Source organism: Bradyrhizobium centrolobii, from assembly GCF_001641635.1.
In the GTDB taxonomy this organism is placed as follows: domain Bacteria; phylum Pseudomonadota; class Alphaproteobacteria; order Rhizobiales; family Xanthobacteraceae; genus Bradyrhizobium; species Bradyrhizobium centrolobii.
This window is the reverse complement of record NZ_LUUB01000078.1, coordinates 50151-162147: the sequence shown is the minus strand read 5'-3', so window position 1 is coordinate 162147 and position 111997 is coordinate 50151. Positions and strand designations below refer to the sequence as shown.

At 64.4% G+C, this 111997-nt stretch carries 110 protein-coding genes, 1 tRNA gene and 3 pseudogenes (1 of these 114 running past the window's edge); 54 read left to right on the top strand and 60 right to left on the bottom strand.

Going from position 1 to position 111997, the window contains the following annotated elements; genetic code table 11:
* Window positions 1–308: the 3' end of an amidohydrolase family protein gene (locus tag AYJ54_RS25530; protein WP_063703126.1), read on the top strand. It extends 592 nt beyond the left edge of the window; the window shows 308 of its 900 coding nt (coding positions 593–900); the start codon falls outside the window, past its left edge; it ends in the stop codon at window positions 306–308.
* 120 nt (window positions 309–428) lie between these two features.
* The gene (locus AYJ54_RS25525) at window positions 429–1343 is read left to right on the top strand and encodes a PhzF family phenazine biosynthesis protein (protein ID WP_063703384.1); all 915 of its coding nucleotides are present in this window, start codon (window positions 429–431) and stop codon (window positions 1341–1343) included.
* A gap of 122 nt (window positions 1344–1465) precedes the next feature.
* Here AYJ54_RS25525 and AYJ54_RS25520 read toward each other — a convergent pair whose 3' ends face one another.
* On the bottom strand, window positions 1466–1927 hold the full coding sequence (locus tag AYJ54_RS25520) for a DUF488 domain-containing protein (RefSeq protein WP_063703124.1): 462 nt from the start codon (window positions 1925–1927) through the stop codon (window positions 1466–1468).
* Window positions 1928–1935: 8 nt separating this feature from the next.
* Entirely contained in the window at window positions 1936–2757 is an 822-nt protein-coding gene (locus AYJ54_RS25515; RefSeq protein WP_063703123.1) for a DUF72 domain-containing protein, read from the bottom strand.
* 115 nt (window positions 2758–2872) lie between these two features.
* On the opposite strand from AYJ54_RS25515, the gene AYJ54_RS25510 reads away from it, so the two are divergent.
* The 4 genes from AYJ54_RS25510 to AYJ54_RS25495 all read left to right on the top strand — a co-directional run bounded on the left by AYJ54_RS25510 (window position 2873) and on the right by AYJ54_RS25495 (window position 6423).
* On the top strand, window positions 2873–3238 hold the full coding sequence (locus tag AYJ54_RS25510; RefSeq protein WP_063703383.1) for a hypothetical protein: 366 nt from the start codon (window positions 2873–2875) through the stop codon (window positions 3236–3238).
* 88 nt (window positions 3239–3326) lie between these two features.
* Entirely contained in the window at window positions 3327–3518 is a 192-nt protein-coding gene (locus AYJ54_RS25505) for a hypothetical protein (RefSeq protein WP_063703122.1), read from the top strand.
* A 238-nt stretch (window positions 3519–3756) separates the two neighbouring features.
* The gene (locus tag AYJ54_RS25500) at window positions 3757–4914 is read left to right on the top strand and encodes a glycosyltransferase family 2 protein (protein ID WP_063703121.1); all 1158 of its coding nucleotides are present in this window, start codon (window positions 3757–3759) and stop codon (window positions 4912–4914) included.
* Between the two features lie 6 nt (window positions 4915–4920).
* Window positions 4921–6423, top strand: a complete 1503-nt coding sequence (locus tag AYJ54_RS25495) for a glycosyltransferase family 39 protein (protein WP_063703119.1) — start codon at window positions 4921–4923, stop codon at window positions 6421–6423.
* Window positions 6424–6437: 14 nt separating this feature from the next.
* On the opposite strand, the gene AYJ54_RS25490 is transcribed toward AYJ54_RS25495, so the two are convergent.
* Both AYJ54_RS25490 and AYJ54_RS25485 read right to left on the bottom strand, forming a co-directional pair.
* On the bottom strand, window positions 6438–8327 hold the full coding sequence (locus tag AYJ54_RS25490) for a CHASE2 domain-containing protein (RefSeq protein ID WP_063703118.1): 1890 nt from the start codon (window positions 8325–8327) through the stop codon (window positions 6438–6440).
* A 49-nt stretch (window positions 8328–8376) separates the two neighbouring features.
* Entirely contained in the window at window positions 8377–8904 is a 528-nt protein-coding gene (locus tag AYJ54_RS25485; protein WP_063703381.1) for a FecR domain-containing protein, read from the bottom strand.
* A 661-nt stretch (window positions 8905–9565) separates the two neighbouring features.
* On the opposite strand from AYJ54_RS25485, the gene AYJ54_RS25480 reads away from it, so the two are divergent.
* Entirely contained in the window at window positions 9566–10651 is a 1086-nt protein-coding gene (locus AYJ54_RS25480; protein ID WP_063703117.1) for a DUF2778 domain-containing protein, read from the top strand.
* A 109-nt stretch (window positions 10652–10760) separates the two neighbouring features.
* Here AYJ54_RS25480 and AYJ54_RS25475 read toward each other — a convergent pair whose 3' ends face one another.
* The gene (locus AYJ54_RS25475) at window positions 10761–11390 is read right to left on the bottom strand and encodes a glutathione binding-like protein (RefSeq protein WP_063703379.1); all 630 of its coding nucleotides are present in this window, start codon (window positions 11388–11390) and stop codon (window positions 10761–10763) included.
* Window positions 11391–11401: 11 nt separating this feature from the next.
* Window positions 11402–11995 carry a cysteine hydrolase family protein gene (locus AYJ54_RS25470; RefSeq protein WP_063703116.1) on the bottom strand — a complete coding sequence of 198 codons (594 nt, stop codon included), beginning with the start codon at window positions 11993–11995 and terminating at the stop codon, window positions 11402–11404.
* A gap of 125 nt (window positions 11996–12120) precedes the next feature.
* Between AYJ54_RS25470 and AYJ54_RS25465 the strand changes: the two genes are divergently transcribed.
* Window positions 12121–12960, top strand: a complete 840-nt coding sequence (locus AYJ54_RS25465) for a LysR family transcriptional regulator (RefSeq protein ID WP_063703377.1) — start codon at window positions 12121–12123, stop codon at window positions 12958–12960.
* A 147-nt stretch (window positions 12961–13107) separates the two neighbouring features.
* The gene (lepB, locus tag AYJ54_RS25460; RefSeq protein WP_063703114.1) at window positions 13108–13854 is read left to right on the top strand and encodes a signal peptidase I; all 747 of its coding nucleotides are present in this window, start codon (window positions 13108–13110) and stop codon (window positions 13852–13854) included.
* A 72-nt stretch (window positions 13855–13926) separates the two neighbouring features.
* Here the strand turns inward: lepB and AYJ54_RS25455 are convergent, their stop codons facing one another.
* The 3 genes from AYJ54_RS25455 to groES all read right to left on the bottom strand — a co-directional run bounded on the left by AYJ54_RS25455 (window position 13927) and on the right by groES (window position 16365).
* Window positions 13927–14214: a GIY-YIG nuclease family protein gene (locus tag AYJ54_RS25455; RefSeq protein ID WP_063703112.1), complete on the bottom strand. Its 288-nt coding sequence runs from the start codon at window positions 14212–14214 to the stop codon at window positions 13927–13929.
* 150 nt (window positions 14215–14364) lie between these two features.
* Window positions 14365–16005 carry a chaperonin GroEL gene (gene groL, locus AYJ54_RS25450; protein ID WP_063703110.1) on the bottom strand — a complete coding sequence of 547 codons (1641 nt, stop codon included), beginning with the start codon at window positions 16003–16005 and terminating at the stop codon, window positions 14365–14367.
* A gap of 45 nt (window positions 16006–16050) precedes the next feature.
* Window positions 16051–16365, bottom strand: coding sequence for a co-chaperone GroES (gene groES, locus AYJ54_RS25445; protein ID WP_063703108.1), 315 nt, complete (start codon window positions 16363–16365; stop codon window positions 16051–16053).
* A 382-nt stretch (window positions 16366–16747) separates the two neighbouring features.
* On the opposite strand from groES, the gene AYJ54_RS25440 reads away from it, so the two are divergent.
* Window positions 16748–17035 carry an usg protein gene (locus AYJ54_RS25440; RefSeq protein WP_063703106.1) on the top strand — a complete coding sequence of 96 codons (288 nt, stop codon included), beginning with the start codon at window positions 16748–16750 and terminating at the stop codon, window positions 17033–17035.
* Between the two features lie 196 nt (window positions 17036–17231).
* Window positions 17232–17810: a cupin domain-containing protein gene (locus tag AYJ54_RS25435; protein ID WP_063703104.1), complete on the top strand. Its 579-nt coding sequence runs from the start codon at window positions 17232–17234 to the stop codon at window positions 17808–17810.
* 391 nt (window positions 17811–18201) lie between these two features.
* Here the strand turns inward: AYJ54_RS25435 and AYJ54_RS25430 are convergent, their stop codons facing one another.
* Complete coding sequence (locus AYJ54_RS25430; RefSeq protein ID WP_063703102.1) at window positions 18202–19452, bottom strand: NupC/NupG family nucleoside CNT transporter; 1251 nt, start codon at window positions 19450–19452, stop codon at window positions 18202–18204.
* Window positions 19453–19585: 133 nt separating this feature from the next.
* Here AYJ54_RS25430 and AYJ54_RS25425 point away from each other — a divergent pair, with 133 nt between their 5' ends.
* On the top strand, window positions 19586–20848 hold the full coding sequence (locus AYJ54_RS25425; protein ID WP_063703100.1) for an MFS transporter: 1263 nt from the start codon (window positions 19586–19588) through the stop codon (window positions 20846–20848).
* 277 nt (window positions 20849–21125) lie between these two features.
* On the opposite strand, the gene AYJ54_RS25420 is transcribed toward AYJ54_RS25425, so the two are convergent.
* The 5 genes from AYJ54_RS25420 to AYJ54_RS25400 form a co-directional block, all read right to left on the bottom strand.
* Window positions 21126–21884: an SDR family oxidoreductase gene (locus AYJ54_RS25420; RefSeq protein ID WP_063703098.1), complete on the bottom strand. Its 759-nt coding sequence runs from the start codon at window positions 21882–21884 to the stop codon at window positions 21126–21128.
* A 26-nt stretch (window positions 21885–21910) separates the two neighbouring features.
* The gene (locus tag AYJ54_RS25415) at window positions 21911–22669 is read right to left on the bottom strand and encodes a proteasome-type protease (protein ID WP_063703097.1); all 759 of its coding nucleotides are present in this window, start codon (window positions 22667–22669) and stop codon (window positions 21911–21913) included.
* A gap of 269 nt (window positions 22670–22938) precedes the next feature.
* Window positions 22939–23781 carry a transglutaminase family protein gene (locus AYJ54_RS25410; RefSeq protein ID WP_063703095.1) on the bottom strand — a complete coding sequence of 281 codons (843 nt, stop codon included), beginning with the start codon at window positions 23779–23781 and terminating at the stop codon, window positions 22939–22941.
* A gap of 109 nt (window positions 23782–23890) precedes the next feature.
* A complete protein-coding gene (locus AYJ54_RS25405) occupies window positions 23891–24835 on the bottom strand; it encodes an alpha-E domain-containing protein (RefSeq protein ID WP_063703093.1) in 945 nt (314 codons plus the stop codon).
* 4 nt (window positions 24836–24839) lie between these two features.
* On the bottom strand, window positions 24840–26258 hold the full coding sequence (locus tag AYJ54_RS25400; protein WP_063703092.1) for a circularly permuted type 2 ATP-grasp protein: 1419 nt from the start codon (window positions 26256–26258) through the stop codon (window positions 24840–24842).
* Between the two features lie 226 nt (window positions 26259–26484).
* On the opposite strand from AYJ54_RS25400, the gene AYJ54_RS25395 reads away from it, so the two are divergent.
* The 3 genes from AYJ54_RS25395 to AYJ54_RS25385 all read left to right on the top strand — a co-directional run bounded on the left by AYJ54_RS25395 (window position 26485) and on the right by AYJ54_RS25385 (window position 28554).
* Window positions 26485–27222 (top strand): competence/damage-inducible protein A, encoded by a 738-nt coding sequence (locus AYJ54_RS25395; protein WP_063703091.1) that lies wholly within the window; start codon window positions 26485–26487, stop codon window positions 27220–27222.
* A gap of 37 nt (window positions 27223–27259) precedes the next feature.
* Entirely contained in the window at window positions 27260–27787 is a 528-nt protein-coding gene (gene gpt / locus AYJ54_RS25390) for a xanthine phosphoribosyltransferase (RefSeq protein ID WP_063703375.1), read from the top strand.
* 110 nt (window positions 27788–27897) lie between these two features.
* Window positions 27898–28554: a hypothetical protein gene (locus AYJ54_RS25385; RefSeq protein ID WP_063703089.1), complete on the top strand. Its 657-nt coding sequence runs from the start codon at window positions 27898–27900 to the stop codon at window positions 28552–28554.
* A 5-nt stretch (window positions 28555–28559) separates the two neighbouring features.
* Here AYJ54_RS25385 and AYJ54_RS25380 read toward each other — a convergent pair whose 3' ends face one another.
* On the bottom strand, window positions 28560–28793 hold the full coding sequence (locus tag AYJ54_RS25380) for a hypothetical protein (protein WP_063703373.1): 234 nt from the start codon (window positions 28791–28793) through the stop codon (window positions 28560–28562).
* Entirely contained in the window at window positions 28793–29815 is a 1023-nt protein-coding gene (locus tag AYJ54_RS25375; RefSeq protein WP_063703087.1) for a methionine synthase, read from the bottom strand. Before AYJ54_RS25375 ends, AYJ54_RS25380 begins: the two co-directional genes overlap by 1 nt.
* A gap of 292 nt (window positions 29816–30107) precedes the next feature.
* Here AYJ54_RS25375 and AYJ54_RS25370 point away from each other — a divergent pair, with 292 nt between their 5' ends.
* The 3 genes from AYJ54_RS25370 (at window position 30108) to AYJ54_RS25360 (ending at window position 33847) form a co-directional block, all read left to right on the top strand.
* A complete protein-coding gene (locus AYJ54_RS25370; RefSeq protein WP_063703085.1) occupies window positions 30108–30713 on the top strand; it encodes a 2-hydroxychromene-2-carboxylate isomerase in 606 nt (201 codons plus the stop codon).
* A complete protein-coding gene (locus tag AYJ54_RS25365) occupies window positions 30713–31690 on the top strand; it encodes an NADPH:quinone oxidoreductase family protein (RefSeq protein WP_063703084.1) in 978 nt (325 codons plus the stop codon). The genes AYJ54_RS25370 and AYJ54_RS25365 overlap by 1 nt, the downstream gene beginning before the upstream one ends.
* Before the next feature lie 111 nt (window positions 31691–31801).
* Window positions 31802–33847, top strand: a complete 2046-nt coding sequence (locus AYJ54_RS25360) for a methyl-accepting chemotaxis protein (protein ID WP_063703082.1) — start codon at window positions 31802–31804, stop codon at window positions 33845–33847.
* A gap of 188 nt (window positions 33848–34035) precedes the next feature.
* Here the strand turns inward: AYJ54_RS25360 and AYJ54_RS25355 are convergent, their stop codons facing one another.
* The 9 genes and pseudogenes from AYJ54_RS25355 to AYJ54_RS52730 form a co-directional block, all read right to left on the bottom strand.
* Complete coding sequence (locus AYJ54_RS25355) at window positions 34036–34926, bottom strand: crotonase/enoyl-CoA hydratase family protein (protein WP_063703080.1); 891 nt, start codon at window positions 34924–34926, stop codon at window positions 34036–34038.
* Between the two features lie 180 nt (window positions 34927–35106).
* Window positions 35107–36528 carry an amidase gene (locus AYJ54_RS25350; protein WP_063703078.1) on the bottom strand — a complete coding sequence of 474 codons (1422 nt, stop codon included), beginning with the start codon at window positions 36526–36528 and terminating at the stop codon, window positions 35107–35109.
* A complete protein-coding gene (locus AYJ54_RS25345) occupies window positions 36521–37693 on the bottom strand; it encodes a M20 aminoacylase family protein (protein ID WP_063703077.1) in 1173 nt (390 codons plus the stop codon). Before AYJ54_RS25345 ends, AYJ54_RS25350 begins: the two co-directional genes overlap by 8 nt.
* Window positions 37694–37706: 13 nt before the next feature.
* Window positions 37707–39212, bottom strand: a complete 1506-nt coding sequence (locus AYJ54_RS25340) for a M81 family metallopeptidase (protein ID WP_063703075.1) — start codon at window positions 39210–39212, stop codon at window positions 37707–37709.
* Between the two features lie 443 nt (window positions 39213–39655).
* The gene (locus tag AYJ54_RS25335) at window positions 39656–41305 is read right to left on the bottom strand and encodes an ABC transporter ATP-binding protein (RefSeq protein ID WP_063703073.1); all 1650 of its coding nucleotides are present in this window, start codon (window positions 41303–41305) and stop codon (window positions 39656–39658) included.
* 150 nt (window positions 41306–41455) lie between these two features.
* On the bottom strand, window positions 41456–42343 hold the full coding sequence (locus AYJ54_RS25330) for an ABC transporter permease (protein WP_063703071.1): 888 nt from the start codon (window positions 42341–42343) through the stop codon (window positions 41456–41458).
* A gap of 23 nt (window positions 42344–42366) precedes the next feature.
* A complete protein-coding gene (locus AYJ54_RS25325) occupies window positions 42367–43308 on the bottom strand; it encodes an ABC transporter permease (RefSeq protein WP_063703069.1) in 942 nt (313 codons plus the stop codon).
* A gap of 186 nt (window positions 43309–43494) precedes the next feature.
* Window positions 43495–44010 (bottom strand): annotated as a pseudogene (locus tag AYJ54_RS52735) (M20/M25/M40 family metallo-hydrolase); the annotation flags it as partial.
* 1 nt (window position 44011) lies between these two features.
* Window positions 44012–44630, bottom strand: a 619-nt coding sequence (locus tag AYJ54_RS52730; protein ID WP_245329124.1) for a M20/M25/M40 family metallo-hydrolase, incomplete at its 3' end; no start/stop codon positions are given.
* 271 nt (window positions 44631–44901) lie between these two features.
* Between AYJ54_RS52730 and AYJ54_RS25315 the strand changes: the two genes are divergently transcribed.
* Both AYJ54_RS25315 and AYJ54_RS25310 read left to right on the top strand, forming a co-directional pair.
* Complete coding sequence (locus tag AYJ54_RS25315) at window positions 44902–46512, top strand: ABC transporter substrate-binding protein (protein WP_063703067.1); 1611 nt, start codon at window positions 44902–44904, stop codon at window positions 46510–46512.
* 187 nt (window positions 46513–46699) lie between these two features.
* Window positions 46700–48334, top strand: coding sequence for a glycosyltransferase family 39 protein (locus tag AYJ54_RS25310; protein ID WP_063703065.1), 1635 nt, complete (start codon window positions 46700–46702; stop codon window positions 48332–48334).
* A gap of 197 nt (window positions 48335–48531) precedes the next feature.
* On the opposite strand, the gene AYJ54_RS25305 is transcribed toward AYJ54_RS25310, so the two are convergent.
* The gene (locus AYJ54_RS25305; protein WP_063703064.1) at window positions 48532–49782 is read right to left on the bottom strand and encodes a multidrug effflux MFS transporter; all 1251 of its coding nucleotides are present in this window, start codon (window positions 49780–49782) and stop codon (window positions 48532–48534) included.
* 220 nt (window positions 49783–50002) lie between these two features.
* Here AYJ54_RS25305 and AYJ54_RS25300 point away from each other — a divergent pair, with 220 nt between their 5' ends.
* Window positions 50003–51160, top strand: coding sequence for a GGDEF domain-containing protein (locus AYJ54_RS25300; RefSeq protein WP_063703061.1), 1158 nt, complete (start codon window positions 50003–50005; stop codon window positions 51158–51160).
* A gap of 2 nt (window positions 51161–51162) precedes the next feature.
* Here the strand turns inward: AYJ54_RS25300 and AYJ54_RS25295 are convergent, their stop codons facing one another.
* Complete coding sequence (locus tag AYJ54_RS25295; RefSeq protein WP_063703372.1) at window positions 51163–51744, bottom strand: TetR/AcrR family transcriptional regulator; 582 nt, start codon at window positions 51742–51744, stop codon at window positions 51163–51165.
* Window positions 51745–51856: 112 nt separating this feature from the next.
* On the opposite strand from AYJ54_RS25295, the gene AYJ54_RS25290 reads away from it, so the two are divergent.
* Together AYJ54_RS25290 and AYJ54_RS25285 are read left to right on the top strand one after the other, a co-directional pair.
* Complete coding sequence (locus tag AYJ54_RS25290; RefSeq protein WP_063703059.1) at window positions 51857–52636, top strand: crotonase/enoyl-CoA hydratase family protein; 780 nt, start codon at window positions 51857–51859, stop codon at window positions 52634–52636.
* Between the two features lie 252 nt (window positions 52637–52888).
* The gene (locus tag AYJ54_RS25285; RefSeq protein ID WP_063703057.1) at window positions 52889–54202 is read left to right on the top strand and encodes a hypothetical protein; all 1314 of its coding nucleotides are present in this window, start codon (window positions 52889–52891) and stop codon (window positions 54200–54202) included.
* Window positions 54203–54268: 66 nt separating this feature from the next.
* On the opposite strand, the gene AYJ54_RS25280 is transcribed toward AYJ54_RS25285, so the two are convergent.
* The 3 genes from AYJ54_RS25280 to AYJ54_RS25270 form a co-directional block, all read right to left on the bottom strand.
* On the bottom strand, window positions 54269–55804 hold the full coding sequence (locus AYJ54_RS25280; protein ID WP_063703370.1) for a hypothetical protein: 1536 nt from the start codon (window positions 55802–55804) through the stop codon (window positions 54269–54271).
* A gap of 223 nt (window positions 55805–56027) precedes the next feature.
* Window positions 56028–56116 (bottom strand) — tRNA-Leu (locus tag AYJ54_RS25275).
* Window positions 56117–56196: 80 nt separating this feature from the next.
* Complete coding sequence (locus AYJ54_RS25270; RefSeq protein ID WP_161491902.1) at window positions 56197–56865, bottom strand: site-specific integrase; 669 nt, start codon at window positions 56863–56865, stop codon at window positions 56197–56199.
* 12 nt (window positions 56866–56877) lie between these two features.
* On the opposite strand from AYJ54_RS25270, the gene AYJ54_RS25265 reads away from it, so the two are divergent.
* The 6 genes from AYJ54_RS25265 to AYJ54_RS25250 all read left to right on the top strand — a co-directional run bounded on the left by AYJ54_RS25265 (window position 56878) and on the right by AYJ54_RS25250 (window position 59738).
* On the top strand, window positions 56878–57057 hold the full coding sequence (locus AYJ54_RS25265; RefSeq protein ID WP_063703053.1) for a hypothetical protein: 180 nt from the start codon (window positions 56878–56880) through the stop codon (window positions 57055–57057).
* Window positions 57058–57188: 131 nt separating this feature from the next.
* Window positions 57189–57515: a polymorphic toxin type 8 domain-containing protein gene (locus AYJ54_RS54085; protein WP_082905851.1), complete on the top strand. Its 327-nt coding sequence runs from the start codon at window positions 57189–57191 to the stop codon at window positions 57513–57515.
* 11 nt (window positions 57516–57526) lie between these two features.
* A complete protein-coding gene (locus AYJ54_RS25260; protein ID WP_063703052.1) occupies window positions 57527–57910 on the top strand; it encodes a DUF2750 domain-containing protein in 384 nt (127 codons plus the stop codon).
* A gap of 75 nt (window positions 57911–57985) precedes the next feature.
* Window positions 57986–58285, top strand: coding sequence for a hypothetical protein (locus AYJ54_RS25255; protein ID WP_063703051.1), 300 nt, complete (start codon window positions 57986–57988; stop codon window positions 58283–58285).
* Window positions 58286–58397: 112 nt separating this feature from the next.
* Window positions 58398–58589: a hypothetical protein gene (locus tag AYJ54_RS49715; RefSeq protein WP_136623921.1), complete on the top strand. Its 192-nt coding sequence runs from the start codon at window positions 58398–58400 to the stop codon at window positions 58587–58589.
* 723 nt (window positions 58590–59312) lie between these two features.
* Window positions 59313–59738, top strand: coding sequence for a hypothetical protein (locus tag AYJ54_RS25250; protein ID WP_063703049.1), 426 nt, complete (start codon window positions 59313–59315; stop codon window positions 59736–59738).
* Window positions 59739–59762: 24 nt separating this feature from the next.
* Here AYJ54_RS25250 and AYJ54_RS25245 read toward each other — a convergent pair whose 3' ends face one another.
* Together AYJ54_RS25245 and AYJ54_RS25240 are read right to left on the bottom strand one after the other, a co-directional pair.
* Complete coding sequence (locus tag AYJ54_RS25245; RefSeq protein WP_063703047.1) at window positions 59763–60965, bottom strand: FAD-dependent monooxygenase; 1203 nt, start codon at window positions 60963–60965, stop codon at window positions 59763–59765.
* 19 nt (window positions 60966–60984) lie between these two features.
* Entirely contained in the window at window positions 60985–61230 is a 246-nt protein-coding gene (locus AYJ54_RS25240; RefSeq protein ID WP_063703045.1) for a zinc-finger domain-containing protein, read from the bottom strand.
* A gap of 292 nt (window positions 61231–61522) precedes the next feature.
* Here AYJ54_RS25240 and AYJ54_RS25235 point away from each other — a divergent pair, with 292 nt between their 5' ends.
* Window positions 61523–62659 carry a hypothetical protein gene (locus AYJ54_RS25235; RefSeq protein WP_063703043.1) on the top strand — a complete coding sequence of 379 codons (1137 nt, stop codon included), beginning with the start codon at window positions 61523–61525 and terminating at the stop codon, window positions 62657–62659.
* A 34-nt stretch (window positions 62660–62693) separates the two neighbouring features.
* The gene (locus tag AYJ54_RS25230; RefSeq protein WP_063703041.1) at window positions 62694–63449 is read left to right on the top strand and encodes an alpha/beta fold hydrolase; all 756 of its coding nucleotides are present in this window, start codon (window positions 62694–62696) and stop codon (window positions 63447–63449) included.
* Here AYJ54_RS25230 and AYJ54_RS52725 read toward each other — a convergent pair.
* Together AYJ54_RS52725 and AYJ54_RS52720 are read right to left on the bottom strand one after the other, a co-directional pair.
* Window positions 63435–64221: pseudogene (locus tag AYJ54_RS52725) on the bottom strand (hypothetical protein); the annotation flags it as partial. The gene AYJ54_RS25230 and the pseudogene AYJ54_RS52725 overlap by 15 nt on opposite strands.
* 1 nt (window position 64222) lies before the next feature.
* A pseudogene (locus AYJ54_RS52720) lies at window positions 64223–64815 on the bottom strand (hypothetical protein); the annotation flags it as partial.
* A gap of 276 nt (window positions 64816–65091) precedes the next feature.
* On the opposite strand from AYJ54_RS52720, the gene cysE reads away from it, so the two are divergent.
* Both cysE and AYJ54_RS25215 read left to right on the top strand, forming a co-directional pair.
* Complete coding sequence (cysE, locus tag AYJ54_RS25220) at window positions 65092–65916, top strand: serine O-acetyltransferase (RefSeq protein WP_063703039.1); 825 nt, start codon at window positions 65092–65094, stop codon at window positions 65914–65916.
* A gap of 122 nt (window positions 65917–66038) precedes the next feature.
* Window positions 66039–66257 (top strand): DUF3126 family protein, encoded by a 219-nt coding sequence (locus AYJ54_RS25215; protein ID WP_007602550.1) that lies wholly within the window; start codon window positions 66039–66041, stop codon window positions 66255–66257.
* Between the two features lie 74 nt (window positions 66258–66331).
* Here the strand turns inward: AYJ54_RS25215 and AYJ54_RS25210 are convergent, their stop codons facing one another.
* Entirely contained in the window at window positions 66332–67345 is a 1014-nt protein-coding gene (locus AYJ54_RS25210; protein WP_063703037.1) for a fumarylacetoacetate hydrolase family protein, read from the bottom strand.
* A gap of 170 nt (window positions 67346–67515) precedes the next feature.
* On the bottom strand, window positions 67516–68223 hold the full coding sequence (locus AYJ54_RS25205; RefSeq protein ID WP_063703035.1) for a hypothetical protein: 708 nt from the start codon (window positions 68221–68223) through the stop codon (window positions 67516–67518).
* Between the two features lie 227 nt (window positions 68224–68450).
* On the opposite strand from AYJ54_RS25205, the gene AYJ54_RS25200 reads away from it, so the two are divergent.
* Complete coding sequence (locus AYJ54_RS25200) at window positions 68451–68780, top strand: DUF6949 family protein (RefSeq protein ID WP_063703033.1); 330 nt, start codon at window positions 68451–68453, stop codon at window positions 68778–68780.
* Window positions 68781–68866: 86 nt separating this feature from the next.
* Window positions 68867–69397 carry a gamma carbonic anhydrase family protein gene (locus tag AYJ54_RS25195; RefSeq protein ID WP_063703031.1) on the top strand — a complete coding sequence of 177 codons (531 nt, stop codon included), beginning with the start codon at window positions 68867–68869 and terminating at the stop codon, window positions 69395–69397.
* A 2-nt stretch (window positions 69398–69399) separates the two neighbouring features.
* On the opposite strand, the gene AYJ54_RS51395 is transcribed toward AYJ54_RS25195, so the two are convergent.
* Together AYJ54_RS51395 and AYJ54_RS25190 are read right to left on the bottom strand one after the other, a co-directional pair.
* Complete coding sequence (locus AYJ54_RS51395) at window positions 69400–69564, bottom strand: hypothetical protein (RefSeq protein ID WP_201724254.1); 165 nt, start codon at window positions 69562–69564, stop codon at window positions 69400–69402.
* Window positions 69561–69791: a hypothetical protein gene (locus tag AYJ54_RS25190; RefSeq protein ID WP_063703029.1), complete on the bottom strand. Its 231-nt coding sequence runs from the start codon at window positions 69789–69791 to the stop codon at window positions 69561–69563. The genes AYJ54_RS51395 and AYJ54_RS25190 overlap by 4 nt, the downstream gene beginning before the upstream one ends.
* A gap of 95 nt (window positions 69792–69886) precedes the next feature.
* On the opposite strand from AYJ54_RS25190, the gene AYJ54_RS25185 reads away from it, so the two are divergent.
* Together AYJ54_RS25185 and AYJ54_RS25180 are read left to right on the top strand one after the other, a co-directional pair.
* A complete protein-coding gene (locus tag AYJ54_RS25185) occupies window positions 69887–70195 on the top strand; it encodes a hypothetical protein (RefSeq protein ID WP_063703028.1) in 309 nt (102 codons plus the stop codon).
* 103 nt (window positions 70196–70298) lie between these two features.
* Entirely contained in the window at window positions 70299–70694 is a 396-nt protein-coding gene (locus tag AYJ54_RS25180; RefSeq protein ID WP_063703026.1) for a hypothetical protein, read from the top strand.
* Window positions 70695–70884: 190 nt separating this feature from the next.
* Here the strand turns inward: AYJ54_RS25180 and AYJ54_RS25175 are convergent, their stop codons facing one another.
* From AYJ54_RS25175 to AYJ54_RS25145, 6 genes are all read right to left on the bottom strand, one after another.
* Window positions 70885–71379 (bottom strand): hypothetical protein, encoded by a 495-nt coding sequence (locus AYJ54_RS25175; protein ID WP_063703024.1) that lies wholly within the window; start codon window positions 71377–71379, stop codon window positions 70885–70887.
* A 615-nt stretch (window positions 71380–71994) separates the two neighbouring features.
* Window positions 71995–72726: an aspartate/glutamate racemase family protein gene (locus tag AYJ54_RS25165; protein ID WP_063703020.1), complete on the bottom strand. Its 732-nt coding sequence runs from the start codon at window positions 72724–72726 to the stop codon at window positions 71995–71997.
* Between the two features lie 4 nt (window positions 72727–72730).
* A complete protein-coding gene (locus AYJ54_RS25160; protein WP_063703018.1) occupies window positions 72731–73609 on the bottom strand; it encodes an ABC transporter permease in 879 nt (292 codons plus the stop codon).
* Between the two features lie 3 nt (window positions 73610–73612).
* Complete coding sequence (locus tag AYJ54_RS25155; RefSeq protein ID WP_063703016.1) at window positions 73613–74572, bottom strand: ABC transporter permease; 960 nt, start codon at window positions 74570–74572, stop codon at window positions 73613–73615.
* Entirely contained in the window at window positions 74572–75861 is a 1290-nt protein-coding gene (locus AYJ54_RS25150; RefSeq protein ID WP_063703014.1) for an ABC transporter substrate-binding protein, read from the bottom strand. Before AYJ54_RS25150 ends, AYJ54_RS25155 begins: the two co-directional genes overlap by 1 nt.
* Before the next feature lie 41 nt (window positions 75862–75902).
* Entirely contained in the window at window positions 75903–76889 is a 987-nt protein-coding gene (locus AYJ54_RS25145; protein WP_063703011.1) for an ABC transporter ATP-binding protein, read from the bottom strand.
* A 255-nt stretch (window positions 76890–77144) separates the two neighbouring features.
* Here AYJ54_RS25145 and AYJ54_RS25140 point away from each other — a divergent pair, with 255 nt between their 5' ends.
* From AYJ54_RS25140 to AYJ54_RS25130, 3 genes are all read left to right on the top strand, one after another.
* Window positions 77145–77852, top strand: a complete 708-nt coding sequence (locus tag AYJ54_RS25140; RefSeq protein WP_063703009.1) for a GntR family transcriptional regulator — start codon at window positions 77145–77147, stop codon at window positions 77850–77852.
* A gap of 187 nt (window positions 77853–78039) precedes the next feature.
* Window positions 78040–79401: a metal-dependent hydrolase family protein gene (locus AYJ54_RS25135; protein WP_063703007.1), complete on the top strand. Its 1362-nt coding sequence runs from the start codon at window positions 78040–78042 to the stop codon at window positions 79399–79401.
* Between the two features lie 423 nt (window positions 79402–79824).
* Window positions 79825–81582, top strand: coding sequence for a CYTH and CHAD domain-containing protein (locus AYJ54_RS25130; protein WP_063703368.1), 1758 nt, complete (start codon window positions 79825–79827; stop codon window positions 81580–81582).
* Between the two features lie 122 nt (window positions 81583–81704).
* Here the strand turns inward: AYJ54_RS25130 and AYJ54_RS25125 are convergent, their stop codons facing one another.
* From AYJ54_RS25125 to AYJ54_RS25110, 4 genes are all read right to left on the bottom strand, one after another.
* Window positions 81705–82331, bottom strand: coding sequence for a transglutaminase-like cysteine peptidase (locus AYJ54_RS25125; protein WP_063703005.1), 627 nt, complete (start codon window positions 82329–82331; stop codon window positions 81705–81707).
* A gap of 330 nt (window positions 82332–82661) precedes the next feature.
* Complete coding sequence (locus AYJ54_RS25120; RefSeq protein ID WP_063703003.1) at window positions 82662–83273, bottom strand: PilZ domain-containing protein; 612 nt, start codon at window positions 83271–83273, stop codon at window positions 82662–82664.
* A gap of 67 nt (window positions 83274–83340) precedes the next feature.
* Window positions 83341–84507, bottom strand: a complete 1167-nt coding sequence (locus tag AYJ54_RS25115; RefSeq protein WP_063703001.1) for an MFS transporter — start codon at window positions 84505–84507, stop codon at window positions 83341–83343.
* Between the two features lie 80 nt (window positions 84508–84587).
* Entirely contained in the window at window positions 84588–85805 is a 1218-nt protein-coding gene (locus tag AYJ54_RS25110; RefSeq protein WP_063702999.1) for an MFS transporter, read from the bottom strand.
* A 312-nt stretch (window positions 85806–86117) separates the two neighbouring features.
* Here AYJ54_RS25110 and AYJ54_RS25105 point away from each other — a divergent pair, with 312 nt between their 5' ends.
* Window positions 86118–86792 carry an HAD family hydrolase gene (locus AYJ54_RS25105; RefSeq protein ID WP_063702997.1) on the top strand — a complete coding sequence of 225 codons (675 nt, stop codon included), beginning with the start codon at window positions 86118–86120 and terminating at the stop codon, window positions 86790–86792.
* 75 nt (window positions 86793–86867) lie between these two features.
* On the opposite strand, the gene AYJ54_RS25100 is transcribed toward AYJ54_RS25105, so the two are convergent.
* Entirely contained in the window at window positions 86868–87347 is a 480-nt protein-coding gene (locus AYJ54_RS25100; RefSeq protein ID WP_063702995.1) for a GNAT family N-acetyltransferase, read from the bottom strand.
* A gap of 239 nt (window positions 87348–87586) precedes the next feature.
* Here AYJ54_RS25100 and AYJ54_RS25095 point away from each other — a divergent pair, with 239 nt between their 5' ends.
* Window positions 87587–88738: a zinc-binding dehydrogenase gene (locus AYJ54_RS25095; RefSeq protein WP_063702993.1), complete on the top strand. Its 1152-nt coding sequence runs from the start codon at window positions 87587–87589 to the stop codon at window positions 88736–88738.
* 123 nt (window positions 88739–88861) lie between these two features.
* Window positions 88862–89383: a hypothetical protein gene (locus AYJ54_RS25090; RefSeq protein WP_063702991.1), complete on the top strand. Its 522-nt coding sequence runs from the start codon at window positions 88862–88864 to the stop codon at window positions 89381–89383.
* A 13-nt stretch (window positions 89384–89396) separates the two neighbouring features.
* Here AYJ54_RS25090 and AYJ54_RS25085 read toward each other — a convergent pair whose 3' ends face one another.
* Window positions 89397–89750, bottom strand: a complete 354-nt coding sequence (locus AYJ54_RS25085) for a cupin domain-containing protein (RefSeq protein ID WP_063702989.1) — start codon at window positions 89748–89750, stop codon at window positions 89397–89399.
* Between the two features lie 387 nt (window positions 89751–90137).
* Here AYJ54_RS25085 and AYJ54_RS25080 point away from each other — a divergent pair, with 387 nt between their 5' ends.
* The gene (locus AYJ54_RS25080; RefSeq protein ID WP_063702987.1) at window positions 90138–90557 is read left to right on the top strand and encodes a VOC family protein; all 420 of its coding nucleotides are present in this window, start codon (window positions 90138–90140) and stop codon (window positions 90555–90557) included.
* 9 nt (window positions 90558–90566) lie between these two features.
* On the opposite strand, the gene AYJ54_RS25075 is transcribed toward AYJ54_RS25080, so the two are convergent.
* Window positions 90567–91106: a hypothetical protein gene (locus tag AYJ54_RS25075; RefSeq protein WP_136623918.1), complete on the bottom strand. Its 540-nt coding sequence runs from the start codon at window positions 91104–91106 to the stop codon at window positions 90567–90569.
* Window positions 91107–91375: 269 nt separating this feature from the next.
* Here AYJ54_RS25075 and AYJ54_RS25070 point away from each other — a divergent pair, with 269 nt between their 5' ends.
* Window positions 91376–93331 carry a DEAD/DEAH box helicase gene (locus AYJ54_RS25070; protein WP_063702983.1) on the top strand — a complete coding sequence of 652 codons (1956 nt, stop codon included), beginning with the start codon at window positions 91376–91378 and terminating at the stop codon, window positions 93329–93331.
* 69 nt (window positions 93332–93400) lie between these two features.
* On the opposite strand, the gene AYJ54_RS25065 is transcribed toward AYJ54_RS25070, so the two are convergent.
* A complete protein-coding gene (locus tag AYJ54_RS25065; protein ID WP_063702981.1) occupies window positions 93401–93928 on the bottom strand; it encodes a GNAT family N-acetyltransferase in 528 nt (175 codons plus the stop codon).
* Window positions 93929–94074: 146 nt separating this feature from the next.
* Between AYJ54_RS25065 and AYJ54_RS25060 the strand changes: the two genes are divergently transcribed.
* Window positions 94075–94464: a COG4315 family predicted lipoprotein gene (locus AYJ54_RS25060; protein WP_063702979.1), complete on the top strand. Its 390-nt coding sequence runs from the start codon at window positions 94075–94077 to the stop codon at window positions 94462–94464.
* Window positions 94465–94536: 72 nt separating this feature from the next.
* Here the strand turns inward: AYJ54_RS25060 and AYJ54_RS25055 are convergent, their stop codons facing one another.
* Entirely contained in the window at window positions 94537–95670 is a 1134-nt protein-coding gene (locus tag AYJ54_RS25055; RefSeq protein ID WP_063702977.1) for a DJ-1/PfpI family protein, read from the bottom strand.
* Window positions 95671–96219: 549 nt separating this feature from the next.
* Between AYJ54_RS25055 and AYJ54_RS25050 the strand changes: the two genes are divergently transcribed.
* On the top strand, window positions 96220–96711 hold the full coding sequence (locus AYJ54_RS25050; protein ID WP_245329123.1) for a phasin: 492 nt from the start codon (window positions 96220–96222) through the stop codon (window positions 96709–96711).
* Between the two features lie 274 nt (window positions 96712–96985).
* Here the strand turns inward: AYJ54_RS25050 and AYJ54_RS25045 are convergent, their stop codons facing one another.
* Together AYJ54_RS25045 and AYJ54_RS25040 are read right to left on the bottom strand one after the other, a co-directional pair.
* Window positions 96986–97774, bottom strand: coding sequence for a Crp/Fnr family transcriptional regulator (locus AYJ54_RS25045; RefSeq protein ID WP_063702975.1), 789 nt, complete (start codon window positions 97772–97774; stop codon window positions 96986–96988).
* Window positions 97775–98002: 228 nt separating this feature from the next.
* On the bottom strand, window positions 98003–98557 hold the full coding sequence (locus AYJ54_RS25040) for a PAS domain-containing protein (protein WP_063702972.1): 555 nt from the start codon (window positions 98555–98557) through the stop codon (window positions 98003–98005).
* A 455-nt stretch (window positions 98558–99012) separates the two neighbouring features.
* On the opposite strand from AYJ54_RS25040, the gene AYJ54_RS25035 reads away from it, so the two are divergent.
* Both AYJ54_RS25035 and AYJ54_RS25030 read left to right on the top strand, forming a co-directional pair.
* On the top strand, window positions 99013–99819 hold the full coding sequence (locus tag AYJ54_RS25035) for a rhomboid family intramembrane serine protease (protein WP_082905848.1): 807 nt from the start codon (window positions 99013–99015) through the stop codon (window positions 99817–99819).
* 186 nt (window positions 99820–100005) lie between these two features.
* Entirely contained in the window at window positions 100006–100434 is a 429-nt protein-coding gene (locus tag AYJ54_RS25030; RefSeq protein ID WP_063702968.1) for a CBS domain-containing protein, read from the top strand.
* Window positions 100435–100446: 12 nt separating this feature from the next.
* On the opposite strand, the gene AYJ54_RS25025 is transcribed toward AYJ54_RS25030, so the two are convergent.
* Complete coding sequence (locus AYJ54_RS25025; protein WP_063702965.1) at window positions 100447–101475, bottom strand: patatin-like phospholipase family protein; 1029 nt, start codon at window positions 101473–101475, stop codon at window positions 100447–100449.
* 238 nt (window positions 101476–101713) lie between these two features.
* Here AYJ54_RS25025 and AYJ54_RS25020 point away from each other — a divergent pair, with 238 nt between their 5' ends.
* The 4 genes from AYJ54_RS25020 (at window position 101714) to AYJ54_RS25000 (ending at window position 107309) form a co-directional block, all read left to right on the top strand.
* Window positions 101714–102784, top strand: a complete 1071-nt coding sequence (locus AYJ54_RS25020) for a hypothetical protein (RefSeq protein ID WP_063702964.1) — start codon at window positions 101714–101716, stop codon at window positions 102782–102784.
* 385 nt (window positions 102785–103169) lie between these two features.
* A complete protein-coding gene (locus AYJ54_RS25015; protein WP_063703364.1) occupies window positions 103170–103364 on the top strand; it encodes a hypothetical protein in 195 nt (64 codons plus the stop codon).
* Between the two features lie 36 nt (window positions 103365–103400).
* Entirely contained in the window at window positions 103401–103721 is a 321-nt protein-coding gene (locus AYJ54_RS25010; RefSeq protein WP_063702962.1) for a YqfO family protein, read from the top strand.
* 1125 nt (window positions 103722–104846) lie between these two features.
* Window positions 104847–107309, top strand: a complete 2463-nt coding sequence (locus AYJ54_RS25000; RefSeq protein WP_063702961.1) for a putative bifunctional diguanylate cyclase/phosphodiesterase — start codon at window positions 104847–104849, stop codon at window positions 107307–107309.
* Here AYJ54_RS25000 and AYJ54_RS24995 read toward each other — a convergent pair.
* The 3 genes from AYJ54_RS24995 to thrS form a co-directional block, all read right to left on the bottom strand.
* Entirely contained in the window at window positions 107295–108563 is a 1269-nt protein-coding gene (locus tag AYJ54_RS24995) for a serine hydrolase domain-containing protein (RefSeq protein WP_063702959.1), read from the bottom strand. The genes AYJ54_RS25000 and AYJ54_RS24995 overlap by 15 nt on opposite strands.
* Window positions 108564–108626: 63 nt before the next feature.
* Window positions 108627–109190 (bottom strand): nitroreductase family protein, encoded by a 564-nt coding sequence (locus tag AYJ54_RS24990; protein WP_063702958.1) that lies wholly within the window; start codon window positions 109188–109190, stop codon window positions 108627–108629.
* A gap of 94 nt (window positions 109191–109284) precedes the next feature.
* Window positions 109285–111327, bottom strand: a complete 2043-nt coding sequence (thrS, locus tag AYJ54_RS24985; RefSeq protein ID WP_063702956.1) for a threonine--tRNA ligase — start codon at window positions 111325–111327, stop codon at window positions 109285–109287.
* A gap of 185 nt (window positions 111328–111512) precedes the next feature.
* Here thrS and AYJ54_RS52710 point away from each other — a divergent pair.
* A partial coding sequence (locus AYJ54_RS52710; protein ID WP_245329122.1) for an MFS transporter occupies window positions 111513–111997 on the top strand: 485 nt, incomplete at its 3' end.

Sequence of the window (111997 nt, the reverse complement as noted above, 5' to 3'; positions counted from 1 at the left end):
AGCTCGGCGTCGCCGATCCCGGCTTTCAATCGGTGCTGAAGCTGGGCACGACGCGGAACGTCTGGGTCAAGGTGTCGGCGCCGTACCGCAACGGTACTGCGGGCGAGAGCTTTGCCAAGGCTGCCTATCCGCTGCTGCGCGAGGCCTATGGTGTCGAGCGCCTGCTGTGGGGCAGCGACTGGCCACACACGCAATTCGAGGCCACGCAGGCTTACGAGAAGAACCGGCAGTTTCTCGACGAGCTGATCCCTGACGGAAGCGAGTGCGCGCAGCTGCTTGCCTCTCCGCGACCGCTTTTCCGCTTCTGACGCGCCAATCGCGATTGCTCCGAATGCTCCGAATTTTGGGGCATGACGGACGATATCGCCGGCTTGTAGACTGCCGGCGATGCGGCCGGTCGCGGCTGCGACTTGCATGAGGAAGTGAAGATGCAGCGCCGCTACATCACCGTCGACGTGTTCACCGACCGCGCCTTCGGCGGCAATCAGCTTGCAGTGGTGCTCGACGCCGGCGGGCTTTCGACCACGCAGATGCAGGCGATCGCAACCGAGTTCAATTATTCCGAGACGACCTTCGTGCTGCCGCCGCGTGACAAGGCCAACGATGCCGAAGTGCGCATCTTCACGCCGGTCAGGGAGATTCCCTTTGCGGGACATCCCAATGTCGGTACCTCCTTCGTGCTGGCCGGCCTCGCGAAGGAGCCGAAGCCGCGCCTGCTGTTCGAGGAGAAGGCGGGGTTGGTCGCGGTTGATATCAGGCGAGAGCAGGGCCGGGTGGCGAGCACCGAACTCACCGCGCCGCAGCCGCTGTCGCGCTTCGCGCAGGTTTCGGCCGAGGACGTCGCGGCCTGCATCTCATTGACCGCGAATGACATCAAGACTGATCGCCATGCGCCGCAGGTCGTCGGCGTTGGAACGCCGTTTCTCGTGGCGGAGCTGCATTCGCGCGATGCGCTCAAACGGGCCAGGCCCGACGCGGCGGCCTTCGGCAAGGTATTGCCGCGCGACGGTGCCTTCTCGGTGTGGTTCTACACGCAGGATGTCCCCGCGGCGGAGGCGCATTGCGAGCGGCAGGCGCGCATGTTCATGCGCGGCGCCAGCGGTCTCGTCGAGGACCCCGCCACGGGCAGTGCCACGGTTGCCGCCGCCGCGCTGTTCGCCGACCTCGATGCTACGCGCGACGGCGAATTGAAGCTCACGGTCGGCCAGGGCTTTGACATGGGCCGCCCGAGCATCCTCTTGACGCGCGTGCGCAAGCAGGACGGCAAGATCGTCTCCGCCCATGTCGGCGGGAGCTGCGTGCAGATGATGGAGGGGACGTTCCGCCTGGCGGGGGAGGGCTAAACTCTCTCAGCTCGTCATTCCGGGGCAGCGCGGAAGTGCTGAGCCCGGAATCCACTCATCCACCAACCCTGCGGCCCGATGGATTCCGGGCTCGCGCTGCGCGCCCCGGAATGACGGTGTAGCTAGACCTGCCGCCCCGCCAAGTTCTTCACCGCCACCCCATCCCGCGCCTCGATGATCTCTGCGATCATCTGCCGGTGGCAATGGGTGTGGTCGCGCTCATAGCAGAGCAGGCAGACGGGGCCGGCCTTCTTCACCAGCGCGGACAGCTCGTCGAGCTCTTCCTTGGCCTGCGGCGTCTTCAGGTGCTTTGAATAGACCTTCTCGAGCACGTCGTACTGGCCGCTGCGCGCGGCGAGGCGGCCTTCCTTCGGCGTGCCGAGCGCCGCGAGATGGACATAGGCGATGCCGCGCTCATCGAGGCCTGCGGCGAGCTGTTTCTTGGAGAAGCCCGGCCGCCGCGACGAGGTTACCGCGCGCACGTCGACCACGAGCTTGACGCCGGCGTGCTCCAGTTCATCGAGCACGGCCTTCGGCGGCGTCTGCTCATAACCGATGGTGAAGAGCTTGTTCGCCTTGGCCATCGAATACCTCAGGCCACTCGCGCGATCAGTTCCATGGCGCCGGCCGGCGCGCGTACCTTGCCTTCATGGATGACATAGGCGAACACGTCGCGCGGCTCCTTCTTGGGCTTTGCCTTGTCAACCTTCGGCAGGTCGTCGGGTTCGCCCCCTTCGGCCCAGGCTTGAAACCGCTTGCTCCAGGCATCGAGCTCCTTGGGCGGATAGCAGGTCTTGATCTCGTCATTGCCCTTCTGCAGCCGGGCATAGACGAAATCGCCGGCGACGTCGGCGATCGCCGGATATTTGCCGTGCTCGGCGAACACCACCGGCGTCTCGAATTCGCGGATCAGCGCCACGAAATCCGGCGTACAGAAACTGTCGTGGCGCACCTCAACCACATGGCGCAGCGCGCGGCCGTCGAGCTTGCGCGGCAACAGCTCGAGGAACTTGCCGAAATCGGCGCCGTCAAACTTCTTGGTCGGCGCGAACTGCCAGAGCACCGGACCGAGGTGGTCACCGAGTTCCAGCACCCCGGAATCATAGAACCGCTTGATGGAGTCGCCGGCCTCGGCGAGCACGCGGCGGTTGGTCGCGAAGCGCGGGCCCTTCACCGAGAACACAAAACCCTCCGGCACCTCGCTCGCCCATTTGCGAAAGCTCTCCGGCTTCTGCGAGCCGTAATAGGTGCCGTTGATCTCGATCGAGGTCAGCTTCGAGGCCGCATAGGACAGCTCCTTCGCCTGCGCGAGCTTCTCTGGGTAAAACACGCCGCGCCATGGCTCGAAGGTCCAGCCGCCGATGCCGATGAAGATGTTGCCGGATTTTCTTGACGCGGTTTTTGCTTTGGCCACGGGAGGATCTCGGATGGACGCGGGGAGGGCCTGCATCCTAATCAAAGGAGATGTGATTGGCCAGTTGTCGCGTCCCGTCTAAGCTTTGTACGGATCTGCAAAAAAGGAGAACAAGATGCGGATGCTGATCGTGGGGGCGGCGCTCGTGATGATGACATCTGCTGCCATGGCTGATGACGATGATGCGCGCGGCGCGCAGAAGCTCGCCATTCAGGGGCGCGACGATTACTGGCATTGCCTGGCGCGGGAATATTCGCGCGACAGCAATCAGGGCCTGTCGGAGCAGGATTTCAGCCGCTCGGTCGCGAGTGCCTGTCCCTCGGAGCGGCAGTACTACCGCGTGGCGCTGCTCGACTATCTGACCACGCAGTATCCGAGCATCGATTCCGGCGCCCATCTCGCCACTGCGAACAGGGCAGTCATGTCGGCGCAGAAGGACATCGTGACCGCCTTCGTCAAGCATCGGCCGCCGCAGAAGTAGCCCCCATGAGCCGTTGCGGTCCGGAGCCCTTCCGGCACCGCGTTCATCCATGGTATCACTGCCCCCATCTGGAACAGGGGTAGGTCGCATGTCGTCTGAGTCGGTGGGTGGCATTTGTGGCGCGATCGTCGCGGCGATCGTGCTGGCGGTCGCCGTCGTCTTCGGGCCGATCGGCCAGTTCGGCAAACCGCCCAAGCCCGCGAAGGTCGAGCCTGCGCCCGCGGCACCGGCCGCGCCCGCGCCGCGAGGCCCGGTGATCCGTGAAGTGCCGAACCAGTAGAGGCTGAAAAGGGGGGGCGCCCCCTTGCGAAGCGGCTTTGACGTTCCTACTTACCTCCCAACGGCGACGTCGAGCGAAGAGCTCCGGCGCCGGGACGACCTTGGAATAGCTTGGGCTGCGCCGGATGTACGCGCAGTCGGGTGTTCCGGGGTCGTTGGCATTTTAGGGCCCTTTTTGGCCATTTCCCCAGAGACCCCCGGCTTGGCAGCGCAGGACGTGGCGGATATACGCTCCCGTCATGCATGAAGCGATCAGACCGGGCCCCGAAAACCCGCCGCAGGCCCAAGATCACATCCAGGAGACGGGTTCGCGGTCGCCAGAGCTTTCGGTCGTCGTCCCGACCTTCAACGAACGCGACAACGTCACGGTGCTCTACCGGCGCCTGGAGGCGACGCTTGTCGGCATCGCCTGGGAGGTCGTGTTCGTCGACGACAATTCGCCCGACGCCACCTGGGACGTCGTGCGCGCGCTCGCCCGGCGCGACAGTCGGGTGCGCTGTATCAGGCGCATCGGCCGCCGCGGCCTGTCGGGCGCCTGCATCGAGGGCATCCTGGCCTCCAGCGCGCCTTATGCGGCGGTGATCGACGCCGATCTCCAGCACGACGAGACGCAACTGCCGAAGATGCTGTCGCTGCTCGCGAGCGGGCAGGCCGAGCTCGTCGTCGGCAGCCGCTATATCGAGGGCTATAAAAGCGAAGGTTTCAACAAGCAGCGCGCCGGCGCCAGCGCGCTCGCCACCGAAGTGGCCAAGCAGGTTTTGCGGGTCGATATCGCCGATCCGATGAGCGGCTTCTTCATGATCCGCCGCGACCGTTTCGAGCAATTGGCGCCGAAACTTTCGGTGCACGGCTTCAAGATCCTGCTCGACGTCGTCGCGAGTGCGCAGGGCACCCTGCGCGCGGTCGAAATTCCCTACACTTTCGGCGCGCGGCAGCACGGCGAGAGCAAGCTCGATTCCATGGTCGCGCTCGACTTTCTCGGCCTGGTGCTGGCGAAGCTGACCAACGACGCGGTGTCGCTGCGCTTCCTGCTGTTTGCGATGGTCGGCGGCATCGGCCTCGTCGTGCACCTCACCACGCTGTTCATCGCGCTCGAGCTGTTCAAGGCGCCGTTCGCGGAGGCGCAGGCCGCAGGCGCCCTCGTCGCCATGACCAGCAACTTCATCCTCAACAACTTCCTCACCTACCGCGACCAGCGGCTGAAGGGCTTTGCGGTTCTGCGCGGTCTGATCGCCTTCTACATCGTGTGCAGCGTCGGCCTGTTCGCCAATGTCGGCGTCGCCTTCTCGGTCTACGACCAGGAGCCGATCTGGTGGCTCGCCGGCATGGCCGGCGCGCTGATGGGCGTGGTGTGGAACTACGCGATGTCCGGACTGTTCGTCTGGCGCAAGAAATAGCGCGCGATGGGCGGGGCTGACGCGCGGATCGTCCGCAATACCGCGGTGGTGATTCTTGCGCTGATCGCGCTGCGGCTGGTCGCCGCCGCCTTCACGCCGATCACCTTCGACGAAGCCTATTACTGGATGTGGTCGAAGAGCCTTGCGGGGGGGTATTACGACCACCCGCCGATGGTCGCCTATGTGATCCGCGCCGGCACCATGATCGCCGGCGATACCGAGCTCGGCGTGCGGCTGGTCTCGATCCTGCTTGCGCTGCCGATGAGCTATGCGATCTATCGCTCGGCTGCGATCCTGTTCGGCGGCGCGCGCCTCGCGGCGAACGGTGCCGTCCTGCTCAACGTGACGCTGATGGCGGCGGTCGGCACGATGATCGTCACGCCGGATGCGCCGCTGCTGGTCGCTTCCAGCTTCGTGCTGTTCTTCCTCGCAAAGGTGCTGGAGACCGGGCGTGGCGCCTGGTGGCTCGCCGTCGGCGCAGCGGTCGGCGCGGCCCTGCTGTCGAAATACACCGCGCTGTTCTTCGGGCCGGCGATCCTGATCTGGCTTGCGGCCGTGCCGAAGCTCAGGCGCTGGTTCCTGTCGCCCTGGCCCTATCTCGGGGGCCTTGTTGCGTTCGCACTGTTCCTGCCGGTGATCCTCTGGAATGCGGACCATCAATGGGTCTCGTTTGCAAAGCAGTTCGGCCGCGCGCGAATCGAGGATTTTCGTCCCGTCTTCATCGCCGAGCTGATCCCGACTCAGATCGCGTTTGCCACACCGCTCGTCTTCATTCTCGGTTCGATGGGGCTTCATGTGCTGACCTGGCGCAGGGCCGGCGCGCTGGCCTCGCGCGTGCTGATCGAGACGATGTTCTGGACCATCGTCGCCTATTTCGTCTGGCACTCGCTGCATGCCCGGGTCGAGGCCAATTGGTTCGCGCCGGTCTATCCGCCTTTCGTCGTCGCCGCGGCAGCCGCCGCCAACCTCGCGCAGTGGAAGCCGCGCCAGCGGCGCCTCGTGGATTTCTGCCTGCGCTGGGCCGCGCCCGTCGGCATCGTGATGTTTGCCGCGCTCATCGTGCAGGCCAATACGGGCGTGCTGTCCGGCTATCGCCGCGATGCGACCGTGCGCAGCGTCGGCGTCGGCTGGCGCGAGCTCGCGGCGGAGATCGAAGCCGTACGCGCCCGCGTCGGCGCCAGCTGTATCCTGACGCCGGACTACGGCACCACGGGCTGGCTTGCGTTCTACCTGCCGCGCGGCACTTGCGTGGTGCAGCAGAGCCAGCGCATCCGCTGGGTCAACATGGGCGAGCCCGATCCGAAGCTGCTCGCGGGCAAGCTCATCTATGTCGACGAGCTGCGTCCCGACGGACATCCCTTCCTCAACGACCTCTTCGCGCAGGTGACGCGCGTTGCGGAGTTGCAGCGCAAGCGGGGGCCGCTTGTCATCGAAACCTACGGTATCGATTTGCTGGAAGGTGCCAGGGGCGAGATCCTGGACCGCTCGCCACCACCGGAGGCGCGGTAGCGGGTCTCAGGGCCTCAGCCCGCCATGTCGGCCTCGGCCGCCGCCTGTCCCGGCTGTCTCTCGTCACGCCAGAACCAGACTGTGACCGTGCCGGAGCGGCCGCGCACCTGCGTGCGTAGCGGACCTCTCAGGGTGCTGTCGGGATCGCCGAGGAAGTCGGCCGCATCCAGCAGCCTATCGCTGAGCGCGAGCCGCGCATCGTGCTGGGCGGCGACCTCCATCAGCCGGCTCGCCACGTTGACGGTGTCGCCCGTCGCGGTGATGTGCTGGTGGCTTCCGCCGAGGCGCGATGCGACGATCGGGCCGAAATGCGCGCCGATCTTGAAGTCGAGCTGATCCCTGATCGAAGGCGGCAGCGATGCCATCCAATCCTGGACGGCGCGATGCAGGTCGATCGAGCATTTGAGGGCGCGGGCCGCGTCATCGGGCATCGCGCGCGGCAGGCCGAACAGGATCATGGCGCCGTCCCCGAGAAAGCCGGTGATCATCCCGCCGGACGAGACGGCCGACTTGTCGACCAGCGCGTGAAATGCCTTCAACAAGTCCTGAAGCGTATCCGGATCGGTCCGTTCGCTCAACGTGGTGAAGCCGGAGAGATCGATGAAGACGACAGCGGCGTCCTGGCGGACCGGCTTTGCCAGGAAATCGGGATCGCGCGCCAGCCACTCCTGCACGGCCGGCGCCTGGAATTGCGCCAGGGATCTGCTCTGTGCCGTCAGGTACTGCGTCCTGCGGTTTCCGGCCCACAATTGCACGCCGGCAAAGACCGCAACCGGCGGCACCGCGGCTGCCAGCGTAGTTGCGGCATTGAGCCAGACGCCGTGCGTGAACGCGAACAGGTTGAGCGCGGCCCAGGCAACCATCACCGCGGCGGCCGCGACGAGGCCGAGCGTGCTTCGCCGCCAGGCGAGCAGGCCCACCAGCAGCATCGGCAGCAGGATCGCGGCAAGCGCGTCGGCGATATGAACCTTGCGGTCGCGCAAGATGCCGTCGCCGGAGATGAGATGGGTGATTGCAGTCGAGACGACCTCGACGCCCGGCATCAGGGAGTCGAACGGCGTCGGGAAGAAGTCACCGCCGCCGGCAACGGACGCGCCGATCACGACGATCCGGTTCTCGATGGCCGCGCGGTCGAGGGTGCCGTCGAACACGTTCTGCGCGCTCAACGTGCGGATCGTGCGGCGCGGGCCGTAATAGGTGATCGGCAGCGCGAAGTCGGTGTCGGTCGGAACTGCGCGATCGCCGAGCATGAGATGGTCGGGAGCAATCGTCAGCGGCTTGTCGAGTGCCCGCGTCGCGACCCGCAGCGGAAACGACAGCTCGACCTTGTCGCCCGTCCTGAACAGCATCGGCACCGAGAGCGGGGAGCCGGACTGTCCCGTCGCAACGTTGACGATGCCGACCTCGGCGTGATCGGCGAAGGCCGGCAGCGGCAGCAGGAAACGCTCCGCCTGGGGCAGGGCGGTGAGCGGCTCTCCGCCGCTCCTTGCCACGCTGGAGCTGGCGGTTGGAAAGATCGCCGCGGCGGCAAGGATCGTGGGACCGGCGGCGAGCGAACGCGCCAGTACGGCATCGCCGAGTCCGGCGCCGCGATCGACCAGCAGGAGGTCGATGGCGATGACCTTCGGCTTGAATTGCGCGATGGCGTCGACGACCCGCGCGAGATCGGCGCGGGGGAGCGGGTAGTGGCCGCCGCGCTTCACGACGGTATCGTCGATCGCAACGATGGTGACGAGGTCGGGGGCACGCTGGACGCCGCGCGCCAGCGTGCGCAAATCCGTCAGCGTTGCCTCGAGACGATCGAGAAAGCGCAGATGACCGTTGGCGTGACCGGCATAGATGCCGGCGCCCCACAACGCGGTGAGGACGAGCGCAACCAGGATCTGAACGCGTCGGCTACTCATATGGCCGTTCTGCAATCCGCTCTCTTGTCCAAAACCTACTGTTCCAAATCTACTGTCCGAGCCTCGCCATCAAGGCGTCGATGCGCGGCTGGCCCCAGCGTTTGACCTCCAGCGTCCCGGCCGCTTCGACGTCGACGCCTTCGCCCGGTCCGAGCACGACGCCGCGTCCACGAGCCCTGCGGCTCACGCCGACACGTCCGTCGGCGACGAAGACGGACGTCTTGCCGTCAGCGGCATCGACGGCCCATTTCGTGCCGCGCACCGCGGCAATCGCCTGCGGCGTCAGCACCTTGAAGGGATTGCCGCCGCGCTTCTTGGGAACTTCGACGAGCAGCGCCTTGCTGCTCAATTCCACGGAGTCAATATGTCCGTCGCGGTTGGCGTCCTTAAGTTCAAATCTGGCGCCATTTTCAGCAACGATTGTGATGCCGTTGTCGCAGCGCCATGTCTGCGTGCCGGCGGCGGACGGCGATGATGTGCAACCTGCATTGGCATTGGCAGGCTGCGCGGCAGCCTGTCCGATCAACAGAAACGACCACGCCAGAGCGAATAATCCGGCGCGCGCGCCCCTTTTCATGTCAGCCTCCATTCGCGTGGTCGGCACATTTCAAGGCAATGTTGATACGGTACCGTATCACGTGCCGAGGCTGCTGAAAAGTGCCGTGCTGGCAGCTATTTTATCGCCCAGCGCATGTCCAGATTGAGCGCGATCAACTTTCGGTCACGCCGGCGTTCGCTTGAGCCCGTGACAATCAGCGTCAACGGCAGGCTTGTCGACGGTCGATTGGCGCGTGCGCCCATCGAATGAAAGGCGGACTCCCCAGCCTCGCGCAACGCTTCGTCGCTATGGTCAAGCGGTATTTAAGATCACGAAAACGGCGTAGTTGGATGCGTCATACGGCGCTGCTGGAGACGCCAGATGATCGCGCCAAACTGGCCGAGAATTATGGTTAACAGCCCCGCCTAAGTCCGTAGTTCTGCGGGCTTTTTCTCTAAATGGGACAGCATGACGGGTTGCCCCATATCCGCCCGAACTTAATCTGCATTTAACTAAAAGTCGCCTTAATGACGCTCCGACCCTCTGCGAGATGCAGCTCTCGGAACGTGACCAGCAGCGGCACTTCGAAGGGGGACTGAGTGACACCGTCCTGGACGCAAGGCGAATGAGTACGAGTATCGCTGCGCAAAGTAACGCGGCACGGAAGTCCAAGAAATCTTCTCGGAAGTCTTCCCGGAAAGTGACCACCCAAAACGTGCTTGGCGCGGCTGCGATCGGCTGCCTCGTGCTCGGTGCCGGCTGGACCGTCTACAGCAACATCTTTGCCGCGAACGTCTATCCGACGGTGGGCAGCACCGGCTACGACGAGCCCGTGATCAAGCGCGCGCCCAAGGTTGCGCTGCGCGAGGCGGGCGAGGCTGTGAAGGAAGCCTTTGCGCTGCTGCCCGACCAGGTGCAGGTGGTCGCGCCGATCACGCGCGAGATGTTCAACGAGCGCTTTGCCGCAGCGGCCACCCAGGGCGTGGAGTCGAATGCGGCAAGCGCTGCGCCGCAGGCGCCCGCGACCAAGGTTGCCGAAGCCAAGGACACGGCGAAGCCGGCCGCGCCCGTGAAGGTTGCGGAAGCGCCGAAGGCGCAGGGCCCCGCCAAGATCGCGGATGCTGCGAAGGCCAAGCGCGGCGCTGAAGCGCCGGTGCAGCTTGCCTCGGCCGAGCCGGCCGAGACCGCGCACCTGCCAGAGGCGAAGCCGAAGTCCTTCGCCGATCGCGCCAAGGCGGCGGTGATGGCGATCACCGGGCCGCGCCAGTCGATGGTGGAGAAGCTCTGGGGCAAGCGCGAGCCGTCCGGCGGGCTCCTGGCCTATGCGTCGGCCGATGCCAGCGTGACCGCGAGCATCGCGCCGAGGGAGCAGAACCCGATGCTCGGCGGTTCGCCGCCCTATGAGCGCGACACTGCGGTCTACGACATCACGGCCAAGACGGTTTATCTGCCCGACGGCACCAGGCTCGAGGCGCATTCCGGCCTCGGCTCCAATCTCGACGATCCGCGCTCCTCGCGCGTCCGCATGCGCGGCGTGACGCCGCCGCACATCTACATGCTGAAGCCGCGCGAAGCGCTGTTTCACGGCGTGCCCGCGCTACGCCTGACCCCGATCGGCGGCGAGAACGCGATCTACGGCCGCGACGGGCTGCTTGCCCACACCTTCATGCTCGGGCCGAACGGCGATTCCAACGGCTGCGTGTCGTTCAAGGACTACTACGCGTTCCTCGATGCCTATCGCAACAAGGGCATCCGCAAGCTCGCGGTGCTGGCGCGCGTGCAGTGATCCGCGCTTGGAGCATGATCCGGAAAAGTGTGCAGCGGTTTTCCGAATAGATCATGCTCAAACAATAACCTTAAAGCGCAATGACGATTCATCCCAATCTCATTGCGCTTTAGGCCGTGACCGTCTTGCGCAGCGCCATCTCGGTTGCGATCGCTTCCCTCACGGCAGGCCGCGCCTGCATGCGTTCGAGATAGGCTGACAACGACGGCCATTGCGCAATGTCGACGCCTGCGGGACGGAGCAGCAGCAAGGCCCAGGTGAGATGCGCATCCGCCACGGTGAACCGGTCGCCGACGAGGAATTCGCGGTCGGCGAGATGCGTGGCAGGCACCGACAGTGTCTGTCCGATTCTCGCGCGCGGCTTGGCGAGCGACGCGTCGTCCTTGTACCAGAAGGTCGGAAACAGGAACGCCTTGTGGATCTCGGCGCCGATGAAGCTTAGCCACTCCTGCAGGCGATAGCGATCCGGATCGCCGGGCCGCGGCGCAAGGCCGAGCTCAGGCTTCAAATCGGCGATATATTGCAGCACCGCCGCGCTCTCGGTCAGCCGTTCGCCATTCTCCAGGATCAGGACCGGAACGGCGCCTTTCGGCGAAACGCTTCGGAAATCGCTGCCGTCGTCCACGACCTTCTTGGTCCAGATATGGGCGAGGTGATAGCGCGCCTCGATGCCGGCTTCCGTCAGCGCGATACGGCTGGCGAGCGAGCAAGCCATCGGAAAGAAATAGAGCTGCAGCATCGCGCGCTCCGTCACTTCAGCGCATCGCCGCGTGCGATGATCGCGAAGCGATCCGACAGCTCGGCCAGCGCGACCTCGTGGATCGTCCGGGCGTCCAGCGTGCCGCCGCGGCCGTCGGGCAGATCGCGGGTGGCGCAGGCATCGGCCGCGATCGTGGTGCGAAGACCGAGGTCCAACGCGGCGCGCGCGGTCGAGCTCACGCACATGTGGGTCATGAACCCCGCCAGCACGATGTTCTTGCGTCCGGTCTCCGCGAGCCGGGCTTGCAGGTCGGTGCCGGCAAAGGCGTTCGGCAGCGCCTTCTCGACGACCTGTTCGGTCGCAAGCGGCGTCAGGTTCGTAACGATCGCTCCGCGCTCGGCCTCGCGGTCGAACAGGCCGCCGGCGCGGCCCTTGTGCGCGATGTGGAAGATTGCAGCGCCGCTCTGGCGCGCGCGTGCAAGCAGGCGGGCGGCAGAGGCGATCGCGCTCTCCGCATCCGGCAATGCGAGCGGGCCGGCGCGGTATTCGTTCTGGACGTCGATCAGGACGAGACAGGAGTCGCCGAGCCTGGGCAGGTTCAGATCGGCGCCGGCGAGTTCAAGCAGGGTCTTTGGGGCGGTCATGAGGGCCTTTCCAGGAAGCGGGACCCGAGCAGCCTAGCGCGGCTCGGGCCCGCGATCGTGCAGGACTTCTGCAGCAGATGGCTGCAGATTTGCAGGCCGGGCTGGCGGCGTGCTAATCGATGCGGATGAACTGGGATGATCTGCGCATCATCGCGGCTGTTCGGGACGAGGGCACCTACGCCGGTGCGAGCGCGCGGCTGCGCATTGACGAGACGACGGTCGGGCGGCGTCTCGGCCGCATCCAGCGCGACCTTGGCGTCCCCCTGTTCGAGGCCGTGGACGGCGTGCGCCGGCCGACTCGACACTGCGAGAAGGTGCTCGAGCACGTCGGTGCGATTGCCGGACATGTCGCCGAGATCGGTCGCATCAGGGAAAGCCAGCCAGGTCCGGTCGGGCGGCTGCGTATCGCCTCCACCAATTCGGTCGCGGAGGAGCTGCTCGCGCCGCGCGCCGAGCAGTTCCTGCGCGACAATCCGGGCCTGACGCTGCAATTCCTGACGTCGAGCGAGAACGTCAAGTTCTCGCGCTGGCAGGCCGATCTCGCCATACGGCTGCGCAAGCCGGAGAAGGGCGACTTCATGATCTCGAAGCTTGCCGAGGTGCGGCTGTATTTCTTCGAGCCGGCCGAGACCGTCGATGCCGCGCCGGTCGTCTGCGCCTATCCCGACGAGCTCGCCGCGATCCCGGAGTCGCAGTTCCTGCGCGCAAGGCGCCTGAGCGCCGCGCGCTGCATCACCGACAATGTCCGCGTCATCCAGACGCTGATCAGGTCGCATCGCGCCATCGGTGTTTTGCCGGAGCATAACTGCGCCGCGCTGCTGGTCGATCGCAGCCTGCGAGCGACGCTGCTTGACAAGCGGCGCGACGTCTGGCTGCTGGTGCAGATCCATCTCAGGCGCGATCCGGCGACGCGCCTGACCATCGACTGGCTGCGCCTCTGCTTCAGGGATCTCGCGCGCCGTTGACTGCCGACAGGTGCAGACGTCGCCAAGTGCTCCCGCGTTGAACGCAGTCCGGACGCTGCGCGACCAAGTTCGGGGATTGCAAGGATTGCGCGCGCCCCTAGGTTGCGTAATCGTCGCGACGACCACAGTCTTGATCAGGGCAGGCGCATGACCACTCTTCAGGAAACCATCCGGCCGTCGGCGCAGTCCAGGGAATGGAAGGCGATCGTCATCCTGATCCTGCTGATCCCGGTGTTGTGGTCGCCGCCGTTCCTCGTTCGCTTCTTCCTGTTCCAGCCGTTCAACATACCTTCCAGTTCGATGGCTCCGACGCTGGTCGTCGGCGATTATGTGTTCGCTGCAAAATATGCCTACGGCTACGGCCGCTATTCTTTTCCCTTCGCGCCGTCCTGGCTGTCGGGCCGCGTCTTTGCCGCCGAGCCCGAGTACGGCGACGTCGTTGTGTTTCGCTCGCCGAAAGACACGTCGGTCGACTACATCAAGCGTGTGGTCGGGCTGCCCGGCGACCGCATCCAGATGCGTCAGGGAGAGCTCATTCTCAACGGCAAGCCGGTAACCCGCCTTCCTCGCATGGACACGCTCGGTGGCGTCGCCTGCGGACTCGAACCCGGCGCGAAGATCAAGCGCTGGCGCGAGGTGCTGCCGAACGGGGTGAGTTACGAGACCTATGACTGCATCGACAACGGCTTCTACGACAACACCGACGTCTACACGGTGCCGCCAGGCCATCTCTTCGTGCTCGGCGACAACCGCGACAACTCAACCGACAGCCGCGTGATGACGGCGATGGGCTTTGTGCCGATGGACAATCTCGTCGGCCGGGTGACGCGGATCTTCTGGTCGGTCGTGCCGAACGGCGAGCCGCGTGGTGGGCGGATCGGGAAGGTGCAGTGAGGCGGAACTGTTTCATCCCGTCATTCCGGGGCGGCGCGAAGCGCCGAGCCCGGAATCCATTGATCCACAAGCTCAGCTCGCAATTTGCGCATACAGGTCGATCCACTGTGGATTCCGTTCTTCAATGAGCCGGATCTTCCATTCCCTCCGCCACTTCTTCAATTCCTTCTCACGTTCGATGGCGGTGACGGGATCGTCGTAGATCTCGAACCATACCAGCCTGTCGACTGCGTATCGCTTGCTGAAACCAGCAACAGCTTTGCTCTTATGCTCGTGGATGCGGCGGACGATATCGTTCGTCACGCCGAGATAGAGCGTGCCGTATTTTTTGCTGGCGAGGAGGTAGACGTAGTAGGCCATGCGCGTGCGGTGAAATGGATTCCGGGCTCGGCGCTGCGCGCCGCCCCGGAATGACAGGGAGGCTACCACCTCTGCGTGTTCAGCCAAAAACAAAAACCCCGGCATTGCTGCCGGGGTTTCGCATTTCTTGGTTTCGCCAGAACGGCTGGATCAGAAGTCCATGCCGCCCATGCCGCCGCCCGGGGGCATCGCCGGACCGGCGCCGCCCTTCTTGGGCAGCTCGGCGACCATGGCTTCCGTGGTGATCAGGAGAGCCGCAACCGAGGCTGCGTTCTGGATCGCGGTGCGCACGACCTTGGTCGGGTCGATGATGCCCTTGGTGACGAGGTTGACGTACTCGCCGGTCTGGGAGTCGAAGCCGTAGTTGTAGGTCTTGTTCTCCAGGATCTTGCCGACGATCACCGAGCCGTCTTCACCGGCGTTGATCGCGATCTGGCGAGCGGGAGCCGACAGCGCCTTGCGCACGATCTCGACGCCGGTCTTCTGATCGTCGTTCTTGGTGCGCAGGCCCTTGAGCTGCTCGGAGGCACGGAGCAGGGCGACGCCGCCGCCCGGGACGATGCCTTCCTCGACAGCCGCGCGGGTCGCATGCATCGCGTCATCAACGCGATCCTTGCGCTCCTTCACCTCGACCTCGGTCGCGCCGCCGACGCGGATCACCGCGACGCCGCCCGCGAGCTTGGCGAGACGCTCCTGGAGCTTCTCACGGTCGTAGTCCGAGGTGGTCTCCTCGATCTGCGCCTTGATCTGGGCCACGCGCGCCTCGATGTCGGCCTTCTTGCCGGCGCCGTTGACGATCGTGGTGTTCTCCTTGTCGATCATCACCTTCTTGGCGCGACCGAGCATGTTGAGCGTGACGTTCTCGAGCTTGATGCCGAGGTCTTCCGAGATCGCCTGGCCGCCGGTCAGGATCGCGATGTCCTGCAGCATGGCCTTGCGGCGATCGCCGAAGCCCGGAGCCTTGACGGCCGCGACCTTCAGGCCACCACGGAGGCGGTTCACGACGAGAGTGGCGAGAGCTTCACCCTCGACGTCCTCGGCGACGATGACCAGCGGCTTGCCGGTCTGCACCACGGCCTCGAGCAGCGGGAGCAGCTCGTTCAGCGAGGAGAGCTTCTTCTCGTTGATGAGGATGTAGGCGTCATCCATCTCAACGCGCATCTTGTCGGCGTTGGTGACGAAGTAGGGCGAGATGTAGCCGCGATCGAACTGCATGCCCTCGACGACGTCGAGCTCGGTCTCGAGCGACTTGGCTTCCTCGACGGTGATGACACCCTCGTTGCCGACCTTCTTCATGGCGTCGGAGAGGAACTTGCCGATCTCCGCGTCGCCGTTGGCCGAGATGGTGCCGACCTGGGCGATCTCGTCGTTCGAGGTGACCTTCTTCGAGTTCTTCTCGAGGTCCGCAACCACGGCTTCGACCGCGAGGTCGATACCGCGCTTGAGGTCCATCGGGTTCATGCCGGCGGCGACCGACTTGGCGCCTTCCTTCACGATCGCAGCCGCGAGCACGGTGGCGGTGGTGGTGCCGTCGCCGGCCGCGTCAGCGGACTTGGAGGCGACTTCGCGCACCATCTGGGCGCCCATGTTCTCGAACTTGTCGTCGAGCTCGATCTCCTTGGCGACGGTGACGCCGTCTTTGGTGATGCGCGGAGCGCCGAACGACTTGTCGAGCACGACGTTGCGGCCCTTCGGGCCGAGGGTGACTTTCACCGCATTGGCGAGGATCTCGACGCCGCGCAGCATCTTGTCGCGCGCTTCAACCGAGAATTTGACTTCTTTGGCTGCCATCTGGATTTTTCCTTGAGATGTTGGCTTGGGTGGGAGAGGGGGCTGTTAGGCCGCCTTCTTCTTGGAATCGCTGACCTCGAGAACGCCCATCACGTCGCTCTCCTTCATGATCAGCAGGTCCTGGCCGTCGATCTTGACTTCGGTGCCGGACCACTTGCCGAACAGCACGCGGTCGCCGACCTTCAGGTCGATCGGGATCAGCTTGCCGGATTCATCGCGGCCACCGGGGCCAACAGCGACGACTTCGCCCTGGGAGGGCTTTTCCTTGGCAGTGTCGGGAATGATGATGCCGCCAGCGGTCTTCTCTTCTGCGTCGATGCGCTTGACCACGACGCGGTCGTGAAGCGGACGGAATTTCATGCAGTCCTCCTAAGCAGTTGCACGAGTTGAGGATTTTTAGCTTGTTAGCAATCGTTGCCCGCGAGTGCTAGCACGAGCGAGGCTGAAATAGGACAGGAATTTTGCGGGGGCAAGGGCTTCTAGCAGAAAAATCAGCACTCGAAAGCGCGCTCTGCCAGATTCCCTTTACCATCGTTAACCGCCTGTCCGCCCCGGTATTAGCACGGGCCCGCATCTGCTGCTAACGCATTGAATTTCAACAGCTTGTTAAACTTTTGGGCTTGAGATGAATTGTCGGTTTGCGTCACATTTCTCTCATGTGAGCGCATCTCCACCGGGTGGCTTCCCGGGGCACGGATCAAGCCACCCCTGAATGTTAAGCGCTCCTGCAAAGGAGGTTGGCATGGGCATACGGGTTGGGGGCGTTTCCGAGGACTTCCGGAAACAGATGCTGGGCTACGGCCTGACGACGGCGCAAATTCTCTACCGGATGCCGGATCACCCCTCGCTGCTCCAGACCTATATCTGGCAGAACTACGATGTCTTCCCGAAATTCCCGGCGCTGACCGACTTCCTGGCGTTCTGGGAGGAGAAGCTCGACGGTCCCCTGTTCTCGGTGACGGTGGCGCACTCCAAGCTGATCAAGCCCGCCGAGCTGCGCGCCGTGGATGGCGTGTTCAGGCTGAACTGAAGGCCCAACGTCAGATCTCGTATAGGGTGGGTTAGCGAAGCGTAACCCACCTCTTTGTTCGCCGCGTCGACAGAAGTGGTGGGTTACGCCTTCCGCCTTCGCTCGTGGAGCTGCGGCGGACGTTGCCGGCTAACCCACCCTACGATTCCCATTTCTGTGCTAGCCTCTTTCTCCATAACAACAACGGGAGGCAGCCATGGCCAAGTCCAAGAAGCCGACATCACGCAGCGCGGCGCAGTCCGCGGTGAGGAAGAAGTGGAGCGGCAGCAAGGCCGCGGCGCGGTCCTCGGCGCGCAAGGCGGTGAAGGCGAAGGCGCGGACGACACCGGCCAAATCCTCCGTCAGCAAGTCGTCCGTCAGCAAGTCGTCCGCCCGGAAACCTGCGCGACCGAAGCAGCGCATCGCCGTCAGCCATCACCGCGAAGAGGATTTCCGGACGGACGGCCTGCGCGCCTATGCCAAGTATCGCGACCTCGGCATTTCCGCCGCGACCCACGGCCTGGCGCAGGCGCATGTCATCCGCCTGCTGCCGCCGTGCAATCCGGACGAGGTCTCAAAGCTTCACTATCACGACGTCGAATTCCAGATGGTCTATGTGCTCAAAGGCTGGGTGAAGACCTACATGGAGGGGCAGGGCGAGACGATGATGACGCAAGGCAGCGCCTGGACCCAGCCGCCGAAGATCAAGCACATGATCCTGGATTATTCGGATGACGTCGAACTGCTGGAGGTGATCCTGCCGGCGGCGTTCAAGACGGTGGAGTTGAAGGCGTAGGCGCGCGCTCTCTCCACCGTCATTGCGAGGAGCCCTTGCGACGAAGCAATCCAGAGCGTTTCCGCGGATACATTTCTGGATTGCTTCGCTTCGCTCGCAATGACGGTGCTCCGACGTCAGCTTCGTAGCCCGGATGGAGCGAAGCGAAATCCGGGGCGACTGCCTGCGACGGAGACACTTTCCCGGATTACGCTGCGCTCCATCCGGGCTACGCGCTGTCGCGACACGGTTGTCCCTTCGTCATTCCGGGGCGCGCCAACGGGTCCGCGCGAAGCGCGGCCCGATGACAGGCTCCGCGCGAGCCCGGAATCCATTTCGCCGCTTGTGTTGCTGCGCGATGGATTCCGGGCTCGCGACTTCGTCGCGCCCCGGAATGACCGGCGGAGAAAGCCTACGTCAGCACCCCCACGATCGCCCCCATCAAACATGTCGTCAGCGTCCCTGACACGATCGACTTCAGCCCGAGCGCATTGATCTCCTCGCGCCGCTCCGGCGCCATCACGCCGAGGCCGCCGATCATGATGCCGAGGCTCGCGAAATTGGCGAAGCCGCACATCGCGTAGAGCATGATCAGGCGCGAGCGCGGGTCGAGCGCGTCCGGCGCGAGCTTGGACAGATCGACATAGGCGATCAATTCGTTGAGCACGGTCTTGGTGCCCATCAGGCTGCCGGCCGTGACCGCCTGATCCCAGGGCAGGCCCATCAGCCAGCACACCGGCGCCATCACGAGGCCGAGCAGACGCTGCAGCGAGATCGAAGCGCCGCCAATGTTCGGCAGCAGGCCGAGGAGGGCGTTGACGAGATAGACCAGCGCCACCAGCACCAGCAGCATGGCGACGATGTTGAGCAGCAGCTCGAGGCCGGCGCTCGTGCCTTTCACGATGGCATCCATCGTGCTGGAGACTTCCAACTCGGGATCCTCCAGCGTGCCGCCGGTGCGCACGCTGCTGGTCTCCGGCACCATGATCAGGCTGACGAGAATGGCGCCCGGCGCTCCCAGCACCGAGGCGATGACGAAATGCGCCGCCGCATCGGGAATGAGCGGCGCCAGCAGGGTCGCATAGAGCACGAGCACCGTGCCGGCGATGCCGGCCATGCCGCCGGTCATCACCAGGAACAATTCGCTGCGCGTCATCTGCTTCAGATACGGCCGCACGAACAGCGGCGCCTCGACCATGCCGAGGAAGATGTTGGCGGCGGTCGACAACCCGACCGCGCCGCCGACGCCGAGCGTGCGTTCGAGCAGCCAGGCCATGCCGCGCACGATCGGCGGCAGCACCCGCCAATAGAACAGCAGCGTGGTCAGCACGCTCATGACCAGCACGATCGGCAGCGCCTGGAAGGCGAGGATGAAATCGGCTCCGGGCACCTTCACGTCGAAGGGCGGGGCGCCGCCGCCGACATAGCCGAACACGAAGGACGAGCCGGCGCGCGAGGCCGATGAGATCGCGCCGACCGCGTCATTGATGGCGCCGAAGGCATGCGCGACGACCGGCAGCTTCAACAGCACGATCGCGGTGACGAAGGTGACGACGAGCCCGATCGCCGCCTGGCGCAGCGAGACCGCGCGACGGTTTTCGCCGAGCGCCCAGGCGATCAGCAGCAATGCGAAAATGCCGAGTGCCGATTGCAGCCGCAGCATGATGTCCCCAAACCCCCAATGATTATGGCAGCGCGTGCGTTGCAAAGGCAATGCCGGGAGGCCGCCGGAGCCTTCCGCTGTTGACAAGCTCGTCTGCGTCAGCCACGCGAGTCCTCATCAACATCACGCGGGAATGGTCCAGAAGGTGAGCCGGGAGGTGAGCGACGAGCGGGCGGTGCCAGCCAATCCGCCGGTCAGCGCTGGAGCGCTCCTCTCCCATCCCGCCTTCCTGTTCTTCCTGCTCTCGCGCAGCCTGTCGCGCTTTTCCAGCCAGATCGCGGCAGTCGCGATCGGCTGGCAGATCTACGATCTCACCGGTTCGGCCTTCGACCTGGGCATGGTCGGGCTCGTGCAGTTCCTGCCCACCGCGCTTCTGGTGTTCGTCGCCGGCCATGCCGCCGACCGCTTTGAACGCAAACGCGTCGTCCAGCTCTGCCAGCTCGTGGAAGCGGCGACCGCGCTCTACCTCGCCGTTATCACCTATCTCGGCGCGGTCGGCGAGGTGCAGATCTTCGTCGCGACCTTCGTGCTCGGCATCGCCGGCGCCTTCGAAAGCCCGACCACCGCGGCGCTGCTGCCGCTGATCGCGCCGCAGGGATCGCTCCAGCGTGCGACCGCGATCTCGAGCGGCGCGGCGCAGGTTGCCACCATCACGGGGCCGGCGCTCGGCGGCCTTGCCTATGCCATCGCGCCGCATCTCGCCTATGCCGTGATGGTGCTGTTCTGGATTCTCGGGATGATCCTGACCGGCTTCATCCAGCCGCGCCCCCAGGCGGTCGCCAAGGATACGAGCGCGGACAACATCTTTGCCGGCGTCCGCTTCATCCGCAGCAATCCGGCGATCCTCGGCACCATCTCGCTCGACCTGTTCGCCGTTCTGTTCGGCGGCGTCACCGCGCTATTGCCGATCTATGCCCGCGACATCCTCCAGACCGGTCCGGTGGGGCTTGGCGTGCTGCGGGCGGCGCCGGCGGTCGGCGCGCTGCTGATGACCATGGTGCTGGCGCGGCACGCGATCTCGCGGCATGTCGGCATGCGCATGTTCCAGGCCGTGATCATGTTCGGCATCGCCACCGTGGTGTTCGCGCTGTCGTCCTGGATGTGGCTGTCGGTGCTGTCGCTCGCTGTTCTCGGCGCTGCCGACACGGTCAGCGTCGTGATCCGCTTCTCGCTGGTGCAGCTGGCGACACCCGACGAGATGCGCGGCCGCGTCGGCGCGGTGAACTTCCTGTTCATCAACGCCTCGAACCAGCTCGGCCAGTTCGAGAGCGGGCTCACGGCCGCACTGTTCGGCGCCATGCCGGCCGCCGTGCTCGGCGGCGTCTGCACCATCGCGGTGGCGCTGTTGTGGATGAAGCTGTTTCCGAGCCTGCGGCAGGTGGAGCGGCTGGAGTAGGGGGTGAGGAGCGAAGGCTCTCTCATCCGTCATTGCGAGCGCAGCGAAGCAATCCAGAGTCTTTAGGCGGCGACAGTCTGGATTGCTTCGCTGCGCTCGCAATGACGATTGTGGAGGTGGCGCGTGGGTTTACTTCGCCTCACCCCGCTCGCCGGCAGCAGTCGGAACCCCGCATCACCTACTGTGCATGGGGTTGTTTTTCAGTTTTTTGAGTGAGGCGCAGATTTTGGGTGCCTGTCCTCTCCCCGTAAGGAACGGGGAGAGGGTGAGGAGAGAACTAGCCCCGTCCCACGAACGGCATCTTGCTCGCCATTACCGTCATGAACAGCACGTTGGCATCGAGCGGGAGACCGGCCATGTAGGCGACGGCATCGCCGACTGCCTTCGCGTCCATCCGTGGCTCGTGCTTCATCGTGCCGTCGGGCTGCATCACGCCCGGGCCGGCGACCATGCGGTCGGTCATGGGCGTTGCGGCGTTGCCGATGTCGACCTGGCCGACCGCGATGTCATAGGCGCGGCCGTCGAGATTGGAGGCCTTGGTCAGGCCCGTGATGGCGTGCTTGGTCGAGGTATAGGCCGCCGAGAACGGCCGCGGCGCGTGCGCCGAGATCGAGCCGTTGTTGATGATGCGGCCGCCGCGCGGGGTCTGGTCCTTCATGATGCGGAAGGCGTGCTGGGTGCACAGGAACGGGCCGGTGAGGTTGGTGTTCACCACCGCCTGCCACTGTTCGAGGCTCAGATCCTCGAAATTGACGGGCGGCGCGCCCATGCCGGCATTGTTGAAGAGCACGTCCAGGCGACCATAGGTGTCCGTCACCTTGGCGAACAGCGCGGCGATCGAGGCCGGATCAGTCATGTCGGCGGAGACACAGAGGCTCTTGCCCGCAGGGCCGAGCTTTGCGGTCTCCTCGAGCTTGTCGAGCCGGCGTCCGGCGAGCACCACGGTGAAGCCGGCGTCCATCAGCGCCAGCGCCGCCGCGCGTCCGACACCGGTGCCGGCGCCCGTCACCACTGCGATCTTTTTTGCTTCGCTCATCGTTTCCTGCCTTTTCTCTTAAGCTGTCAGGTTTTGGGTTCTTTTTCGTTCTTGTAGGGCGGGCGCGGGATGTTCTGGTGCGCCGCGCGCAATGCCGCCGACCAGCGCGAGCGCAGGTCGTGGAAATAGGGCTCACCCGCCTCGATGCGGTGATTGAGATCGGCATCGCAGGCATCCGAGCGGACCACCAGCACGTCGATCGGCAGGCCGACGCCGAGATTGGAGCGCATGGTCGAGTCCATCGAGATCAGGCCGGTCTTCAGCGCTTCATAGAGCTCGACGTCGTAATGCATGGCGCGGTCGAGCACCGGCTTGCCGTATTTGTGTTCGCCGATCTGCAAGTACGGCGTGTCGGTGGTGCATTCGATGAAATTGCCGGCGGTGTAGACCATGAACAGCCGCATGCGCGCGCCCTTGATCTGGCCACCGAACAGGAAGGACACGTCGAACGAGACGTCTTCGGATTTCAGCGCCGGTCCTTCCGTGGCGTGCACCGCGCGGATCGCCCGCCCGATGCGCTGGGCGGCCTGGAACATGGTCGGCGCGTTCATCAGCGTCTCGACCTCGCCCGTGTTGGGGTCTTCCAGGCCTTCGGTGAGGGTCGACAGCACCGACTGGCTGATGGCGAGGTTGCCCGCGCTCGCAATCGCCATGATGCGCTCGCCGGGCTTGGAGAAGATGTGGAGCTTGCGGAACGTCGAGACGTTGTCGAGGCCGGCATTGGTGCGGGTGTCGGCGATCATGACGAGCCCGTCCCGAACCAGGATTCCGCAACAATAGGTCATTTCCAGTCCCCGAGCGCGAGCGTTTGCGCGGAATTACTAGCCAATTTCAAAGGCTGCTCCAACCCCAATTCCCGCGAGGGCCGGGTTGAAACCTTGCCGTAGGGGCGGCCGTGCAGGACTGCGAGGCGTCGGATTTCAGGAACTGCGAATCTTGGTCGTCATTCCGGGGCGCGACGAAGTCGCGAGCCCGGAATCCATTTCACCTCCGACGCAGCGGCCCGATGGATTCCGGGTTCGCGCTGGCGCGCGCCCCGGAATGACAAGCAAGCCTATCCCTGCCATTGCGATTGCGACTGGCCGCTGCGGCCGGCCTGGTCGACCTTCACCGCCACCGTCAGCGTCTCGATGCCGCCGCCATAACGGGTGCCGCGCACCGGCGCCGCGCCAAGATAATCGAGACCGATCGCGACGCGGACGTGCGCATCGGTCGAGCAGATGCAGTTGGCAGGATCGAAGCCGACCCAGCCAAGGTCCGGCACGAAGGCTTCCGCCCAGGCGTGCCCCGCGTTCTGATGGACGGTGCCGTCGGAGCGCAGGAAGTGGCCGGAGACGAAGCGCGCCGGCACGCCGCCGGTGCGGGCGCAGGCGATGAAGATATGCGCATAGTCCTGGCAGACGCCGCGCTTGAGCGTGAACGCCTCCGCCGCCGAGGTGCCGCTGTTGGTCGGGTCCTCGTCGAAGGTCATGTGCTCGCTGATCTGCGTCATCAGCGTGTGCAGGAAGCCTAGCGTGTCGCTCTCGGCCTCCGCGCGCAACTGGCGGGCAACCGCCGTCATCGCCGGATTGACCCCGGTGAGCTCAGTCGTACGCAGGAACATGCCCGGCGGAAAGCGCTCGTCGGCGCCGCGCAGCACGCCGCCGGTGTCGTGGGTCTCGATCAGGCCCTCGGCGGTGACCTTGATGTCGCCGACGGGTCCGCAGGACAGCACCTGGGTGAGGTTGCCGAACGCGTCCTCATGGGTGTCGAGCTTGGTGTCGGTCGAGACGTCGATCTGCCATTCCGCCACATATTGCCCGTCATGGCTGCCGGGCGTCATGCGCAGGATCTGGATCACGCTGGTGGCCGGCGGCTCGTAGCGATAGGTCGTGGTGTGCAGGATTCGCAGGCGCATGGTGGACCAGTTGTTCTTGCGTGGTCATTCCGGGGCGGTGCGCAGCACCGAACCCGGAATGACGAGATTCCGGGTTCGCCCTGCGGGCGCCCCGGAATGACAGCATGTATCAGATCAAATACTGCTTCGTGATGATTTCGCCCAGCCTGGAATTATCAGCGATGAATTCCTGAATGAATTCATGCACGCCATGCTGGAAAATGTCGTTCATGTTCGAGTGTTCCAGCCGGTTGCGGATGCCGCGGGCGTGGCGCTGGGCCGGGCCCTGGCGGCCATAGGCGACGCCGATCTGGTCGAGGTTGCGTACGAGATTGCCGTAGCAGCTGGCAAGCGAGCGCGGCAGCGTGTCGTTGAGGATGAGCAGGTCCGCGATCAGCCAGGGTTTCAGCGTCTCGCGGTAGACCCAGTGATAGGCGGTCAGCGCCGAGACCGAGCGCAGGATCGAGCTCCACTGGTAGAAATCGAGCGGACCGCCGACATGCTCCTCATCGGGCAGCAGCACGTGATACTTCACGTCGAGAATGCGCGCGGTGTTGTCGGCGCGTTCGAGATGCACGCCCATCCGCGAGAACCAGTAGGCGTCATTGCGCAGCATGGTGCGGTAGGCCGAGCCGTCGAAGCGCAGCGAGGTTTCCTGCACGAAGCGCAGGAATTTGGCCAGATCCTCGCGGGTGGAAGTGCCCTTGCTCCAGACCGCCTGGAGCTCGATCCAGGCGGAGTTGATGGTGTCCCACATCTCGCTCGTGAGCGCGGTGCGCACCGAGCGTGAGTTCAGCCGCGCCGCTTCGATGCAGTTCCTGATCGAGGACGGATTGTCCGTCGAGAAGGAGAGATAGTCGACGACGTTGGTCTCGTTGGCTTCCTGATACTGCTGGTAGAAGCTTGCGGCGACGCCGGCAGTGAGCAGCGCCGAGTCCCATTCATTGGTCTTGCCGACATAGGCCGCCGGCAAGGCGGTGACGCGCAGCGTCGCATCGATGGTGCGCGCGAGATACTCGGCCCGTTCGACATAGCGGGCAAGCCAGTAGAGGTTTTCGGCGGTACGCGACAGCATCTCTCTACTCGTCCAGAATCCAGGTGTCTTTGGTGCCGCCGCCCTGGCTCGAATTCACCACCAGCGAGCCTTCCTTCAGCGCGACGCGGGTGAGGCCGCCGGGCACGATGGTGGTGCGCTTGCTGCCGGTGAGCACGAAGGGCCGCAGATCGACATGGCGCGGCGCGAGGCCTGACGCCGTGCAGGTCGGGCAGGTCGAGAGTGCCAGCGTCGGCTGGGCGATGAAGCCCTCCGGCTCGCGCTTGAGCTTCTCGCGGAAGGCTTCGATCGTTGCCTTGGTCGCGGCGGGGCCGATCAGCATGCCGTAGCCGCCGGAGCCGTGAACCTCCTTCACGACGAGGTCGCCGAGATTGTCGAGCACATAGGCGAGGTCCTTCGGCTCGCGGCAGCGCCAGGTTGGTACGTTCTTCAGGATCGGCTCCTCGCCGAGGTAGAATTTCACGATATCCGGCATGTAGGAGTAGATCGCCTTGTCGTCGGCAATCCCGGTGCCGACGGCGTTGGCGAGCGTGATGTTGCCGGCCGCATAGGCCGACATCAGCCCGGGTACGCCGAGCACGGAGTCGGGACGGAAGGTGAGGGGATCGAGGAAATCGTCGTCGACGCGGCGATAGATCACGTCGACCCGCTTCATCCCCTCGGTCGTCCGCATGAACACTTCATTGTTCTTGACGATGAGGTCGCGGCCCTCGACGAGCTCGATGCCGAGCTTGTCGGCCAGGAAAGAGTGCTCGTAATAGGCGGAGTTGTAGACGCCGGGGGTGAGTAGGGCGACCGTCGGCTCACCCGAGGCACTTTGCGGCGCGACCGAGCGCAAGGCCGCCAGCAGTTCGTCCGGATAGCGCTCGACCGGCGCCACCTTGTGCCGGGCGAACAGGTCCGGAAACAGCCGCATCATGATCTCGCGGTTTTCCAGCATGTACGACACGCCCGACGGCGTGCGCGCATTGTCCTCGAGCACGATGAAGTCGTTGGCGTCGACCCGGACGATGTCGATGCCGGCGATATGCACGTAGACGTCGTGCGGCACATGCTGGCCGTTCATCTCGGGACGGAAGACGGGATTCTGGAAGATCAGATCGTCGGGCACGACTTCGGCGCGCAGGATGTCGCGGCCGTGATAGATGTCGCGCAGGAACATGTTGAGCGCGCGTACGCGCTGCTTGAGGCCCCGCTCCAGCAGCGCCCATTCCTTGCCCGACATGATGCGGGGGATCACATCGAAGGGGATCAGGCGCTCGGTGGACTCGGCCTCGCCATAGACTGCGAAGGTGATGCCGATCCGGCGGAACAGGAGCTCGGCCTCCTGGCGGCGATATTCGAGCGCCTCGGGAGGCGTCTCCTTGAGCCAGCGTGCCAGCTCCTGATAGGCGGGGCGAAGCTCCCCGCCGGGAATATTCATTTCATCAAACGCGACTGCCATAGATCCCGACTGTTCTCCCTGGCCATGCTCGAGAGAGTGCATGACTTCCCGGGGTGGTAGCAAGGGCCGGGCCAGCGCGATAAGGATGGACTGACGGCATTTGTCGGGGATGGCCGGCAGGCTGCCTGAAAAAATGGCTGAGGACTGCTTATTTCGGCAGCAAAACCGCGTGACTTCAACGCGTTACCTCGGCAAAGTCGGCGCGACAGGTGAGGGACTTAAAGTTATGAGCGAGATCGTCACGGCGGGCATTCTGGTCATCGGGGATGAAATCCTGTCCGGCCGGACCAAGGACAAGAACATCGGCTTCATCGCCGAATACCTGACCAATATCGGCATCGACCTGAAGGAAGTCCGGGTCGTCGCTGACGACGAGGACGACATCATCGCCGCGTTGAATGCACTGCGGCAACGCTACACCTACGTCTTCACCACCGGCGGCATCGGGCCGACCCATGACGACATCACTGCCGACAGCGTGGCCAAGGCGTTCGGCGTCGGCATCGACCACCATCCGGAGGTGGTCGCGCGTTTCCGCGAGCGCTGGAGCGGGCAGGACCTCAACGAGGCCCGCCTGCGCATGGCGCGCATCCCCGACGGCGCCGAGCTGATCCAGAGCGCGACCATCCTCGCCCCCGGCTTCAAGATCGGTAATGTCATCGTGATGGCCGGCGTGCCGTCGATCATGCAGGCGATGATGGACATCGTCTCGCCCAAGCTGAAATCCGGCGTGCGCATGCTCTCCGAATCGGTCCGCGCCAATGCGCGAGAGGGCGACATCGGCAGCCCGCTGCGGGCGATCGCCACCGCCCATCCCGACACCATCATCGGCAGCTATCCGTTCATGGACGAGGAGCAGAAGCCGAACACCAATCTGGTGGTGCGCTCGCGCGATCCGGAGAAGCTTTCGGCGGCGATGGCCGCGGTGAAGGAAATGCTGGCGGGATTGAACATCACCCGCTAGCACGAGACTGCCGGACGACGAATGGCAGGAGACGATGATGGCTGGTGAAGCACCGGAACCGAGTGCGCAGGAGCGAGCGGGCAAGGCCTTTCCGGTCTCGTGGGACCAGTTCCACCGGGATTGCCGGGCGCTGACCTGGCGGCTCAACGAGGTCGGCCCGTTCCACGCGGTGATCGCGATCACCCGCGGCGGCCTGGTGCCGGCTGCGATCGTGGCGCGCGAGCTGGGGGTACGCGTGATCGATACCGTCTGCATCGCCAGCTACGACCACACCAAGCAGGGCGACCTGCATGTTCTCAAGGGCATTTCCGAAGCGGCGATGAAGCTCGGCGGCGGCACCGGCAAGGGGCTGCTGATCGTCGACGACCTCGTCGACACCGGCAAGACCGGCAAGCTCGTGCGCGAGATGCTGCCCGACGCGCATTTCGCCACGGTCTACGCCAAGCCCAAGGGGCGTCCGCTGGTCGACACCTTCATCACAGAGGTCTCCCAGGACACCTGGATCTTCTTCCCCTGGGACACCGCGCTGTCCTACCACCCGCCGCTCCGCGACGGCGCGGCGTGATGAAAAGTCATTCCGGGGCGGTCCGCAGGACCGAACCCGGAAATATCGAGATTCCGGGTTCGATGCTTCGCATCGCCCCGGAATGACGGCAGTCGAATGGGCGCGCCGCTATGCCCCTGCAGAACCGCGTTACGCCGACCGGCGACATCATCGCCACCCCGCACCGGGGCATGTTCACCGGCAATCGGGGCATCATCCACGATCCCGCGACGAAGACGCTGCTGAAGAAGCGCTGGTCGACGCCGGCCTGGCTGACCTGCACTTGCGAATTCCGCGGCCGTCGCCGCGAGGTGATGGCGACACAAAGCTGGACCGAGCTGTTCTTCCTGGACGAAGCCACGGCGCTCGCCGCCGGACACCGTCCCTGCTTCTATTGCCGCCGCGAGGACGCCAATCGTTTTCGAGCCGCATGGGAGAAAGGCAATCGCGTGCATGATGTCCGCATGCACGACATCGATACGGTGCTGCACCACGAGCGGCTCGATCAAGGCAAGAAGCGGCTGCACGCGCTGCTGATGCCGCTCGACCAGCTTCCTGACGGCGCCATGGTGAGCCAAGGCGAGGAGAGTTTTCTGGTGACGCAGGGCAGGGCGCTGTTGTGGTCGCCGGCGGGTTATATCGCCGAGACGCGCGAGCTCGCAGATGTGCAACTGCTGACCCCGCCATCGACGCTACGTGCTGTGAGTGCTGGCTATGAGGTTACGCTGCATCCCAGCGCACACTGCGCCCTCTCCCCCCTTGCGGGGGAGAGCGGAAGAGGGAGGTAGTGGCGCTACTTCAGCTGCCGCCCTTGCTCGTCCACCGTCATCCGCGCATCGCGTAGCGCCCATTCGCGGATGATCTGACGGCAGCGGGTGAGCTCGGCCTCGCCGGCGCTGCCCGCATCCTTCGACGCGCGCTCCACCATCACCTTGCAGTTGGCGAGCACGGAGCGATCCTCCGCACGCGCCGGGAACGCGACCGCTGCAAGCGCCGCGATGACAAGCGCCGACCGGATCAACGACATCACGCCAGCTTCTCGCGCGCCAGCGCGGCGCCGGCGCCGAGCGTCATCAGCTTGGCTTCCGCGATCTCGCGCCGCATCGGCGCCATGCCGCAATTGGTGGTCGCGATGATGTTGCTCTTGGGCACGAATTTCGACACCGCATCGATCACCTGCACGACGTCTTCCGCCGTCTCGACCGTATCGCTCGCGACATCGATCACGCCGGCCTGCACGATCTTGTTCTTGAGCAGCGCGAGCAGGTCGAGCGGCACCTTCGAATTGCGGCACTCGATCGCAACCTGCTGGATCGAGCTCGCGTCGATCGCCGGAAAGATCTGCTCATACTGCCGCCACTGACTGCCCAGCGTCTCCTTCCAGTCGGTGTTGGCCTTGATGCCGTAGCCGTAACAGATGTGCACGGCGGTGGCGCAGGTGAGGCCCTCCGCGGCGCGCTCCAGCGCTTTGATGCCCCAGTCGTTGACCTCGTCCATGTAGACGTTGAAGGCGGGCTCGTCGAACTGCACGAGATCGACGCCGTCGGCCTGGAGCGCCTTGGCTTCCTCGTTCAGGAGCTCGGCGAACGCAAAGGCCATCTTCACCCGGTCGCCATAGTAGCGGTCGGCAATCGTGTCGATGATGGTCATCGGGCCGGGCAAGGTGAACTTCAGCTTCTTCCTGGTGTGGGTGCGCGCGACGCGCGCCTCGTCCGCATGGACCCGCCCCTTGAGCTGGAGCGGCGCGACCACCTGCGGCACCATCGCCTTGTAGCGATCTTTCCGGATGCCCATCTCGACCTTGTGGGCGAAATCGATGCCGTCGATCTTCTCGAGAAAGCCGTGCACGAAATGCTGCCGGGCCTGCTCGCCCTCGGTGACAATGTCGATGCCGGCGTCCTCCTGGACCTTGACCGCAAGCATCGTCGCATCGCGCTTGGCGCGTGCAAGCTCGTCGCCTTTCGACTTCCACGGCGCCCAGAGCATGTTGGGCTCGGCGAGCCATTCCGGCTTCGGCAAGGAGCCGGCAATCGTGGTTGGAAACAGCATGGCGGCCCTCCCGGCGGGTTGTGTTGCGCCCCTTCCTGCCATGTCTTAACGTCGAGGTACAGAACAACAAAAGTCGCTGAAGCCAGCGATGTCGACAGGGAAGGCGATGATCGATCTCTACTACGCGCCGACGCCGAACGGCTGGAGCCGGCCTCACGTCGTCATTGCGAGCGCAGCGAAGCAATCCAGACCGTCTCCGCGGAAAGATTCTGGATTGCTTCGCTGCGCTCGCAATGACGGGCTATGCGGATAGTGCAGCGGAACAAAACGAACAATACAGCAAGGAAACGCCATGATCGAATTCTTCTTCGACTGTTCCAGCCCCTGGACCTATCTCGCCTTCCACAACATCCAGCCGCTCGCCAAAGAACTCGGTGTCGACATCTCCTGGCGGCCGATCCTGGTCGGCGGCATCTTCAACACGGTCAACCCGAGTGTCTATGCGCAGCGGGAGAAACCGGTTCCGCTGAAGGCGCGCTACATGCTCAAGGACCTCGGCGACTGGGCGCGCTCGGCAGGGCTTTCGATCAAGATGCCGCCGACCGTGTTTCCGGTGAACAGCGTGAAGGCGATGCGCGGCTGCATCTGGCAGGGCAAGGACATGCTGCCGTTCGCGACCGCGGTGTTCGCTGCCTATTGGGGTGAGGACAAGGACATCTCGCAGGATGCGGTGCTCGCCGAGATCTGCAGGAAGGTCGGCATCGACGAGCAGAAGTTCTTCGCCGGCATTTCCGAGCAGGGGATCAAGGACCAGCTCAAGGCCAACACCGAGGAGGTCGTGGCCCGCGGCGGCTTCGGCTCACCGACGATCTTCGTCGGCAAGACCGACATGTATTTCGGCAACGATCGCCTGCCGCTGATCCGCGAGGCGCTTCTGCGCAAGGCGAGTGCGGCCTGATGGTGCGGGCTGTCGTCTGCCGCGCGCTCGGCGCGCCCGAGACGTTGCGGCTGGAGGAGTTTCCGTCGCGACCTCTGAAGCCGGGCGAGGTGCGCGTTGCGATCCGTGCCGCCGGGCTGAACTTTCCGGACGTGCTGATGGCGGCCGGCGAATATCAGCTCAAGCCCGAGCTGCCGTTCACGCCCGGCATGGAAGCCGCCGGTGATGTGACTGAGGTGGGGACGGAGGTGAGCGGCGTTGCCGTCGGCGACAAGGTCATCGTCAAGATGCGCCACGGCGCCTTCACGGACGAAGCGGTGGTGATGCCCGCGCAGCTCACCCCGATGCCGTCCACATTCGACTATGCGGAAGCGGCGACCTATCTCGCCGGTCACGGCACCGCCTATCATGCGCTGATCGATCGCGGCAAGGTCGAGCCGGGCGAAGTGCTGCTGGTGCACGGCGCCGGCGGCGGCGTGGGCCTTGCCGCGGTCGAGATCGGGAAGCTCCTTGGCGCGACGGTGATTGCAACTGCTTCGAGTGATGAGAAGCTTGCGATCGCCAAGGCGCGTGGCGCGGATCATCTCATCCGGTACGACCGCGAGCCGTTTCGCGAAGCGGTCAAGCGTATCACCGACGGCCGCGGCGCTGACGTCGTTTTCGATCCGGTCGGCGGCGAGGTGTTCGAGAACTCGATGCGTTGCATCGCCTGGGGCGCGCGGCTGCTGGTGATCGGCTTCACCGGCGGCATCGGCTCGGCGAAGACCAACCTCCTGCTGATCAAGGGCGCCAGCGTGCTCGGCGTGCGCGCCGGCGAAGCTGCGCGGAAAAATCCGGCGCTGGGCGAGGTGCGCCTGAAGGTACTGCTCGCATGGGCGGAGGAGGGCAAGCTCCGCCCCAACGTCTCGCACCGCCTGCCGCAGGAGGACTACGCGAAAGCAATGCGATTGCTCATCGACCGCAAGGCGATCGGGCGTGTGGCGCTGGTGATGCAGTGATCTGGGATGCCGCATTCGTGAGCAGGCTTCGCCTATCTTTTGCTCACGCGCAAAAAGTGCTTTCTTTACCAGTCATATCCTATCACGAGCTCGCAAACGCGAACTCGATTGATGTTCAAGAACATAAGAATTCTTCATCGGATAGCCTTGGCGGCGCTGCTGCCTCTCGCCACGCTCGCTACGCTCGCACTCTACGAAATCTCCGTCAAATGGTCGGTGCGCTCGGAAATGGCCGACATGCAGCCGGCGGTGGACGCTGTCGGCAAGTTGAGCCGCTTCGTCCATGAGCTCCAGCGCGAGCGCGGCCTATCGCTGACCTTCCTGAGCAGCAAGGGCGCGCAACTTGGCGCCGAGCTCCTGCAGCAGCGTGGGCGCACTGATGCCGAGCGGGCCATGGCACTCGGCGCGCTCGCTGACCTCGGCCACGAAAGGAGCGGCCGACTTGCGTCCGCAAGCCAGGCGGCGACGGAGGGCCTCGGCCGCCTCGATTCGTTGCGGGAGCAGATCGATCACCAGGCCATTGCGCCGGCCGCGGCAGTGGGCCATCTGACCGGTATCGTCGCCCGTGTGATCACCGTGATGTCGGGCATTTCGAAGCTCGCCACCGACGACGATATCTCGCGGTCGATCGCGGCGCATGCCAATCTCGTGGAGGCCAAGGAACGCGCCGGTCTGGAACGTGCCGCCGTGGCCGGCGCGATTGCGGCGAGCCGTTTCGAGCCGCAGGCTTATGCCCGGGCGATCGGTCTTGCAGCGGCGCAGGAGAGCTTTTTCACATCCTTCCGCGCGGTCGCCTCGTCGCAGGCCGGGGAGCTCGTTAATTCGGAGCTGTCGGGACCTGCAATCGACAAGTTCGAGGGCATGCGCAGGGTCGTCGAGAAGGGCGGGCTTGCGGGGGATTTCGGCGGGCTCGACAGCAAGTCATGGTTCGATGCGGCGACGGTTCGAATTGACCTCATGAAGAAGGTCGAGGACGGCCTGGTGACGCAGCTCGCCGGCCTGATGGCGATGAAGGAGGCTGAAGCCACTCTGAGCCTTGTTCTGGTGATCGGCCTGACCCTGCTCGCACTGCTGGCGAGCTCGGTGGCGGTCGCGATGATGGCGCGGAGCATCACGGTGCCGATCGGCCAGCTTTCCGACACCATGACCCGTCTTGCCGGCGGCGAGTTCGACCAGCAGGTCGATGCGATGGATCGGAGCGACGAGATCGGCGCGATGGCGCGCGCCGTTCAATTCTTTAAGGAGAACCTGATCCGCACGGTCGAACTCAGCGCGAGGGAGCGCGAAGCGGCCGCGCAGCGCACGGACCGCGCAACGCGCATCGACGAACTCACCGAGCGCTTTAACATCGACATCGCCGAGGTGATCGAGACGGTCATATCCGCCTCCTCGCAGCTCGAAGCCACAGCGGCCAGAATGAATAAGTCGGCCGGCCAGACCAGCGACGAAGCGGCGAGCGTGGCCGGGGCGACGGAGGTTGCCTCAGCGAACATGCAGACCATCGCTGCGGCGACCGAGGAGCTGTCCAATTCGGTGGCAGAAATCGGACGTCGGGTGACGCAATCGGCGCAGATCGCTCAAAAGGCCGCCGTCGAAAGCCGCCGGACCAACGAGACCGTGCAGGGTCTTTCATCCGCCGCGCAAGCAGTCGGCGACGTGCTCAAGCTGATCAACGAGATCGCGAGGCAGACGAACCTGCTGGCGCTGAACGCGGCGATCGAGGCGGCGCGGGCGGGACAAGCAGGCAGGGGATTTGCGGTCGTTGCCGGCGAGGTGAAGGGTCTCGCTGAACAGACTGCAAAGGCAACTGACGACATTCGCGGGCAGATCGCAGCCATCCAGACGACCTCCGGAGAGTCGGTGACCGCGATCCACGATATCACGGCCACGATCGAGGAGATCAACGAGATTGCCTCGTCGATCGCGGCGGCGGTCGTCCAGCAGGATGCCGCCACGCGGGAGATCGCGCGCAACGTTCAGGAGGCCGCGCGAGGCACCGGCGAAATTTCGGGGAGCATCCGGGGAGTCAAGATCGCATCGAACGAATCCAGCACCGCAGCGAGCGAGGTGTTTGACGCCTCGGAGGAGCTGACGCGCCAGTCGGAGAACATGCGCCAGTTTGTCGAGACGTTCATCCGCGGCATCAAGGCCGCGTAGGTGCGTAGGGTGGGTTGGCGAAGCGTAACCCACCACTTCTCTCGATGCGCGGAATACGCTTCGCTAACGCACTCTACGATCTTCGCGCTGCGGTAGGGGGCAAAGGCGCTTTTGCGCCGTGCCCACCACCTATCGGCAATCGAAAGCGCAATGGTGGGCACGCTTCGCTTTGCCCACCCTACGGACGCTTATTTGTACTCCCGCTCCGTCCACCACGGGAAGTAATCCGGCATATCCGTCGAGACTTTGTTCTTGAACTGCGCGGGTCGTTTCTCCAGGAACGACACGACGCCTTCCTTGACATCGTCGGAACGGCCGCGTGCATAGATGCCGCGGCTGTCGACCTTGTGGGCTTCCATCGGATCGTCGGCGCCCATCATGCGCCACATCATCTGGCGGATCAGCGCCACCGACACCGGTGCGGTCTTGGCGGCGAATTCCTTGGCGAGCGCACGCGCGGTCGGCAACAGATCATCCGGCGGCACGACCTTGCTGACGAGGCGTCCGGCGAGCGCCTCCTGCGCTGGGAAGACGCGGCCCGAATAGCACCACTCCAGCGCTTGCGAGATGCCGACGATGCGCGGCAGGAACCAGCTGGACGCCGCTTCCGGCACGATGCCGCGCTGGGAGAACACGAAGCCGAACCGCGCTGCTTCGGAAGCGATGCGGATGTCCATCGCGAGCTGCATGGTGACGCCGATGCCGACTGCAGGACCGTTCACCGCGGCAATCACCGGCTTCAGGCACTTGAAGACGCGTAGCGTCACCTGGCCGCCGCCGTCGCGCACCTGCGGATCGCTGTAGTCGACCCTGCCGTCGGCGAACCGCTTCACCGGCCCGCGCCGCGCGTCGCGATCGAAGGTGTCGGCGCCGGAGGAGAGATCGGCGCCCGCGCAAAAGCCGCGGCCGGCGCCGGTGACGATGATGGCGCGGATGTTGTCGTCCTTGTCGGCGGCGTCGAGCGCGTCGATCAGCTCGGCTTGCATCTGTGCGTTGAAGGCGTTGAGCTTGTCGGGCCGGTTCAGCGTGATGGTGAGGATCTGCTCGGCGATCTCGTATTTGATCGTCTCATACGCCATGGTGGTTTCCTTCCTTTGTTTCTTTGTCGTTCCCTCTAGCACGTCATTCCGGGGCGCGCGAAGCGCGAGCTATGATGCGCAATTGCGCATCTGAGAATCCATTGCTCAGCTTGAACGATTGGATGAATGGATTCCGGGCTCGCGCCCAAGGGGGCGCGCCCCGGAATGACGGAAGTACGGTTATTTCGCCGGCGGGCTCGGCCAGGGCCGCTGCGCGCCCCGCAGGCCCTCGAACGCCTTGGCCATGCCGAGCACGCCGATATCGTCGAAGCGGCGGCCGACGATCTGTACGCCGATGGGAAAACCTTTGGCATCGAAGCCGCCGTTGATGGAGACGGCAGGGTTCTCCGACATATTCCACGGCACGGTATAGCAGATGTGCTCGAACGGCTTCATGGGATCGTTGGTCGGCGAGGGGAGTCCGGCCGGATAGTTCACGTTTGGCGCGGTCGGCGAGATCACGTAGTCGAGCTCGCAGAACAGCTTTGCGGCGGCGGCGCGGATCGCCATGGTCTGGTTGAAGCCGCGGATCACGTCGACGCCCGACAGCTTTGCGCCGGACTCGCCCCACTTGAAGATATAGGGCAGCACCCTGGCCTGCTCGGCCGGCGTAAGCTTCGACAGATCGTCCCACATCCGCGCGCGCCAGAAATTGTCGAGGCCATCGAGCATCTCGCGCGTGAGGATGCCATCGACCTCGGTGACGACGGCGCCGGCGGATTCGAACGCCTTGGCCGCCTTCACCGCGACCTCGCGGACCGGCTTCTCCAGCGCCAGCCCGACGCCGAGATCGAGCATCAGGCCGATGCGCAGCTTGCGCGGCGACTTGTCCAGCGTCTTCCAGTTGAGGGGCTCGGCCGGCAGGCTCATGCCGTCGCGCCGGTCGGGCTTGGCGATCACGCTCATCATCAGCGCGCAATCGTCGACGGTGCGGGTCATGGGGCCGGCAACGCGGCCGACATAGGGCGGATCGATCGGCACGCGGCCAAAGCTTGGCTTCAACCCGACGAGGCCGCACCAGCCTGCGGGCAGGCGCACCGAGCCTCCGATGTCGGTGCCGAGATGCAGGGGACCATAGCCGGCCGCGGCGGCAGCTCCCGCGCCGGCGCTGGAGCCGCCGGGATTCTTGGAGAGGTCCCAGGGATTGCGCGCGAGTGCATGGAAGCTGGAGAGCCCCGAGGACAGCATGCCGTAATCGGGCATGGTGGTCTTGGCGAAGATGACCGCGCCGGCCTCGCGCAGCCGTGCTGCGGGCGGCGCATCCTTCTCTGCCGGCGCGAGCTTCACGCTCGCAGCACCCAGCGGCACCGGCACGCCCTTGGTTGCGATGTTGTCCTTGATCGTCACCGGTACGCCGTCGAGCGGGCCGGACGGCTCGCCGCCGGACCAGCGCGCGGTCGAGGCCTTTGCGGCCTCGCGTGCGCTGTCGGGATCGAAGGCATAGAGCGCCTTGAGGTGCGGCTCCCACGCGGCAACGTGCTCGAGCACGTCCTCCAGCACCTCGCTCGGCGAGAACTGCTTTGCGCGATAGCCCGCGATCAGGTCGACCGCGGAGAGATCGTGCAGCGAGGTGACCGCCTCTTCGACGCTTTTTTTATGCATGGGCACCTGCCGGCATGCGCGTCTCGATGATGCGGGCGAACATGCTGGCGCCGATCGGCAGGATCTTGTCGTCAAGCACATAGCCGGGATTGTGCACGGGCACCGAGCCGTCGTGGCCGACCCAGAAATAGGCGCCGGGGATGGTTTGCAGCATGTCGGCAAAATCCTCGCTGCCCATCTTCGGCTGGGTGCGGGTGATCACCTTGGCGGGATCGACGACGGTGCGCGCGACCTCCTCGACCACCTTGGACTGCTCGACCTGGTTGACCAGCACACCAAAAGTGTCGCGGATGTCAGCCTCGATCTCGACCTGGAAGGCGCTTGCTACGCCGGCGCAGATCGCGCGCATGCGTTCGCGGATCAGCGCGCGGACCTCGTCGGAGAAGGCGCGAACGGTGCCGCAGAGATGCGCTTCGCCGGGGATGACGTTATAGGCCGAGCCCGCATGGATCTGGGTGATGGACACCACGGCGGCCTGGAGCGGCTCGACATTGCGGCTGACGATGGTCTGGATGGCCTGCGCCAGCGTGGTCGCGATCACTACCGCGTCCTTGGAGCGCTCCGGCATCGCGCCATGCGCGCCATAGCCGTTGATGCGGAGGTCGAAGAAGTCGGCGCCGGCCATCGCCGGTCCTGGCAGGATCGCGATCTCGCCGTGATTGAGATCTGGCGCGTTGTGCAGACCGTAGAGCTCGTCGCACGGGAACTTCTCGAACAGCCCGTCCTTGATCATCGCGCGGGCGCCGCCGAGGCCTTCCTCGGCCGGCTGGAAGATCAGGTGCACGGTGCCGTCAAAGTTCCTGGTCTCGGCGAGGTAGCGCGCGGTGCCGAGCAGCATGGTGGTATGGCCGTCATGGCCGCAGCCGTGGAAGCGGCCGGGAATGGTCGAGCGCCATTTCAGATTGGTGTTCTCTTCCATCGGCAGCGCATCCATGTCGGCGCGAAGGCCGATGCGCTTGCCGCTCGAGCCCTTGCCCTTAATGACGCCGATCACGCCGGTGCCACCGAGACCGCGATGCACCTCGATGCCCCAGCTCTTTAGCTTGTCGGCGACGATGCCGGAGGTGCGCACTTCCTCGAAGCCGATCTCGGGATGAGCATGCAGGTCGCGGCGAATGGCGGTGAGTTCGTCGGCATAGCCGTCGATACGGTCGATCGTGGGCATGTGTCCTGTCCGGTTAGCGTGAAGGGGGCGTGAAAACGGGGCCGTTCGGCTTGATGCGGATGCCTGCGCGCAGCTTCGTCCAGGGCAGGGAGGCCGTGTCCGCCGGCATCGCGCCGGGCGCGGCGCAGATCAAGAGCTTGGCCGCGATCGGTTCGAAATCGGCGCGGAAGTGCACCGAGCTCTTGTTGACAAGAATGGCCTGCTCGGTCGGCTCGATGCCGACATAGCGGTACATCGCCTGGTCGGCGAGCTGGGCCTTGTGCGAGCTCACGACCACGCGGACGTCGCCGATGCGGAGGCAAGCGGAGGGACCCATCTCCATCTCGCGGCCGCCATAGTAGGGGCCGGGCGCGATGAAGCGTCCGTCGGACAGCTTTTCGACGACGAAGGTCTCGCGATAGGGTTCGTCGCCGGGAATGCCGGACTTGCCGCCGAGCGACAACGTCACGGTCGCGCCAGCACCGGCCGCATGCGCGGCCTTGGCCGACTCCGGATCATAGATCACGCCGGTTGCGGCGCTCGCGTTGTTGCGCACCAGCGCGCGCAGCATGCCGGTGGTGTCGGAATCGCCGCCGGCGCCGGGATTGTCCTGGGTGTCGGCGATGATGATCGGCTTGCTCGTTCCCTTCGCGAGTTCCATGGCGTGGCGCACGCCTTCATCGGGCGCATAGATCTTGCCGTCGAAATCGTCCTCTTGGCCTTCGATCAGCTTGACGATCGCGTCGGCCGCGCGATCGGCGTCTGCTTGCGTCGCGCCATAGGCGAATACGCTCGGCCCGCAATCGCGGAAGTCGGCGGCGGGGAAGCCCGGTGCAAACGACAGCGTGGGAACTGCGTCGCTTTCGAGCGCGGCGAGCTTGTCGTAGATGCCCTTGGTGGGCTGATCGTTGGTGCACTGCCAGCTGATCGGGATCAGGAACGGCAATTGCCGGAACGCCTTTTCGAAGCGCCGCTTCGTCTTCAGGAGCAGCGCGAGATGTCTTGCGGAGGCGCGGCCCGTTTCGGCCATGTCGACATGCGGATAGGTGCGGTAGGCGATCAGCGCGTCCGCATGCTCGACCATCTCCGGCGTGACGTTGGCGTGCAGGTCAAGGCTCGCAACGAGCGGAACATCCTTGCCGATGACGCGGCGCACGCGCGCCAGAATCTCGCCTTCGCCGTCGTCGAGATGCTCGGTGACCATGGCGCCGTGCAGGTCGAGATAGACGGCGTCGAGCGGGCCGGCCGCTTTGATCCCGTCAACCATCACCTTCACGATGCGCTCGAAGGCATCCTTGGTGACGTGCGCCGACGGGCTCGCGCCGCAGGCGATCGTCGGAATGAGTTCCCATCCGTTGGCTTCGGCGCTCTCGACGAAGCCGGCGAGCCCGACATTGATGCGGCGCATCACCTTGAGCACGTCGGCGCCTTCGGTCATCGCCGGCCAGCCGCCGCCGTGCTGGAAGTCCGCGAACGTCGCCTTGGTCGGCGCGAAGGTGTTGGTCTCGTGCAGGAAGCCGCCGACGGCGATACGGGTCATCAACTCAGTCCAAAGCGATTGAAAGTGCGCGACGTTAGCCTTGGCCTTGCGGCGAGAGCAAGGTGGGAAGCAATTCGAAAGCGCATGGGGTCAAGCTGTTTTGGGAATGCTGCGGCACACTGTGCGCGTTGCAAGCGTAGCAACCCGCCACATCCTCGGTGTCGTCCGGGCGAAGGCCGGGATCCATAACCCCAGGAAGAAGTTTGGCGAAGGCTAGAAGTTTGGGACTGGCATCAAGCGCGATCGATAGATTTCGCGGTATGGGTCCCGGCCTTCGCCGGGACGACAATGTGGGGGCAGAGTGCTTTCCACACTCTCTTTCGTCATTCCGGGGCGCGCCCACTTGGGCGCGAGCCCGGAATCCATTGCGCAACAGAGTCCGTGGTCCGATGGATTCCGGGCTCATCGCTTCGCGATGCCCCGGAATGACGGCGAAGAGTGAGCTACGCGCTCGCCGCCACGCCGTCTGCCACGGGGCGGAAATTGGCAAAATCCCAGCCACGCCCCGGCGCCGCATCCAGCAGCGACTTGGTGTAGGCCTCCCTGGGATGCATCAGCACCTCGCCCGCCGGTCCCTGTTCGACGACGCGGCCGTGTTGCATCACCACGACCTCGTCGCAGATTTGGGCGGCGACGCGCAGATCGTGGGTGATGAAGAGGATCGCGATGCCGAGGCGCTTCTGGATCTCGTCGAGCAGTTCCAGCACCTGCGCCTGCACGGAGACGTCAAGCGCGGAGACCGCTTCGTCCGCGACCAGCACGTCGGGATCGAGCGCAAGCGCGCGGGCAATCGCGATACGCTGGCGCTGGCCGCCGGAGAACTGATGCGGATAGCGAGACACCGCGTCGGCCGGCAGGCCGACCAGCTCGAGCAACTCGCGGGCGCGCTTCAGCGCATCGTTGCGTGACACGCCATAGTTGATCGGGCCTTCCGCGATGCTCTCGCCGACGGTGACGCGTGGATTGAGCGAGCGGTACGGATCCTGGAACACGATCTGGATCTTCTGCCGGTGCGGCTGCAACAGCCGCCGCGACAGGTCGGAGATCTCGCGGCCGGCAAGCCGAACGCCGCCGGAGGTCGGATCGATCAGGCGGACGATGCAGCGCGCCACCGTCGATTTGCCCGAGCCACTCTCGCCGACGATGCCGAGCGTGCGGCCCTTGCGCAGCGTGAGGGTGACCCTGTCGGCGGCGACGACCTCGCGGCCTTTGCCGAAGAACGAGCGTTCGCGATAGACCTTGCCGAGGTCATTGGCCTCCAGCACGACCGGTTCCTTGGTCTCCTCGCGCGCCGGCCGCGGCACCAGGCTCGGCACCGAGGCGAGCAGGTTGCGGGTGTACTCCATGGTCGGATTGCGCAGGATGGAGTCGAGTGGGCCGGTCTCGACCAGCCGGCCCTGCCGCATCACCGCGACGCGATCGGCGATTTCGGCCACCACGCCCATGTCGTGGGTGATGAACAGCACGGCGGTGCCGTGATCACGCTGGAGGTCGCGGATCAGGGTGAGGATCTGCTTCTGCGTGGTGACATCGAGCGCGGTGGTCGGCTCATCCGCAATGAGGAGCTTCGGCTCCAGCACCAGCGCCATCGCGATCATGATGCGTTGGCGCTGGCCGCCGGAAAGGCGGTGCGGGTAGGAGGCGAAGATGCGCTCGACCTGCGGCAGGCGAACTTGCTCCATCATGTCGAGGATGCGCTTGCGCCGCGCCCTGGCGTCGAGATCGGTATGGGCGCGCAGCACCTCGTCGATCTGGCGGCCGACCGGAACGACCGGGTTGAGCGCGGTCATCGGCTCCTGGAAGATCATCGCCATCTGCGTCGCGCGCAGCTGTCGCAGGCGACGGTCGGTCGCGGTGAGCAGTTCCTCGCCGACGAGCTTGACGCTGCCTCCGGTCGGACCCAGCGAGCCCTTCTGCAACAGGCCCATCACGGTCAGCGAGGTCACCGACTTGCCCGAGCCGCTCTCGCCGACGAGGCACAGCGTCTCGCGCTCGCGGACCTGGATCGAGATGCCGTCGATGATCTTTTGCCCGTTCGGCTTCTTGCCGACGGCGACGACGAGATTGTTGATGTCGAGGACGGTGTTGGTCATGCAAGCTCTCTCGTCATTCCACATTACGCGAGTGCGCAATGGGGGCGCGCGGAGCGCGAGCCCGGAATCCATCGGGTCGCAGTACGGGTGGTGAAATGGATTCCGGGCTCGCGCCAAGAGGCGCGCCCTGGAATGACACGATCACTCGTTTCACTTCGCCTCCCGCTGCTTCATGCGCGGATCGAGCGCGTCGCGGGCGGCGTCGCCGATCAGGTTGATGCTGAGGATCGCGATCGAGAGCAGGAGGCCCGGCCAGAAGATCAGCGTGGGCTTGAGCTGGAAGTACTGGCGGCCCTCGGCCATGATGTTGCCCCAGGTCGGCGTCTCCGGCGAGATGCCGGCGCCTAGGAAGGAGAGGATGGCCTCGGTCAGGATCGCGGACGCGCAGACATAGGTGCCCTGGACGATCAGCGGCGCGATCGTGTTCGGCATCAGGTGGCGCCACATGATCTTCGGCAGCGACGAGCCGACCGAGATCGCAGCTTCCACATAGGGCTCTTCACGCGCGGACAGGACGACCGAGCGCACGAGGCGGGCCACGCGCGGGATCTCGGGGATGGTGATCGCCACCAGCACGGTCCAGATGCTGGCGCCGGACAGCGACACCACGGCGATCGCGAGCAGGATGCTCGGCATCGCCATCAGGCCGTCCATGATGCGCATCATCACGGAATCGACCAGCTTGAAGAAGCCGGAGACGAGGCCGATCGCAAGCCCGATGACGATCGACAGGATCGCCGAGCCGATCCCGATCAGCAGCGAGACGCGACCGCCATAGATGACGCGCGAGAGCAGGTCACGGCCATAGGCGTCGGTGCCGAGCAGGAATTGCGCGGAGGCTGGCTTCAGCCGCTGCGACGGCGCGAGCTGGATCGGGTCATGCGGAGCGATCAGCGGCGCGAGAATCGAGATCATCACGATCAGCGCGAGGCAGACCGTCGCTGCCGCAATGATCGGCGTAGACGTGAGGAACCCGAAGCGCGGCCGCAGCGGCGACGTGATCGGAATAGACGACTGGGGAAGGCTATCGATCGACATTCTTGACCTTGTTTATCCTTGCCTCAGTACCTGATACGCGGATCGAGCAGGGTGTAGGCGACGTCGATCAGGAGATTGACGACGACGTAGATCAGCGACGTCAGCAGGATCATCGCCTGGATCACCGGGTAGTCGCGCGCCAGCACCGCGTCCACGGTGAGGCGGCCGATGCCGGGGATGTTGAACACGCTCTCGGTGACGACGACGCCGGAGATCAGAAGCGCAAAGCCGGTGCCGATCACCGTGATCACGGGGACAGCGGCGTTGCGCAAGGCGTGCCGCATCATCACCGCGACTTCGCTGATGCCCTTTGCGCGCGCGGTTCGCACGTAATCCTCGCCGAGCACGTCGAGCATGGCCGCGCGCGTCATGCGCGCGATCAGCGCGATATAGATGAAGGATAGCGCGCAGGTCGGCAGGATGATGCGTTCGAAGAACGGTCCGAAGCCGGCGCTGATGCTTTTGAAGCCCTGCACCGGCACCCAGCGGAGGTCGATGGCGAAGATCTCGATCAGGATATAGCCGACGACGAACACCGGCACGGAGAAGCCGAGCACGGAGAGCCCCATCACGAAGCGGTCGATCCAGGTGCCGTGCTTCCAGGCCGCGATCACGCCCAAGGGAACGGCGACCACGACAGCGAGGATGATGGTCGACAGGGCGATGGAGATCGACGGCTCGACGCGCTGGCCGATCATCTTCATGACCGGCAGGTTCGAGATGAGGGATGTTCCGAGGTCGCCGTGCAGGAGCTTGTTCACCCAGGTGATGAACTGGACGATCAGGGGCTCGTTGAGGCCGAGCGAGGTGCGGATGCGCTCCAACCGTTCCGGCGTCGCATTGTCGCCGGCGAGGATTGCGGCGGGATCGCCGGGGGTGAGGCGGAGCAGGAGGAAGACGAACAGCGCCACCACGCCCATCACGGGCACGGCTGCGAAAATTCGGCGAACGAGATATCCGAGCAAGTTGGATCCGTCAGGTTAGAGACAAACCGTGGCGTCACTTTCGGCAGGGTGCCATCAGCCTAACATTTCAGCAATTCCTGTGCCATTGGGGCCACAGGTTTTGCAGTGCGGCTAGTCGGTTTTGAGGGGCTCTCTCCGTTATTCCGGATCTGGTGCTTCGGACCATCCCGGAATGACGGCCCGAAATCACTCCAGCGTCGCCAGCAACCCGGCCATCAGGCGGCCACGTTCGACCAGGCTGTCGACCTCGATATACTCTTCGAGCGTGTGGCCGTTGGCACCACGCACGCCTAGGCCGTCGAGCGTCGGTATTCCCATCGCACCCGTGAAGTTGCCGTCGGAGCCGCCGCCGGCGCTCGCATGCGGCAGTTCGGCGCCGAGTGCCTTGGCGATGCCGCGCGCCTTTTCATAGAGCGCCATGGTGCCGGCATCCGGTTCCCACACCGGCCGCGTTACGCCGCGCGTCACCTTGAAGGTGACATCATTGGTTGTGCCCGACAGCGCCAGCATCCTCTCGACGCCGCGGTCGAGATCGGCCTGGCGTTTGGCCATGGAGAGCGCTTCGCCTGTGGCGGTCGTGGCCACGCAGTTGACCCATTGTCCGCCATGCACGACGCCGACCGAGAAGGTACAGTCGTCCGTCGTCATCGCGTCGATGGCGAGGATCTGCCGCGCCATCTCGCGGATCGCCGAGCGCCCCGCNCCGCCGACAGCGTCGCGCCGGCGTGGCTCGGCCGGCCCGTTGCCTCCAGATTGAAGCGCGCGATGGCATAGCGTCCCGTGGTCACGCCGTTATCCGCGCGGCCGGGTTCAGGTACGAGGACGTATTTGTTGCGCGCGGCCTCCGCCTCGATGATGTCGCGCGTCGAGGGGGTTCCGACCTCCTCGTCCGGCGTGAACAGCACGGTAATCGGCAGCGGCGTGGTAAAGGAGGCGCGCATCAGCTGCCGGATCGCCTCCAGCGAGAGATAGTTGCCACCCTTCATGTCGTAGATGCCGGGGCCGTAGCACCTGGCGCCCTCGCGCCGCCATTTCAGCTTCTCGATGGTGCCGACGGGGTGGACGGTATCCATGTGCCCGGCGATCAGGATTCCCGGCTCGCCCTGCTTCGGGTGCGGAAAGCGCGCGCGGATGACGCCGCCAAAGCCCTGCCGGCCGGCGATGCGCTCGATCGTCGCACCCATGATCGCCATATCCCGCGCTGCGATATCAAGCATGCGGTTCACGGCATTCGCGTCCCAGGTCGGGCTTTCGCATTCCACCCAGTTGCGCAGGCCCTGGAGCATGGCCTCGGACTCAAACGGAAGATTGGCTGGATTCATCTTTGGGATCTCTCAAGCTTCGAAAGATGGAACGCGCATTGCATCGGCGCAGACGGGATGAGCGGATAGATTTGTAGAGCCAAACCGGAGTTTGTGGAGCCCGTGCGCGCGCCGCCAGGGCTTGCAGCGAAACCGGATTGACGCGCTCAAAGCTGTCTGCAAGTCTCGAAAAGATAAAGGCAATTGCATGAGGTTGGTTCGCTCAAAGAACGATCCGAATGCTCAACCAATAACCTGCCTTTGAACAGTTTCACGTCAGGAGAAACTTTCCATGTTCCACTTGATGCGCCGGGGGCGTCGCGCGCTCGCCTCCAAACTTGCGCTGTCGGTCGTCGCGCTTTCGACTGCGCTGGCCTCGCCAGTGCTCGCGGCCGGCAAGACCATCACCGCGGTGATGCATTCCGACCTGCGCATCATCGATCCGATCTTCACGACCGCCTACATCACGCGCGACCATGGCTACATGGTCTACGACACGCTGATCGCGACGGATTCGAACTTCAAGATCCAGCCGCAGATGGCGGACTGGAAGATCTCCGACGACAAGCTCACCTACACCTTCACGCTGCGCGACGGCCTGAAGTGGCATGACGGCACGCCGGTGACGGCGGAAGACTGCGTCGCTTCGCTCAAGCGCTGGGCCGCGGCCGACGGCATGGGCCAGAAGCTGCTGGACTTCACCGCCAGCATCGAGGCGACCGATGCCAAGACCATCACGCTGAAGCTCAAGGAACCCTACGGTCTCGTGCTCGATTCGATCGGCAAGCCGTCCTCGCGCGTAGCCTTCATGATGCCGAAGCGTCTCGCCGAGACGCCGCCGGACAAGCAGATCCCCGAGCAGATCGGCTCCGGCCCCTTCAAGTTCGTGCAGGGTGAATTCCAGCCCGGCGTGAAGGCGGTCTACGTCAAGAACACCGACTACGTGCCGCGCAAGGAGCCGGCGAGTTGGACCGCCGGCGGCAAGGTGGTGAAGGTCGACCGCGTCGAGTGGATCACCATGCCGGACCCGCAGACCGCGGTGAACGCGCTGCAATCGGGCGATATCGACTTCATGGAAGTGCCGCCGTGGGACATGCTGCCGGTGGTCGAAGGCAATTCCGACCTCAAGGTCGAAGTGCTCAACAAGTTCGGCTACCAGACGCTCGGCCGCATGAACTTCCTCTATCCGCCGTTCGACAATCCGAAGATCCGTCGCGCGGCGCTGCTGGCGATGAACCAGAAGGACGTGCTCGACGCGCTCGTCGGCAATCCCAAATACTACAAGATCTGCGGCGCGTTCTTCATCTGCGACACGCCGTTCGCGACCGACGTCGGCTCCGAGTCGCTGGTCAAGGGCAACGGCATGGCGGAAGCCAAGAAGCTGCTCGCAGAGTCCGGCTATGACGGCACGCCCGTCGTGGTCATGGTGCCCGGCGACGTCGTGACGCTGAAGGCGCAGCCGACGGTCGCGGTGCAGCTGCTCCGCGAGGCTGGCTTCAAGGTCGATGCGCAGGCGACCGACTGGCAGACGGTGGTGAGCCGTCGCGCCAGCCAGAAGCCCCCGAAGGAGGGCGGCTGGAACATGTTCTTCACCAACTGGGTCAGCGCCGACGTCTCCAACCCGATCGCCAATCTCTCGATCGGCGGCCAGGGCAAGAAGGGCGGCTGGTTCGGCTGGGCGGAAGATCTCAAGATCGAACAGCTCAAGGACCAGTTCGTCCGCGCGAGCTCGCTCGACGATCAGAAGAAGATCGCGGCCGCGATCCAGAAGGAAGCCTACGACCAGGTGATCTACATCCCGCTCGGCCAGTACCTGGCGCCAAGCGCGTGGCGGACGTCGCTCACCGGCGTGCTCGACGGCCCGGCGACGCCGGTGTTCTGGAACATCGACAAGTCGGAGTAAGGCGAGGGCGCGTCTTGCGCCTTTCGCGGGCATCACGAGGCGGCGCCGCTGACATCAGCGGCGCCGTTGTCGTTTGTCAGCTTTAGAATGCGTGGAGCTTTTAACCCTTCCAGTTTCCAATCATTGCTATATGTTTCTGTTCTGAAATAAATGTGCCGTCTTCGCGCATTCCTTTCCTTGCCTCGATTTGATTCACGTGCCGATCGATTTTGCATTCCAGGCGATGGCCGAACGGTCGGATCGCTCGCCGGCACGGTGGCGCCGACCTTTCCTGCGTTGGCTCGACGCCGTGGAAGCGGGCTGGGCCGTGCCGCTGCTCCTGGTCTGCTTCGTCGCGATCTGGACGCTCTATCTGGTCATCGCCTATGCCGGTGGCGGCCTGCATCCCGACACGCTCGAAGCCTGGACGCTGGGGCGGCATTTCGCATGGGGCTATCCCAAGCATCCGCCGCTGATGGGCTGGATTGCGGCGGCGTGGACGACCGTCTTCCCGCTCAGCGACTGGTCGCTGCAACTGATGGCGATGGCGAATGCGGGGCTCGCGCTGTTCTTCGTCGACCTGATCTCGCGGCAGTTCGTGACCGGGCACAAGCGCATCCTGGTGCTTCTGCTCCTGATGCTGACGCCGGCCTATCAATTCCACGCCCAACGCTTCAACGCCAATTCGGTGCTGCTCGCGACCTGGCCGCTCGCGACCTGGTGCTTCCTGCGCGCGTTCGAGACCCGCACCGCGTTGTGGGCCGTCGCGGCCGGATGCACGGCGGCGCTGGCGCTGGTCGGTAAATACTATTCCATCTTCCTCGTCGCGAGCTTTGCGTTCGCTGCGCTGGCGCATCCGGCGCGACGGGCCTATTTCACCTCCGCTTCGCCCTGGATATCTGCAGTCACCGGGCTCGCCGTCCTGTCGCCGCACATCTACTGGCTCGCGACCACGGGCGCCTCGACCTTCACCTATGCGATGGCTCACGCCAGCGGCGATGCCATCACCTCGCTCGGCGACGTGAAGAACTTCGTTCTGGGACTGGGGGCGGCGATGAGCGTGTCAGCCGCGATTTGGGTGGTCATCGCAGGGATGCGGCTGAAGCAGTTTCCGGCCGACTTCGCCGCGATGAGCCCGGGCCTGCGTCTTCTCTTCTACGTCGCGATCGGCACGATCGTGCTGCCGATCCTGACATCGCTTGCGATGGGCACTGATCTACCGTCGTTGTGGGCGTTGCAGGGACTGTTCTTGTTCGCCGTGCTCGTGGTCTGCGGCACACGTTACCCGATCGAGCGATTCTACACCGTCAATCTCACGGTCACCACGGCCGGTGTCGCGCTCGCCGCCGTCGTTGTCGCCGCGCCGATCCACGCCGTCTACCGCAACACCCACGGCTATGAAGAGGGGCGGAATTTCTACCCCCAGGCGGCGAATGAGCTGACCCGCCAATGGCATGAGCTGACCGCCGAGCCGCTCGGCGCCGTGAGCGGTGACGATTCGCTGACCTTCGCGACGGCCTTCTACAGCCCGGACCATCCGTATTACGCGCGGCCCTTCGAATATCAGTACACCTGGGGCTTGCCACGCAAGACGACGCTCGAGCGCGGCTGGGCCGCGCTCTGCTTCCGCGACCAGACCAATTGCGGCGCGTGGATGGACCGGGTATCCGCGCGCGCCGGGCACTTCGTCAGGCGCGAGTTTGCGGTGCAGGCCACACTGTGGGGCAAACCCGGCGTCACACGCGAACTGATTGTGCTGATGGTGCCGCCGCGAGCGAGCAGCGATTCGGCGCCCGAAAGTACGGCCGACGATTTCAGCGCCAGCAGGCGAACGTCCAAGTAACGCTTGTGCTCAGCAATGACTGTCACGCACCCGTTCGAGCCCTTCGCTCGCGAAAGGTGGCGTAAAGGGCGCCGGCTCGGATGCCGGACGTTCCGCTTCCGTCCGTTCTGAGGTGTGATGGTCTTTGTCGCGTTCCGGTTCCATTGAGCCGCCTCTCGAATTGCTGCAGTACAACATCGAGAGCGCGGGAAGGTTCCTCATGCGCCGGTCCGATGATGCGGCTTGAACAACCGTCCCTTCTCGACGATCAGCACGATCGCAAGCGCAAAGAGCGTCGACAGGAAGAATCCGGTCGAGAACGGCAGCAGCGTGCCGTCAAAACTCTGACCGATCACCATGCCGACCACGATGCCGATCACGGTGGTGATCGAGCCGTAGAGCGAGGAGGCGGTGCCGGCGATATGACCCTGCGGCTCCATGGCGAGCGCGGTGAAATTGGCGACCATCATGCCGAAGGAGAACATCATCAGCGCGGAGAGCGCCATGAACAGCCACAGCGGCAGTGCATCGAAACTCTCCGTGAGCAGCATCACGCCCGCCACCGCCGCATAAAGCGCCAATGCGCCGTGCGAGATCACGCGCATGCCGAGGCGGCCAACCAGCCTGGCGTTGAGGAAGGCGGCAATGGCGGTGCCGGCCGCGATCGCGGCGAAGGCGAGGGGGAAGTAGTGGCCGAGGTGATAGATGCCGGTGAAGACCTGCTGGGCCGAGAAGACATAGGCGAACAGCGCGCCCATGACGCTGCCGGCGGCGGTCGCATAGCCGATGGTCTGCCGGTCGGTGACCGTCTGGCGGAAGGCCGCGAGCACTTCGGCCGGCGCGAGAGACCTGCGCTCCGAGGCGGGCAGGGTCTCCGGCAGCCGCAGCACGCTCCAGGCCAGCGCGAGCAATCCGTAGAGCATCAGCACGACAAAGATGCCGCGCCACTGGGTGACCAGCAGCACCGCCTGTCCGAACGACGGCGCGATCACGGGCACCGCGATGAACACCATCATGGCGAGCGATATCACGCTCGCCATGCGCCGGCCGACATAGCAGTCGCGCACGATCGAGGTTGCAATGACGCGCGTCGCCGAGGTGCCGAGCCCCTGGAGCGCGCGGGCCAGCAGCAGTGTCTCGAAGGTGGGCGCGGCGACCGCGAGCACGCTCGCAACCGCATAGACGGCCATGCCGCCGAGCAGCACCGGCCGCCGGCCGAAGCGGTCGGACAGCGGCCCCATGACGAACTGGCCCGCGCCGAAGCCGATCAGGAAGGTCGAGAGCACGAGCTGGAGATGGTTGGCGACGGGAATCTTGAAGGCCGCCCCGATATTGGGCAGCGCCGGCAGCATCATGTCCATCGCAAGCGGATTCAGTGCCATGATGGATGCGATCACGATGACGAATTCGGGAAAACCCATCGGGCGGTGTCCCGAGGACACCCAACTGTCGGCATTGACGTCGGACAAGGAAGCTCACCTCTGATTTTCAGAAGGCGGTTGTATCGGGAATGTTGCGCTGCACAACCCATGTTTTGAGATGGCTGTCAGGCGGGGGCGTCGAGAGAGCCTGCCCGTCCAGTCGGCCGGACATCGCGGGCAATTCCTCGGCAATTTAGCGACATCGTAAAGCGGATCCCAACCGGGCTCGCCTATACCGTTCCCGAGGCGTTGGGGGAGCGCGAGGCTCATGGTTCTGGATCTCAGAACGATCTATGTTGTGACTTCATTAACCGTGGCCTTGCTGGGCGCAGTTCAGCTCGCGAGCTATTTCATCGGTCGTTTCGGGCGCTGGCCGCTGTGGTGGGGGCTCGGCAACATCCTCACCGGGTTCGGGTCGTTCTGCATTGCGTTTCGCGACCTTGCCCCGGACGTCGTCACGATAGATATAGGCAACTCCGCAACAGTCGCGGGTTACGTCTGCATGCTGCCAGCGGTTCGTTTGTTCGCGAACCGCCCGGCGCACTTGCGCTACGTTGCTCTCGCGGCCTTGACCGGCACTCTCATCTCCGTCCTCGTGCTTGATGGCGCCTCGGGCACGAGAGGGCGCATCATCTTTGGTTCGCTGGTCTGCTGCATCGTCGATCTGGTCATCGCGCGTGAAGGCGTCCTCCTGGGTCTGCGCGAACGGCTCTATTCGGCATGGATCCTGGTGTCCCTGTATTTGCCGACCGCGTTGATATTTGCCGTGCGTGCCCTGCTTGCGGCCACCGGCGAAATCGGCCGGGAGAGGCTGTTCGACGGCAGCAGTGCCCACACCGCGCTCGCAGTGTTCGCCGTGCTCTTCATCGTGCTGCGTAACATGGTGATGATGCTCATGGCGGCAGAACGAAACCACCACCAGCTCACCGCGTTTGCGACCAGCGATCCGCTGACCGGTGCCCTCAACCGCGCGGGGCTCGCCCGCGCCTATGGCGCGTTAGGCGCGACACGGGTCACGGCCCTGCTTATCGACATGGATCATTTCAAGGCGCTCAACGACAGGCATGGCCATGCCGCGGGCGATACGCTGCTGCGGATGCTCGTGGAGGTCGTCAAGACCAGGCTTCGGCCCGGCGATGTCGTTGCGCGGCTGGGAGGCGATGAGTTCGTCGTGCTGCTTGCAGATGCTTCGCTGGACGATGCCGCCAGGATGGCCGGCGGCATCAGCAAGGATTTTTCGGACGCCATCAGCGCACACGGCACGTTCAAGGTCCATCCGACGCTAAGCATCGGCATTGCCCGTCGTTCGACAGCCGCGATGACTCTCGAAGCCCTTCTTCAAAACGCCGACGCGGCGCTCTACCGGTCGAAGCAGCAGGGACGTAACCGGATCGAGGCGCACGTCGAGGAGCCGCTGGCGGCCTGAGTTCAGCCCGTCCTGCGGGCGCCCTCCACGAGGCCGCGCGCCAACTCTCCCGCTGTCTCCACATAATCGAGGTCGCGGTGGATCAGCATCACGGTCGTGGCGCCGTCGAGCAGGACAATGAGCTGGCGCGCAAGGGCCGCGGCACCAGGGATGTCGTGGTCGCGCAATTCGGCCTCGAGCCAGGCCTCGAAGCGTTTCTTGTGTGCAGCGCCGGCCTTCACCGCCGGGTGTGCGGGCGTGTTTGCGAGCTCGGCGATCGTGCGCAGGAAGCCGCAGCCGCGCCATCGCGGCGTATCCACTGATCTGCCGAGCTTGATGAAGAGACCGTGGACCTTGTCCGCCGCGGTCCCTTCGGTTTCCGAAAACCAGCGCCGGTAAAGGTCCAGCGTCGGCTGATCGCGGGCCGCGATGGTCGCGGCGACGAGCTCGTCCTTGCTGGTGAAATGATAGTAGAGCGTCTTCTTGGTGACGCCGGCCTTCTCGGCGACCGCATCCATGCTGACCGCCTTGATGCCCTGACCATAGAACAGCCGCGTCGCTGCAACGACGATCTGCTCGCGCGTCTTGTCACCGTTTCTGGGCATGCCGGTCAAAAGTATACTGTCTAGTGAGTATACACAACGGCGCCGCTGTGGCTGATTGCCGCCGAAAGCAGAGGCCGCCATCGCCGTGGCCGGTTCTAAAAGGAGCCAGCATATGTCCGACTTGATCCTATCGGAAACGCGGGGTGCCATCGCGCTTCTCACACTGAACCGCCCGAACAAGCTCAATGCGCTGAACTACGCGCTCATCGACCGCTTGATGACGATCCTCGATCGCATCGAGGATGACGCGGGAATTCGTGCCGTCGTGCTGACGGGGGCGGGAGACCGCGCATTCTCCGCCGGCGCCGACATCGCCGAGTTCTCCGAAAGCATCAAGGACGGGCCGGACGCGGCGGTGAAGGCGTTCGTCCGGCGCGGGCAGGGGATGACGGCGCGCATGGAAGCGTTTCCAAAGCCGATCGTCGCCGCCGTCAATGGTCTCGCGTTCGGTGGCGGCTGCGAGATCACGGAGGCCGTGCATCTCGCCGTCGCGAGTGACCGCGCCATGTTCGCCAAGCCCGAGATCAATATCGGCATCACGCCGACATTCGGAGGCACGCAGCGCCTGCCGAGGCTCGCGGGCCGGAAGACAGCGCTGGAGTACCTCCTGACGGGAGATCCTTTCACGCCGCAGCGCGCCTACGAGATGGGTTTGGTCAATCGCATCGTGCCGCACGACCGGCTCATTGAGACCGCGTTCGAGATGGCAGACCGCATCACGCGGCATTCGCGGCTGGCCGTGGCCCGGGTGATCACGGCAGTCACGCGAGGCCTGAACGCATCGATCGCGGAAGGCCTGGCGATCGAGGGCGAGCAGTTCGCGCGCATGGCGGCGACGTCGGATACCCGTGAAGCGCTCGACGCCTGGTTGGCCGCCCGTTCGTCGCGATAGGCGCTCTTCCGGCGTTTTTTCGGGCGAGATGGTCGGGAACCTACGGGACGGCGATCTTGCCGGCCGACTTGCCGGCGGTCCTGGCTCCGCCTTGGAAACCATGGATTCACCATGCCGGCCTAAAGATGGGCGCCCGACGGGGCCTGTCCTTTGGGCAGGATGAATCCGAAACGCATCCTCTCCACTGTGGCGGCTGACTGATGAGGCGCCGTATTGGCGGCGCCGGGGAAAAGACAAGCAGGGTATCCGCAGGTGTCCGACGTCTCCAGTGCAGCGCGATGGTCCGGATCGCCGGCCGATCTCCGCGCGTCGCGGAATACCTGGCTCACCTGGCTGATCGCGCTGGCGACGCTTCTGGTGCTCGGCAGTTTCGTCAACGATGCGACACTCGATGTGGATTACGGCTGGGACGTTCGCATCAATTGCGCGGCGGTCGATGCCTATGTCGATGGGCTCGATCCTTATTTCCTCCGGAATTTGAAGGGGGGCAGGTTCCCCTATCCCTATCTGCCGGTGACACTGGACGCGTTCCGGCCGCTCTGCGCCGGCGGATTCCTCGTCGCGCATTACAAGAGCATCCATTTCGTTCTCGCCGTCCTCTGCGCGCTTCTGCTGCCGGGCCTCGGCAATGCCCGCCCGGGCGCGCGCGACCTTGCGCTGAGGCTCGTTTTCGCGCTTGGCGGTTTCCTCGGCTTCGAATGGATTTTGGCGACCGGCAATTTTGCCGTGCTGAGCGGCCTGCTCACGGCAACAGCGCTGGCGCTGCTGTTGCGTCCGCTGCCGTCGGAAGGGCAGGGCGGCGCGAGCTTCCTGCCGCTGCTGGGTGGCGCGGCCGTACTCGGCCTCGTGACCTCGTTCAAGCTGGTGTTCTGCCCCGTCCTCGCCGCGCTCTATTTCCTGCCGCAGCCGCGGCATCGCAAGCTCATCCTGATCGCGGTGGCGGCCGGCATGTTCGCCCTGCCGATCCTGATCTCGATGGTGTTTTACGCGAACCTGTTTCCGAGCTGGCTCAGCGCGATCACCGGCCAGATTCCGGGGCAGCATGCGCCGGGGAACGAAGTCAATCCATCGTTCCTGTTCCTCGCGCTCGTGCTTGCTGACCGCTTTGCGCTCGCCGGCAGCGAGCCTCTCGTCGCCGCGCTCTACGGGCTCTTCGCAGTCGTACTGGTACTGGCGCCGCTCGCGGTGTCGGTGTGGCGCACGGTCTGGGCGCGCGGCTCCGCCGGCAAAGGCTCGCCGCTTCAGGCGCTCGACCAATGGCTGATGGATCATCCCGGTGCGGCGATACGCTTTACCGTGCTCGCGATGTACGCGCTCTATCTCTGCGCGCCCCGGCTGAAGGAATATGCCTTCTTCGAACTGGCGCTCTACGCCTGCGTCCTCATCGTCGACCTTCCTGCGACCGCGCTGGCGGCCGTGCTGACCGTCGCCATCATCGCACCCGCCCTTGCGTCATTCTCGGGCAGCGCCTTCGTGGGCGGCTTCGGGCAACTCGCGACCGCGCTCATCTGCTTCTGGCTCCTGCTTTCGCGCCGATCCGCGCCGCCAGATCTCTCGGCGCCTTAGGGCGTTTGCCTTCCGTTGTCCCAGCGGAAAGGCCCGGCGTTCCACATCGCAAATCGCACGGGATTGCTATTGAGAAGGCGCTTCGCCCGCTTGCCTGGGTACGGATGAGGCACGTGGCTTGGTGTAGAGGCTCTCATACGCTCCGGTGTAGTCCTCTCGCCAACCCCTCTTGTCCACGAGGAACCGCCTCAGCTCTTCGTGCGCCTTCACCCAGAGCACTGCATCGATCTTGTATTTCTCGATCACCGCGTCCCAGGCGGTCTCATCAATTTCCCACCGAACCAGCTTGAGATAGTCGCGCAACAAGTCGTCCGGATAGGCGGTCGCCGCCCGGCCGTCCACGAACACCGGCACCGACCCGTGAGTGCGGAAGATCAAATACCCGCCCACGTTCCAGTGGTTCAACAGCCGCGCATGCGAAGCATGCGCCTCGAGATAGCGGGCATCCTCTTCCGACAGCATGTTCGGCAGTGCGAGAGCCGGCCTCACCTGGATGAAGGTGAGCGGTAGGGCGCAGACACCGATGATGCCTGCTGCCAGCAACGCTCGCTGGGCCTGCAGCCCTGAAAGGCGTTTGGGCAGCAGCCGGTCGATGTGAAGCGCCAGCGGGACAGTCGAGAACATGAAGAAGAACGATATGTACCTGAACTGATAGAGTCCGAGGATCAGGAACAGCCACGCAAGCAGCCGCGGCTCCAGAGGAACGCGAGTTGAACCTCGGTAACGCAGTTCAAGCGCCACGAATGTCAGTGCATAGGTGATGCCGGGGATGCTCCCAGGTATCTCCATATTGTGGAAATACGGGCGCCATTCGCCGATGTTCGCCTGGATGAAGTGGCCCAACGTCGCCGTTACGCCGTCGTAGATGTGCCACCCCAGAGGATTGACGAATATCGCAGCAAGGCACCCCACGCCTGCGAAGAAGTAGTTCCGGAAATTCACCCAATCCCGCCTGAGCAGGGCTGCGCCGCAAAAGACGCCAATGATGGGAAAGCCGAGCACAAAGCCGCCATGGAGATTGACCCAGAGGACCATCATCACAGGCAGCAGGTACCATCTCCGTCGCCTCAGGCATTCCCCGTAGAAAATAACGGAGAAGAGCATCGTCGCGATATTCGGCGCCGCCGCGAGATACATGTTCGGCGCAGCCTCGTAACACGGATAGAGCAGGCATGCGGAGAACACGGCGATGCAGGCCGCGAGCGCCGATGCGCCGCTCCTCAGACAGCAGAACGCAAGGTATCCGGCGATGATCGCGCCGCAGGCGACGATCAAAATGACCAGACCGCCAAATCCCGTATATTGATAGAGCGCACTGGCGATCACGTCCCAGAGCCAGGACAGGTTATACCATCGCTTCTCGCCCAGCGTGAACGACCAGGGGTCCTGGAAGGGGACCTCGCCTCGGTCTCTGATCAGGTCCCCGGCAGCGAGGTGCCATCCCAGATCATAGTGACTGAGCAGAAGCGAGGCATTTGAAAGGTAAAACACGCACAGGAAGGAGACCAGGAAGACGTAGATCTCGGACCCGCTCAGGTAACGTGCGAACGCCGTCGGTGCGACGTCCACCCTGGAGTGGGACCAATCTTCTCGCGCGTCCATAAGAGCCCTCACGATCGAAGCGAGCCGCTCCAGGCCCTGCATTTCCGGGTCTGCATCGCCATAGCGGGGAACGATCTAAAGTTGAGTAAAGGTTGGTTGCGCCATGCGGGTTCCGCACGCCGACGAGCGTCTTGGTAAAGAGATGGTTGCGTGCAGCGGTGGTGGCAGGCGCGGACCTGTTTCTGGATCCAGCTGACGCGCCCCTCGGCGCCGTCAGGTCTCGTGGTGCGGGCAGCCGGGGTCGAACCGGCACAGCGCTTGCGCACCGAGGGATTTTAAGTCCCTTGCGTCTACCAATTCCGCCATGCCCGCCGCTTTGATTTGTCTAGAGAAATAGCCATTTGCGGGCAAGTGTTTTGCAGCAAATCCCTCGATGTTTTGCAAATCCATGTTCATGGCTTGTCCTTGATCCGCTCGAATGCTCGGATCACGTTCAGCTCAGCTTCAACATGGCGGGTGTAGTGGCCGCCCATGGCCTCCGAAGAGTCGCCGATCAGATCCGCGACTTCCGACTTGCTCGCACCGTTCCGGCGCCACCAGGCGGCGTATGAGACGCGTAGACCGTGGAGCGTGGTTCCGGCGCCGATGTGTCCGGCTCGCTCCTGATCCCGCAGCCAGTGGCTGACCTTGGTCTGCATTTCTTTCTCGCTCACCCACAGCGAGCCATCATCGCGGACGGCAATCCGTCCATCTGCGCGCTGCACCTTCAGATCAGCCAAGAACTGCTGGAGCTCAGGTAGCACAGGGAGGAGGACTGATTTGATCTTCTTCTTGTTCTTGCGTGGCGCGTAACGAACCGCCTTTCCAGTCGGTCCCTCTGGATGATCCTCGAATTGCTTCCGGTTGATGTCTACAATCGTCTGCCCGCGGAGGCCCGCATAACGCGCCAACATCATCGGTATTAGGACCTCGAGCGGAGCGTTCTCCCGGACGAACCTCCACTCCGGCATCAACCATTCTCGGTTCGAGTCGGGATTGGCCTCGTGCACCTTGTCCATTCCCAGGCATGGATTCGAGAGCATCTTTCGACGCTTGACGCCCTGCTTGAACATCGAGGACATGGCCGAGATCATTTGATCGGCGAACCCCGACCTATTGAGCAGCTTCTATTTGTCTCGACTCCGGACGAAAACCCGATCTGCTTTTCAATCATCGATATGATTGAGGAATCAACCGTCGTGGCAGAGAAGATCATCGACGTTTGTGGCGATAGCAAAATATTCTTAGAGCTGAATATTCGCGGCGCCGATTGAGTAGATTTGACGGGTGTCCCGGTGTTGGTCTGTTTATGGCTCAGAGCTATCTTCTTTACACATGAGGATGAGTCAAAAAAAGAACCAGGGCTACGCCTGGTCTTTCTTTGTTCTAATATTTGTTGAGTTGAGTGGTTCAGCTAGGCGCAGATGCGCTGAAAGCGGGAGGAGCCGCCGGCCGAGCAGGCAAACAGGCTCGCTTGCGCGAACTTGTCAACAATGACAAGCTGGGGTCCGCTGATCGAGGCTGGTTAAGGCAAGAGTTGAATTCGATCGAGCGAGGACAACGGTCAACGATTCGGAACCCGCCAGGTAAGGACTTGGCCCACGAGCGCGGGCGAGAAGCAGCGAAGGGCTATGACTACAGCCACTCGAACTGGCAGGATCGAGACCGACATCGTTTGCAGCACAGGTACGACGATTTCGGCCGCGCAAACGCCGAGCGGCCCTTAGCGTAAGGAACGCAAGTATGAAGGTGAATCCAAAGCAAATGGAGGCAGTACTCGCTTTGTCAGGAGCCAAGCGCTTCGAGCACTTCATTAAAGTGATCGCCGATTGGCAGGAGGCATGGGGCCTGTGCAAGGACGGATGGGCCCTTGCGGCGGCAGACGATGGAACGACCGTATTCCCGCTATGGCCGGCAAAGGACTATGCATTAGTTTGCGCTACCAACGAGTGGGATGGGTATGAGCCACGTTCGATCACGCTGGCCGACCTAATAGAAGTGCTCTTGCCGAAGCTGAAGCGAGATGGTGTTTTGCCCGGCGTGTTTTTTACGCCGACAAGTAAGGGGGTCACGCCATCAGTGGACGACCTGAAGTCGGCGCTTGAGGCAGAGCTACAGAACTATTGATCGCCCTGAGACACCATTCGAAGTCTCCTCGGAGAATTACGGTGACAGTGCATAAAACCTGACACCCTGAACCGGTTGACCTCCTCGGCGGACAACCTGACGCCGCTGTCGAAGACGTTCTCCTACGACCCGATCGGCAACCTGCTGTCGAAGTCGGATGTCGGCACCTACACATACCCGGCGGCGGGACAGGCGCAGCCGCATGCGGTGACCAGCATCAGTGCGGGCCTGATCTCGACCACCTTCACCTACGACCTCAACGGCAACCAGACCTCGGGCCTCGGCCGTACCATCGCCTGGACCTCCTACAACAAGCCGGCGAGTATCACGCAAGGTACGCGCACGGTCAGCTTCGTCGACGATACCGAGCACTAAGCGCTTCAAGCAGGTGACGCCGGAAGGGACCAAGCTCTAAACTCTCGGCGTTCCGGGGCTCGGCGGAGGTCACCAATCCCAGTGACCAAAGGTCTTGGAGTGTGGAGGAGCGATGCTTGGCATCTGCGGCGGTCAGATGTTGGCAGGTTCCGGCAGTCGCATCGACCCGTCCGACCTAATTGAGCTTCAAGCCCTTCAAGGTCTCGCGCTGCCGCCACTGGGTGGCGGATGGACTGCCGATTTGTTCGATCTCGATGTATCTCATTCGGACGGCTTCCAACTACAATTTCGGGCTGAAATCTAGCGGAACCAGCGAGGTGAGGTAAGGCCGGGCAAGGGCGCTGCACGGTCGCCGAACCTCGTTCAGAAGCGCTCGCCGTTTTCCTAGTCCATGCTGCGTCGAATTCGGAGAGGATGGACCGATCCTGCTCGGGCAAAGTCTCGTTCGAAAGCAGAGACTTCACCCTTTCGCGGAACAGGTCCGCGTCCAAAATCCTCTCGATCCCCTCGACGCCAGCACGCGTCTTGCGCTGCGCGACCCGATTTCCGGACCCATGGCTCCAGCCATGGGACGTGAAGGCTTTTGCGAACGAGACGACCTTGTCGTCGTGGACCAATTGCAAATTCGCCCAACGCCGGACTTCCTTGCCGTCGTCCTTCGCCAAGTCATGCCATTTGAAGAGAATTTGCGGTAGCCTAGCAAGCGAGGATAGATGTCCGCACTTAGACTCGGCGCGAATGCTCTTCAACGCCAGCCTCTGTAACTTCTCGCAATCTTCCTCGGTGGTGATCTGCCTCTCGTCGGTTTGAGGCGGTTTAAGTCCCTTGCGTCTACCAATTCCGCCATGCCCGCTTGATCCAACGAGATCAAACACTTAAAGCCCTTTCCGGCGGTCTGGAATCGGCGCATCCTGGGCCGGAGGGGGCGCTTCTTCCTTAAGCGAGCCGGCCGCGCAAGGCAAAGCCTCAATCCGGACATCTGTTGTTGCTTTAGGCATTCTCAATTCGAGGGGACTATTCATCCGGCATGCCTGCTTCGATCCCAACCCGTCTGCGCGCTTGCGGCGCGCTCGCCGCGCTGCTCGCGGCCGGCTTCGCGCTGTCCGGCTGCGCCGGCATGAGCGACACGGTTTCTCCGGCCTTCGCCGATCCCGGTAAGTATGAACTGTATGACTGCAAGCAGCTCGAGGGCGAACGCAAGTCGCTCGCCGCCCGTACCGCCGAATTGCAGAAGCTAATGGACAAGGCGGAGACCGGCGCCGGCGGCGCGGTCGTCGCCGAGCTCGCTTATCGCAACGACTACGTCGCCGCGCGCGGCCAGGCGCATTTTGCGGAAGAGGCCTGGCGCCGCAACAAGTGCCGGGAAACGCCGCCTGACGCGACGCCGCCCGCGTCCAGTCCGCAGCCGCCGGTCATTAAGCCCGCCCCGAAGTCCAGAGGCGCAGTCCGCTGAGAGGCGACCCGCGGCGCATTCGCTTCAGAGGCGCCAGCCGTAGATCCAGTCCTGCCGTGCCAGCATGCGCTCCGGCCCGAGCGCGCGGATGGCAAGATCGCGCGCGATCGCGAGCGGGCCGGTAAAATGATAGATGCGGCCCTGTTGCCGCGCGGTCCGCTGCACGCGCCGGACGCGGGCCTGGCGCGCATGCCCGTACTGCTTCAGCGCTGCGGCGATGCCGGCTGCGCTCTCGGCGGCGTCGCTGCTCAAATGTTTGGCGAGCACGGCGGCGTCCTCGATCGCCATGCCCGCGCCCTGTGCCGCAAACGGCAGCATCGCATGCACGGCGTCGCCGAGCAGCGCAATCGGACCTTTGCTCCAGGCGCAGCCCTCGGGAAGGGTGAACAGCGCCCATTTGCGCCAGCTGTCGACGGCGGCGAGCATCATCCGCGCAGGCGGCGGCCAGCGCGGCGCGGCGAAGGCATCCATCACCTCGGATGGATCGCCCGGCGTGCTCCAGCCAGGCCTGTTCCACGTTCCCGGCAGCACCGCGACCACGTTGATCTGGCGGCCGCCCGCGATCGGATAGGCGACGAGATGCGCATTCGGACCCATCCAGAGCTGCACCCGGCGCGCGGTGTATTCCTTGGGGAGTTGCGTGGCGTCGAAAGTGCCGCGCCAGGCGATCAGTCCTGAGAAGCGGGGCTGGACGTCGGGAAACAGATGCTGGCGTACTGTCGACCAGACGCCGTCGGCGCCGATCAATGCACTCGCCAGATCGCTGCGGCGTATCGTGCCGCTGCGATGGACGATCGAAAGTCCCCTGGCGTGGGGTGCCACATCCTCGAAGGTCGCGCCCAGCCGCAGATCGACGTCGGGATGATCGGAGACCGCGCCGACCAGCGCCGATTGCAGATCGGCACGGTGCACCACCCAATAGGGCGCGCCGGCGCGCTCGGCGGCGGCCTCACCCAGTGGCATGCGCAGCAATTCGCCGCCGGCGCGCGCGCTCATGATGCAGACCGCTTCCGGGGTCACCGCGCGCAGCCTGAGCCGGTCCTTGAGGCCGAGCTCGACCAGCACGCGGCTCGCATTGGGCGACAATTGCAGCCCGGCGCCGACCTCCTCGAGCCGCTCGGCCTTTTCCAGCAGCACGACGCGAAAGCCTTTGCCCGCAAGCGCGAGCGCGGCGGTCAAGCCTCCGATTCCGGCGCCGGCTATGAAGATCGTTCGGGAGAGGGCCACCCCTGACCGATGAGACCTGTCAGGCCACCTTGTCCTTCAGGACGCATTCCGGCGGGCGGGCCTCGCCGGCCTTCAGGTCGGCGGCGAGGCGGTACAGCGTCGAGCAGTAGGGGCAGATGATCTCGTTGTCGTTGCCGAGGTCCAAGAAGACGTGCGGATGATCGAACGGAGGGTTGGCGCCCACGCACATGAACTCTTGCGAGCCGATCTCGATGACGGGGACGCCGGCATCGTTGTGGAAGTGGGGGACGACATGGTCGGACATCGTAACTCATCCTAGAGTGGCAATTGCAGCGGACACAATCACTAGTGACGCAGCGTCTTTGAACGCCGCGGACCATACTGGGGGGTGCAGATGATTGCTAGTCCAGCGGAACCAAAAGGTTTCGCAACTACCCCATGCTCATTTGCTCATGCAAATTCGACACAATCTTGTCGCCTCGGAGAAGCCCTTCTTTCGTCGGGGACGTTGTGTCGCAATTTTGGCGTACTATTTCTGTGAACGAGCACAACTCCGACGAAAGACGAACGATCAGGAGAGCGACCAGGCTTTGAGCATGAGGTGGCTGCGAATCAGCACAGCGTTGGCCGGTATCGCGGCATGCAGCTTCATGCTCGTGCAGGTCGCACCGCATGCCCGCGAGGCGGGCGCGATTTTCGCCGCCCAGGACGATCCGGCGGCGCTTTCCGAACTCGGGCTCGACGCGGTTCTGCGGCACAACGAGCGCCTGGTTCAGGACAACATCGAGGCCGCACTCGCATCGGGCGATGCGGATCTCGCGAACAGCTTCGTCGAGCTCGCGCGTGACCGCAACATCGCGCTCCCCGACGACCTCTTGAGCCGGGTGAGCGATGCGGTCACGGAAGAAAATTCCACCTCGCATTTCGCCAAGCGGTTTGCCACCGGCCTCGTCACCGGCAGCGCCGACGATGTCGCGAGCCTCTCGGGGACGGTGGCCGGCGATCTCTTCGTGATCGGCGACATCAGGGACATCGTGCGCGAAGGCAAGCATCTCGCCATGGGCGAGGACACCGATCGCCTCGTGCTCGGGCTTGCGGCCGCCGGCCTTGTGGTGACGGCCGCGACCTACGTGTCCGTCGGCGGCGCGGCCCCGGTGCGCGCCGGGCTGACGCTGGTGAAGGATGCCCGCAAAGTGGGACGGCTCGGCGAGGGGCTCGCTGCATGGGCCGGGCGTTCCGCGCGCGAGGTCGTCGACACGCCGCTGCTCCAGAATGCAGTCGCCTCGGGGTCCGTGTTGCGGCCGGGCGAGACCGTGAGCGCGATCAAGGCCGCGTTCCGCGCCGAGAAGGCCGGCGCGCTGGTCCGGCTCGGCAAGGACGTCACGCGCGTTGCCGAAAAAGCCGGCACACGCGGCGCCATGGAGAGCTTACGCATTGCCGACGGCCCGAAGGATGTCGCGCGCGCCGCGCGGCTTGCGGAAGCGCAGGGTGGCAAGACGCGCGCGATCATGAAGCTGCTCGGACGGGGCGCGCTGCTGCTCGCCGGCGGCGCGTTCGATCTCGCGCTTTGGCTGTTCGGCGCGGCGATGACGCTGTTCGGCCTCCTGTCTTCCATCAAGGCGACAACCGAGCGCCTCACTCAAGCCTGGTGTGATCGCAGACGGGCGCGGCGGCTGCGCCAGGCGCAGATCGCCGCTGAAGCCGCTCTGGCGGGCGCCGCCCTCAAGGCCTAGGATCAACCTTTCCCCTCAAGACGCGGAATATGTGATGCCGAGCTTCCACAACGGCGCAGTCGAAATTGCCTATCTCGATGAAGGCGAGGGCGATCCGATCTTTCTGTTGCACGGCTTTGCCTCGAGCAAGAACGTGAACTGGGTCTATCCGACCTGGGTCTCCGAACTGCGCAAGAATGGCCGCCGCGTGATTGCGCTCGACAATCGCGGCCATGGCGAAAGCTCAAAGCTCTATGAGCCCGCGCAATATTCGATCCCGACCATGGCCGGCGACGTGCTCGCCTTGATGGACCATCTCGGCATCCCGCAGGCCGACATCATGGGCTACTCGATGGGCGGGCGGATGACGGCCTGGCTCGGGCTCAACGAGCCGCAGCGCCTGCGCTCGGCGATCCTTGGCGGCATCGGCATCGGCGGCCTGATCGAAGGCACGGGCCCCGGGGAGAACGTTGCGAAAGCACTGGAAGCGCCGTCGCTCAATGACGTCACCGATCCTGTGGGCCGCACCTTCCGTGCCTTCGCCGATCAGACCCGTTCCGACCGCCGTGCGCTCGCTGCCTGCCTGCGCGGCACGCGCGATCTCATGACGCGGGACGAAGCCGCGCGCATCGACGTCCCCGTGCTGATCGCGGTCGGCACCAATGACGAGGTCGCGGGCTCGGCGGGCGCCCTTGGCGCGATCATCCCGGAATCGGAAGTGCTCGACATTCCGAACCGCGATCACATGCGCGCGGTCGGCGACAAGGTCTACAAGACCGGCGTGCTCGATTTCCTCTCACGCCGCGGCTGACATCTCGTCTACAGGCTCGTCGTCGCCGGAAGCGCGCGCCAGCGCCATCAGCACCACGAAGGTCGCAAGCCACACCATGCGCGCGCCGTAACGGTCGTGCGGGCCCGAGATCACGCCGCAGATGAAGGCGTTGCCGAGCAGCGCCAGCGTCACGGTCGCACCCAGCAGCGTCAGATCATCCAGCCGGCGGTTCGCAAGCGCGTGCGCGAGCAGGCCCAGCAACGCCAGCATCGAGACCAGCGCGACAGGCACGTGCAGCCAGTTGACGTAGTCGAAATCGACGCCCCAGAGCTGCTGGCGGGCGGCGCGCATCGGCGCAACCTGCGTGGGGATGTAGCGCTCGATGATGCCGTAGGTGTGCGGAATCCAGCCATTGGTGCCTTCGCCAGTGGCGACATGCAGCAATTGCTGCCCCATCGCCCTCAGGGCCGCGCCGGTCTGCCAGGCCGGATAGTCGGCGAGCGAATGCACGACGATGTAGCCCATCTCGTCGTTCATGCCTTCGAAACGGCCGAGCGTGTTGAACATGCTCTTGCCCCACAGGAACTCGTCGGCGGTGGCCGGCAGATCGTTGCGGTAGGGACAGAGCTTGAAGCTCTCGCGCGGGCAGTGGTCGTTCAGGTAGCGCGTGACGATGCCGTCCTGCATCATGCGGCCGAAGGCGACGCCATAACCGCCAGGCGTCCAGGCCCATTTGCCCGACAGCGCATGGTTGGCCGACACCAGCATCACGCCGCCGGCGACAATTGTAAGGCTCGCCTGCGCCAGACCCNCCCGCCAGTGGAAGGCGGCGTCCCAGCAACGGCCGCGCCATCCAGCCGACGGCGCAGAGGCCGAGCAGCACGCCTAGCGTGGCCGAGTGAGTTGCGGCGGCAAATGCGGTGAAGACGAACAACGAGAATCTTTCCAGGCCTGAAGTCCGGCTCCCGCCGGCGATCAGCAGGAACAACGACAGCACCGACAGCCCGGCGAAGATGTCGGTGAGCAGCATGCTGGCAAGCCAGGGCAGCGCGGTCGACAGGATCAGCGAGAGGCCGATCGCGACGAAGCGGAACGTCTGCATCAGGCCGAGCACGCGTGAGGTGAGCTGCAGCAGCCACAGCGTCGCCAGCGACTGGACGGCGAGGTTGATCCAGAAGCCAAAACTCTCGCCGTAATGCAGATACAATCCAAACACGGTGGAGCGGCTGGGGACGAGATAGCCCTCGTACCAGCGTGCGAGATAGCCGCCGGTATCCCATTGAAGCAGGGGATAGCCGTTCCAGAATGCCGGCGCGATCATGAGGAGGGGCAGGGCCACCCCGGCCAGCCGGAGCCAAAACGACCCCGCGGCGCGGGCGCGCAATATTTCGGTGGTGATGCTCAAATCCTCTCCCCGGCCTGTCGGACCATGCCCGCAATAACCGTTGAGGCGGAATTCACCAATAGTTTGACGTTGCCCGGCTTGAATTCGGCAAAACTCTGACCACTTTGAGCCGACCTTGCCGCCTGGGGGCGCCAGAAGAAAGTGTTGTGATTCAACGCTTTGGCGGACTATTGCCGGTCAAGGCGCTGTTCACTCTCAGGCAAGCCCGTCAGGACTTTGTCGCCTAAGCTGTGCTATAGAACCAACAAAACGAGCGAATTCGAAAGAGCAGATCCCATGGCAGTGCATCAGGTCAATCCGGGAGGAAAGCTCGCAGCCCTTGATCCGATCTGGGACCGGATCCGGAGCGAAGCCGAGGACATCGTCCATCGCGAGCCGGAGCTTGCGACCTTCATCTATTCAACGGTGCTGCATCACAGCCGGCTGGAGGATTCGGTGGTGCACCGTCTCGCCGACCGGCTCGATCACTCCGCGCTGTCGGGCGATCTCGTGCGCCAGACCTATGACGAGGCGCTGCGCGAGGATCCCGATCTCGGCAACGCCTTCCGGGCCGATCTCGTCGCCGTCTACGACCGCGATCCCGCCACCGCGCGCTTCATCGATCCGTTGCTCTACTTCAAGGGCTTTCACGCGATCCAGACCCATCGCCTCGCACACTGGCTCTATCTGAAGGGTCGCAAGGATTTTGCTTATTATCTCCAGAGCCGCGCTTCCGCGGCGTTTCAGACCGACATCAATCCCGCTGCACGCATCGGTCGCGGCATCTTCCTCGACCACGCTACCGGCTTCGTCTGCGGCGAGACCGCTGTGATCGAGGACGACGTCTCGATCCTGCACGGCGTCACGCTCGGCGGCACCGGCAAGGAGAATGAGGACCGCCATCCGAAGATCCGCCACGGCGTCATGATAGGCGCGGGCGCAAAGATCCTCGGCAACATCGAGGTCGGGCATTGCGCACGCATCGCGGCCGGCTCGGTCGTGGTGAAGCCCGTGCCGCACAACGTCACGGTCGCTGGCGTGCCCGCCAAGATCGTCGGCGAAGCCGGCTGCGCCGAGCCGTCGCGCACCATGGATCAGATGATCAACGCCATGGGGCTTTGATGTCAGATGGGGCGGATTTTTCCCGCCCCGATCGTCCCCAAAAATCTCGGGAATTCATGCTGGCGGTTCGTCGCGTCTCGTCCTAAAACCCCGCCAACTCAGATTTCGATTGGAGACTTGCCGTGGACGTCAAAGAAGTGAGGAAGCTCGACGCGTATCTGAAGCGCGTATTCGGCAATCCCAAGATTCGCGTCGTGCCGCGGCCGAAGAAGGATGATTCCGCCGAGGTCTATATCGGCGAGGAATTCATCGGCGTGCTCTTCGTCGACGACGAAGATGATGATCGCTCGTTCCAGTTCCAGATGGCGATCCTCGAAGACGATCTCGTCGATCAGGAATAGTCGCCGCGAGACTTCGCTGCGTATAGGCGATGCGCGGCCGGATTTGTTTCTCCGGCCGCGCGCCCAAGCTGCGGCTAGGCAAGGTCGAACCTCAGGGTCCCAAGCTTCTCGATCCGGCTGGTGATCCTGTCACCGGCCTTGAGCCAGACCTGCTTTTCCTTCGGCATGCCGATGATGACTCCCGAGGGGGTCCCCGTGAAGATGATGTCGCCCGGCTCGAGTGCGAACAGCTTCGAGGTGTAGGAGATCACCTTCTGCGGATTGAAGATGAATTTCGACGTGTGCGACGACTGTCGTGCCTCGGTCTCATCGTTCACGAACGTCTCGATCTTCAGGTTGTTCGGATCCATGAGATCGGCTGAGACGAAGTAGGGGCCGATCGGCGCGAAGCCGTCCAGAGTCTTGCCGACCATCCACTGTCCGCCTTTTTCGAGCTGGAGATCGCGCGCCGAGAAGTCGTGCCCGATCGCGTAGCCCGCGACGTAGTTGAGCGCATCGGCCTCGGAAACGTTCCGCGCGGCCTTGCCCATGACGATCAGGAGTTCGGTCTCGTAGTCGAATTTGTAGGAGATCTCGCGTGCCGGGAGCTTGATCGTGCAATTATGGGCGGCGAGCGTGTTGTTGTACTTGTTGAAGAGAATGGGCTCCTTCGGCAGCTTCTCTCCGGATTCTTCCACGTGCTCCTTGTAGTTCAGGCCGACGCAAACGATTTTGCCGGGATCGGTGAAAAGCCGACCGAACTTGATCTTGCTCTCCTCCTTGAGGAACTCCGGCTTATCCTTCGCCGCGCTGATCAATTGCTGAAGCGCCGCGGCGTTTCCGTTGGCGAGCAGGTCTTCGAGCGTGGTAGGCGCATCCATGTTCAAGGCCTTCTTCGCGGGCGCGACGTCGAGAATGCCGTTCGCCAGTTTTACACCGAGCGTCTCGCTGCCGTCCGTCTGCTGAATGGACAACAGTGTGAGGCCGCGCGGCATTTCCTTTGGAGCCGAGCTCTGCGCGGCTGCTTGCGCAATATCGGTTTGAGTGAAGGCTGCTCCGCCGATACCGGCCGCAACGGCGGTTTTGACGAAATCGCGACGTGTTGTCATTGTTGTTCCTCCCGAACGAATTGGAGCAGCCGACAGGGAAGGGGGTCTCCCATGTTGCACAGCCCGCGTGGAGGATAGTGTTGGCTGGCCATCCTGGCCAGTGATCGGTCCGTATGGAGATCAGCGGTTTTTGAAGGCCACACCTGCGTGCGGAGCGCTCGACCGGTCGGTCAGCCCCTCGGCCCGCGCAACTGCACCGTCAGCCTGTCCATCGCCTCCGCCACCTCACGCCATTGCGACAGCCAGCTCCGCGGAAAGCGGAAGGTGAGGTCGGCGCCGTCGACGCGGCGCTCGGAGAGACACATGCCCGGAGTGGCCGCGTCGCGCGTGCAGCGCGCGGTCAAGAGCGGGTTCGCGCCGGAAAACAGATCCTCGCTGCCATAGGGCGTGTCAGTGCGGAACATCCGCATCGTCAGCCCGTCCTCCGGCATCGTTGCGGCCTGGTCGAGATAGCGCGGATAGATCGTGCTGACGCGCTGCTCGGGCGCCAGCGCATCGTGATGTGCCGCGATCGACAGGAAGATGCGGTCGATCGGCTGCATCGCCTCCTCGACCGTGTCGGCGGTGACATGCTTCGGTGCGCTCGGCACCTCCAGCGAGGGATAAAGGAAATCGAGGTCGATCCGTTCCTGCGGTCCGGAATGCCGCTGGATCTTCATGCGGATCGCCGCCGTCGGCACGTTGAACAGCGTGCCGCCGACGCTCACCGGCAGCTTGTCGGGCGCGTTCGCGCCTCTGGCGCCCCAGGTCGGCCACAACAGATAGGCGACCAGCGCGACCGCGCTCACGGCAATCGTGCCGCTGAGCGCGATCGGGACGAGATGCGCCCGCGTGCGCGTCGTGCGGGACCGGGGGGAGGCTGCCGAAAACACCGTCATGTACTTGAGCGACCAAAGCCGGGAAGTCGGCCGATGGCCGACGAATCAGTCGCGACTATGCCATGCGGCCGCGATTTCGCGGAGCATTCCCGGCTGCCCACGAGGCGCGAGTGAGGTCTGCGCGGGCCGGTTGGGGTTGTTAACCTTCCCTTAAGGATAATGTAGCGTTAACCGGCACTTTTTGTCACAGGAAGGCACCGGCGTTGCGTAAGTGCGGAACCGTTCCGATGACCCCTGAGGCACTGAATACTTTCTTCTCGATCTGCATCGGCTTCGCGCTCGCGGGCGCGCTCGTGAACGGATACCAGGCGGTCGCGCAGCGGCCCGCAGGTTTCGGCCTGTTGCAGGAGGGCGTGGCGCCGAAGACCTTCGCGGCGGTGCCGTTCCTGGTGTTCGCCGCTCCCTTCATCATCATGCGCAACACGCTGCGCGGGATGCGGGTGGAGAGCCGCCGCTTCGAATTCGTGATGATGGCGACCGTCATCGCCGGCTTCTGGAGCATGATGAGCGGCACCTTCTTCCTGATGACACTGCGCGCGGCCGGCGTCCTGGCCTGACGCGCGTTCCGGGCTGCCGGCACGGCGGCCCTTTGCTTCAAGCCCGCCGTTTCGCTATGCCAGGGTCAGCGTGACAGGAGACCCCCATGGCGATCTACGAGCTCGACGGGCAGGCGCCCGATCTTCCCGCCGACGGCAACTACTTCATCGCGGAGACCGCGACGGTGATCGGCCGCGTGCGCCTGAAGCCGGGCGCGAGCGTCTGGTTCGGTGCGGTGCTGCGCGGCGACAATGAGTGGATCGAGATCGGCGAGGGCTCCAACGTGCAGGACGGCTCGACCTGCCACACCGATCTCGGCTTTCCGCTCGTCATCGGCAAGAACTGCACGGTCGGTCACAACGTCATCCTGCACGGCTGCACGATCGAGGACGATGCGCTGGTCGGCATGGGCTCGATCGTGATGAACGGTGCGAAGATCGGCCGCAACAGCATCGTCGGCGCGGGCTCCGTCATCACCGAGGGCAAGGAATTTCCCGAACGCTCGCTGATCATCGGCTCGCCCGCGCGCGTGATCCGCACGCTCGATGGCGCCCAGGTGCAGAGGATGGGAAGCGCCGCGAAGTTCTACGTAGCCAACGGCCCGCGTTTCAAGAAGGGGCTGAAGCGGATCGGCTGACGTCAGTCGCCCTCGGACTCGCGCGCCTCGGTTGAGCTCGCCACCTTCTCGTGGCCAGCGGCCCACAGCGCATGCTCGTCGCTGCCGTCCTGGTAAGGGTTGGCCTCAGCGGGAAGGTTTTTGCGCGCGGCGCGTTCGCCCTCCGCGAAGGGGTCGCGATCGGTCATCGTGATTTCACCTTTCTGGCTTTGGCACGCGCGGCTGGCTTGCTGGATTCAGCGTCGAGCCTGGCGCTCTTGCGCAACGCGTCCTTGAGATCGATGGGAATGCCGTGCTTCTTCAAGAGGTCGGCAAAGGCTTCATCCGCGAGTTCCTGAAACGTCGCCATCCTGTCGCGCCCCAGTTGCTTCAGCTTGTCGAACGTATCCTCGTCGAACGCGATCAGTTTGCGCATGATCGTGGCTGCCTCCCTGCTTCAAGCGGACGTGACGGGGGTCGTTCCGGAACGGGTCTTCGTCGGGGCTGTTGACCGGTAAAGGAGAATTTCCGATGGCCAGGTCGTTCGCAACCGTTTCAGTCAAATCTCTGATCGTGATCTGCGGCATCGCCGCGATGCCGGTCGCATCATTCGCGCAGGCCACCGGCGGCACCGCGGGATCGACCAGCGGCGTCCCCAATGCGCCGGCGCCGCCCCCCGGCACGAACAGCCTCGGTACGGCCCAATCATCCGGCGCGAACAGGGCGCCCGGCGTCACCACCGGCACGGGAAGCGGCGCAAGTGCTGCCGCCGATGAGACCGTCAAGACCGAGAACCAGCTGCTCGACAAGAAGATGAAGAGCATCTGTCGCGGCTGCTGATGCTCGCGCGGAAGTGAGCCAGCACTCCTGTCAGGAATGCACAAGTGACATTAGCTTGCTCCTTCTTAGTAGTGTGGACGGTTTCCACACGGAGGATTGAGCGATGTTACGCAAGATGATCATGGCGGCCCTGGCCGTTGCCGCGGTCGGACTGTCGGCGCCACAGGCGGCGCAGGCGCGCGGTGGTTTCGGCGGTGGGGGCTTCCATGGCGGCGGCTTCCACAGGGGCGGATTTCATGGCGGATTCGGCGGCGGCGGGTTTCACGGCCACTGGCATGGCCGCGGCTTCTGGCCCGGTGTCGTGCTTGGCGCAGGTCTCGCCGGCGCGGGCTACTACGGCGGCTATTATGGCTACGGCTATCCCTATTACGACGACCCCTATTATTACGACTCCGGCTATGGCTATGCCGACGGCGGTTATGGCGGCTGCTACGTCGTGCGGAAGCGCGTTATGACGCCCGCAGGCTGGCGTGTCCGCCGCGTCGACGTGTGCGAATAGGGGACGAAGGCCGGTTTATGGCGCAAAAAACAAGGTCGTTGACGCAGTATACCGTCAACGACCTTGCCAGCCCCGGATATTGAAATTGGCTCACGCCATCCGGTACGGGCGAGCATGACGCGGAATCATACGGGTGAATGTGATCCAGTTCACAACCAGAAAAATTTAGTCGGGCACCTGACGGTGCGAATCAGCTGCGCGACTTGCGGTGCCGGGCGCTCGCATGCGCCCGCCGACCCGGCTTGCGCCGGTTAACAGTCGGCGTCTCGGCCTCGGTGGCCCGGGCGCTGGCAGAGGACTGCCGCAGGCCGTCGACGGACTCGGTCAGGGTCGCGACCTGCTCCGACAGGCGCTTGGTGTCGGCCTGTTGGGCCGACAGGATGCGCTTCACCGTCAGGAGCTGGTCTTGTACGACCTGCAGCTGGTCGATCGACTCCTGCTGAGTCGCCTCCAACCCTTTGGTTTTCTCGACGAGCTGCTCGGAGGCCTGCGCCGCGCGCACCTGGAGCTGGCGCGACGCCACCGCCCGGTCGGTCTCGGGCGCATGGCCGGTATAGGCGCGCCAGATCGCAATCGAGGTGGCGCCGACGATCAGGAGGAACAGGGCCGCGGCGGTCAGCGCGATCGGCTGGGCGCCGAGACGGAGGAGGGGATTGGTCGGTTTATCCTCTGCGAGATCGATCATCGCTGACAAAGCCCAAAATTGAACTTGGTAAGTGGCGAAGACCGGCAAGCCCCTGAGGCGGCCGGGATGTCCCGAAAACGTTACAGTTCGGCAAGAAATGGGACGAAAAGGAGGCCACGGGCCAAAAAAGGCAATTGTTCCAATCCTGAAGAGGGCACTTCTTCGGAAATTAAAGAGGGCACTTCCCCGGAAATCAGGAGGGGCTCGCCCAAAAAAGAACTCCCCGTCTATGCCGGAAATCAGCATGGACGGGGAGTACGTCTGTGAGACGGATCAGGACCGTGCCGTGACGGTCATGAGTCGCGACGCTAGGGCCGAGCGGCCTTCATCGAAGGCTGGATGGTCATACGGTAAGCAATGAATGCTCGACCGTCGAACCTCTCCAGGACCTCGTCGCAGGCAGGGCATCGATACTCGCCCTTATTCGCCGGCGGCGTCGCCAGCTCAAGCCGGCGAAAACCGGCACCACACGCCGAGCACGTCACATCGTCCTTTTTCATGCATACCCCGTAGAAATACTGGTGCGGCTTCTTAGCACAGGTTAGGGCAAAACTTGGGTTGCTTGCTTGTCGAGCGTCAAAAAAAGATCATGTTGCCGGGCCGCTGACCGAGGCGTTACGGCTGAAACGGCGACAATAGGCCGGAATAGGTCTTTGTGCGCGGCGGGGCATAGGGCCCGAGGCGAGAGGTCTTCAGCCCGAGCCGCACCAGCCCTTCAGCCAGCGTCACCGCGGCGGCGACACCGTCGACCACGGGCAGGCCGTGCATGCCGGCGAGTTTGGTTGCGAGGTCAGCCATGCCGGCACAGCCGAGCACGATGGCTTCAGCGCGGTCGTCGCGGATCGCGGCCGTGATCTCCGCGGAGATTTTTGCGAGCGCCTCAGTATTGCGCTCCTCGAGCGCGAGCACCGGCACCTCGGCGGCGCGGACGCGGGCGCAGCGGTCGGCGAGGCCATACTTCTTCAGATTATGTTCGATCGGCACGACGGAGACGCCGAGCGTCGTCACCACGGCAAAGCGCGCCGCGATCAGGCTCGCCATGTGGAAGGCGGCTTCGCCAATGCCGATCACCGGCGCCTTTGCAGCGGCGCGCGCGGCGTCGAGGCCGGTGTCGTCGAAGCAGGCGATGATGTGGACCTCGGCGCCGTCGCGGTCGGCTTCGCGGATGCAGCCGAGCATGCCGGGCACGGCAAAGGCCTCGTCGTAAAAGCCCTCGATCGAGACCGGGCCCATCGTGGGCTGGCGTGCATCGATTACGGTGTCGGGCAACGCCGCCGCGCGCGCGGCGGCGGCAATCTTCGCCGTCATTGACGCCGTGGTGTTGGGATTGACGACGTGAAGTCGCATCGCTTCAGACCAGCCCCTTGCCGGCGTCCGAGCCTTTGGCCGCCTGCCGTTTGTTCAGCATGTGGATGGTGCCGAGCGCAAGCGTGATGACGGCAAAGGACACAGCCGAGATCACGGTGCCGAGTGCATAGATGTCGGGTTTCGTCACCGTGGTGGTAAGGCCCTGGAGATCGAGCGGCAGCGTGTTAACCGGTCCGATCGCCTGGCTGGAGCGGGCGAGTTCGTCCCAGGACAGCGTGAAGCCGAACAGGCCGATGCCGATCACGGAAGGCAAAATGATCGGCAGCACGACGTAGCGGAAGGTCTGCCACGGCGTCGCGCCGAGATCGCGCGCGGCCTCCTCGAGCCGGGGATCGAAACGGTTGAAGATCGCGAACATGATGAGCAGGCCGAACGGCAACGTCCAGGTGAGGTGTGCGCCGAGGCCGGAGGTGAGCAGGCCCATCGAGGTCTCGAAGTTCTCGTTCCAGTGCGCCTTGATCAGATCGTCGATGATGCGGAATTCAAGCGAAATGCCGAGCGAAGTAATGATGGAAGGAACAATAAGACTCGCGATCGCCGAATAGAACAGGATGCTCTGCGCCTTGAATTTTCGGCGGAACGCCATGCCGGCGGCGACGGACAGTACGACGGTGACCGCCATCACGACGAGGCCGAGCAGCAGCGAGCGCCGGAAGGCGGCGCCTAGATCGACGATGCCGGTGCCCTGGAACAGTTTTGCCAGCCAGTAGGTCGACACCCCGTTCATCGGGAAGGTGAGGCCGCCCTGCGGCCCCTGGAACGACAGGATGTAGATCGCGATCATCGGCCCATAGAGAAACAGCACATAGGCCGCGAAGAAGATCGCGAGCACGTAGAAGCTGCGCGGGCGTCCTTCCTTCATCACTTACAGCTCCTTCCGGATGTCGACGATGCGCGACATCATGGTGATGATCAGGAAGGTGATGGCGAGCAGGATCACGGCGTTCGCGGCGGCCGCCGGGAATTGCAGCGCGTTCAGCCGCGTCTCGATGATCTTGCCGGCGGCGGCGATCTGCTGGCCGCCCATCACGCCGATGGTGATGAAGTCGCCCATCACGATGGTGATGACGAAGATCGAGCCGATCACGATGCCGGGTTTTGCAAGCGGAATCACGACGTTGACGAGCGTCTGGAAGCCGGTCGCGCCGGCGTCATAGGCCGCCTCGATCAGCGACTTGTCGATGCGCACCATCGAATTGAAGATCGGCACCACCATGAAGAAGGTGAAGAGGTGCACGAGCGCCAGCACCACGGAGAATTCGGAATAGAGCAGCCATTCGACCGGCTGGTTGATGAGGCCGGTCTTGACCAGTCCGGAATTCACGAGCCCGTTGCGGCCGAGCAGCGGGATCCAGGCGATCATGCGGATGACGTTGGAGGTCCAGAACGGGATCGTGCAGAGCAGGGACAGTCCCATCTGCCAGGTCTTGGACTTGACGTGGAAGGCGAGGAAATAGGCGACCCAGAAGCCGATGAAGAGCGTGATCGCCCAGACCATGAAGCACAGCTTCAGCGTCTTCAGATAGGTCTTGCCGATCGTGCAGAGATCGGGGAGCTGCGCGATGCAGCCTTCGAACGTATCGCTGTAGCCGCGCCCCGAGAAGGCCGGCAGCAACTGGTACTCGTTGTAGTCCCAGAACGAGACGATGACGACGAACACCAGAGGGATCAGGAAGAAGGCGAGAAACACCAGCATCATCGGCCCGGCCTGGAGCCAGGAGATAAAGGAGGGCGACAGGCGCGCCGCTTTCGCGTTGCGCGCCGTGTCTGATCCCCGGGCGAGGCCCGGGGATGCCTGATGCAGGATGTTTTCGGAGGTGTCCATCACGCGGCGATGAACTCGTTCCACTTGCGGACCATGTAATCGTTCTCGTCCATCACGGCGTTCCAGCACGCGACCGCGCCCATGCGATCCTCATAGGAGCCGCCGTCGCGCACCGCGCCGGCCTTTTCCAAGAGCGAGCCGTCGGGCGCCTTGATGTCCTTCTCGGCCGGCTTGCCTTCCATCCAGTAGGCCCACTCGTAAGGCTCCATGTGCGCCTTAGCGGTGGAGAGCACGGCGGAGTAGTAGCCCTGGCGGTTGAGATAGGCGCCGGCATAGCCGGACAGGAACCAGTTGACGAACTCATAGGCCCAGTCGAGCTTCGCGCCTGACACGCCCTTGGAGACGCAGAAGCCCGAGGCCCAGGAGCGGTAGCCTTCCTTCAGCGGCTGGAAGGTGCAGGCGATGCCCATCGAGCGCACCTTCGTCACCGCCGGCGACCACATCGACTGGATGACGGTTTCACCCGAAGCCATCAGGTTGACGCTCTCGTTGAAGTCCTTCCAGAAGGCGCGGAACTGACCGGCCTTCTTGGCCTCGGTCATCACCTTCATGGTGAGATCGATCTCTTCCTTGGTCATGTTGCCCTTGTCGGCATATTTGTATTTGCCGGTGGCTTCGACGACCATCGCGGCATCCATGATGCCGATCGAGGGGATGTTGAGGATCGAGGCCTTGCCCTTGAACTCGGGGTTGAGCAGCTCCGACCACGAGCTGATCGGCCGCTTGATCAGGTCGGGCCGGATGCCGAGCGTGTCGGCGTTGTAGACGGTCGGAATCAGTGTGACGAACTCGGTCGCGGACTTCGCGAACGTCTTGGAGTCCTTGCCTTCGAGATAGAGCACCTTCCAGGGTGCGGTGCCCTGATTGCCGATCTTCTTGCCGCCGGGCGTCTCGCCCTTGGTGAAGACCGGCGTGATGTTGTCGAATTCCTTGATCTTCTTGGCGTCGAGGGCAAGGATGTTACCTGACGGCACCAGCTTCTTCAGCGAGAAATATTCGGTGTCCAGCACGTCGAAGGAATTCGGCTGGGTCATCACGCGCTTGGTCACGTCGTCGGTGGTCGCGGTGATGTATTCGATCTTGATGCCGGTGTCCTTCAGGCACTGCTTGGAGATGTCGTCGCCCTCGTTCACGGCGGTGCCGAGATAGCGCAGTACCTTCGTCTCGGCCGATTTCACATAGGGAAAGCCTGTGATGGCGCCGGAGCCGGCAGCGAGGCCGGCGAGACCCGCGGTGCCCTTGAGTAGCGTGCGGCGGCTGACGCCGGTCGTCCTGGTGGTCTCGGTCATATCAGTCACTCCTCTGTTGCGCATTGTCATTGAGGTCGGCGCTATTGCAGGCGCTGCGCCTTGGCGGGATCCCAGGTGGCCAGCACGCGATCGCCCGGACGGAACGGGTGGACGTCGAAGGTGGCTTCGGGAACGTGGGAGAACAGGGCGGTGCCGTCGTCGAGCGTGAGCGAGACGGCAATGTACGAGCCCTGGTACTCGGTCTGGGTCAGCAGCGCCGGCGCGCCGAACGCGCCGTCGGCGAACGGCACGATGCCGAGCTGATCGGCGCGCACGGCGATGAGGTTGCCGGCGTCGCTGAGGACGTTGTGGCCGCCGATGAAGCGCGCCACGAATTCGGTGCGGGGATGATGAAAGATGTCGCGGGCGCTGCCCTGCTGCTCGATCCTGCCGTGGTTCATCACCACGATGTGGTCGGCAAGCGCCATCGCCTCTTCCTGGCCGTGGGTGACCTGGATGAAGCTGATGCCGAGCTCGCGCTGGAGCCGCTTCAGCTCGCCGCGCATCTTGACGCGCAGGAACGGATCGAGCGCGGAGAGCGGCTCGTCCAGCAACAGGATCTGCGGCTCGGTGATCAGCGCGCGCGCAAGCGCGACGCGCTGCTGCTGGCCGCCGGAGAGCTGCGCCGGGAGCCGACCTGCATAGGGGCTCATCGCCACCAGCTCTAGCAATTCGCCGGCGCGCTTGTGCCGCATCGCGCGGTCGACGCCGCGCATTTTCAGGGCAAACGCAACATTGTCGAGCACGGTGAGGTGAGGAAACAGCGCGTAGGACTGGAACATCATCGCCGTGCCACGCTTTGCGGGCTCCAGGTCCGTGACGTTCTGCGCGCCCAGGATGATGTCGCCCGCGCTGACGGCCTCGTGGCCCGCGATCATCCGCAAGGTCGAGGTCTTGCCGCAGCCGGAGGGGCCAAGCAGGCAGCAATAGGTGCCGGCCGGGATCTTCAGGTTGACGTTGTCGACCGCCAGCGTTGTGTCATAGCGCTTGGTGACGGCGACCAGTTCGAGAGCAGCGGGAGTGGCCATGGCGTGTCCGCGAGGAGGGCGATGCTCCGCCTCTCTCCGCAAGGTCCGTGCCAACTGCCTCTGGCCAACCAAATTCCAAAACTGTGCAGCGGAGTCAGATCGTTAGGTCGAATCCGGCGTACCTGGGCGGCTCGCTTTGTGCGCAGTGGTCTGCACACAAAACGGGCGCAGATTGTATAAAGTTTCGCCTGTGATTGGATACAGCTCGTCGACTAACATTCGAGGCCGATATTCGCCGATCGAGCCCTCACATCCATGGCCGCCAAGACCCGACCGAAATCCGACGCGCCAGATGCGAGCGATCGCGTCAGCCGCATCCGGGAAGGCGTGACCGCGGCGATCCTCGAGCATCGCCTGCTGCCGGGTACAAAACTCGGCGAAGACGAGATCGGCGAGATCTATGGCGCCAGTCGCACGCTGGTCCGCACCGCGCTGCAGCAGCTTGCGCACGAGGGGATCGTCAACATCGAGAAGAACCGCGGCGCCTTCGTCGCACGACCCACACCCGCCGACGCGCGCGAGGTATTCGAGGCGCGTCGCCTGATCGAGCCGATGATCGTCGACCGTGCCATCGATGCGGTGTCACCGGCCTGGCTCGATCGGCTCAGCCACCATCTCAGTGAAGAGCGCGAGGCAGAGCGGCGTGGCGACGCGCGTGCCTCGGTCCGGCTCTCCGGCGAGTTTCATCGCCTCGTCGCCGAAATGTCCGGCCACGGCATCTATCTCGGCTTCCTCAAGGAGTTGATCGCGCGCTCCTCGCTCATCATCCTGCTCTACCGCCGCCACGACACGCCCGCCTGCGGCACCGATCATCACGCCGAGATCGTCACCGCGATCCGCAAGCGCGACCGGGAGGCGGCGCGCGCGCAGATGCTGTCGCATCTTCGGGAAATCGAGGCCGAGCTGTTTTTGAAGGACCCTGCCGCCGACGAGCTGCGGCTTGCGGATGTGCTTGGCGCGTGAGTGCGTCCCGCGCGCGCTGACGTTGCGGTCAACAATGTCTCTTTGATTCAACTGCACGCGATCATTGCGATCTCTCATCAAAGCAGATGGCAGCACTGCGCAAAGCCGCGATGGTTGTAAGTTGACGGAAACTAAACGTAGGCGTCAGACTCACGCCACATAGCCCTGCACTCTACGGAGACTGGACATGTTGGGTTTGAGGATGCCGGCCAGCGTCTCCCGGGCGGCCGCATTGTTTGCGGCCGTTGCATTTGTCCTCGGCAGCCCGTCGTCCGCATCGGCCCAGCAGGACGCCGCCGTCCTGTTCCGCAATGTCCGGATCTTCGACGGCAAGACCGGCACGCTGTCTGCTTCCTCCAGCGTCCTCGTCAGGAACAAGACGATCGAGAAGATTTCGACCGGCGCCATTACGGCCACGGCGCAAGTGATCGATGGCGGCGGACGTGTTCTGATGCCGGGGCTGATCGATGCGCATTGGCACGCGATGCTGGTGCGGCCGACGCCGGCAGCAGTCCTCTCAGGCGATGTCGGCTACAACAATCTGCTTGCGGCTGCGGAGGCGACCGCCACGCTGATGCGCGGCTTCACTACCGTGCGCGACATGGGCGGGCCGAGCTTTGGCTTGAAGCAAGCCATCGACGAGGATCTCGTCGCCGGTCCCCGCATCTATCCGTCCGGCGCCATGATCACCATCACCGGCGGCCATGGCGACTTCCGGCAACTCGCCGATCTGCCGCGAACGATCGGCGGGATGCTGAGCCGCATGGAGCAGATTGGCGGCAGCATGGTCGCCGACAGTCCTGACGAGGTCCGCGTGCGGGCGCGCGAACAGCTCATGCAGGGCGCCTCGCAGGTCAAGCTCACGGCAGGTGGCGGGGTGGCCTCGCCCTTCAGCCCGCTCGATGTCTCCACCTTCACCGAGCCCGAGTTGCGTGCGGCGGTCGAAGCCGCCGAGAACTGGGGCACCTATGTCGCCACCCACGCCTACACGCCGGTCGCGATCCAGCGCTCGATCGCTGCCGGTGTGAAGTGCATCGAGCACGGTCATCTCATGGACGATGCGACCGCCCGCCTGATGGCGGAGAAGGGGATCTGGTTGAGCACGCAGCCGTTCCTGGATCTCGCCGGTGCAGCTGCGCTTGGACCTGCAGAGCAGGACAAGATGCGGCAGGTGGTTGCCGGAACAGAGAGGGTCTATGCGCTGGCGAGGAAATACGGGATCAAGACCGCATTCGGCACCGACGTCCTGTTCTCGAAGGCGCAGGCCGAGCAGCAGGGCGCCATGCTGGCCACCCTCACGCGCTGGTACACGCCGGCCGAAGCGCTGACCATGGCGACGTCGACCAACGCGGAACTATTGAGCCTGTCGGGCCCGCGAAATCCCTATCCCGGTAAGCTCGGCGTGGTCCAGGAAGGCGCGCTCGCCGATCTCCTGGTGGTCGACGGCAATCCGCTCGACAACATCAGGCTCGTCGAGGATCCCGCGAAGAACTTCGTGGTGATCATGAAGGACGGGAAGATCTACAAGAATAGTCTGGCGCACCGATAAAAGTGTGCAACGATCGCGCCTTCGCACGGCCGCAAGGCGGTATGGCTTTGGAATTAGACTGCTTCTAATCGCGACGGTCCGCAACCGGCTCCCTGCGAGGCGGAGGAATTGCAACATCAGGGGTTGCAAGCGGCCTCGGAGGGGTCGTCACGATCTGGGGCCTGTCATCGGACGCGTGACTTCTCAGCGTCTCCAGGACCAGAAAAAATTTTTCGGCTAACATGAGTCAAGCTCGCTGACGAATTCATCTCCGTCGAAGTGGTCGGATCGATGAAGATTCAATCACTTGCGGCGTTGAGCCGCAAATGAATTCGCCGGCAAGGCGATTTCGGGAACTTCCCCGGAAGTTTGACGTCGCTGTTCCCCGTCGGCGACGATGGCTATATGTTATCGAACTGTCATCGAATCGTCATGTCATCCGGAATGTTAAAACGCGACGCAACGCCGGCCCGCAAGAATCCGAGCGGATTGAATGGGCTGGACGGGAATCCTGTCCCTCAGGACAACACGAGGGCGGAGCAGTCCGTCGCTTCCTCCACGCAACTATCCGAACAGCCGACGCTCGTCGAGGACGCTGCGCTCGAGGAAGCGCCGCCTCGGGGCGAGACGGCCGCGCCGGAGCGACCTCTGCCAAACGGTGCCGCCGGTGAAATCGAGCTCAAGCTTCTCGTCGATGCCGATCGCATGGCGCATTTCAATGCCGCGCCGATCATCGCGGCGAACGCGCGCAACAAGGGCTCACGAAAGCATCTCAAGTCGGTCTACTATGATACGCCGGAGCGGACGCTTCGGCGTGGCGGATTGAGCTTGCGCGTTCGCCAGAGCGGCGCGCGCTTCGTGCAGACCGTGAAGACCGATGCTGCGGACGATCCCCTTCGCCGCGGCGAGTGGGAGGCGAGCGTCCCGTCGATGGCGCCCGATCTCGCTCTTGCGATGCCCTTCGTTCCGGCCAAGCTTCGCGATGATCTCGAAACGCAGCCGCTCGAAGCAGTCTTCACCGCCGACATCCGTCGCCACGCACGCATCGTTGATCTGCCGTCCGGAACGGTCGAGGTCGCGTTCGACCAGGGCGTCCTGAAGGCGGGCGATCGGTCGATGCCCGTGAGCGAGATCGAACTGGAGCTCAAGAGCGGCAGCGCGGGCACGATCTACGAGATCGCGCTGCGGCTTGCCGAGCATGGATCGCTGAAGCCGTCGATCCGGACCAAATCGGCGCGCGGCTTTGACCTTGCCGCCGACACGCCGCCATCCGCAAGGCGACCGCGCAAGCTTCGCCTTGGCCCGTCAGTCACGCTCGACGAGGCCTTCGCGACGATCCTGCGTTCCTGCTTCCACCATCTGCTTCAGTCCCTGCCGGCCGCCGAGGATGGTCGCGATCCCGAAGGCGTCCACCAGCTTCGGGTCGCGCTGCGCCGGCTGCGATCGGCTCTCGATCTGATGCGATCGGTGGGCGCGTTGAGCAATCTCGACGCGCTGCGGTCGGAAACAAGATGGCTGGCGCAAAATCTGTCCGGTGCGCGCGACTGGGACGTCTTCCAGCTCGACACGTTGCCGACGATCGCGAAGGCCTGTCCCTCGGTCGCCGGCTTCGACGCCCTGGAACAAGTCGCGGCCAAACGCCAGTCGGACGCCTATCGAAAGGCGCATCTTGCGCTCGATGATCGCCGCTGCGCCATTTTCCTGATCGGCCTCGGCGGCTGGATCGAGACGCGGGGCTGGCGCAACGATGTTGCCGCCGAAGATCTCGGCCGGCTCGCCGAGCCCGCCGTCAACTTTGCAGAGCGCATCCTGTCGGAGCAGTATGCGAAGGTGCTCAAGCGCGGCCGCCGCTTCAAGTCGCGCGCAGCAGATGAGTTGCATCGCTTGCGGCTGGCGACGAAGAGGCTGCGCTATCTCGGCGAGTTCCTGCTGCCGCTGTGCGAGGATCGCAAGGCCGCGAGGCGCTTTTCCCGCAGGCTTGCCGATTTGCAGGAGGAACTCGGCGCCTTCAACGACATGGCGATCACGGCCTCGCTGCTCGACGGCGTTGGTGCCGAGGTGCCCGACAGCGCCAACGCCGCGGCCGCGATCGCCGGCTGGCAGGCGCGCGCGTCGGTCGGCGTCGGGCCGTCCTTGCGTACCACGTGGCGGGACTTCACGGCCGCGCGGGTGCCCTGGTCGCGGCAAGCCCGGCAGGAGTGACTGCGTTCGCATCCCCCAAAAAGTTGCGGCCAGCCATTGGGGGATGGCTGGCCGCGCGCGAACCGGTCTGGGACGGGGAGGGGTGGGGATGTGACCGGGTCGCGTAACTCGTTTCTCGTTGACTACTGATCTTTTGCGCTGGCGGTGGAGACCGCCGGCTTGGTATCGCCGAGCGAGACCCAGACGTTGGGATCGCCCTGCGACTGGCGCTTGACGAAGCGGTAGCCGGTCTCCGTCCAGGCCACGACATTCTCGTTCTGATTGTCGAGAATGAATTCGCCCTTGTCGGTCTTCACCGTCAGCACCGCGTGCCCTTCGCCCTTCTTGTCGCGCACGACGGTGATGAGCAGGGCCTCGCGCGGCCATGCGGCATCGATCAGCATCTTGCGCTTCAACAGCACGTAGTCTTCACAGTCGCCGTAACCATCGGTCGGCAGCGACCACTTCTCGATCACGCCCCAGTGCTCCTGATCGGTCAAAGGCTTCACGGTCTCGTTGACCCAGCGATTGACCTTGAGGAGGTCGCGCCACGCCGCCTGCGACATCACGATGTCGCGCGGCTGTGACGGACCGCCCTGGCATTGGGCGGTATTCTCCGCACAGAACTCGACCCAGCCGATCGGCGCACGCGTGGTGTCGCCGAGGCTCGCGTAGAGCAGACGGCCTTCACCGGCCTGCACTGTCGCGCTGATCCCGAAGAGCATGGCGGCGATCGCCAGCCCTTTCCCTTGTCCGCTGAAGTCGAACATCGTGGCCCCCGTTTCTTGTTGGAACCACAATTCGCACGGAGCTTTTGAGTTGGCGCTAAGTCAGCCAAGTCAAGTCGAGACGAATGCAAGTAAAACGTGCCGCGAATTCGATCTATACTTGAATAGAATTCGCGTAAAATTCGAGATTACTGCAATTGATTCAAATTGTAGGGATTAACGCGGAAACGCAGGCGGAACAGCCGATTCCGCGTGCAAGGGGCCCGCGCATTAACCGCGCGGGCGCAGCCGCTGAACGCAGAAAAAACGGCGTCCGCATCGCGGAGGCCGCTTTCGAGGCTTGAAAAGCAGTTGTTTTGCAGCGTTTGCGCTTTACCGCGCGGTAACGCTCTCTTCGAGAGTCTCGGCCGGCTGCTCGTGCATGAACTCCAGCGCGAAGCCATCCTCGAGGTTTCGGACCACCCGGCCCTGGACCCGGCCGAGCAAAACCGTCGATTTGAGCGACGGGCGGTTTTCCGCCGCGATGGCCGCACCGGACAGCGACAGGTCGATGATGCGGCAGGTCATCTTGGTGCCGTCCTCGAGCGTCAGCACCGCGATCGGGTTGCGCGGTACGATACGGTCGTGGCGGCGGTCCTCCGGCAGGTTGAGGATGTCGCGGTTGGCGAGCCATGTGAGCTGGGCGGCGAGCTTGTCCCGCTTGCGCGGCGTCGCGCCGATCGTCATGGCGAAGCCGTTGTCGATGATGCGGGTGATCTTGCCCTCGACCCGGCCGATATGGTCGAGATAGGCGACCACGCGGTCGCCGACATTGCCGATGCCGGGTGCCAAAAGCGCGAGCCCGCCCGGCGACATGTTGATCACCTGGCAGGGGAATTCACGACGGTCCGGCAGCATATAGCGGCCGAGCAGGTGCACTTTCACCCGCTGGAAACGCCGACGCTCCTCGGCGGCCGGAAGAAATTTCTTGTTCGCCAACGCCATTTTCACTACCCGACCCCCGCCCGGGCGGAGTCCGTACGACCCTAAGGTGCATAGGGTTAACGCCGCGTTATGATCTGGCGCGGCGACTACGGACAGAAACAATGCGCGCGAAAAACCACATTAGCGGCGGGCAGGCGAGCACCGTCAGCGCGCCCAGGTCGAGCGCGACGGCGGCAGTCCCCGCCGACTTGGCAAGCCGCCCCGCCACCGCCGGCCCAAGCATCATGGCGGCATAAAAGAGGGTGTAGAACACCCCCATCCCGATCGCCCGGGTCTCCGGCCCGAGCACCCGGGCCGGCAGGCTCATGATCGGACCGGCCGGATGGCCGCCGATCAGGCCGATGAGGACGAGGATTGTGATCACCGCATCCGACCGCGGCAGCCAGGCCAGCAGCAGCGCCACCATGAGGCTCGCCACGACCGCAAGCGTGAACGGCCGCTTGAAGCGGTCGGCGAGATAGCCACCGGCCGGCACCGAGACCACCGACAGCCACATCACGAGGCTGATCGCCGAGCCTGCGGCGGCGATGCTCCAGCCGCGCTCGGCCAGGAGCGAGGGGCCGAACGAGAAGATCATGGCGAAGCCGACGTTATAGAGGCCCCAGATCGCGCCTGCGACTATCACCGCCAGCAGGGCGGGCCGATCGAGCCGCGCCGAGGCGGCGGTGGGCGCGGCTGTCGCGGGCGGCGGCTGATAGAACGCGATCAGCAGGATGCCGATCGCGGTCAACGCGCCCGCCGACAGAAACACCGCGCCGGCGCCATGCGCAGTGCCGATCGCCGGCAGCACCAGCAGCGAGATCGCGACCCCGGCCGGCCAGGAGTTGACGAAGATCGCCATGGCGGTCGCGATCTCCTTTCCGGCAAACCAGTCGGTACCCATCTTGGTGAGCTGCACCGTGAGCAGGACGGCGCCTGCGCCGGAGGCGAGCCGGCCCGCCATCTGCCAGGCCCAGATCTCCGTCGTGGCCATCACCAGACTGCCGGCCGTCATCAGCAGCAGCGCCGCAATGGTCGTGGGCTTGTCGCCGAAGGTGCGGCCGATCGCGCCGCCCGGCAGCGCCAGCACGACGCCCGGCGTGAAATAGAGCCCGATCAGGAGGCCGATATCGGCGAGACCGACGCCAAAGGTCTTTTCAAGCAGCGGCGCGACCGCGGCCACGCTCTGAAACTGGAACGCAATGGTGAGGCGAACGACGAACAGGATCGCAAGAATGCCCCAGCGACTGCGCAACGCCCCATCTCCCGGCAACAACGATGAGCGTGCGGTGGGGAGACGCCGGTGTCAACCGGCTGCGTCGTAAGGCTGCGCCCTCATGCCTTCTTCGCCGCACGCTGGGAGAGCAGGAGCAGCAGCGCCAATAGCGCCGCGGCCGAAAGCCCGAGCGACCAGTGGATGCCGATCGCCGCGCCGAACAGGCCGACGGTGATGCCGCTGAACGCCCGCATCCCGAGCCCGGCCATGTTGTAGAGGCCGACGACGCGGCCGCGGATATCGGGCGGCGCGTTCAACTGCACCAGCGTCTGCGCCATCGTGTTGAACGACAGCTCGAAGAACCCCGCACAGAACAACAACACGATCGCAACCGGGTAGATCCGCACCGAAGCGAACCCGAGCAGCGCCACGCTCCACAGCATGGCCAGCATGATCGCGGTGCGCGGCGTGCCCTTGAGCCGTCCCCAGGATTCCAGCGCAATGCCGGCCAGCAGCGCACCGGCCGCGTCGGCCGCGAGCAGCACGCTGTAGGAGACGCCGGGATCGCCATGCCCGAGGTCGCCCGCAAAGCCCGGCATCTGCGCGTGATAGGCGTTGCCGATCATGAAGGAGGTGAGCCCGGCAAGCCACGTCATCGCGGTCAAGACCGGCTGCGTCCCGATGGCGCGGATGGTCAGAACGATGTCGGCGAGGCCACGGACGGCGAAGCGCCGCACGGCGATGCTCTTGTCGCGCACGGGCGCCCAGAACAGCCAGAGCAGCATCGGCAGGTAGAACAGCGTGTTGAAGATGATGCCGTGCGAGGTGCCGAGCGTCAGCATGATGACGCCGCCGACAGCCGGACCGACCAGGATGCCGAGATAGCGCGCCATCGCGTTCAGCCGCACCGCACTCGGCAGGTCGGCAGGTCCAACGAGGTCGTAGAGCAGGAGCTGGTTCGGCGTCTGCCACAACACGCCGGCGCAGCCGTGGATCACGAGCAGCAGCATCGCGTGCCACATCTGGATCGTATCGGTGATGAAGAAGAAGCCCCATCCGCTCGAAGCCACGATGAACAGCAGCATGCCGCACTGGATGATGCGGCGCGGATCGAACCGGTCGGCGAGGCCGCCGACCACGACCGAGAACAGCAGGAACGGCAGCCAGTGCGACAGCACGGCGAAGCCCGCCAGCGCCGGCGAATGGAATTTCTGGAACACCACCCAGTAGCTGATCACATGCTCGATGTTGTCGGCCATCATCGCCAGCACGTAAGCCACGAACTGGAGGCGGTACGGCACGGACTTCATGGCCGCGAACGAGCCGGACGCAACCATGGGATTTTGGGGAAGGGGGTTCAATCGATCACCTGGGCAGGACTTGGCGGGCCTTACACGTTCGTCGCCGAGCGCTCAAGACACTTGGATGTGTTGCGCCCGTAGCCCGGATGGAGCGAAGCGAAATCCGGGACCGCCGGCCCTGCATTCCGCCTTGCTTCATGCGGGCTAGGAAGCGCAGCGCTCGCTTTGCATCCTCAAGACACCTCAGCGGCTTGGACAACGCGATTCGCATCGTAAGATTCCGAAGCCAAACGTGAGTTGCGACTCTCATCGCCGGCTCTCAATCTGCACGCGGCTGGGAAGGGCAAAATGAGCAAGGCGATCATTTTCGATTTCGACGGCGTCATCGCCGACAGCGAGGTGCTGTCCAACACCGTCCTGGCCGAGATCGTGACCGAACTGGGGGTGCCGACCACGGTCGAGGATGCCTATCGCGACTACATGGGCAAGCGGTTTCACGAGGTGATCGCCGCCATCGAGACTACGGTCGGCCGAACGCTGCCGCCGTCATTTGGCGAGCATTACCAGGATCGCACCTTGACGCGGTTCAGGCACGAGCTTGCGCCGATTGAAGGCGTGCGGGACTTCATCACGAAATTCGTCGACCTGTCCCGCTGCATCGCGTCGTCCTCCTCGCCGGACCGGCTCGCCGTCTGTCTCGAGGTCCTGGACATGGCTTCGCTGTTCGAGGGGCGGGTCTTCAGCGCCTCCAACGTCGCCAGAGGCAAGCCGCACCCGGACATTTTCCTGCACGCCGCGGCCGAGCTCGGAGTGCCGCCGCGCGACTGCATCGTCATCGAGGATAGCGCGAGCGGCGTCATCGCCGGACGCGCGGCAGGCGCAACGGTCATCGGGTTGCTTGCCGCGGGTCACATCCGACAGGGCCACGCCGCAACGCTCAAGGACGCCGGTGCAGATTATGTCGCAGCTGATTATCTTGAAGTTGAGCGGATCGTGGGCGGCCTGCTCGCCGACCAGAATTGATCCGCCGTAGCCCGGATGGAGCGAAGCGAAATCCGGGACCGCCGACCCGTTACCCCATCTACAAACAGATCCGTCCTAGACCAGCGCCTTGACGTAGACCGCATAAGGCACACCAAAGATATCCGGCGCGTCGCAGACCTTGGTAAATCCCATGCGCAGATACATCGGCAGCGCGATCGTCATGATCGGCGTCGTATGCAGCGCGATGACCGCCGACCGGTCGCGCTCGGCGCGGCGCAGGCATTCTTCGGTCAATTGCCGGCCGAGACCCTTGCCGCGGGTAGAGGGGTCGACCACCAGCATGCGGATGATCGGCCAGGCCGGATCGAAGAACGCCGCCTTTGGCTTGTTCGGACCGACATAGGCCACGGCGCCGACGACCCGGCCATCGTCCTCGGCGACGATGATCTCGCCGGTTCTCGAAAGCTCCGCCATCCGCGAGACGTTGTTCGCCATCGCCGGCCAGTCAGAATAGTGGGGCGCAAACTGCGTGAACGCGGCCAGGGCGACGCGCCCCACGGCTTCCGCATCTGTCGGCTGATAGTCACGCAGCATCGGCGTTGTCCTCGACGGCAGCGAGCAGGCAGGGCCGGGTAGCCCCGATGAGCGGAGCGATATCCGGGGCAGCTGTCTCCCGCAAATCGCGGAGCCTGTCATCGGGCGGCGCTTTGCGCCGACCCGTTGGCTCATGCGGGCTGCGAACAAGCGCGGCTTGGCACGAACGCGCATCTCACATACGCTTCACCTCAGCCCGCACCAATCAAATCATAACAGGCGGGCGGCGAGGACACACCATGGAAGCAATCCGCGTCTGCACCCACGCAGGGCCGGGCAGCGAACCCGTCATTCGCACCGTGCCGTGGCCGAAGGTCGGCAAAAAGGCCGCGCTGATCAAGATCGGCGCGTGCGGCGTCTGCGGCACCGACCTGCACATCCTCAAAGGTCATTGGCCGAAGCCGCTGCCCTGGCCGTTCACGCTCGGCCACGAGCTCGGCGGCGTCATCGTCGAATGCGGCGACGAATTTACCGAGGATTTCATGAGCAAGCCGCTGACAGTCGGCTCGAAGGTGATGATTCCGCCGCTGATGCCCTGCGGCCGCTGCTACTACTGCATCCATTATCCGGCCACCGCCAACAAATGCCTGACGCCGGTCTATTATGGCCGCTATCTCGGCTTCGACAAGGCGCCGCATCTGTGGGGCGGCTGGGCCGAATATGTCTACGTCGATCTCGATATGCTGCCGGGCACCAAGATCTACAAGCTGCCCGACGACATGTCGCTGCGGCTAGGGGCGCTGTCGGAGCCGCTCACCTCCTGCATCCGCGCCTTCAACCGCGCCGCGCGCGCCGGCGGCTTCACCTGGGGCGACACGGTGGTGATCCAGGGCTCGGGCCCGATCGGCATTCTGGCGGTCGCGGCGGCGCGGGAGATGGGGGCGGGCCGCGTCATCTGCGTCGGCGCGCCGGAGGAGCCGCGCCTCAGGCTCGCGCGCGAGTTCGGTGCGGAAGCCACGGTGAACATCGAGGAACTGAAATCGCCACAGGACCGCATCGCGCGCGTGCGCGACATCGTCGGTGGCTTCGGCGCCGATCTCGTGATGGATTGCTCGGGCCATCCTACCGCCGGTCCCGAAGGCATCGAGATGCTGCGCGATGGCGGCACCTACGTCGAAATGGGCCAGTTCACCGACGCGGGCTCGATCGAGACCTCCTGGCACCGCATCTGCACCAAGGACCTCAACGTGCTCGGCTCCTGGGGCTTCACCGGTAACGACCTGCCGCTCGGCGTCGATATGCTCTACCGCACCCGCGACAAACATCCGTGGGCGAAGATGCAGACGATCTATCCGTTCACGGAAGAGGGCGTCGCGCAGGCGGTGAGCGATGCGATGGCGATGAAGACGGTGAAGTCGACGATCGTGCCGTGGCCGGAGCTGGTGGAATGATGGAGGTCAAAACGCGCGGAAGCCGGTCGAGGCCCAAAAAGTTCCATCGGGAATCCGCGAGTTATCCATGCTAAGGTGAAACTTAGGCCCAAGTTCCGGCTTTCACTTTGCGGGAGAGGTGCCGTGAAGCGAATCCTGAAACCCGTCACTTACGTCCTGGCTGCTATCTACTTCCTGGTGGACGCGGTCTTCATGGCCGTCGCCCGGCCGATATCGCGCTGGGTTGAGCGGCATCTGGAGCTGAAGCGATTGCGGGCCTGGATCAGATCACTGCCACCTTATCCTTCGCTCGCCTTGTTTTCCGTGCCCGTGATCATCCTGGAGCCGATCAAGCCCGTGGCAGCGTACCTCGCCGCAACGGGCCAGATCCTGAGCGGCGCGGTGACTTTCATCATCGGCGAACTCCTCAAACTCGTGCTGGTCGAGCGCCTGTTTCATCTCACGCGCGACAAGCTGATGAGGATTCCTGCTTTCGCCTGGGCCTATGGAAAGTTCGCCGAGGCGAAGGCCTGGCTGCAGGCGACCGAGGCCTGGCGTGCCGTCCGCGCCCTGGGACGCAGTGCGCGCGACCGTGTCGCGCAGATAAGGGCAAGGCTCGTCGGCGGGTTCAGCAAGCTGGCAATCTTTCGCGACAGCGCCCGATAGCGCCGCCGTTGCCTCAGGCAAGCTTGCGCGGCGCGGCGGTCGCGTGATCCCCGGTGTTCGGGGTGCCGGTCGGCTCAATCAGCAGAAGATGAACCTCCTCGCGCGCCACAGGGCGATGTTCGACCCCTTTGGGAACGACGTAGAGCTCGCCCGGACCCAGCGTCACCGTACGATCGCGCAATTCGATATCCAGAATGCCTTTCAGGACCAGGAAGAAATCGTCGGTGTCGTCGTGCTTGTGCCAGGTGAATTCTCCCTTCACCTTCACGACCATCACGTCGCAATCGTTGAAGGTCGTGACCGTCCGCGGAGACCAGTGGTCGTGAAAGGTCGAGAGCTTGTCGGCGAGCGATATCCTGTCACCCATATGTCATCCCTGTCGCGTTTCGATCTCATCGAGGAGCGATTTGGGATCGCACGGCTGCCGCGACAAGGGGCCGTTGATGGCATCTCGCGCAGCCGGACTAGATTGCGCGGTATGTGCCTTTCCATTTGACGTTGATGCGGCTAGCCTTGCACCCCTCGCCAGCGCCCGCAGATGCCATGAACCGATACTCCGAGACGTCAGAATCCCCGATCGCCGACCTGATCCCCGATCTCGACCGGCTCGCCGCAGAAACAATGGCCATTTGGAAGGTGCCGGGCGCTGCGCTCGCGATCGATCGTCTTCCACCAGCCGAATGGCACCTTCGTCGCCGATCGTGTGGTTGAGGAGAGCGCGGAATGATGGATGTCCAGCAATGGCTGAAACCCGATGAAGGAGCCATCAAGCGACCCCGCGTCGCGCTCGCCCTTCGGCGCTATCAGTGCAATCGACTACACCGTCATTTTCGCGCGCGACATGGCGGCGATGCGCCGCTTCTATGGGGACGTTCTCGCCTTTCCGCTGCTGCGCGAGCTGTCGCCGAACTGGATCGAGTACCGCGTCGGCGCCAACACCCTGGCGCTGGCAAAGCCGAGCCGGACCGCGGCCGATGCGCGGACGCCGGCGGGCAGCGCCTCGCTTCAACTGGCCTTCAAGGTGTCCGCGGCCAAAGTCGATCAGTGTGCCGACGAACTCGTGCGGCAGGGCGTGGCGCTGCTGGCGCCGCCGACGGATCAGTCCATTGGCCATCGGACGCTGTTTTTCCGCGATCCCGACGGCAATCTGCTGGAGGTGTTTGCCGAGATCTGAGAGCGCGGGCTAAGCCGTCGGGGCGGCGCCCTTCGCACTCCCTGCATCGAGGTCGCTCTCCTTGACCACTGTCGCGCCCACCACCTTCGTGCCCTCCAGCTCCCGCACGATACGCTCATCCGGACCAACTATGCCGAGGTCGAATTCGCGATCCGGCGTGACGAGGATCATGCGCTGGCCGACGATGACGACCACCGTCATGTCGTTGGTCTCACCCTCCGCCGCCCAGGCGCGGATGTCGCCGGCGTAGGGCTCATTGCGCCAGGCGTCGGGAAATCCCGGGTCGCATCGGACTTCGATGCCGTCCTCCGACGTGGTCAGGACGAGCTTCGACCGGCTCGGCTTCCACCGCGCGTCAAGGAGATCGTTGACGAGCCAGAGGCAGGCAAAACTTTCGCATTCGGCCGGCCGGCTGGCGTAGATCGCGCAGCCGCGACCCGGCTCGCAATGCGGGCACCACGCGTTCACCGGCTTGGCCAGTGCCTCGATGGCCATCACCTTGCAGCAGAACGTGCAGTCGCCACAGCTTCGGTTGACGGAAGAGGTCACCTGGACGCCCCTGACATATCCGGATCGCACACAAGCTAAACCGGTTCGTGGAGAAAAGCCTCCGATTTGTCGCCGACGGTAGGGCAGAAGTGGTGCCGCCACTGCCGACATCGCGCATCGCGACACGCCATAGGCATGGTGATTTGCCCTCGCTTGGCGTAAAGCGACCGGATCAAAACGCCATATGCGGCCGGCCGCTTGCCGGGTCCGCAGCTTCAGGTCACTCGGCCCGCCCTTCTGTGCCTGAATTAACCAAGGTTTTCCATCTCGTGTCATTCCCGACCACCAGTCCGCCGCTCGCCCGAGCTTTGGCCGAGCGGAACTACGATCGTCCGACTCCTGTTCAGCTTGCCGTGCTCGCGGACGAAGCCGTCGGCCGCGACCTTCTCGTGTCGGCGCAAACCGGCTCGGGCAAGACCGTCGCTTATGGACTGGCCATCGCGAGCAATCTTCTGGGCAGCGCGGAGCGGTTTGAGCGGGCCGCGGCTCCGCTCGCCTTGATCGTGGCGCCAACCCGCGAGCTCGCCTTGCAGGTCCATCGCGAACTTGCCTGGCTTTATCAACATGCGAATGGGCGCGTCGTCTCCTGCGTCGGCGGCATGGATCCGCGCCGCGAGCAGCGCGAACTCGCCGCGGGCGCCCACATCGTCGTCGGTACGCCGGGGCGATTGTGCGATCATTTGCGGCGCGGGCATCTCGACATCTCCGAACTGACAGCTGTCGTCCTCGACGAGGCCGATGAAATGCTCAATCTCGGTTTTCGAGAGGACATGGAATTCATCCTCGAGACCACGCCCGACACGCGCCGCACCTTGTTGTTCTCGGCGACGTTTCCGCGCGGCATCGTTGCGCTGGCCAAGCAGTATCAACAGCAGGCCTTTCGGATTGAGGTCGCGGGCGATGAAGGCGGTCATGCCGACATCGAGTACCGCGTCATCCGGATCGCCCCCGGCGATGTCGAGCACGCGGTCGTCAACGTGCTGCGCTTCTTCGAGTCGCCGAGCGCTCTCGTGTTTTGCAGCACCAGAGATGCCGTGAGGCATTTGCAGGCAGCGCTCCTGGAGCGCGGCTTTTCCGTGGTCGCTCTCTCCGGCGAATTGACGCAGAACGAGCGAACCCAGGCGCTCCAGTCGTTGCGCGACGGACGTTCCCGCGTCTGCGTGGCGACTGATGTCGCGGCGCGCGGCATCGACCTGCCCAGCCTCGACCTCGTCATTCAGGCCGACCTGCCCAATGACGCGGAAGTCATGCAGCATCGCTCGGGGCGCACCGGACGTGCGGGACGAAAGGGTGTCAGCGTCCTGCTGGTGCCGCCCGCACGACGGCGGCGCGCGGAACTGCTGCTGAATCTGTCCGGCATCGACGCCGTCTGGGGGACGGCGCCTCAGGCGGATGAAATCCGCAGGCTCGATCATGAGCGCATGCTGAAGGACGCCGTGTTCACCGAGGAGACGACCTCCGACGACCTGATCCTGGCGCGGGCACTGTTGGCCGAGCGGTCGCCCGAGGATATCGCCGCGGCGCTCGCGCGGCTCTATCGCGCGCGACTCCCGTCACCCGAAGACATCATCGATCCCGGCGAGCGAAGCGGCCGGCCGCGTGACGATCGTGGTCGTGACAACGTCCGGGCCCCGGGCGACCATGATCGCCCCGCCAGGCCCGGATCGAAATCGGGAAAATCATCGTCGCGTCACGGCATGGCGGAGGCCAGCGTCTGGTTCCGGGCCGCCATCGGACGAAGAAAGAATGCGGAGGCGCGCTGGCTCTTGCCGATGATTTGCCGTCGCGGCGGCATCGACAAGCGTGACATCGGTACCATCCGGATCATGGACACCGCCACCGAGTTCGAGATTTCCGAGCGGGTCGCGGAATCCTTCGCCGTCAAGATCCGGCGACCGGACAAGGAAGACAGCATCCGCATCGAGCCGCTGGCGGAGGCGCTCCAGCGTCCAGCACCTTCGGAAAAGCAATCACACGCGCCTCGGCGCGACACCGGCGGCAGCGATCGCGATGCGCGTCGCGGCGATCATTCTCGCGATGCGATCGGAGCGAGGCAACAAGACAAGCATCACGGCGAACGAGGGTCGAAACTCGACGGCGAACCGGCTTTCGAGAAAAAGAAGCATCGGAGCAAGTCCGGCCGCGCCGGACAGCCGCATCAGGCAAGCGCGTGGCCTACGAAGGGCGCACCCGGAAAGAAGGCAAGGAACAAGCGTCGAGGCTGAACTACTGCCGCAAAGGCGCAGGACAGCCAAGGTGAGCAAGAGCAATGCCCCCGGAGGGCGCCGGCGGCATTATCTCAGAGAGGCGCTGCGCGGAGCGGTGAGATCGCGGAGCATGTAGGTCGCGCGCTCGCCATAGGAGTCGAGTTTTCTGCGCAGCTTCGCATCCGCTGTCACGGCGCGGAAGCCGAGGCGCTGCCAAAGCTCGCGCGTGCCATAGACCGAGACCAGCGCGAGCGACGTGATGCCTGACGATCGCGCCAGGCCTTCGATCGCGGCGACATAAGCCCGCGCTGCACCGCCGCCGCGAAAGTCGGGCAGCATGGCGACGTCGTGCACGTAGAGACAGTCCGCATCGTCAGGCAGTTGTTCCAGGAAGCCGTCGAGCGCTGGGATCTGATGCTGCGTCCAGGGGTGCGAGAGCCCGTAGCCGACGATCTCATTGCCCGCGGCCAGCGCAAGGCAGCCATCCGGGCAGAGCTGCATCTTCTCCGCGAGCACCTCCGGCCGCTCCGGAAGATCGGGGTGGATCCGTTGCGCGATCGCACTGATCGCCGTGAGGTCGGACGCGCGTGCGTGGCGCCAATGCGGCTTGCTCATGTGGATCTGTCGTTCCGTGTCAATCATTCCAGTTTATTCCGCCAGGCCGCCCCGCGCAGCGAAAAAAATCTTCGCCGCCGCTCGAGGAATACGATGCGGCGCGCGGCGTCCTATTCGTGCAAGCCAATTGCATGACAGGAGATACCATGAAGACGTCGTCGATCCGCCTCGCACTCACGCTCGCAGCATCGCTGTTGATTGTTCCCGCCGCCTTCGCCGCGCCGCCAACCAAGACAGGCAAGACCGACAAGGGCAACGTGCTCACGGACGCCAAGGGCATGACGCTCTACACCTTCGACAAGGACGCGGACGGCAAGTCGGCCTGCAATGGCCCGTGTGCGACAAACTGGCCGGTGCTGAGGGCCGATGCGAGCGACGCGCCTGGCGAAGGCTACACCATCATCACGCGGGACGACGGCTCCAGGCAATGGGCCTACAAGGGCAAGCCGCTCTATACGTTCGCAAAGGACCAGAAACCGGGCGACGTAACCGGCGACGGATTCCTGAACGGCGCCTGGCATCTGGCGATGCCGTAGCGATTGCGCGTGCAGGCGCCGTGCGTCGCCCTGCTGATGCAGGCGACGCACATCCAGCGCCCAACAGTCCGGCTATCGCGGATATTCGAGCTGCATCGCGACGAAATCGGCCGTGCGCGGTCCGTAGCGTGCGTCGATCGCCACCAGCGTCTGGTCCAGCGCCTTTGCCGGTGGCAGGGCGACGGTGGCCGGCAGCGTGTGCTTCGCCGGCCAATCGGCTGCGACCCTGTCGGGCAGGATGCCGAGGCCGCCGCGGCTCGGCTGCGCGTCGGCCGTGGCGGCGAAGGTGAGGGCACGTGAGCGATAGGTCCGTGACCACGCATCGGCGATCAGCGCGAGCGACACCTCGTCGATGCCGGGTGTCAGCGCGATCCCGAGTTGCTCAGGGCTCCAGAATGCGAGCGTGTTTGCGATCGCCGTCAGCGCGAACGGGCGCGTGAACCGGAATGCATCGCTGCGGTGGCGCGCGTCCCACTCGGCAAGGCCGATGTCGCGGGCTACCGCCTCGGCCTTGGCGCGGCCGGCGATGGCCTCGATCAAGGTGAGCGCCATCGGCATGGATGCGGTGATCCCGGTCGTCGTCGCGACGCCGCGGTCGACGACCAGCCGGCGGTCCGCGACATAACGGATCGCGGAATGCTTTTGGAGATCGCGCACGGAATACCAGTGCGTCGTGGCCCGTTTTCCGTCGAGCAGCCCGGCGTTGGCGACGACTTTGGCGCCGACGCAGACGCCGATGATGATAGCGCCCTTGGCGGCCTGAGCCTTGATCCACTCCAAGGCCACGGCATCATCCTCACGTGTCATTGCGGGCACGATGACGTAATCGGCGCCATCGGGGTGCGCGGCGTCGAATTGCGCGATCGTCGCGTGCGGCTGCACTTTCAGCGCAGGATAAAGCGTGACGGGTCCCGGCTGCGTTGCCAGCGTGAGGACATCGGCGACATCGGCGCGCGCAAGGATGCCATACGGCATCAGATAGTCGGTGGTCTCGCTCATGTCGTTGATGCCGACGATGGCGATCAGGGGACGTTGCCGCTTCGGTGGCTTCAGAGCGGCAAGCGTCGCCTCAGACTCCTCTCTTGATATTGCAGGCGCAGTTCCGCGCACGGGCGAGCCGGGCAGCAGGAACAGCCAGGCTCCTCCGATCGCCAGCAGCAACGCCACGCAGCCGAGGCCGCTCCACGCCAGAATGCGCCAGCTCATGATGATGTCGCCCGATGTTCGTTGCCTTACGCCGCGCGGAAGCTACTCGCTCGCGATGGCATCGGGAATGACGCAAATCCGGCAAAAACGGTCATGCCAGCAAGATCATTTGGCGCGCGACCGGCATCTCGCGCGCAGACCGACGATGATTAGCGCAGCCCCTTCGGTGACGCTCACCGGCGTGCGAACTGCGGCCGCTCCGCAAGTGGCAGAAGGGCGGGCTCAAACCCCTTTGGGCACCCGGGCCTTCTGAATCGCTCAGTATCCACCTCGCGTTGGCGCATGCGATCACAGCAACCTCAAAGACGCAAAATGCTGCCCGCCCCTGCTTCGCCGCGTCAACTGAATTAATTCAGGCGGAGAGTCCGAAAGCGAACCGAAGCTTCGACTTTCGTCGGTCATAGTTGGCTCTGGCAGGGAGCGAGAGCGGTACATCCGCAGCAGCATCCTACCACCGTGAAAGAGTAGGGGCACTGGTTTCCGGTGCAGCACGCATCTGGAAGCATCGGGGAGTCTTCAATCCATATCTGGTTTCGCTTGAAAGGATGAATGCCCGTGAATGATGCCAATGTGAAAGCCGAAACGAATGCCGCTCCGCTGAGTGGAGCGCCCAACGGAAGTGCAAAGTTCAAGTTCGACATACCGTTCTTCAACATCCAGGCGATGTTCGGCGATCTCGCCGAGCAGGGCGCCACACGGGCCAAGGCAAATTTCGAGCAGATGAAGGCGACGTCCAACGAGATCACGGAAGCTCTGTGCGACGCCTGTTCAACCAACGCCAAGCGTACCGCTGACTACGGCACCAAGCTCATCGAAATATCCAACACCAATACCGCCTCCACGCTGGAATTCCTCTCCCAGCTTGCGGATGCGAGGTCGTTTTCGGATCTCGTGAACCTCTCCGCCACCCATGGCCGCAACACCTTTGAAGCGGCTTCCAGCCAGAACCGGGAGCTTTGGGTCCTCGCCCAGAAGGTCGCGACCGAGACGGCCGAGCCGATCAAGAAGAGCCTCAACCGGGTTCTGCATAGGGCTGCTTGAATCGAAGCTATTGGCCGCGCGCTGGACGAGCGTCTTCGCCAGAAGAGACGCCGTCCAGCCGATGGCGGCCCGTCCCTCACTGTTGAGGTGATGCCAAGCTGGAGGAAATCAGGATGGGTATGGTGATGATCAGGTGCCCCGAAACGGGAAGCGCCATTCCGACAGGCATCGAGATGGATCGCGAAAGGTTTCGATGCAGTGCAGTCTTCTTTTCGCGCACCTATTGCAGGATGTGCGAGGCGACGCATGAGTGGTTCGCCAGAGAAGCCTGGGTCTACGAATCGGTCTTGGCGAAGGGGAAGTCCGGGGGCAGGGAGTTGTCCCGCGCCGGCGCAGTGTGAAGGAGCCTCACGGCATCCCGCGAAACGATCCGATCGATCCTGCGGCTCATCACCTTGTAGCACTCGCATGCGACGGCCTCGAGCCGCCGCCTGTCGATCTCGAGTTGGCCGCGCCGACTGGATTTGATGGCCCTTGACGCTCGAAGTGCGCTCACGACGTGCGTCACTGTCGTGCGCCGCACACCCAGCAATTCCGACAACGTCTCTTGTGTCAGAGGCAGGACGTCACCGCCATCCGACCGGTCGTGAATGTGAAGCAGCCAGCGGGCGAGGCGCGCTTCGACGGAGTGCAGTGCATTGCAGGCCGCAACATGCTGGAATTGCGCCAGCAGCGCCTTGGTGAGAAGCTGGACCGCGCTTGCGAGCGCGGGACTGCGTTCGAGCGCTGCATGAAATCGGGCGGGCGAGATCTGCAGTGCGGTCCCGGATACGCGGACAACCGCTGTCATGGGCATTCGGACGGGGCCGAGCGCCGACATGAATCCGACGGCGCCCTCGTTGCCGATCACCGCGGTTGCGGCCGTCTGCCCGTTCGGCAATTCCATGATGAGGGCGACAGCGCCGCTGCAAGGGAAGTAGAGGTGTTCGATCCGGTCGCCCGAGCGAACCAGGACCGCGTCGTGCTCGAGAGGTACTTTCCGCAAATGTGGCGCAAGCAAAGCAAAATCGGCCGGCGGTAACGCAGCTAACAAGCGATTACCAACTCTGGTCGCGTGCTCCATCACGGGAATCGTCCCTCGACGGAGGCCCGGCGGCGATCGAGCGCATCTTCTCCGACCGAGCCGCGTTGCCGCGCAAACGCTTGCAACGGCAAATAGTTAAACGCACTCTAAAAGGTAAGGTTCCGACGTCGGATCGCAAGCCGGGGCGTCTCACTCCCATCTCACTCGCGCGGCGAAAATCAGGGGCGGCCGTTTGCAGGCGTTGCGCGCCCGACACGAGGATTGCTGCTACCTCAACCCCTCATACACCATCAGTCCGCGCGCGATCTGCAGCTTGCGGATGGCGCGCGGCAACAGTTTCTCCGGTTGGTGCAGATAGCGCCAGGAGGTGAGGGTGAAGGCTTGAAGCGCGCCGCATTCGTCGTCGAACGGCGCGAGCACGCCGGTCACGCTCACCGGCGTGTGCGGACGGGCGTTGAACGGCAGGAGTAGGAGCTCAAGATGCGCCTTGCTGCCGTCCTCGCGCGCGGCGGTGAGGCCGGCGATGGCGCCGAGCGTCTCGTCGGCGACGACGGTCGTGATCTCCTCGATCTCGGCGCGACACGCCTCGGTGAACAGCGCGGCAAAACTCTGGTCCTTCAGGTCGCAGCCGGCGAGCGCGCAGACGCGGGTGCCGGCGACGCGGAACGGGAAGCCGAGCTTGGGCTCGCAGGACAGCACGAAGATATCTCCGAGCAGGCCGCGTACGGCGGCCGGATCGATATCGGCGCGGTCCGGTGCCCGCGCGGCGCCGCGCTTCGTGTCCCAATAAGCGAAGAATTCGCGGCTCGACGGATGTTTCATGTCTGAACGCTAACCCCGGGGCGCTACCTCGCGGCACAAACCTGTGCCGCTTCAGTGCACCCGCGATCCCTTTCGTTGTTGTGCAGGAGGGGATTTGCAGCGTCCATGCCGCGCGCACGTTTTCGGCCCCGCTAGGGCCGCCTTTGCGTCGTTAACGTTAAATTAACGATGAGCTTTGCGCGGGCCGCACGCCTGCTATGGTGATCGCGATCGCAAGCCTCGCCGCTTTCATCCAGGTTCTCGGCGAGGCCTGTACGCAAGGCGTCAAACAGTTTGGTCACGGGTCGCGGGGAGGGGTGGGGATATTCCTTATTCCTCTAGGTGCCGGAAGGCCGACATGGACAGGGAGGGCTTTCCCAGGGCCCTCCCTTTTCCGTTTGTGCACTTGCACAGGGTAGGCAAAGGCGACTATCTCCAAGCCTGTCGCTCCGATCGCGCCTGAAAGCGAAGCACCCTTGGACTCCCCGCCACATCTCCCGCCGGACGAGCCGGCCGCAATTGAAGAGGCTCCGCACGAGCCGGTCCTGACGCTGCCGCTCGCGCTGACCGCCTACGTCATCCTGCTGGCCGTGATCCATCTGCGGGTGCTGTTGCCACCCGATCTGGAGAACTGGACCATCGACGTCTTCGGCTTCATCCCGAAGCGCTACGATTCCTCGCTGTTCAACCTGCAGATCCCCGGCGGCGCGGGCGCGAAAGTCTGGACCTTCGTCACCTATTCGCTTCTGCACGCCAATCTCACCCATCTCGGCTTCAACGTGCTGTGGCTGTTGCCGTTCGGCAGCGCGCTGGCGCGGCGCTTCGGCGCGATGCGGTTTTTCGTGTTCATGGCGGTGACGGCCGCGGCCGGCGCGTTCGCCCATCTCGTAACCCATGAGCATGCGGTGGCGCCGATGATCGGTGCCTCGGCCTCGGTGTCGGGCGCGATGGCGGCGGCGATCCGCTTTGCCTTCGTGCGGGGCAGCTTCCTGTCGTTCAGCCGCGCCGATGCCGATACCGCCGCGAAGGTTCCGGCGCTGCCGCTGTCGCGGGCGCTGCGCGACGGACGGGTGGTCGCGTTCCTCGCGGTGTGGTTCGGCGTGAACATCATCTTCGGCGTCGGCGCGCTCGGGGTCGACACCGAAGGCGCGACCGTGGCCTGGCAGGCCCATATCGGTGGCTTCTTCGCAGGGCTGTTGCTGTTCGCGCTGTTCGATCCGGTCCCGCGCGCGCGAAGCGATGCTGCGGATGCGTCATCACAGGACATTTCGAACCGTATTTGAGGCGGCGCTTGCGGCGCGGCCCGAATTCATCCATCATCGCGAAGAATGTTCCGAAGCAACAAGCCGCTAGCCGCGGTGCTTCGACAAGCGCCTGAGCACGAAACCGGCGCTGAAACTGTTAGTTGAAGACTCGCGAACAAGTCCGGACCGCTAGAAGCGGACGGAACGGATTCAGGGAGGCCGACAATGACGGTACGTTCCATTCTCAACACCAAGGGCCACCAGATCATGAGCGTCGAGCCTGACGTCAAGCTCTCGGCTGCGGTGAGGCTGCTCGGCGAGAAGAAGATCGGCGCGGTGCTGGTAATGAACCAGGGTCGGCTGGAGGGCATCCTGTCGGAGCGCGACATCGTGCGCGTGCTCGGTGAGCGCGGCGCGGGCGTGCTGGAGGAGTCCGTCAGCCAAGTCATGACCAGCAAGGTCGTGACCTGCAAGGAGACCGATACGGTGGCCGAACTGATGGAGACGATGACCACCGGCAAGTTCCGCCATCTGCCGGTGACCGACAACGGCAAGGTGGTCGGCATCATCTCGATCGGCGACATCGTCAAGCGCCGCGTCCAGGAATATGAGAACGAGCAGGAAGCCCTGCGCGACTACATCAAGACCGCCTGAGCCGAGCCGACCTTATTCGCCTGCTTTCGGTGCCGCGCCGTCGGGCGCCGGCGCGAGCATGTGGATCGCCTCCTGGATCGAGTCCAGTGCGCGTTCGGCCGCACGGGTACCGAACGCGATCAGATCGTCGGCGCGATGGAAGTCGAACCAGCCGATCTGGCCGACCCGCGGCGTGATCAGCATATCCGGCGGATCGCCGGCGAGTCTGGCACGGGTGATGCGGTCCTGCATGATGTTGAAGGCATCCACCATCACCGCGGAGATGCCGGGCCGCCCGCCGCCGCCGAAAAATTCGCGCTTCATCGTGCGCTCCGGCGAGAAGAAGCGCGGAAAGCGCCGCTTGGCCGGGACTTCCTCAGTCACCGGCGCGACCGGCTCGGGCATCGCCCCATGCGAATAGATCGTCGTGGAGTGGGTGAAGATGTCGCTGGAAAGGTTTGCCGCGATGACGATTTCCGCGCCGAGCGCGCGCGCGGCTGAGACCGGCACCGGGTTCACCAGTGCGCCGTCCACCAGCCAGCGGTCGCCAATCAGCACGGGCGAGAAGATGCCGGGCAGGGCGTAGGAGGCGCGCATCGCATCGACCACGCGGCCGCGCGTCAGCCAGATCTCGTGACCGGTACGGACTTCGGTCGCGACGGACGCGTATTTCACGCCGAGATCCTCGATCAGGGTCGAGCCGAGCGAGGCCTCGAGCTTTGTCGCGAGCTTCTCGCCGCCGATCAGGCCGGAGCCGTTGAGGCGGATGTCGAGATAGCCGAGGATGTTGCGCACCCCTTGCAGGCTGCGCGCCCATTCCTCCAGCGTATCGAGCTGGCCGGCCGCATAGGCCCCGCCGACCACTGCGCCGATCGAGGTGCCGACCACGACGTTCGGCACGATGCCGTTCGCAAGCAGGGTTCTCAGGATACCGATATGGGCAAATCCGCGGGCTGCGCCGCCGCCGAGTGCCAAGCCGATCACCGGCCGGCGGATGCTGCCGAGGCCGACCTTCTCGCCATTGGAGCCGTTTGCGCCCCGACCTTTCAACATGTCCAGCACCGAAACCCTCCTACGCCAGGGCCAGCCGCATCGCCAGATTAGGCACAGCACCGCGGCTCCGCCAGAACCAGGGCAAAGCATGGTTTATGCCGCTTTGGGGAGGGCACAGGGCAGGAGTATGGCGATGGGCGGTTGCCTCAGGACTAATCACGCAGGCTTCAACTAGGTTCCAAATGACCGTATTTCCTTGGGTTCCTGAGGCTTGAATTTGCCGCGTTTTCGGTGAAAAGCAGGAGACATGACTCGCGGGGGTGACGGCATCATCAGATGGCGGCGCAGCGTTCGGCTGCTGCCGGCGGTAACCCTTGCCGCATGTCTGACAATCTTCGGCCAAAACGCTGCCCAAGCGCAGCTTTTCTCCGATCGTCCGCCCCCGGTGCCGCCGGCCTCGGTGCCTGACCCCGGCGGCGCGGTGAGCCTCGCGCCACCTTCGGGGCCGGGGGCCGCGCCGCCCAGCTTGCCGCCGACCCTGACCCAGCCGACTTCGCCGACGATTCCGCCAGCGGTCTCGACCGTGCCGCCGTCCGCGCCGCTCAACGCCGCCGCCCCCGGACAGGCCGTGCTGTCGCTGACCGCCAAATACGGCAAGGACCTGCCCGCGATCAGCAGCGGACTGGTCTGGCGCGTGTTTGCTGACCGGCCCGACGAGAACGGCACGTTCAAGCTGATCCGCGAGGATCGCAACGCCACGCCCAATATCGTGCTGCCGCCCGGCAACTACGTCGTGCACGTCGCCTTCGGCCTCGTCAGCGCGGTGCGCACGGTGAGCCTGAAGGCGGAGACCGACCGTGAATCCTTCGTGCTGCCGGCAGGCGGCCTGCGCATCGAAGGCCGCGTCGGCACCAGCCGCATTCCGCAGAACCAGATCTCGTTTGCGATCTACAAGGGCAGCCAGTTCGAGTCCGGCGAGCGTGCCTCCCTGGTGCCGAACGTCGCCGCCGGCGACGTCGTGCTGCTGCCGGAGGGGACCTACTACATCATCTCCAACTATGGCGACGCCAACTCGGTGGTGCGCTCGGATATCCGCGTCCAGGCCGGCAAGCTCACCGACGTCACCATCACCCACCGTGCCGCCGTGATCACGCTGAAGCTCGTCAGTGAGAGGGGCGGCGAGGCGCTCGCCAATACCGCCTGGTCGGTGCTGACGCCGGGCGGCGACGTCATTAAGGAATCCATCGGCGCCTTTCCGCGCGTCGTGCTCTCCGAAGGCGAATACCGCGCCATCGCCAAGAACGAGGGCAAGGTCTATGAGCGCGGCTTTAACGTCGTGAACGGCGTCGACGGCGAAGTCGAGGTCGTCGCGCGCTGACGAACGCGGAATACATCCGGACTTCTCATTCAGCGCACCAAATCCGGTTGTGTGCTGGAGTAGACATAACGGACGTGGTACCGAAGTCTCCGTGCAGGGCGATCGGTGTCCGGTATAGCTTGCTAACGTTGTCATGCATGATAGTGAGCGGATGCTCACCTTGATGGTACTTGTGTTCTGACGTGAATACGGAGCCGCGGGTAACACCGATCGCGGCAGCTTATTCCCGGGGTGGTGCATTCGTCACAGCCGGCTCCCGCGGCGTAATTCCGATAATCAATTTTATTCTCTTTCCGTCCTGCTACGATATATGTCGGACATCCGGTCAAGGGTGTCGGAGCGCAGACTGCGCACCGGCAATGAGCAGGGGGCCCAGCCCGTCGGCATGTTTGAAGTGGTTCTAACAAGGCGCAAGCGGTTTGGCTGGCGGTGGCAGGTCTGCGACCAGTCTGGCAAGATATTTGCGGACGGGTTCGATCGCACTCGCCCGGCCGCCAAGTATCATGGCGAGCGCGCTCTGTTCTTTCTCCTGTCGCAGGCCTATCTGAACAATCGCTCCGCGGCGTCGAGCGAGGACTAGCGGCGCGCCTGCGCGTGTTCGCGCGGCGAGGGTTCGATGAAGCACTACAAGATCGTCGTCTTCGTGCCGGTGGTGGACGGCGATCGCGTGCGGCAGGCGATGGGCGATGCCGGCGCCGGCGTGATCGGCAACTACTCCTATTGCAGTTTTACAGTGAGGGGCATCGGACGCTTCAGGCCCGATGCCGGCGCCAGTCCGTCGATCGGCGAGGTCGGCCGGCTCGAGGCGGTGGAGGAAGAACGCGTTGAGACCGTGTGCGCGGCCGAGAAGCTTGCCGCGGTGCTCGCGGCGATCCGCCACGCGCATCCTTACGAGGAGCCCGCGATCGACGTCTATCCGCTTGAGGCGACAGGATAGCGCCCGGGCGAAACAGTGCCGCAGCCCCAGGTGAGCGAAGCGAACCCCCGGGGGCTGGTCGCCATCAGAATCCGGGATGTCGCGGAGCCTGTCATCGGGCGGCGCTCCGCGCCGACCCGTTGGCTCATCCGGTTACAATCACTTGTGTTGCCCGTCGGGCAAAACAGCCAAACTGTCGGTCAATGCCTGGTCGCCAAAATATTCTGCTTTACCGAAATTTGGTTTAGGCGTATGTTCGCCGCACTCCGGCCCAAGGAAGAGTGGGCGTATCGCGATCGTCACGACACGCGGGCCGGACGGCGGTGGACGTGGGCCGCGTTGGCACGAAAGTGGCCGCAGGGCGGGTAACCGTGAGCGAGCACGTCGTGCACACGACCGGTGCGACCTGCGTACGGCAAAATCGTGTGGTCCTGGCGCCCGAATCTGGCGCCAAGTCTTGTGGTGATGCATCGGCCCAACCGGGCGCGCGCATCAGCCATCCGCAAGGCGACGGGGGCAATTGGGTTCGACTCCCCGGGGAGCTCACGACATAAGCCGTTCCAACCACTGCGCAGGGAAGGCCGGGATTGTTTCCGGTTGCCCTGTGGTTGCTCCGCCTGTGCTTTGTAGCGCAGCCTATCCTGCGCACAGGCGGCCATGGGAGCCAGCCGGCTCCCGGTCTTCCCTGCGCCCTCTTTCATTCGAGAGGGTGAAGCGACGAAGCAAAGCTCGGGCGAACAAGCCGCGAGAATGCGAAGGTGTGTCCGCAATTGGCCATGCGAATTGAAAGAGCGATGCGCGTGCCCCACACTCCGTCATTGCGAGCGAAGCGAAGCAATCCAGAGTCTTTCCGCGGCGACAGTCTGGAATGCTTCGCTCCGCTCGCAATGACGACGTTGAAGCATTTGCGCAAACTGTCTCCTCAGTGTCGTCCTGGCGAAAGCCAGGACCCATTACCCCGGTCAGCGTTGTCCAGCTCCGGCCGTCCGTGCGTGAAAAGAAACTGTCATAGTCCCTAACACCCGCTAACCATCGCCTGACTTAAAACTGTCATAATCACCCTTTGCACCGCACGATCGCGCGCTTTTTACATGCCATTAAGCGGGCCTGCATTGGATGCGACGGGAAAGTGCGTTGGGGACGACGATGAGTGCCGCGAAGAAAGCGCTGGGGAAACCGGCCACCGAGATGTTCGACGACATACCGGTGCTTCAGCGCAAATGGCGTGCTGCGCTGCGTCCGGGCGAGCGGCTTCCGCGCTACGAGGACGTGATGCTCGGCAGCCTTGGCCGGCTCGCCGACCACATCGCGCTGTTGAAGGGCGACGGAGCGATCGAACTGTCGCGCAGCGGACGTTACGTACAGAAATGGCTCGGCGACGAGCGCTGGGACATCCCGGTCGCAGAGCTGGCGCCGGATTGCGCCACGGCGCTGTCGGAAGCGGTGGCGAGCGCGCTCGAGAACGGGCGTCCGTATCAGGCGAGCGCGCATTGCGTGCGTGACGGCATGGTCAGGACCTATGACGTGCTGGCGCTGCCGACCGCCTCGCGCTGGGGGGCGACGCTGGTCGGCGCCTATGTCAATGAGCGCGGCGCGCAATACAACCTTCTCGATGCAATTTTCTCGTCGACCGACGACGCCGTCGTGTCGCTGGCGACGCTGCGCGATGCGCATGGCCGGCCGTTCGATCTCCAGATTGTACATCACAACAGGAGCGCCGAGCTGCTGTTGAACGTGACGGGAAGTGGCCTGTTGTGGCGCCGTGTCAGGGAAAGCGACACGCTGCTCGCCTCAAGCGATGTCATGGCGATCCTGTTCGCGGCCGTCTCCGGCGGGCGCAGCGAGCAGCTTGAGATCGAAGCCGATGGCCGCTATCTGCGGCTGAGCGCCACCGCCTTTGCCGACGTGGTCTCGCTGACGATCTCCGACGTCACCGCCTTGAAGCGGCGTGACGCCTCGTTCCGCCTGCTGTTCGACAACAACCCGATGCCGATGTGGGTGTTCGACGCGGAGACGAAGAAGTTCCTCGGCGTCAACGACGCCGCGGTCCAGCACTACGGCTACAGCCGCGCCACCTTCCTGCGCATGACGCTGCCGGAGATCTGGCCGCAGGACGAGTGGGACAGCCACGCCGAGGCACTCGAACGCATTGGCGATGCCTATCATTCCTCGCGCAACTGGCGGCATCTGCGCGCCGACGGCAGCGAGATCGAGGTTTTGACCTTCGGCCGCCGCGTCACCTTCAACGATCGTGACGGCTATCTGGTCGCGGTGGTCGACATCACCGAACGGCGCAAGGCCGAGGCGCGGATCGCCCACATGGCTCACCATGACGGCCTCACCGACCTGCCGAACCGCGAATATTTCCGGGACCGCCTGAAACAGGCGCTCGACCAGGCCGGGGGCAAGCGGGTCGGCGTGCTCTGCATCGACCTCGACCTGTTCAAGAACGTCAACGATTCCTTCGGCCATCCCGTCGGCGACCGCCTGCTGAAGCAGGTCGCCGAGCGGCTCGCAACCGCGATCCGCGGCGGCAATCTCGCGGCACGGCTCGGCGGCGACGAGTTCGCGGTGATCCTGGCGGCGGACGTCTCGCCGAACGAGGCCAGCGCCTGCGCGACGCTGCTGATCGAGATGCTGAGCGCGCCCTACGACGTCGACGGGCTTGAGACCGTGATCGGCGCGAGCATCGGCATCGCGCTGTCGCCGGGCGACGGCGCGACGTCGGAAGAGCTGATGCGCAACGCCGACATGGCGCTGTACCGCGCGAAGTCGGACGGCGGCGGCGTGCACCATTTCTTCGAGCGGGAGATGGATCTCCAGGCGCAGAAGCGGCGCGACATGGAAGTCGATCTGCGCCGCGCCTTCGCCAATGGCGAGTTCGAGCTGCACTACCAGCCGCTGGTGTCGATCGCATCCGACCGCATCTCCGGCTTCGAGTCGCTCCTGCGCTGGCGTCATCCGGACAAGGGCATGATTTCGCCGGCGGAGTTCATTCCCGTTGCCGAAGACATCGGCCTGATCTCCCAGCTCGGCGAGTGGGTCCTGCGCGAGGCCTGTGCCGAGGCGGTGAAATGGCCGTCCGACGTCAAGGTCGCCGTCAATCTGTCGCCAGCGCAATTCCGCAGCCGCAACCTGGTCCAGGTCGTGATCTCGGCGCTGGCGCAATCGGGCCTGTCGCCGAAGCGGCTGGAGCTCGAGATCACCGAGTCGATCTTCCTGGCCGAGACCGATGCCAATCTCGCGATCCTGCATCAGTTGCGCGAGCTCGGCGTCGGCATCTCCATGGATGATTTCGGCACCGGCTATTCCAGCCTCAGCTATCTCCGCAGCTTCCCCTTCGACAAGATCAAGATCGATCGCTCCTTCGTGAAAGACCTCGCGCAGCGGCCCGATTGCGGCGCGATCGTGCGCGCGATCTCCGGGCTCGGACGCAGTCTCAACATCACCACGACGGCGGAAGGCGTCGAGACCGAGGATCAGCTCGACTGGCTGCGCGCCGAGGGCTGCAATGAGGTGCAGGGCTTCTTGTTCAGCGCGGCGCGGCCTGCCGCCGAGATCGCCAAGCTGCTTGCGGATTTCGGCCAGCGCGCCTCACGGGCGGCGTAGCTCGGGGGGATAGCAGTCGTAGACGAGCGCCTTGAAGGCGGGCGTGATCCGTCCGCGCTCGTTCTGGGTCTGCTGCATCATGAGGTAGACCATGTCGAGCTTGGGATCGACGCCGAAATAGGTGCCGCTGCCACTGTCCCATTTCAATTCGCCGATCGAGCCCGGCGGCGGTGGCTTCGCATTGCCGGGATCGGTGCGCACGGCAAGGCCATAGCCATATCCGAAGCCGTCGCCCGGAAAATAGAAATAGTCGCGTCCGACGCCGGAGCCGGGCCCGATGTGGTCGGTCGTCATGTCCTTGAATGCAGCCGGGCTCAGGTAGCGCTTGCCCTCGAATTCGCCGCCATTGAGCAGCATCTGCGCGAAGCGCTGATAGTCCGAGATGGTCGAGAGCAGGCCGCCGCCGCCGGACTGCCATTCGGGATGGTCCAGGCGCTCACGCTCGGCGTCGAGCAGGATCTGGTCGGTCGGCAGCGGCCGTGCCATCCGCGCAAGCTCGTCGTCTGTCTTCAGCACGAACTTGGTGCTGCTCATCCCGAGCGGATCGAGGATGCGCTGCTTCAGGAATTCGTACAGCGTCTGGCCCGAGATGATCTCGATGACGCTGCCGAGCACGTCGGTGGAATGGCCGTAGCGCCACAGCGTGCCCGGCTGCCGCGCGAGCGGCAGCTTGGCGATGCGATCGGCGAATTCCCTGTTGTTGAAATGGCCCTCGAAAATATTGGCGGCCTTGTAGGCCTGCTCAACCCATTTGCCGCCGATATAGTCGTAGCTGATGCCAGAGGTGTGCCGCATCAGGTCCTCGATGTTGACGGGCCGGACGGGCGGCACGAGATCGAGTGCCAGCGTGCCGTCGGGCTTGGTGACCTCGAGGCCCACCTTGGTGCCGGCAAACAGCGGGATGTATTTCGAGACGGGATCGGCGAGCGCGAGCTTGCGCTCGTCGATCAGCATCATCGCGCCAAGACAGGTGATCGGCTTGGTCATCGAGTGGATGGCGAAGATCGTGTCCGGCGTCATGCTGAGGCCGGTCCTGACGTCGCGCACGCCGAACGTCTTCAGATAGACCGGCTTGCCATGCTGCTGGACCAGGATGACGGCGCCGGGAAGCCGGCCGCTTGTCACCTCGTTGTCAAAGAATGCCGTGATGCGGTCGAGCTGTCCGGGAGCAGGAGCGGGGATGCTGGTGGCGCGGCCTCTCGCCATCGTCCCGGCCAGCAGCGTCGCACCGACCAGAAATTCACGCCGCCTCATCCGGGCTTCCTCCCTGGTCGGGATCAAAGCCGCAAGATGTTGGAGGCGTCAACAAGACATCGATTAAAATCGCGTCACGATTTCCGAAAGGCACGGCCGCGGGCGGTCCTCGCTCGGCTTGGTCGGCTTGCCGATATGCACGAAGCCGGCGAGTTTCTCGTCCGGCTTCAGGCCCAGCCCGTCCAGGACGTCGCGATCGAAGGCGAACCAGCCGGTCAGCCAGCAGGCGCCGTAGCCGAGTGCGGTCGCGGCCGTGACGATGTTCATGGCGCTGGCACCCGCGGACAATTCCTGCTCGAAGGCCGGCACCTTCGGGTGCGGCTTGGTGAAGCTGACGATGCCGATCACCAGCGGGGCGTCCGTGAGCCGCTTCCGCTCAATCTCGACGTCGGCCGCTGGCGCGGCCGGATTCTTCCGGGCAAAGACCTTGGCGATCACCTCGCCGGCGCGCTGACGCGCGTCGCCCTCGAAGATGATGAAGCGCCACGGCGTGAGCTTGCCGTGATCGGGCACGCGCGCACCGATGGTCAAGATGGTCTCGAGCTCGGCCGGCGAGGGGCCGGGGCCGGTCATCTCGCGCGGCTTGACCGAGCGGCGGGTCTTCAGGAGTTCGATGGCATCAAGCACTTTCGGTTTCCTCTACGGCTGGTCGTCGGGCGTGCAAGGGGGAGATAGGCATGCACGCCCGCAACCGAAAGCCGGTTTAGATCGATTTCAGGGATCAGACCGCGCCGCGCGCCCGCCGGACATCCGGCGGGGTCGCCTCGTCGACAAGCGCGGCCAGCGCCTCCTGCGTGGTCATCACCTTCTGACCGTCGCTGCCGAGGCGGCGGATGGAGACCGACTGCGTCTCGGCCTCCTTCTTGCCGACCACCAGCAGCGCCGGGATCTTGGCCAGCGAGTGCTCGCGGACCTTGTAGTTGATCTTCTCGTTGCGCAGGTCGATCTCGACCCGAAGGCCCGCGCGCCGCGCCTGCTCGACCACCTGCTTGGCATACTCGTCGGCTTCGGAGGTGATCGTGGTAACCACCACCTGCACCGGCGAGAGCCAGAGCGGGAAGTTGCCGGCATAGTGCTCGATCAGGATGCCGATGTAGCGCTCCATCGAGCCGCAGATCGCGCGGTGCACCATCACCGGCGGTTTCTTGCCGCCGTCGTGGTCGATGTAGAACGCGCCGAACCGCTCCGGCAGGTTGAAGTCGACCTGCGTGGTGCCGCACTGCCAGTCGCGGCCGATGGCGTCGCGCAGCACATATTCGAACTTCGGCCCGTAGAAAGCGCCTTCGCCGGGATTGATCTCGGTCTTGATGTGATTGTTCTGCGTCTGGATCTCGCGCAGCACCGTCGCCATCACGCGCTCGGCGTGATCCCACATCGCATCCGTACCGACGCGCTTCTCCGGGCGGGTCGACAGCTTCACAGTGAGATCGCCGGTGAAGCCGAAGTCCGCATAGGTCGACAGGATGAGATCGTTGATCTTCAGGCACTCATCGGCGAGCTGATCCTCGGTGCAGAAGATGTGCGCGTCGTCCTGGGTGAAGCCGCGCACGCGCATCAGGCCGTGCATTGCGCCCGACGGCTCGTAGCGATGCACCACGCCGAACTCGGCAAGGCGCAGGGGCAGGTCGCGGTAGCTCTTCAGGCCGTGCTTGAAGATCTGCACGTGGCCCGGACAGTTCATCGGCTTGAGCGCGAACCAGCGCTTGTCCTCGGCCTCGTCACCGGCCGACTGTGCCGCGAACATGTTCTCGCGATACCAGCCCCAGTGGCCCGAGGTCTCCCACAGCACCTTGTCGAGGATCTGCGGCGCGTTGACCTCGCTGTAGTCGCCGGTCAGGCGCCGGCGCATATAGGCGATGAGCTGCTGGAAGATGGTCCAGCCCTTGGGGTGCCAGAACACGACGCCCGGACCTTCCTCCTGGAAGTGGAAGAGGTCGAGCTCGCGCCCGAGCTTGCGATGATCGCGCTTCTCGGCTTCCTCGATCTGCTTCAGGTAAGCGTCGAGGTCCTCCTGCTTGGCGAAGGCGGTGCCGTAGATGCGGGTCAGCATCGGGTTGTTGCTGTCGCCGCGCCAATAGGCGCCGGCGACCTTCATCAATTTGAAGGCGTTCCCGATCTTGCCGGTCGAGGTCATGTGCGGGCCGCGGCACAGATCGAACCAGTCGCCCTGGAAATAGATCTTGATCGGCTCGTCGCCTGGAATGGCGTCGACCAGCTCGACCTTGAAGGCCTCGCCCTTGTCGCGGAACACCTGCTTGGTCTTCTCGCGATCCCAGACTTCCTTGGTGAAGGGTTTGTCGCGCGCGATGATCTCGCGCATCTTCTTCTCGATCGCGGCAAAATCTTCCGGGGTGAATGGCTCGTTGCGGAAGAAGTCGTAATAGAAGCCGTTCTCGATCACCGGGCCGATCGTGACCTGAGTGCCCGGCCAGAGCGATTGCACGGCTTCCGCCAGCACGTGCGCGCAGTCATGGCGGATCAGCTCAAGCGCGCGGGGATCCTCGCGGCCGATCAGCTCGATCTTGGCGTCGGCTTCGATGGGATCGTTGAGATCGGCGAGCTCGCCATCGAGCGCCATCGCCACCGTGCGCTTGGCCAGTGACGGCGAGATGCCCTTGGCGATGTCGAGGCCGGTGACGCTCTGGTCGAATTGGCGCTTGGCGCCGTCGGGGAAGGTGAGGGTAACCTTGGCGGCCGGGGTCACGGGCTTCAAATTGCTGAGGCTGTACTGGAAGCCGGATTCGGACTTGTGCTGGTCGGACATGCTTTTCTCCTGAGGCTCACTCCTGCGAACGAGCGCAGGTAAGCGGGAACGAGCGATATATCAGGCGATTCGGCCTGTGCAATCGGGCATTTCCAAGAAAATGGGTGCGTGAAACGAGTGGCTTGCACCAACTATTTCGCGCCGGTCCCTTTAACTCGCCGCTGACGCCCGCTACATGCACCTGCATGCAAATTGCCCCCGCCGCCGGCCGTTTCGCGCCCACCGCCCTGATGCTTGGAAATATCGTCACCGGCTGCTCGGTGCTGGCGCCGGCGGGGATGTTGCCGGAATTGGCGGCGGGGCTTGACGTCAGCGTCCATGCGGCCGGGCTCCTGATCACTTTTGGCGCGATCACGCTGTGCATCGGCTCGCCGCTGACGGCGTGGCTGACCAGCCGCATCGAACGGCGGACGCTGCTCACCGTAACGCTCGCGCTGCTTGCCGCGGGCAATCTCGCCTCGGCGTTTGCTCCCGACTACGCGAGCCTTCTCGCCATCCGCCTCGTGATGCTCGCGGTCGGCGCGCTCTATACGCCGCAGGCCGCCGGCACCGCCGCGCTGATCGTGCCGGTGGAGAAGCGCGGCAGCACCATCGCCTATGTCTTTCTCGGCTGGTCGCTCGCGGCCGCCGTCGGTCTGCCGCTGATCACCTTCATCGCCAGCCGTTATGG

Bases quoted from the DNA above. Each gene is read 5' to 3' on its own strand.
- AYJ54_RS25160 (WP_063703018.1), bottom strand. From the start codon at position 73,609: ATGAAGGAAGGACGCCCGCGCAGCTTCTACGTGCTCGCGATCTTCTTC.
- AYJ54_RS25185 (WP_063703028.1), top strand. From the start codon at position 69,887: ATGGCCAGGTCGTTCGCAACCGTTTCAGTCAAATCTCTGATCGTGATC.
- AYJ54_RS25000 (WP_063702961.1), top strand. From the start codon at position 104,847: ATGAGTGCCGCGAAGAAAGCGCTGGGGAAACCGGCCACCGAGATGTTC.
- AYJ54_RS25465 (WP_063703377.1), top strand. From the start codon at position 12,121: ATGAACTGGGATGATCTGCGCATCATCGCGGCTGTTCGGGACGAGGGC.
- AYJ54_RS25175 (WP_063703024.1), bottom strand. From the start codon at position 71,379: ATGATCGATCTCGCAGAGGATAAACCGACCAATCCCCTCCTCCGTCTC.
- AYJ54_RS25100 (WP_063702995.1), bottom strand. From the start codon at position 87,347: ATGCTGCGTGACTATCAGCCGACAGATGCGGAAGCCGTGGGGCGCGTC.
- AYJ54_RS25145 (WP_063703011.1), bottom strand. From the start codon at position 76,889: ATGGCCACTCCCGCTGCTCTCGAACTGGTCGCCGTCACCAAGCGCTAT.
- AYJ54_RS25425 (WP_063703100.1), top strand. From the start codon at position 19,586: ATGGTCCAGAAGGTGAGCCGGGAGGTGAGCGACGAGCGGGCGGTGCCA.
- AYJ54_RS25200 (WP_063703033.1), top strand. From the start codon at position 68,451: ATGACCCCTGAGGCACTGAATACTTTCTTCTCGATCTGCATCGGCTTC.
- AYJ54_RS25040 (WP_063702972.1), bottom strand. From the start codon at position 98,557: ATGAAACATCCGTCGAGCCGCGAATTCTTCGCTTATTGGGACACGAAG.
- AYJ54_RS25205 (WP_063703035.1), bottom strand. From the start codon at position 68,223: ATGACGGTGTTTTCGGCAGCCTCCCCCCGGTCCCGCACGACGCGCACG.
- AYJ54_RS25210 (WP_063703037.1), bottom strand. From the start codon at position 67,345: ATGACAACACGTCGCGATTTCGTCAAAACCGCCGTTGCGGCCGGTATC.
- thrS (WP_063702956.1), bottom strand. From the start codon at position 111,327: ATGTCCGACCAGCACAAGTCCGAATCCGGCTTCCAGTACAGCCTCAGC.
- AYJ54_RS25050 (WP_245329123.1), top strand. From the start codon at position 96,220: ATGCCCGTGAATGATGCCAATGTGAAAGCCGAAACGAATGCCGCTCCG.
- AYJ54_RS25375 (WP_063703087.1), bottom strand. From the start codon at position 29,815: ATGCTGTTTCCAACCACGATTGCCGGCTCCTTGCCGAAGCCGGAATGG.
- AYJ54_RS25525 (WP_063703384.1), top strand. From the start codon at position 429: ATGCAGCGCCGCTACATCACCGTCGACGTGTTCACCGACCGCGCCTTC.
- AYJ54_RS25065 (WP_063702981.1), bottom strand. From the start codon at position 93,928: ATGAGCAAGCCGCATTGGCGCCACGCACGCGCGTCCGACCTCACGGCG.
- groL (WP_063703110.1), bottom strand. From the start codon at position 16,005: ATGGCAGCCAAAGAAGTCAAATTCTCGGTTGAAGCGCGCGACAAGATG.
- AYJ54_RS25300 (WP_063703061.1), top strand. From the start codon at position 50,003: ATGGTTCTGGATCTCAGAACGATCTATGTTGTGACTTCATTAACCGTG.
- AYJ54_RS25360 (WP_063703082.1), top strand. From the start codon at position 31,802: ATGTTCAAGAACATAAGAATTCTTCATCGGATAGCCTTGGCGGCGCTG.
- AYJ54_RS25355 (WP_063703080.1), bottom strand. From the start codon at position 34,926: ATGGCGTATGAGACGATCAAATACGAGATCGCCGAGCAGATCCTCACC.
- AYJ54_RS25110 (WP_063702999.1), bottom strand. From the start codon at position 85,805: ATGGTTGCGTCCGGCTCGTTCGCGGCCATGAAGTCCGTGCCGTACCGC.
- AYJ54_RS25120 (WP_063703003.1), bottom strand. From the start codon at position 83,273: ATGGCGTTGGCGAACAAGAAATTTCTTCCGGCCGCCGAGGAGCGTCGG.
- AYJ54_RS25385 (WP_063703089.1), top strand. From the start codon at position 27,898: ATGCCCCTGCAGAACCGCGTTACGCCGACCGGCGACATCATCGCCACC.
- AYJ54_RS25295 (WP_063703372.1), bottom strand. From the start codon at position 51,744: ATGCCCAGAAACGGTGACAAGACGCGCGAGCAGATCGTCGTTGCAGCG.
- AYJ54_RS25260 (WP_063703052.1), top strand. From the start codon at position 57,527: ATGAAGGTGAATCCAAAGCAAATGGAGGCAGTACTCGCTTTGTCAGGA.
- AYJ54_RS25340 (WP_063703075.1), bottom strand. From the start codon at position 39,212: ATGACCCGTATCGCCGTCGGCGGCTTCCTGCACGAGACCAACACCTTC.
- AYJ54_RS25400 (WP_063703092.1), bottom strand. From the start codon at position 26,258: ATGGCAGTCGCGTTTGATGAAATGAATATTCCCGGCGGGGAGCTTCGC.
- AYJ54_RS25455 (WP_063703112.1), bottom strand. From the start codon at position 14,214: ATGGCCTACTACGTCTACCTCCTCGCCAGCAAAAAATACGGCACGCTC.
- AYJ54_RS25290 (WP_063703059.1), top strand. From the start codon at position 51,857: ATGTCCGACTTGATCCTATCGGAAACGCGGGGTGCCATCGCGCTTCTC.
- AYJ54_RS25350 (WP_063703078.1), bottom strand. From the start codon at position 36,528: ATGCATAAAAAAAGCGTCGAAGAGGCGGTCACCTCGCTGCACGATCTC.
- AYJ54_RS25085 (WP_063702989.1), bottom strand. From the start codon at position 89,750: ATGGGTGACAGGATATCGCTCGCCGACAAGCTCTCGACCTTTCACGAC.
- AYJ54_RS25470 (WP_063703116.1), bottom strand. From the start codon at position 11,995: ATGACCGCCCCAAAGACCCTGCTTGAACTCGCCGGCGCCGATCTGAAC.
- AYJ54_RS25490 (WP_063703118.1), bottom strand. From the start codon at position 8,327: ATGAGTAGCCGACGCGTTCAGATCCTGGTTGCGCTCGTCCTCACCGCG.
- AYJ54_RS25165 (WP_063703020.1), bottom strand. From the start codon at position 72,726: ATGCGACTTCACGTCGTCAATCCCAACACCACGGCGTCAATGACGGCG.
- AYJ54_RS25240 (WP_063703045.1), bottom strand. From the start codon at position 61,230: ATGTCCGACCATGTCGTCCCCCACTTCCACAACGATGCCGGCGTCCCC.
- AYJ54_RS25420 (WP_063703098.1), bottom strand. From the start codon at position 21,884: ATGAGCGAAGCAAAAAAGATCGCAGTGGTGACGGGCGCCGGCACCGGT.
- AYJ54_RS49715 (WP_136623921.1), top strand. From the start codon at position 58,398: ATGCTTGGCATCTGCGGCGGTCAGATGTTGGCAGGTTCCGGCAGTCGC.
- AYJ54_RS25370 (WP_063703085.1), top strand. From the start codon at position 30,108: ATGATCGAATTCTTCTTCGACTGTTCCAGCCCCTGGACCTATCTCGCC.
- AYJ54_RS25505 (WP_063703122.1), top strand. From the start codon at position 3,327: ATGTCGTCTGAGTCGGTGGGTGGCATTTGTGGCGCGATCGTCGCGGCG.
- AYJ54_RS25195 (WP_063703031.1), top strand. From the start codon at position 68,867: ATGGCGATCTACGAGCTCGACGGGCAGGCGCCCGATCTTCCCGCCGAC.
- AYJ54_RS24995 (WP_063702959.1), bottom strand. From the start codon at position 108,563: ATGAGGCGGCGTGAATTTCTGGTCGGTGCGACGCTGCTGGCCGGGACG.
- AYJ54_RS25415 (WP_063703097.1), bottom strand. From the start codon at position 22,669: ATGACCTATTGTTGCGGAATCCTGGTTCGGGACGGGCTCGTCATGATC.
- AYJ54_RS25150 (WP_063703014.1), bottom strand. From the start codon at position 75,861: ATGACCGAGACCACCAGGACGACCGGCGTCAGCCGCCGCACGCTACTC.
- AYJ54_RS25060 (WP_063702979.1), top strand. From the start codon at position 94,075: ATGAAGACGTCGTCGATCCGCCTCGCACTCACGCTCGCAGCATCGCTG.
- AYJ54_RS25030 (WP_063702968.1), top strand. From the start codon at position 100,006: ATGACGGTACGTTCCATTCTCAACACCAAGGGCCACCAGATCATGAGC.
- AYJ54_RS25365 (WP_063703084.1), top strand. From the start codon at position 30,713: ATGGTGCGGGCTGTCGTCTGCCGCGCGCTCGGCGCGCCCGAGACGTTG.
- AYJ54_RS25135 (WP_063703007.1), top strand. From the start codon at position 78,040: ATGTTGGGTTTGAGGATGCCGGCCAGCGTCTCCCGGGCGGCCGCATTG.
- AYJ54_RS25520 (WP_063703124.1), bottom strand. From the start codon at position 1,927: ATGGCCAAGGCGAACAAGCTCTTCACCATCGGTTATGAGCAGACGCCG.
- AYJ54_RS25155 (WP_063703016.1), bottom strand. From the start codon at position 74,572: ATGGACACCTCCGAAAACATCCTGCATCAGGCATCCCCGGGCCTCGCC.
- AYJ54_RS25510 (WP_063703383.1), top strand. From the start codon at position 2,873: ATGCGGATGCTGATCGTGGGGGCGGCGCTCGTGATGATGACATCTGCT.
- AYJ54_RS25500 (WP_063703121.1), top strand. From the start codon at position 3,757: ATGCATGAAGCGATCAGACCGGGCCCCGAAAACCCGCCGCAGGCCCAA.
- AYJ54_RS25140 (WP_063703009.1), top strand. From the start codon at position 77,145: ATGGCCGCCAAGACCCGACCGAAATCCGACGCGCCAGATGCGAGCGAT.
- AYJ54_RS25270 (WP_161491902.1), bottom strand. From the start codon at position 56,865: ATGTCCTCGATGTTCAAGCAGGGCGTCAAGCGTCGAAAGATGCTCTCG.
- AYJ54_RS25380 (WP_063703373.1), bottom strand. From the start codon at position 28,793: ATGTCGTTGATCCGGTCGGCGCTTGTCATCGCGGCGCTTGCAGCGGTC.
- AYJ54_RS25080 (WP_063702987.1), top strand. From the start codon at position 90,138: ATGAAGGAGCCATCAAGCGACCCCGCGTCGCGCTCGCCCTTCGGCGCT.
- AYJ54_RS25055 (WP_063702977.1), bottom strand. From the start codon at position 95,670: ATGAGCTGGCGCATTCTGGCGTGGAGCGGCCTCGGCTGCGTGGCGTTG.
- groES (WP_063703108.1), bottom strand. From the start codon at position 16,365: ATGAAATTCCGTCCGCTTCACGACCGCGTCGTGGTCAAGCGCATCGAC.
- AYJ54_RS25410 (WP_063703095.1), bottom strand. From the start codon at position 23,781: ATGCGCCTGCGAATCCTGCACACCACGACCTATCGCTACGAGCCGCCG.
- AYJ54_RS25180 (WP_063703026.1), top strand. From the start codon at position 70,299: ATGTTACGCAAGATGATCATGGCGGCCCTGGCCGTTGCCGCGGTCGGA.
- AYJ54_RS25495 (WP_063703119.1), top strand. From the start codon at position 4,921: ATGGGCGGGGCTGACGCGCGGATCGTCCGCAATACCGCGGTGGTGATT.
- AYJ54_RS25015 (WP_063703364.1), top strand. From the start codon at position 103,170: ATGTTTGAAGTGGTTCTAACAAGGCGCAAGCGGTTTGGCTGGCGGTGG.
- AYJ54_RS25345 (WP_063703077.1), bottom strand. From the start codon at position 37,693: ATGCCCACGATCGACCGTATCGACGGCTATGCCGACGAACTCACCGCC.
- AYJ54_RS25485 (WP_063703381.1), bottom strand. From the start codon at position 8,904: ATGAAAAGGGGCGCGCGCGCCGGATTATTCGCTCTGGCGTGGTCGTTT.
- cysE (WP_063703039.1), top strand. From the start codon at position 65,092: ATGGCAGTGCATCAGGTCAATCCGGGAGGAAAGCTCGCAGCCCTTGAT.
- AYJ54_RS25315 (WP_063703067.1), top strand. From the start codon at position 44,902: ATGTTCCACTTGATGCGCCGGGGGCGTCGCGCGCTCGCCTCCAAACTT.
- AYJ54_RS25010 (WP_063702962.1), top strand. From the start codon at position 103,401: ATGAAGCACTACAAGATCGTCGTCTTCGTGCCGGTGGTGGACGGCGAT.
- AYJ54_RS51395 (WP_201724254.1), bottom strand. From the start codon at position 69,564: ATGACCGATCGCGACCCCTTCGCGGAGGGCGAACGCGCCGCGCGCAAA.
- AYJ54_RS25235 (WP_063703043.1), top strand. From the start codon at position 61,523: ATGAGGTGGCTGCGAATCAGCACAGCGTTGGCCGGTATCGCGGCATGC.
- AYJ54_RS25330 (WP_063703071.1), bottom strand. From the start codon at position 42,343: ATGTCGATCGATAGCCTTCCCCAGTCGTCTATTCCGATCACGTCGCCG.
- AYJ54_RS25280 (WP_063703370.1), bottom strand. From the start codon at position 55,804: ATGGACGCGCGAGAAGATTGGTCCCACTCCAGGGTGGACGTCGCACCG.
- AYJ54_RS25430 (WP_063703102.1), bottom strand. From the start codon at position 19,452: ATGCTGCGGCTGCAATCGGCACTCGGCATTTTCGCATTGCTGCTGATC.
- AYJ54_RS25435 (WP_063703104.1), top strand. From the start codon at position 17,232: ATGGCCAAGTCCAAGAAGCCGACATCACGCAGCGCGGCGCAGTCCGCG.
- AYJ54_RS25095 (WP_063702993.1), top strand. From the start codon at position 87,587: ATGGAAGCAATCCGCGTCTGCACCCACGCAGGGCCGGGCAGCGAACCC.
- AYJ54_RS25440 (WP_063703106.1), top strand. From the start codon at position 16,748: ATGGGCATACGGGTTGGGGGCGTTTCCGAGGACTTCCGGAAACAGATG.
- AYJ54_RS25045 (WP_063702975.1), bottom strand. From the start codon at position 97,774: ATGGAGCACGCGACCAGAGTTGGTAATCGCTTGTTAGCTGCGTTACCG.
- AYJ54_RS25230 (WP_063703041.1), top strand. From the start codon at position 62,694: ATGCCGAGCTTCCACAACGGCGCAGTCGAAATTGCCTATCTCGATGAA.
- AYJ54_RS25405 (WP_063703093.1), bottom strand. From the start codon at position 24,835: ATGCTGTCGCGTACCGCCGAAAACCTCTACTGGCTTGCCCGCTATGTC.
- AYJ54_RS25250 (WP_063703049.1), top strand. From the start codon at position 59,313: ATGCCTGCTTCGATCCCAACCCGTCTGCGCGCTTGCGGCGCGCTCGCC.
- AYJ54_RS25190 (WP_063703029.1), bottom strand. From the start codon at position 69,791: ATGCGCAAACTGATCGCGTTCGACGAGGATACGTTCGACAAGCTGAAG.
- AYJ54_RS25395 (WP_063703091.1), top strand. From the start codon at position 26,485: ATGAGCGAGATCGTCACGGCGGGCATTCTGGTCATCGGGGATGAAATC.
- AYJ54_RS25105 (WP_063702997.1), top strand. From the start codon at position 86,118: ATGAGCAAGGCGATCATTTTCGATTTCGACGGCGTCATCGCCGACAGC.
- AYJ54_RS25130 (WP_063703368.1), top strand. From the start codon at position 79,825: ATGTTAAAACGCGACGCAACGCCGGCCCGCAAGAATCCGAGCGGATTG.
- AYJ54_RS25020 (WP_063702964.1), top strand. From the start codon at position 101,714: ATGACTCGCGGGGGTGACGGCATCATCAGATGGCGGCGCAGCGTTCGG.
- gpt (WP_063703375.1), top strand. From the start codon at position 27,260: ATGGCTGGTGAAGCACCGGAACCGAGTGCGCAGGAGCGAGCGGGCAAG.
- AYJ54_RS25335 (WP_063703073.1), bottom strand. From the start codon at position 41,305: ATGACCAACACCGTCCTCGACATCAACAATCTCGTCGTCGCCGTCGGC.
- AYJ54_RS25475 (WP_063703379.1), bottom strand. From the start codon at position 11,390: ATGCTGCAGCTCTATTTCTTTCCGATGGCTTGCTCGCTCGCCAGCCGT.
- lepB (WP_063703114.1), top strand. From the start codon at position 13,108: ATGACCACTCTTCAGGAAACCATCCGGCCGTCGGCGCAGTCCAGGGAA.
- AYJ54_RS25125 (WP_063703005.1), bottom strand. From the start codon at position 82,331: ATGTTCGACTTCAGCGGACAAGGGAAAGGGCTGGCGATCGCCGCCATG.